Raw genomic sequence first — 115,343 nt, 5'->3', positions numbered from 1 at the left:
ACTGGGCTTTCTTGATGTTGATCACCGCACCGGTCTTGGCCATCGCGACCACCAGGTCGGTCTGGCGCGACAGGAAGGCCGGCAACTGGATGATGTCGCAGACCTCGGCGACCACGGCGGCCTGGGCAGGCTCGTGGACGTCGGTGATGATCGGCACGCCAAAGGCTTGCTTGATGTCCTGGAAGATGCGCATGCCCTCTTCCAGGCCCGGGCCACGGTAAGAGGTCACGGACGAGCGATTGGCCTTGTCGAAGCTGGCCTTGAAGACATAAGGGATGCCCAGTTTCTGGGTGACCTTCACGTACTCCTCGCAGACCTGCATCGCCATGTCGCGGCTTTCCAGTACGTTCATGCCGCCGAACAGCACCATGGGCTTGTCGTTGGCAATCTCGATGTCGCCGACGCGAATGATCTTCTGGGCCATCGTTTTATGCCTTCTTCTGGTGTTGAGCCAAAGCGGCTTTCACGAAACCACTGAACAGCGGGTGGCCGTCCCGGGGCGTCGAGGTGAACTCGGGGTGGAACTGGCAAGCGACGAACCATGGATGATCCGGAGCTTCCACCACTTCCACCAGCGCGCCGTCACCGGAACGGCCGGAGATTTTCAGGCCGGCTTCGATCAGTTGCGGCAGCAGGTTGTTGTTCACTTCGTAGCGGTGACGGTGACGCTCGACGATCACGTCCTTGGCGTAGCAATCGTGCACCTTGGAGCCGGCTTCAAGCAGGCATTCCTGGGCGCCGAGGCGCATGGTGCCGCCCAGGTCGGACGTTTCGGTGCGCACTTCCACAGCGCCGGTGGCATCTTCCCACTCGGTGATCAGGCCCACGACCGGGTGACCGCTGGCGCGATCGAACTCGGTGGAGTTGGCGTCCTTCCAGCCCATCACGTTACGGGCGAACTCGATGACCGCCACTTGCATGCCCAGGCAGATGCCCAGGTACGGCACCTTGTTTTCGCGAGCGTATTGAACAGCGGTGATCTTGCCTTCCACGCCGCGCAGGCCAAAGCCGCCCGGCACGAGGATCGCATCGGCGCCTTCGAGCAGACCGGTGCCCTGGTTCTCGATGTCTTCGGAGTCGATATAGCGCAGATTGACCTTGGTACGGTTGCTGATGCCGGCGTGACTCATCGCCTCGATCAGCGACTTGTAGGCATCCAGCAGCTCCATGTACTTGCCGACCATGGCGATGGTGACTTCGTGTTCCGGGTTGAGCTTGGCATCGACCACCGCTTCCCATTCGGACAGGTCGGCGCTGGCGCACTGCAAGCCGAAACGCTCGACGACGAAATCGTCCAGGCCCTGGGAGTGCAGGATGCCCGGGATCTTGTAGATGGTGTCAGCGTCTTCCAGGCCGATCACCGCACGCTCTTCAACGTTGGTGAACTGGGCGATCTTGCGACGCGAAGAAATATCGATCGGATGATCGGAGCGGCAGATCAGCACATCTGGCTGCAGGCCGATGGAGCGCAGTTCCTTGACCGAGTGCTGGGTGGGCTTGGTCTTGGTTTCGCCAGCGGTGGCGATGTACGGGACCAGGGTCAGGTGCATCAGCATCGCGCGCTTGGCGCCGATTTCGAAACGCAACTGGCGGATGGCTTCGAGGAACGGCTGGGACTCGATGTCACCCACGGTGCCGCCGATTTCGACCATCGCCACGTCGGCGTCGCCGGCACCCTTGATGATGCGGCGCTTGATTTCGTCGGTGATGTGCGGGATGACCTGGATGGTCGCCCCCAGGTAATCACCACGGCGCTCTTTGCGCAGCACGTGCTCGTAGACACGGCCGGTGGTGAAGTTGTTGTTCTGGGTCATGGTCGTGCGGATGAACCGCTCGTAGTGGCCCAGGTCCAGGTCGGTCTCGGCGCCGTCGTGGGTGACGAACACTTCACCGTGCTGGAACGGGCTCATGGTGCCCGGGTCGACGTTGATGTACGGGTCCAGCTTGAGCATGGTGACCTTAAGTCCCCGCGCCTCCAGGATGGCCGCCAATGAAGCCGAGGCAATGCCTTTCCCCAATGAAGAAACAACACCGCCCGTGACGAATATGTAGCGCGTCATGAAAAACCCTAGAAGTCTGCGTTAAAGCGGTCCGAGCCGCCGGGGAAAGCGAAGGAAGGCCGAAGCCCCCGATCACCTGCATTAATCACAGTGCACCTTTCAAAAAAACCGCCGCGTTGGGACAGACCGGAAGTGAAATCACCGGTACGTTGCTCGCTACACATTTTTTGGAATCGCCCAGCAAAGACTGCTTGGTAATCGGCAACTCCTGCAATTCAGGCGAATCCACAGAAGTTGTATCAAGAAGGGAGCGTAGTCTACCGGAAAGCCCCTTTCAGCTCAAACCCAGATCTTGGTTTCATGGCTGCCAGATCAGTTGCCAGTTGCCATCAATGCCGTTGTCGAGTCCTGGTAAGCCAGCCACTGCCAGCAATTGCTCGTCCCGATACAGCAGCGGCAATCGACCGCGCGCAAACGCCGGCACGCCACTTTCGTTGAGCAAACGCTTGAGGTCCCGGTGGCCACGGCCGGGCAACATCATGGTTTCACCTCCCTGACGATAGCGGACGCAGAGCGGTCCGTCGGGCATTTTACCGTCGAGGGTCACCGTGCCGTTGTCTGGCAGGGCCAATGCTTGAGCAGTCAGCGGCCATTCTACGGGGCCTGCGACCGGTCGCAGCCAGCGGTCGGATAACCACCAGATGCGCCCGACGGCGCGGTGCAGCTCACCACCGGCCAGCCGCCAGATCGGCCGAGCATCGTCCGCTGCGTCGCGCAACGAATCCCAGCCAGACCAATGATCGCTGTCAGGCAGCGTTGTCATCGAAACCAGCCAATGACTCAACGCATTACGCTGGCGGGCCGGCGACAAGGCTCGCAACGGGGCCAACTCAAGCGACCGCAACCCAAGCCAGTCGAACGAACTGGGCGTGATGGCTCGGTGCAGATCGATTCGCGCCAGGTCATCCAGCAAGCCTTGGGCCTCACTCAGGTGCGCAGCGCTGCGGGCCAGGCTCGCCGAGGTCTGAGGCCACTGCTCGGTCAATACCGGGAAAACTCGCTGGCGCAGGAAATTGCGCGCGTAGCGATGATCGTCGTTGGAAGGGTCCTCGACCCAGCTCAAGCCCTGTTGCGTTGCGTAGGCTTCCAGCTCCGCCCGGGACACATCGAGCAAGGGTCGCAGCAAATACCCCTGGCCCAAAGGACGCTGCCTCGGCATCGCCGACAAGCCCCTCACCCCTGCCCCGCGCAACAAACGAAACAACAGGGTTTCAGCCTGATCGTCACGGTGCTGGGCGGTGAGCAGCACTTCATTGCTGCGGAGCCGCGCCACGAAGGCACCATAACGCGCCTCCCGGGCCGCACGCTCGACGCTGGCGCCGGGCGGGACTTGCACGTTCACGACTTCAAGCGGCACCCCAAGGGCCTTGCAGACCGAGTGACAATGGTCTGGCCATGCATCGGCCACAGCCTGAAGGCCATGATGAACGTGGATAGCACATAGCGGTGGCAGGGTTTGGGTTTTGGAGAGAGACGCGAGCAGGTGCAGCAGGACGGTGGAATCGAGGCCACCGGAGAAGGCGATGCGCCAGGTGGTAGCGTCGCGCCAGGGGGACAGTTGTGTGAGGAGCCGGGTTGGCAGATCCACGCTGGAGTTCATAGAAGTCAGCCTTGGCACAAACAACTGTGGGAGCGAGCCTGCTCGCGATAGCGGTGTATCAATCAACTCACGTGTTGAATGTTAAACCGACATCGCGAGCAGGCTCGCTCCCACAAGAAGGGTATCGCGCTCGACTTAGAGGCCGTAGCTCATCAGCCGCTCATAGCGACGGGCCAGCAGCGCGTCATTGTCGAACTTCTTGAGCATCGACAGTTGCGAACTCAGCTCGGCACGAATCAACGCCGCTGCCTCGGCCGGATCACGATGAGCGCCGCCTACAGGCTCACTGATCACTTTATCCACGATGCCCAGGCCTTTGAGGCGCTCAGCGGTAATGCCCATGGCTTCGGCCGCATCCGGCGCCTTCTCGGCGGTTTTCCACAGGATCGAGGCGCAGCCTTCCGGCGAAATCACCGCGTAGGTGGAATATTGCAGCATGTTCAGTTGATCGCAGACACCAATGGCCAGCGCACCGCCGGAACCGCCTTCGCCGATCACGGTGGCGATGATCGGGGTTTTCAGCCGTGCCATCACGCGCAGGTTCCAGGCGATCGCTTCGCTCTGGTTGCGCTCTTCGGCGTCGATGCCCGGATATGCGCCCGGTGTGTCGATGAAGGTCAGGATCGGCATTTTGAAGCGCTCGGCCATTTCCATCAGGCGGCACGCCTTGCGATAGCCTTCCGGCCGCGGCATGCCGAAGTTGCGGCGCACCTTTTCGCGGACTTCCCGGCCCTTCTGATGGCCGATGATCATCACCGGCTGGTCGTCCAGACGGGCAACGCCGCCGACGATCGCGGCGTCGTCGGAGAAGTGGCGGTCGCCATGCAACTCATCGAACTCAGTAAAGATGTGCTCGATGTAGTCCAGGGTGTATGGACGACGCGGATGACGCGCCAGGCGGGCGATCTGCCAGCTGGTCAGCTTGCCGAAGATGTCTTCGGTCAGCGTGCGGCTTTTGTCCTGCAGACGAGAGATTTCATCGCCGATATTCAGCGAATTGTCATTACCGACCAAGCGCAACTCTTCGATCTTGGCTTGCAGGTCGGCGATCGGCTGTTCGAAATCTAGAAAATTCGGGTTCATAGGCGTCCGTCTTGGGTCGACGTCCAAGAGAGCTTGGGCCGGCCGGTTGTCTATTCGCGCCCTACCTTAAGGGAGAGGCGCGTTCAGGTCGAGATTAAAAATTCGGGTCGAGATCAGGGCCGCTCCAAGGTTCAAGAGTGGCACCTGGCCGTCAACGGTATTGGAGGAAGACGTTGTCTTTGCCGAACTGGTCACGCAAGGCTTGAATCAACGCATCCGCCGGATCGATCCGCCAGCCTTCGCCGAACTGCAGCACAGCCTTGGCGTCGGGGCGCACGTACTCCATGGTAATCGGGCAAGCACCGCGATGGCGCTTGAACAATTCCCCCAGCCAGCGTAGCTGATCGCCCTTGAGATCCTGGGTCTGCAACTTCAGGCGCAGGCTCTCGGCCAGGTTGGTCCGGGCATCTTCCATGCTCATCACCCGCTTGACCCGCAACCGCAGGCCACCGGAAAAATCGTCGTTGCTGACTTCGCCTTCCACCACCACCATCGCGTCGGTCTGCAACAGCGACTGGGCCGAATGGAACGCATCGGCAAACAACGACGCCTCGATGCGCCCGGAGCGGTCGTCGAGGGTAATGAAGCCCATTTTGTCGCCCTTTTTGTTTTTCATGACCCGCAGGGCAATGATCATACCGGCGACGGTCTGCGTATCACGCGCCGGCTTCAGATCAATGATGCGCTGGCGGGCGAAGCGACGGATCTCGCCTTCGTATTCGTCGATCGGGTGCCCGGTCAGGTACAGGCCCAAGGTGTCCTTCTCACCCTTGAGGCGTTCCTTGAGGGTCAGCTCCTTGGCCTTGCGATGATTGCCGTAGACATCGGCATCTTCCTCGACGAACAGGCCACCGAACAGGTCGGCATGGCCACTGTCGTGGGTCCGGGCGGTTTGCTCAGCGGCCTTGATCGCTTCTTCCATGGCCGCCAGCAGCACCGCGCGGTTGCGGTCAATGTTGGCCTGGTAGGCTTTGGGCTCATCCTGGAAATACGGGCCCAGACGGTCCAGCGCGCCACTGCGAATCAAACCGTCGAGGGTGCGCTTGTTGATGCGTTTGAGATCGACCCGTGCGCAGAAATCGAACAGGTCCTTGAACGGCCCGTCCTGACGGGCTTCGGTGATGGCTTCCACCGGCCCTTCACCCACGCCCTTGATCGCCCCCAGTCCATAAATGATGCGGCCTTCGTCGTTTACCGTGAACTTGAACTCCGAAGCGTTCACGTCCGGCGCGTCGAGGCGCAACTTCATGGTCCGCACTTCTTCGATCAAGGTCACGACCTTGTCGGTGTTGTGCATATCCGCTGACAGTACCGCAGCCATGAACGGCGCCGGGTAGTGCGCCTTCAGCCAGGCGGTCTGGTAAGACACCAGGCCGTAGGCGGCCGAGTGGGATTTGTTGAAGCCGTAACCGGCGAACTTTTCCACCAGGTCGAAGATGTTACCGGCCAGGTCCGCGTCGATGCCGTTGTTAGCACAACCCTCGATGAAACCACCGCGCTGCTTGGCCATTTCCTCGGGTTTTTTCTTGCCCATCGCCCGACGCAGCATGTCCGCGCCGCCGAGGGTGTAGCCGGCCATGACCTGGGCAATCTGCATCACCTGTTCTTGGTACAGGATGATGCCGTAGGTCGGTGCCAGTACCGGCTTGAGGCCGTCGTACTGATAATCCGGGTGTGGGTACGCCAGCTCGGCGCGCCCGTGCTTACGGTTGATGAAGTCATCCACCATGCCCGATTGCAGCGGGCCCGGACGGAACAGGGCCACCAGTGCGATCAGGTCTTCGAGGCAGTCGGGCTTGAGCTTTTTGATCAGCTCCTTCATGCCCCGGGATTCAAGCTGGAACACCGCCGTGGTTTCGGCTTTTTGCAACAGGCTGTAGGTCGGTTTGTCGTCCAGCGGAATAAACGCGATGTCCAGCGGCGCTTCGCCGACCTTGGCCCGATCACGGTTGATGGTTTTCAGCGCCCAGTCGATGATCGTCAGGGTCCGCAGCCCGAGGAAGTCGAACTTCACCAGGCCCGCTGCCTCGACGTCGTCCTTGTCGAACTGGGTCACCAGGCCGTCGCCCTCTTCATCGCAATAGATCGGCGAGAAGTCCGTTAGCTTGGTCGGCGCGATCACCACGCCCCCGGCGTGCTTGCCGACGTTACGCACCACGCCTTCAAGCTTGCGGGCCATTTCCCAGATTTCCGCGGCTTCTTCATCGACCTTGATGAAGTCCCGCAGGATCTCTTCCTGCTCGTAGGCTTTTTCCAGGGTCATGCCGACTTCGAACGGAATCATCTTCGACAGACGATCCGCCAAACCGTAGGACTTGCCCTGCACCCGCGCCACGTCACGCACCACAGCCTTGGCGGCCATGGAACCGAAGGTAATGATCTGGCTCACCGCGTTGCGGCCGTACTTCTCGGCCACGTAATCAATCACCCGGTCGCGACCGTCCATGCAGAAGTCGACGTCGAAGTCGGGCATGGAAACCCGTTCCGGGTTGAGGAAACGTTCGAACAGCAGGTCATATTCCAGCGGATCGAGGTCGGTGATCTTCTGGACGTAAGCCACCAGGGAGCCTGCACCCGACCCCCGGCCTGGCCCCACCGGCACGCCGTTGTTCTTGGCCCACTGGATGAAGTCCATCACGATCAGGAAGTAACCGGGGAAGCCCATCTGGATGATGATATCCAGCTCGAAATTCAACCGGTCGACATAGACCTGACGCTTGGCTTCGTAATCTTCGGTGGTGTCCTTGGGCAAAAGAACGCTGAGGCGCTCGTCCAGGCCATCGAAGGACACTTTGCGGAAATATTCGTCGATGGTCATGCCATCGGGGATCGGGAAGTTGGGCAGGAAGTGCTTGCCCAGTTTCACTTCGATGTTGCAGCGCTTGGCAATCTCGACGGTGTTTTCCAGCGCTTCGGGCAGGTCACTGAACAGCTCGGCCATTTCCTCGGCGCTTTTGAGGTATTGCTGATCGCTGTAGTTCTTCGGACGACGCGGATCATCGAGCGCGCGGCCTTCACCGATGCAGACGCGGGTCTCGTGGGCTTCGAAATCTTCCTGCTTGATGAAACGCACATCGTTGGTCGCCACCAGCGGCGCGCCGATCCGGTCGGCCAGGGCCACGGCGGCATGCAGGTGTTCTTCGTCGTTGGGGCGATTGGTGCGTTGCACTTCAATGTAGAAGCGGTCCGGGAACACCGCCATCCAATCGCGGGCCAGGGTCTCGGCTTCTTCTGGATTGCCACTGAGCAGGGCCAGGCCGATTTCACCCTCCTTGGCCGCTGACAGCATGATCAGACCTTCATTGGCCTCGGCTACCCATTCGCGCTCAATGATGATCGAGCCATTGCGCTGGCCATCAATAAAGCCGCGGGAGATCAACTCGGTGAGGTTGCGATAGCCCACGGCGTTCATCACCAGCAGGCTGATCCGGCTCAGCGGCGCATCCGGGTCCTTGTTCGACAGCCACAGGTCAGCCCCGCAGATCGGCTTGATCCCGGCGCCCATGGCATTTTTGTAGAACTTGACCAGCGAACACATGTTGTTCTGGTCGGTGACCGCCACAGCAGGCATGTTCATGCCCACCAGGGTCTTGACCAGTGGCTTGATCCGCACCAGGCCATCGACCAGGGAGTATTCAGTGTGCAGGCGTAGATGAACGAATGAAGCCGGCATAGTGATCCTGCGTTAAGTCATGAAAACAACAAGGCCCGGATTGTACCGGGCCTTGGGTAAAACATGTAGGAGCTGCCGAAGGCTGCGATCCTTAGATCTTGATCTTGATCTTGAAACCCAAGATCAAAAGATCGCAGCCTGCGGCAGCTCCTACAGGGCCGGGGTTCCCTTGATGGACGAGCGCTCCATCAGCCCTTCACGCGCTTCATAAGCCAGCCGCACCGGCGCGAACGAGCGCCGATGGATGGGCGTTGGCCCAAGGCGCGCCAGGGCTTCCAGATGAACGGGCGTCGGGTAACCCTTGTGGCCGCCGATGCCGTAGCCCGGATAGATCAATTCGAAGGCACTCATTTCCCGGTCACGGCTGACCTTGGCCAGAATCGATGCCGCCGCAATGGCCGGCACCTTACCGTCCCCCTGAATGACCGCTTCGGCGCGCATCGACAGTTTCGGGCAGCGATTGCCATCGATCATCGCCAGTTTCGGGGTGATGTGCAGGCCTTCCACAGCACGCTGCATCGCAAGCATGGTGGCGTGCAGGATATTCAGCTCGTCGATCTCTTCCACTTCAGCCCGGGCAATGCACCAGCTCAGGGCTTTCTCACAGATTTCGTCGTAGAGCTTTTCGCGACGGGCTTCGGTGAGCTTCTTGGAGTCATTGAGGCCCAGAATGGGCCGGTTCGGGTCGAGAATCACCGCTGCCGTCACCACTGCGCCGCACAACGGACCACGACCGACCTCATCAACACCGGCCACCAGTTCTTCAACTTCAGCCACCAGATTGAAGTCCAGGCCCATCTGCAATTTCACGTTACTCATGGTTTGGCGCCGATCAGGGTCAATACTGCGTCGGCGGCCTGATTGGAGGCATCGCGGCGCAAGGTACGGTGGATTTCGTCAAAGCCCCGGGTCTGTTCCTGGCCACCGTCGATCAAGGGCGACAGCGTACGGGCCAGCGCATCGGCGGTTGCCTCGTCCTGCAGCAATTCAGGCACCAGCAAGCGCTGGGCCAAGAGATTGGGCAAGGAGATGTAAGGGCTCTTGACCATGCGTTTGAGGATCCAGAACGTCAACGGCGCCAGGCGATAGGCGACCACCATCGGGCGTTTATACAACAACGCTTCAAGGGTAGCAGTGCCGGACGCAATCAACACGGCGTCACACGCCGCCAGTGCGAGATGAGAGCGGCCATCGAGCAATGTGACAGGCAGATCGCGCCCGACCAGCAGCGCTTCAAGCTGAGCCCGTCGCTGCGGGCTGGCACAGGGCAGAACAAAACGCACGCCGGGACGCATCGCTCGCAGACGCTCGGCGGCGTCGAAGAACAAGCCTCCCAGGCGACTCACCTCGCCGCCACGGCTACCGGGCATCAAGGCCACCAGCGGGCCGTCGGACAGGCCCAACGTCTGACGCGCCGCGTCACGATCCGCTTCCAGGGGAATGGTATCGGCCAGGGTATGGCCGACAAACCGCACCGGCACGCCCTTCTCTTCGTAGAATCGGGCTTCGAACGGCAGCAGCGTGAGCATCAGGTCGCAGCCTTCGCGGATTTTCAACACGCGCTTCTGCCGCCAGGCCCAGACCGAGGGGCTGACGTAGTGCACCGTCTTGATACCGGCCTGACGCAACTTGAGTTCGATATTGAGAGTGAAATCCGGCGCATCGATGCCGATGAACACATCCGGTTTTTCGTCGATCAGGGTCGCGATGAGCTTCTTGCGCCGCGCCAGCAGTTCGCGCAGGCGTCCGAGCACTTCAACCAGCCCCATCACCGACAGGCGTTCCATGGGGAAATATGACGTCAGCCCTTCGGCCTGCATCAAGGGCCCACCGACACCGATGAACTCCACTGCTGGGTGCTGTGCCTTGAGCGCGCGCATCAGACCGGCACCCAGAATGTCACCGGAAGCCTCTCCCGCCACCAGTGCTATACGCAAGTTAGCCATGGTTAGCGAGTGATGCCGCGAGTCGAGGATTGGATGGAGTCACGGAATATCGCAACTTCCGGGAACTGCGCCGAAGCCTCGGCCAGCTCGACAAGGGCCTGTTCGACGGTCAACCCCTGGCGGTACACAACCTTGTAGGCGCGCCGCAATGCCGTGATCGCCTCTTCGCTAAAACCACGACGGCGCATGCCTTCGAAATTCATACTGCGGGCTTCGGCCGGGTTACCGAACACAGTGACATAGGCCGGTACGTCCTTGCCGATGGCGGTGCCCATGCCCGAGAAGCTGTGGGCGCCGATATGGCAATACTGATGGACCAGCGTGAAACCGGACAGGATCGCCCAGTCGTCCACATGCACGTGGCCAGCCAACGCGGTGTTGTTGACCAGGATGCAATGGTTGCCAATGACGCTGTCATGACCGATGTGGGCGTAGGCCATGATCAGGTTATGGTCGCCCAGGGTCGTTTCGGAACGATCCTGAACGGTGCCACGGTGAATCGTCACGCCTTCGCGGATCACGTTGTGATCGCCAATGACCAGACGGGTTTCTTCACCTTTGTACTTGAGATCGGGCGTGTCCTCGCCTACCGAAGAAAACTGGTAGATGCGGTTGTGCCGACCGATCCGGGTCGGACCCTTGAGAATTACATGGGGCCCGATCACCGTACCCTCGCCGATTTCCACACCTGGGCCGATGATCGACCATGGGCCGACCTCGACATCGGCGGCAAGGACTGCCGCCGGATCGATGATTGCGCGAGGGTCAATCAAACTCATAGTTTGCGTTCCGCACAGATGATTTCAGCGGAGCAGACCGGCTTGCCGTCGACCGAAGCCTGGCATTCGAACTTCCAGATCTGGCGCTTGCAACTGATGAACGTGGCTTCGAGGATCAGTTGATCGCCCGGGGTGACCGGCTGGCGAAAACGCAGCTTGTCGGAGCCGACGAAGTAGTAAAGCGTGCCGTCGGCAGGCTTCACGTCAAGCATTTTGAAACCAAGGATCCCGGCAGCCTGAGCCATTGCCTCGATGATCAACACGCCGGGCATGATTGGATGCGCGGGGAAGTGACCATTGAAGAACGGTTCGTTGATGCTGACATTCTTGTAGGCGCGAATCCGCTTGCCTTCAACGTCAAGTTCCACCACCCGGTCCACCAACAGGAACGGGTAACGGTGAGGCAGGTATTCGCGAATCTCGTTGATGTCCATCATTTCGGGGGGAAGCCTATGTAAAGATTGGAAGCGCACGATCGACGCGCGCCTCTCTAGCAAATCAAGGAGGCAGTCTAGCGGCTGTGCACACTTGATATGGAAATGGTATCAGCCATCTGATGAAGCATTACCGTCAGGGGTCACGTCCCCTACACGCTTTTCCAACTGACGCAAACGCCGCGCGATGTCATCGAGCTGGCGGATTCGGGCCGCGCTCTTGCGCCATTCGGCCGCCGGTTGCATCGCCGTGCCGGAAGAATAAGCACCCGGCTCGGTGATCGAATGGGTCACCATGGTCATCCCGGTGAGGAATACGTTGTCACAAATATCAATGTGTCCCACCAGCCCCACGCCACCGGCGAGCATGCAATGCTTGCCGATCCGGGTGCTGCCGGAAATGCCTACGCAGGCGGCCATGGCGGTGTGATCACCAACCTGGACGTTGTGGGCAATCTGGATCTGGTTGTCGAGCTTGACGCCGTTGCCGATGACCGTATCAGCCAGGGCACCCCGATCGATCGCGGTGTTGACGCCGATTTCCACGTCATCGCCGACAGTAACACCGCCGATCTGGGCGATCTTTTGCCAGATCCCCTTCTCCTTGGCAAAACCGAACCCTTCACCGCCCAATACCGCGCCCGACTGGATCACCACGCGCTTGCCGATACGCACGTCGTGATACAACGTGACCCGCGGAGCCAGCCAGCCACCCTCACCGATCTCGCAGCGCGCGCCTATGAAGCAATGGGCACCCAGCGTGACGCCCGGGCCGATCCGCGCTGCGCTTTCGACGACGACAAAAGGACCGACGCTGGCCGTGGGATCAACCACCGCATCCGCCGCAATGACCGCGCTGGGATGGATACCGGAAGCGGACTTAGGCTTGGGGTCGAACAGATGGGAAATCCGTGCATACGCCAGGTAGGGATCCGGCACGATCAGCGCATCGCCTGCAAACCCGTCGGCATCGGCGGGCTTGAGCAACAGCGCGGCGGCCCGGCTTTCAGCCAGGTATTTGCGATATTGAGGATTTGCCAGGAAGCTCAACTGAGCTGGGCCAGCCTCTTGTAAAGTGGCTAGCCCAGTGATGACCTTCTCCGGGTCGCCACGCAGGGTGGCGCCAAGGAACTCGGCCAACTGGCCGAGCTTGATAGTCGCTGTCATGGATTACTTCAGCTGATTCATGCGCTCGATAACCTGGCGCGTGATGTCGTACTGAGGTTTGACATCAATCACTGCGCCACGCTCGAACACCAGGTCAAAACCACCTTTCTTGATGACTTCTTCCACTGCCCTGTCGAGCTTTGGCTTGAGCTGCTTGAGCATCTCGCGGTCGGCAACGGCTTTCGCTTCGTTCAGTTCCTTGGACTGGAACTGGAAGTCACGGGCCTTTTGCTTGAACTCGAGTTCCAGACGCTCACGCTCGCCCTGGGCCATTTTGTCGCCACCGGAGACCAGACGATCCTGGATACCCTTGGCGCTGCTCTCCAGGCCTTTGAGCTTGGTCAGTTGTGGGCCGAACTTCTTCTCGGCATCCACGGCATATTTCTTCGCCGCGTCGGATTCCAGCAGGGCCATCTGATAGTTCAGTACGGCGATCTTCATGTCGGCAAAAGCCGGACCTGCGACCATCAGGGTCGCCAGGAGAACCAATTGAGTCAACTTACGCACGATGTACTCCTACAAAATCCATTGTCGTTATCTTGGGTCAGACGCTTAGAACGTCTGGCCGAGGGAGAATTGGAACACTTGGGTTTCAGCGTCATCCGGTTTCTTGATCGGCATCGCCAGGGCGAAGCTCAAAGGACCGAGCGCGGTGACCCAGGTCACACCCACGCCCACGGAACTTGCCATGTTGCTCAGACTGATGTCGTTGCACTTGGTATTGGACCTGGAGCCGTCAGTATTGGTGGTGTCCTCGCACGATGAGTCGAATACGTTACCCACGTCCCAAAATACTGAGGTACGCAAGGAGCGCTGATCCTTGACGAACGGCATCGGGAACAACAGTTCGACACCGCCCTGGATCAGGACATTACCACCGAACGGCAGCGGATCCTGGTCCGGATCACGTATGGTTCCCGGGTTGGTGCCCCTGCTCGGCGTACTGCGCGGGCCAAGGGTGCTGTCCTTGAAGCCACGGACCGAGTTGAAACCACCGGCATAGTAGTTCTCGTAGAACGGCAAGCCGTCGGTGGAACCATAACCGTCGCCATAACCCAGCTCAGTGTGCAAACGCATGGTGTAATTATCAGACAGCGGCTGGAACAGTTGGCCACGATAGTCGAGCTTGAAGAACGAGAGGTCGCTGCCAGGGGTGGTAGTTTCCAATACCAGGCTCTGGGAACGGCCACGGGTCGCCAGCACACCTTTGTTCAGGGTCGATTCGGACCAGCCGACAGACGCCTTGAAGTTCAGGTACTTGTCGCCTTCCTTTTCAACGAAGTCAAAAATCTCGTCAACGGTATAACGCCCGGTGCTGATCTCGTCCTGCTGGGCGGTGAGACCGAACGTCAGACGCGAAGTCTCGCTGATTGGATAACCCACGTTGACGCCTGCACCCAGGCTGTCTACCGCATAGCTGGAGATGTCGGAGTCGAGCTCATCATAGTCAGTGGTGCGGTAGAAGGCGTTGTAGCCCAGGCTCACACCGTCAGCAGTCCAGTAGGGGTCCACGAAACCGAAGTTGTAGCGGGTCTGGTATTCGCTGCGGGTCAAGCCAACACTGACCCGGTTACCAGTACCCAGGAAGTTGTTCTGGGTGATCGAACCGCCGAGGATCAGGCCGGCGCTCTGGGCGAAACCGACGCTGGCGGTGATCGAGCCGGACGCCTGCTCTTCGACGCTGTAGTTCACATCGACCTGGTCATCGACGCCCGGTACTGCCGGCGTCTCGACGTTGACTTCCTTGAAGAAGCCCAGGCGCTCCAGACGGGTCTTGGACTGGTCGATCAGGTAGGTCGACGCCCAGCCACCTTCCATCTGGCGCATTTCACGGCGCAGCACCTCGTCCTCGGACTTGGTGTTGCCACGGAAGTTGATGCGGTTGACGTAGGCACGCTTGCCCGGATCCACGGCGAAGGTGATGTCGACGGTATGGTCTTCATCGTGCGGTTGCGGCACGCCGTTGACGTTGGCGAAGGTGTAACCCTCATTACCCAGGCGACGGGTGATCAGTTCGGAGGTGGTGGTCATCAGCTTGCGCGAGAACACCTGGCCCTTCTGCACCAGCAGCAACGACGTGACCTGGTCTTCAGGGACCTTCAGGTCGCCGCTGAGCTTGACGTCACGAACGGTGTACTTGTCGCCTTCGTTGACGTTGACGGTGATGTAGACGTGCTTCTTGTCCGGGGTGATGGACACCTGGGTCGAAGCGATGTCCATGTTGATATAGCCGCGGTCCAGGTAGTAGGAACGCAGACGCTCCAGGTCACCGGAGAGCTTTTCACGGGCGTACTTGTCGTCGTTCTTGAAGAACGACAGCCAATTGGTGGTCTTGAGCTCGAACAGGTCGATCAGGTCTTCATCAGGGAAAACGGTGTTGCCCACCACGTTGATGTGCTGGATCGCCGCCACGGTGCCTTCATTGATGTTGACCTTCAGGCCTACGCGGTTGCGTGGCTGCGGCACCACTTCGGTGTCGACGGTGGCCGAGTAACGGCCCTGGGCAACGTACTGGCGTTGCAGCTCGTTACGAACACCTTCAAGGGTGGCGCGCTGGAAGATCTCGCCTTCGGCCAGGCCGGACTGTTTGAGACCCTTCATCAGGTCTTCAGTGGAGATCGCCTTGTTGCCTTCGATCTCGATACTGGCGACCGATGGACGCTCGACTACCGTGATGACCAGTACATTGCCATCACGACCCAGCTGGATATCCTGAAAGAAGCCGGTTTTGAACAGCGCACGAGTGGATTCCACCAGACGCCGATCATCCGCCTGCTCGCCGACGTTTAACGGCAAGGCACCAAAGACACTACCCGCGGAGACCCGCTGGAGGCCATTGACGCGAATATCAGAGATAGTGAAGGACTCGGCGTGAACTTCGGCGATCATCAATACGGTGAGAACCGCAGTTAGCAGCAGACGTTTCATGAAGTCCTTTCTTATTCCAACTGGCAATAAACAAACTGCCGCAAAATGCGGCAGATTCGCAATTCAGCGAAGCGTTACAGACGACCCAGATCGTTGACCAAGGCAAGCAACATCACCCCGACCACCAAGCTGATACCGATCTGTATCCCCCAACCTTGCACCCTATCCGACAAGGGACGACCACGCGCCCACTCGATCAGATAAAACAACAGATGCCCCCCATCCAGTACCGGAATGGGCAGCAAATTCAGAACCCCCAGGCTAATGCTCAGATAAGCAAGGAAATTCAGGAAATCAGCGACGCCCGACTGGGCAGAAGCGCCCGCCACTTTAGCAATGGTTATCGGTCCACTCAAGTTTTTTACCGAGAGCTCGCCGAACAACATTTTCTTGAGCGAATCGAGGGTCAGGATGCTCATGGTCCAGGTACGACGCGCGCCCTCGCCAATCGCCTCCAAAGGACCGAAACTGACCTCGCGGATCATTTCCGGCGGCCAGTCGACAGCCTTGACGCCGGCCCCCAGATAGCCGGTCGGCGCCTTGCTCTCGCCACGGGCGCCCAGGGTTACCGGGACGTCGATTGGCGCACCCTCGCGCTCGACGCGCAGCATTATTTTGCTATCAGGCCGGACGCGAACCGAATCGACCACCTGCTGCCAGTCACTGACCGGCAGGCCATCGAGCGCCAGCAGCCGATCACCGGTCTTCAGGCCGGCTGCCTGGGCCGGGCCTTTCGGATCAAGCTCGGCAAGCACCGGTGGCAACGCCGGTCGCCAGGGCCGGATACCCAGGGAACGGATCGGATCCGGCTCGTCGGCCCCCTTGAGCCAGTTATCCAGCACCAGTTCGCGAGGCGACTGCGTCGTGGCGCCCTGCTCACGCACCATCAGTTGCAGCGAGCCGCTCTCACCCAGACGCCGCACCAATTGCAGATTGACCGCCGCCCAACCCGAGGTGGGCTCGCCATCGATGGCAACGATCTCCTGACCAGCGCCCAACCCGGCCCGCGCGGCTATGCTGCCGGCCTCGACCGCGCCGATGACCGGCCGTACCTGCTCGCTGCCCAGCATGGCCAGGGCCCAGAAAAAAACCATGGCCAGCAAAAAGTTGGCTATCGGCCCGGCCGCCACGATGGCAATGCGCTGACGGACGGTCTTGCGATTGAAGGATTGGTCGAGCTGATCGGCGGGCACTTCACCTTCGCGCTCGTCGAGCATTTTCACGTAGCCGCCCAGCGGAATGGCAGCCACAACGAATTCGGTGCCTTTTTTGTCATGCCAGCGCAGCAGCGGCATGCCGAAACCGACGGAAAAACGCAGAACCTTGACGCCACAGCGACGCGCGACCCAGAAATGACCGAATTCGTGAAAAGTGACCAACACCCCCAATGCAACCAGGGTGCCGACAATCATATAGAGCGCGCTCATCTGTTTTCTCCGCAATCCTGTCCAGGACAACCCTGGCTAACGTACCGCAGCCTCAACGCCCGTGGCGCTTCAACCATTGGCCCGCCAGCTCACGAGCCCTGGCGTCCGCCGTGAATACTGCATCGAGGTCATCGAGCGAAACCACAGCCTCGAGGTTCAAAACCTCCTCGATGATACTCGCGATCTCGAGGTAACGGACACGTCCGTCGAGAAACGCTGCAACCGCCACTTCATTGGCAGCATTGAGCATGGCCGGAGCACTGTTGCCTGCCTCAGCCGCCTGTCGCGCAAGACGCAGGCATGGAAAGCGCTGCTCATCAGGCGCCTGGAAATCCAGGCGGGCGATGGCGAACAGGTCCAGCGGTGCCACGCCCGAATCAATCCGCGCAGGCCAGGCCAGCGCATTGGCGATCGGCGTACGCATGTCCGGGTTGCCCAATTGGGCCAGCACCGAACCGTCTATGTAATCCACCAGGGAGTGAATCACGCTCTGCGGGTGAATCACCACTTCCACCTGGGACGGTCTGGCATCGAACAACCAACAGGCCTCGATCAGCTCCAGGCCCTTGTTCATCATGCTGGCCGAATCCACGGAAATCTTGCGCCCCATGGACCAGTTCGGGTGAGCACAAGCCTGCTCGGGTGAAACATGCACCAACTCTTCCAGCGGCGTCTGCCGGAACGGACCGCCGGAAGCCGTCAGTAAAATCCGCCGGACCCCCACTGCGCCCAGGCCGCGGGAAAAGTCCTGTGGCATGCATTGAAAAATCGCATTGTGCTCGCTGTCGATGGGCAGCAGCACCGAACCGCTTTTGCGCACGGCCTGCATGAACAGCGCGCCGGACATGACCAGTGCTTCTTTATTGGCCAGCAGGATTTTTTTGCCTGCCTCCACCGCCGCCAGCGTCGGGCGCAACCCCGCCGCGCCGACAATCGCCGCCATCACCGCGTCGACTTCAGGATCGGAGGCGACCTGACACAGCCCCTCCTCCCCCACCAGCACATGGGTAGGCAAGCCTGCCGCGCGCAAGTCGTCCTGCAAGGCTCGGGCAAGGCCAGCCTCAGGCACCACGGCGAAACGCGGGGTGTGGCGTATGCACAGCGCCAGCAGCTCACTCAAGCGAGTAAAACCACTGAGGGCAAATACCTGATAGCGCTCCGGGTGACGCCCGATGACATCAAGTGTACTCAGACCGATCGAACCGGTAGCCCCCAGGACGGTAATTTGTTGAGGGCGACTCACGATGCCGCCATCCACAGCAACACGGCAAAGATCGGAATCGCAGCGGTCAGGCTGTCGATGCGATCCAGCACGCCACCATGGCCGGGCAGCAGATTACTGCTGTCCTTGATGCCGGATTGACGCTTGAACATGCTTTCGGTCAGGTCGCCGACCACCGATACAAACACGATGAGGGCGGCACCAAACAGGCCCATCAGCAACTGCCCGGCACTCCACTCCCGCACGACGCCGACCACCGCTGTGATCACCAGGCTCAAGGCCAAGCCTCCATAGACCCCTTCCCAGCTCTTGCCAGGACTGACCTTGGGGGCAAGCTTGCGCTTGCCAAACGCCCGTCCGGAGAAATAGGCACCGACATCCGCCCCCCAGACCAACACCATCACGGCCATGATCTGCCAGTTGCCCAACGGGCCTTGCTTGATCCAGATAAGCCCTTGCCAGGCCGGCAACAGGATAAGCAGGCCAATCACCAGCTTCGCGGCAGCGCCTGCCCAATGATGCGTGGTCTGCGGATAGGTCAACACCAGGAAGGTCGCTGTGCCCCACCACAACACAGATGCTCCCAGCACCCAGGGCGCGAGTCCCGGCACCAGGTACATGATGAACAGCATCGCCGCCACGGCCACGGCGTAGGCCACGCGCGCAGATTGCGCAGGAAAACCCGCCAGGCGCGCCCACTCCCACGCCCCCAAGGTCACGACCAACCCGATGAACAGCGCGAAACTGGCACCTTCAAGCAGGAAAAATCCACCCAGGGCGATGGGTAACAGGATCAGGGCGGTGATGATTCGTTGTTTAAGCATTAAACCCGGGCTCCAGCTTCGATCTGTTCGCTCGTTTTACCGAAACGACGCTGACGGGAAGCGAAATCGGCCAGCGCTGTGCGCATGGCTTCGTGTTTGAAGTCCGGCCAGAACAGGTCGGAGAAGTACAGCTCGGCGTAAGCCAGCTGCCAGAGCAGGAAGTTACTGATGCGATGCTCGCCACCGGTACGAATGCATAGGTCCGGCAACGGCAAGTCACCGGTGGCCAGACAGGTCTGCAGCAGCTCGGGAGTGATGTCTTCCGGCCGCAGATGACCGGCCTGGACCTCCCGCGCCAGCCGCTGGGCGGCCTGGGCGATGTCCCATTGGCCGCCATAGTTGGCGGCAATTTGCAGGACGAACCGATTGGCACCCGCCGTAGCAGCCTCGGCTTCGCGCATCGCAGCCTGCAACTCGGGATGAAAGCGCGAGCGGTCACCAATGATGCGCAGGCTGATGCTGTTGTCGTTGAGGCGCTTGGCCTCACGCCGCAAAGCCTTGAGGAACAGGTCCATCAAGGCGCTGACTTCATCGGCCGGACGCTGCCAGTTCTCACTGGAGAAGGCGAACAGGGTCAGTACCTCGACCCCAGCCTCGGCACACACCTCAATGACCGCACGAACCGCGTCGACCCCCGCCTTGTGCCCGGCCACGCCAGGCATAAAGCGCTTCTTGGCCCAGCGATTATTGCCATCCATGATGATCGCCACGTGACGCGGAATCGCAAACGGCACGGCCTGCTTGGTCTTTTCCATGAAAACGAGACCCTTATACGGCCATCAGGTCTTTTTCTTTCTGCGCCAAATCCGCATCGATCTTAGCCACGTACTTCTTGGTCAGATCATCAATCTCGCCTGCGGCGCGACGCTCTTCGTCCTCACTGATTTCCTTTTCCTTGACCAGATCCTTGAGCTGGCTGTTGGCATCACGACGGATGTTGCGCACGGCGACACGAGCGTCTTCAGCTACATCACGGGCCTGTTTGGTGAAGCCCCTACGGGTTTCCTCGGTCAGGGCCGGCATGGAAATCAGCAGCAACTCACCCAGATTGGTCGGGTTCAGGTTCAGGCCGGCACTGCCGATGGCCTTGTCGACCGCGCCCAGCATGTTGCGCTCAAAGGCAACGACTTGCAGGGTCCGGGCATCCTTGACGGTGATGTTGGCCACTTGCTTGATCGGCGTATCAGCGCCGTAGTACGGCACCATCACACCTTCGAGAATGCTTGGGTGCGCCTGACCGGTACGAATGCGACCGAAGTTGTGTGCCAGCGATTCCACGGATTTCTGCATGCGCTCTTGAGCGTCTTTCTTGATTTCGTTGATCATTGTTGTACTTCCTCGATCAGTGTTCCTTCGGCGCCGCCATGCACGATATTCAGCAGGGCGCCGGGCTTGTTCATGTTAAAGACGCGCAGCGGCATCTTGTGGTCGCGGCACAGACAGATAGCCGTCAGGTCCATGACACCCAGCTTGCGATCCAGTACTTCATCGTAGGTCAGATGATCGAACTTCTCGGCATGCGGATCTTTGAACGGGTCAGCGGTATAGACGCCATCGACCTTGGTTGCCTTGAGCACGACATCGGCATCGATCTCGATCGCTCGCAAGCAGGCGGCCGAATCCGTGGTAAAGAACGGATTACCGGTACCGGCGGCAAAAATCACCACTTCCTTGGCGTTGAGGTGGCGCATGGCTTTGCGGCGGTCGTAGTGATCGGTCACGCCGACCATGGAGATGGCCGACATGACGATGGCCGAGATATTGGCACGCTCCAGCGCGTCGCGCATAGCCAGGGCGTTCATCACAGTGGCCAGCATGCCCATGTGGTCGCCCGTCACCCGATCCATGCCGGCCGCGCTCAGCGCCGCGCCGCGGAACAGGTTGCCGCCGCCGATGACCAGGCCGACCTGAACGCCGATCCCGACCAACTGGCCGACTTCCAGCGCCATGCGATCCAGCACTTTCGGATCGATCCCGAACTCTTCCGAGCCCATCAGGGCCTCGCCGCTAAGCTTGAGTAGAATGCGTTTATAGCGAGCCTGATAACCACTGCCCTGCTGAGCCATTGCGAATCTCTCCTGCGGCGTATTTTCGAAAATTCTTTCAGGCTGTTTGCAGCCTGGGTTCACTCTAGCTTGACGCTGACACAGCGTCATCGAAACACGGCTTTGTAAGCCAGTTCCGACAGGAAACCAATATAAATCGGCATCCCCATCCAAAAAGAGGCTGCGCGCGTTAAGCGGGCAGCCTCTTCTGGGCGACAGTTAGAAAAACCGTCTTATTGCTTGGAAGCAGCCGCTACCTGAGCAGCAACTTCGTCAGCGAAGTTGTCGACTGGCTTCTCGATGCCTTCACCGACCGCAAAGCGAGTGAAGGAAACGATTTCAGCGCCGCCTTTCTTGGCCAGGGCACCCACGGTGATTTCCGGGTCCTTGACGAAAGCTTGCTCGACCAGGCTGGCTTCAGCCAGGAACTTGCTGATGCGGCCGCCGATCATTTTTTCAACGATTTCAGCTGGCTTGCCTTTCATCTTGTCTTCGTTGAGGCTCATGAACACGGCTTTTTCGCGTTCGATGGCTTCAGCGGAAACTTGCGATGGCAGCAGGAACTCAGGGTTGCTGGCCGCTACGTGCATGGCGATGTCCTTGGCCAGTTCAACAGAACCGCCCTTGAGGACAACTGCAACACCGATCTTGTTGCCGTGCAGGTAAGTACCGACCACGTCACCTTCAACGCGAGCCAGACGACGGATGTTGACGTTCTCGCCGGTCTTGCCGACCAGAACCAGACGATCAGCTTCACGCGCTTCGATCAGCGGAGCGACATCAGTCAGCTTGTCAGCAAAGGCTTTTTCGACGCTGGCAGCGACGAATGCCTTGAAGTCATCCTGCAGAGCCAGGAAGTCGGTCTGGGAGTTGACTTCCAGCAGAACGGCGACCTTGCCGTCGTCCTTGATGGCGATGGCGCCTTCAGCGGCGACGTTGCCAGCTTTCTTGGCAGCCTTGATGGCGCCCGAAGCACGCATGTCATCAATGGCTTTCTCGATGTCGCCGCCAGCCTTGGTCAAGGCCTTCTTGCAGTCCATCATGCCTTCGCCGGTACGCTCGCGCAGTTCTTTGACCAACGCTGCAGTAATCTCTGCCATTTCAAAATCCTCTTGGATAGGTTTTCAACCATTCCACCCGATTGAACGGGCGTGCAATTCTTCCCGAACCACCCTTGTTAGCCGCTGCACGTTACAGATGCTGTAGCTGCGCTGCTTACAAATGGTTTTCGAGGTGGCAAAAAGGGGGCCAAGCCCCCTTTTTGCTTACTGAGTCAACGCCAGGGCGTCAATTACTCAGCGGCTGCTGCCGGAGCTTCTTCAGCGAAGACTTCGGTGCCGCCATTAACATTGTTGCGACCACGGATAACAGCGTCAGCCATCGAACCCATGTACAGCTGGATGGCGCGAATGGCGTCATCGTTGCCTGGGATGATGTAGTCAACGCCTTCCGGGCTGCTGTTGGTATCGACAACGCCGATGACCGGGATACCCAGCTTGTTGGCTTCGGTGATCGCGATGCGCTCGTGGTCAACGTCGATCACGAACAGTGCGTCAGGCAGACCGCCCATGTCCTTGATACCGCCCAGGGAGCGGTCCAGCTTCTCAAGATCGCGAGTGCGCATCAGCGCTTCTTTCTTGGTCAGCTTGGCGAAAGTACCGTCTTCGGACTGCACTTCAAGGTCACGCAGACGCTTGATGGAAGCGCGAATGGTCTTGAAGTTGGTCAGCATGCCGCCCAACCAGCGGTGATCGACGTACGGCGAACCGCAACGTGCTGCTTCTTCAGCAACGATCTTGCCAGCGGAACGCTTGGTGCCGACGAACAGAATCTTGTTTTTGCCCTGGGCCAGGCGCTCTACGAAGGTCAGCGCTTCGTTGAACATCGGCAGGGTTTTTTCAAGGTTGATGATGTGGATCTTGTTACGCGCGCCGAAAATGTACTTACCCATTTTCGGGTTCCAGTAACGGGTCTGGTGACCGAAGTGCACACCGGCCTTCAGCATATCGCGCATGTTGACTTGGGACATGATAGTTCCTTGATAAGTCGGGTTTGGCCTCCACGTATCCCAATGACCAACCAGCGGCCTATATAAGCCGAAGGCACCCAGGTCATCGTGTCGACACGTGTGTGGATTTAAGCTTGCGGGGTCATCCCCGGAAAGCGGCGCATTTTATACCACAGCAAGGGCGAAAACGGAACACGGATTCTGAAAACCCTGTGGCGAGGGGTCTATCGAAACGTCGCACCGCCCCGCTGGACTTTGTAGGAGCTGGCGAAGCCTGCGATCTTTTGACCTTTTGATCTTCCGCTTGAGACTCAAGTGCCTGGGGAAAGATCGCAGCCTCGCTTCGCTCGACAGCTCCTACGGGCGCGAACCAGCACAGTTCCCCTCACCACAGAGTTCCAGGCTGAAGAGCTCATTGCACTGATCGTCTGTTAGAATTGCGTTTTTCAGGGCCGCCCGGATCATCATCCGCCGCCTATTTCGTTTTGAACAGCGCCGCCGGGCGCAGAGAGAGCCTGTATGACCGTCACCCTCAAGACCCCCGAGGACATCGCAAAAATGCGTGTCGCCGGCAAACTCGCCGCCGACGTGCTGGAAATGATTGCCGAACACGTCAAGCCGGGCGTTACCACCGAAGAGCTGGACCGGATCTGCCACGACTATATTGTCAACGAGCAGAAAGCCATCCCTGCCCCGCTCAACTATAAAGGCTTCCCCAAGTCGATCTGCACCTCGATCAACCACGTGGTCTGCCACGGCATCCCCAACGAAAAGCCGTTGAAGGATGGCGACACCCTGAACATTGACGTTACCGTCATCAAGGACGGTTACCACGGCGACACCAGCCGCATGTTCCATGTCGGCAACGTGCCGGAATGGGCCCAACGCCTGTCGAAAGTCACCCAGGAATGCATGTACATGGCCATCGAACTGGTGAAACCGGGCTGCCGCCTGGGAGACATCGGTGAAGTGATCCAGAAACACGCGCAGAAGAACGGCTTTTCGGTGGTGCGCGAATTCTGCGGCCACGGTATCGGCAAAGTGTTTCATGAAGAACCGCAGATCCTGCACTACGGCCGTGCCGGCACCGGCATGGAGCTGCAAGCGGGCATGACCTTCACCATCGAGCCAATGATCAACCAGGGTCGCGCCGACACCAAGGTACTGGGCGACGGCTGGACCGCCATCACCAAGGACCGCAAGCTGTCGGCCCAGTGGGAACATACCTTGCTGGTGACCGAGACTGGGTACGAGATCTTCACCCTGCGCAGCGATGACACCATCGCTCGCGTTTCCGCCTGATCCACAACCCAGCTATAGATAGAAAGAAAGGAAAGCCATTCGATGCCGCAGGTGGATCCCGAACTCTTCGACCGCGGCCAGTTCCAGGCTGAACTGGCCCTGAAGGCAAGCCCCATATCGGCCTTCAAGAAGGCAATCCGCCAGGCTCACGAAGTGCTCGACCAGCGCTTTCGCAGTGGCCGGGATATTCGCCGGCTGATCGAAGACCGTGCCTGGTTCGTCGATAACATCCTGCAAAAGGCCTGGGAGCAGTTCGACTGGAGCGAAGACGCCGACATCGCCTTGGTGGCGGTGGGTGGCTATGGGCGCGGCGAACTGCATCCCTACTCCGACATCGATTTGCTGATCCTGCTGGACAGCGCCGACCATGAAGTTTTCCGCGATTCCATCGAGCGTTTCCTGACCCTGCTGTGGGACATCGGCCTGGAAGTCGGTCAAAGCGTGCGCTCGGTGCAGGAATGCGCCGACGAGGCCCGCGCCGACCTGACGGTGATCACCAACCTGATGGAAAGCCGCACCATCGCCGGCCCCGAGCGCCTGCGCCAGCGCATGCTCGAGGTCACCAGCACGGCGCACATGTGGCCCAGCAAGGACTTTTTCCTGGCCAAGCACGCCGAGCAGAAGGCCCGCCACCACAAGTACAACGACACCGAATACAACCTGGAACCCAACGTCAAAGGCTCCCCTGGCGGATTGCGGGACATCCAGACGATCCTGTGGGTTGCCCGCCGGCAGTACGGCACGCTGAACCTGCGAGCCCTGGCGGGCGAAGGCTTTCTGGTGGAAAGTGAAAACGCCCTGCTGGCCTCGTCCCAGGAGTTCCTGTGGAAAGTGCGCTACGCCTTGCACATGCTTGCCGGGCGCTCCGAAGACCGCTTGCTGTTCGATCACCAGCGCTCCATCGCGGGCTTGCTGGGCTTCGAGGGCCAGGATGCCAAGCAGTCCATCGAAAACTTCATGCAGCAGTACTACCGGGTGGTGATGAGCATCGCTCAACTCAGCGAGCTGATCATCCAGCACTTCGAGGAAGTCATCCTCGCCCCCGAGGACGAAGAACCGCCTCAGCCGATCAACTCCCGGTTCCAACTGCATGACGGCTACATCGAAGCACGCAACGCCAATGTGTTTCGCCGCACACCTTTTGCCATGCTCGAGATCTTCGTGCTCATGGCCCAGCAGCCGGAAATCAAAGGCGTACGAGCCGACACGATTCGCCTGCTGCGGGAAAACCGTCACCTGATCGATGACGATTTCCGCCACGATATCCGTAACACCAGCCTGTTCATCGAGCTGTTCAAGTGCAGGATCGGGGTGCATCGCAACCTGCGGCGGATGAACCGTTACGGCATTCTGGGGCGCTACCTGCCGGAGTTCGGCTTCATCGTTGGTCAAATGCAGCACGACCTGTTCCACATCTATACGGTCGATGCCCACACACTGAACCTGATCAAGCACCTGCGTAAGTTGCAATACACCCAGGTATCGGAAAAATTCCCGCTGGCCAGCAAGCTCATGGGCAAGCTGCCCAAACCCGAACTGATCTACATGGCCGGGCTGTACCACGACATCGGCAAGGGTCGCCAAGGCGATCACTCCGAGATCGGCGCGGTGGATGCCGAGGCGTTCTGCCAGCGCCATCAATTGCCGCTGTGGGACAGTCGGCTGATCGTCTGGCTGGTGCAGAATCACCTGGTGATGTCGACCACCGCCCAGCGCAAGGACCTGTCCGACCCGCAGGTGATCCACGACTTCGCCCAGACCGTCGGCGATGAAACACGACTGGACTACCTCTATGTGCTGACCGTGGCCGATATCAACGCCACCAACCCGAGCCTGTGGAATTCCTGGCGCGCCAGCCTGTTGCGCCAGCTCTACACCGAGACCAAGCGTGCCTTGCGCCGCGGCCTGGAAAACCCGGTGGACCGCGAAGAGCAGATCCGTCGCACCCAAACTGCCGCCCTGGACATCCTGGTGCGCGGCGGCACCGATCCGGACGACGTCGAGCAGCTCTGGTCGCAGTTGGGCGATGACTATTTCCTGCGCCACACTGCCGGCGACGTCGCCTGGCACAGCGACGCGATTTTGCAGCAACCGGCCGATGGCGGGCCGTTGGTGCTGATCAAGGAAACCACCCAGCGCGAGTTCGAGGGCGGCACGCAGATTTTCATCTACGCCCCGGACCAGCACGACTTCTTCGCCGTAACCGTGGCGGCGATGGACCAGCTCAACCTCAACATTCACGACGCCCGGGTCATTACGTCCAGCAGCCAGTTCACCCTCGACACCTACATTGTGCTCGACACCGATGGCGATTCGATTGGCGACAACCCGGCGCGGGTCAAACAGATCCGCGACGGTCTCACCGAGGCCCTGCGCAACCCGGCCGATTACCCGACCATCATCCAGCGTCGGGTCCCGCGCCAGCTCAAGCATTTTGCGTTTGCGCCCCAGGTGACGATCCACAACGACGCCCAGCGCCAGGTCACGGTGCTGGAACTCAGCGCCCCGGACCGCCCGGGCCTGCTGGCGCGGGTCGGGCATATCTTCCTGGAGTTCGACCTGTCGCTGCAGAACGCCAAGATCGCCACCTTGGGCGAGCGGGTGGAAGACGTGTTCTTCATCACCGACGCGCATAACCAGCCGCTGTCCGATCCGCAGTTGTGCAGCCGCTTGCAGGACGCGATTGTCCGGCAGCTGAGCGTCAACCAGGAACCTGATATCAACCTGACGCGTATCAATATCTGAATAAACAAACTTCCTGTGGGAGCGAGCCTGCTCGCGATAGCGGCGGAACATCCAGCATTGATGTTGCCTGACCCACCGCTATCGCGAGCAGGCTCGCTCCCACAAGGACCGCGCCAAACATTGACGAGGCCCCGATGAACAACGCTCTGAACCAGCTCCAGCCCTACCCGTTCGAAAAGCTCCGCGCCCTGCTGGGCAGCGTCACGCCAAACCCGGACAAGCGGCCAATTGCCCTGTCCATCGGTGAGCCCAAGCACCGCTCGCCGAGCTTTGTAGCCGACGCCCTGGCCAGCAATCTGGAAAAAATGGCCGTGTACCCGACCACCCTCGGTATCCCGGAGTTGCGTGAAGCGATCGCGGGCTGGTGCGAACGTCGCTTCAACGTGCCGAACGGCTGGCTGGACCCGGCGCGCAACGTGCTGCCGGTCAATGGCACCCGTGAAGCGCTGTTTGCCTTCACCCAAACCGTGGTCAACCGTGGCGACGATGCGCTGGTGGTCAGCCCGAATCCGTTCTATCAGATCTATGAAGGCGCCGCGTTCCTGGCCGGGGCCAAGCCGCATTACCTGCCCTGCCTGGACGAAAACGGCTTCAACCCGGACTTCGATGCCGTCTCGCCGGACATCTGGGAACGCTGCCAGATCCTGTTCCTGTGCTCCCCTGGCAACCCGACCGGCGCGCTGATTCCGGTGGACGTCCTGAAGAAACTCATCGCCTTGGCCGACGAGCACGACTTCGTCATCGCCGCGGACGAGTGCTACAGCGAACTGTACTTCGACGAACAGACCCCACCGCCAGGCCTGCTCAGCGCCTGCGTCGAGCTCGGCCGCCAGGATTTCAAGCGCTGCGTGGTGTTCCACAGCCTGTCCAAACGCTCCAACCTGCCAGGCCTGCGCTCCGGTTTCGTCGCCGGCGATGCGGACATCCTCAAGGGCTTCTTGCTGTATCGCACCTACCACGGCTGCGCGATGCCGGTTCAGACCCAACTGGCAAGCATCGCCGCGTGGAACGACGAAGAGCATGTACGGGCCAACCGTGCGCTGTACCGGGAGAAGTTCGACGCGGTGCTGGAGATCCTCAGCCCGGTGCTGGACGTGCAACGTCCTGATGGCAGCTTCTATCTGTGGCCGAATGTGGCCGGCGATGACGCGGCATTCTGCCGGGACCTGTTCGAACAGGAACACGTCACCGTGGTGCCGGGCTCCTACCTGTCCCGCGATGTGGATGGCGTCAACCCAGGCGCCGGGCGCGTGCGCATGGCCCTGGTCGCGCCGCTGGCCGAGTGCGTGGAAGCGGCGGAGCGGATTCGGGCGTTCATTCAGCGTCGGGGTTGATGGCTGCACCAGAACTTGAGCGAACTGCTGTTGTGGCGAGGGGATTTATCCCCGCTGGGCTGCGAAGCGGCCCCCAAGGCAGTCAACTCAATTTGCCTGACATACCGCATCATCCGGTTTTAGGGCTGCTTCGCAGCCCAGCGGGGATAAATCCCCTCGCCACATAGGGCTCTGTGTTCACTGGGATTATGTGTTGGTCTTTCGATTTATCGCGAGCAGGCTCGCTCCCACAGTGAATTTGTGTTGCTCACAGGACTTGTGATCAACATCAGTCCCTGTGGGAGCAAAGCTTGCTCGCGATGAGGCCGGCACTTATTGCATCAAGTCCGAAGCTCTACCCGATCCAGGCACTTATTCGCCAACAACATCCCCAACTCAATCATCTGGGCCACTCCCAATGCTACATGCCGTCGCGAGCCGTCCTGATCGAAGGCAAGGTCATTGAGCATCGCATTGGCAGACGCCAGGGTTTCGCTGAGATTGGCCAGCAACACTTCGGTGTCGATACCTTCAGCCACAGTGAATAACTGTACTGAGGGCTTGGGTTCTGACTTGCTGTCGTCGGGTTTGAGGTATTGATCCAGCACACGGTCAGCGGCCTCTTGCAGCTTTTCGGGGGCGTAATCGCCATAAGGGAAAGTAGAGGCAGGTTTTGGTGGATTTTGGGGTTCTTTGTTCATCGAATTGCTTGCTCCCTAGAGCTGAAGATGTAAGCCCTGCACTTGGATTGTGCAGAAGCCAGTGCTCCTAGAGGATGTTCGGATTCTCACGTCCGGTCGCTGAATTGGCAGCGACACCCAGAGGCTAGAGCCCTCGCTTCCGACGGACAACCTTAAAAACTTGTCGGAAACTTCGGTGCGTCTGACAGACCGCGGTCTGTCTGATCAGAAAAGAAAAGACATAAAACCTACCGCGAACGCCAAGCCGTTGATTTCGCTTACTTTGTACACCGAAAGATCTCATTCAACCCTGTTACGAAGGTTCAAGCTGGCTTGAATTCGCTATCCCCTGTAGCCATAATCCTCCCCGTCACCAGCGAAAGCTGGCAGGAGTCTGGGTCCCTCTCGAGGTTGACCCAGCGGCGCAGAAAGGGCGAAGCAAGCTCAACTGCGTGTCGATTGAAGCCGCCTTCGGGCGGCTTTGCTTTTTTATGAGGATAAGGGATGCCTCTTTACTACCATCCCAAGCAAGGCGATGTTCTTCTTTGCGACTTCACGCGGGGCTTTGTTGCGCCTGAAATGCTGAAGATCCGCAAGGTGGTGGTGATCTCTCCTACTGCCACACACAGTCGCAAGCTCTGCACTGTGGTGCCGATTTCCTCCACAACTCCACAAACTCAGCAGGACTGGCACCACCTGCTCCGCACTAACCCCCTCCAGTCCGATGGCTACAAAGAGCTGTGGGTGAAGTGCGACATGATTTATACCGTGAGTTTTGAACGTCTGGACAAGCTGCATAGAAAGACTCGATCCAAGGGCCGAGAGTACTTCGTTCCTCGCCTGGGCTCTGAAGACATGCAAGGCGTGATCGCCGGTGTGAAGGCCTACCTCCCGCTCTAACCCCAACCATTATTTACCCAACCCCAAATTCGCCTCCGCCAAATCCAACTCCCCCAGCACCTCACGCAGCACATCATCGCCAATCTGGTGATGACGACTCAGGCGATACAACTCCAGCCGCTGCGCCCGAAAGGCTTTCAAACGCAGCCGGCGCTCCAGCAGGTCCATCTCGAATGCCAACGCCTGGGCTTCGGCGGAGTCGTTGAATACGTCGAGCTGATGACGATACTCAGACATCAACCGCGCCTTGACCTCGGCCGCCAGCGCCGCCTGTGCTGCATCCGGGGTACTGCCCGCCTCGGTCGATTCCTCCACTTCCAGTGCATGGATCGCCGCTTCAGCGGTTTTGCGCCAGGCATCGCGCACTTCGTTGCGGCGCTTGTCGTCGGGGCTCTTCTCGATGCCCCGTAGCAGCAGAGGCAGGGCGATGCAGGCCGCAATCAACGACAGCAGAATGACCCCGGCGGCAATGAAGATCAGCAAGTCTCGTTCGGGAAACACACCCCCCGCGCCCAACAGCAACGGCACCGACATCACGCCCGCCAGCGTCACTGCACCACGTACGCCGCCGAAGGTCAGCAACCAGCAGGAACGCGCAGTCGGCACGAGCGTCAGCTCGCCCTTGCCACGCCAACGGCGCAACCACCCAGACAAACGCCAGATGCTTTGCACCCAGACAAACCGCAGCACCAGCAACACCAGGAAAATCGCCACCACGTCCAGGCAGCGGTAGAACAGCGTCGGCCACAACGTGGCTTCGTGGCTGGTCACCGCCTTGACGATGTCCGGTAATTGCAAGCCCAGCAGCAGGAAGATCAAACCGTTGAAGGCAAACTCCAGCAATGACCAGACACTGCGATTGAGCAGCCGCGTGCCCGTCTGACGCGGCAGCAGATCAAGCCAGCTCTGCATCATCCCGGCCGCCACCGCCGAGAGAATGCCTGATGCACCCAATCGCTCGGCCAGCACATACGCGGCGAAAGGCAACAGCAACATGAACACCACATGGGTCGCCGGGTCGTCCCAGCCCCGGGCGACCATCCAGGCGCGCAAACGCCTCACCAGCCAGCTCAAGGCCACGCCGACCAGCAGACCGCCGATTGCCACCAGCACGAAGGCCAGACTGGCGTTAGCGAGGGAAAACACGCCGGTGATAGCCGCCGCCAAGGCAAATTTGAACGTCACCAGGCCCGAGGCGTCGTTCATCAGCGCTTCGCCTTGGAGCATATGCATCAGGGGCCCGGGCAGCCGATCGCGGGCAATCGCCGACACCGCCACCGCGTCGGTCGGCGACAGCACCGCCGCCAGGGCAAACGCCACCGGCAGCGGGATGCTCGGCAGCAACCAATGAATGAAATAACCGGCGCCCACTACCGTAAACAGCACCAGCCCCACCGCCAACGTCAGGATCGGTCCGCGCAGGCGCCAGAATTCGCGTTTGGGCATGCGCCAGCCGTCGGAGAACAGCAGCGGTGGCAGGAACAAAAACAGAAACAACTCCGGGTTAAGCGTTACATGCAACCCCAGGGATGGCCAGGCCAGCAACGCTCCTGCGCCGATCTGCACCAAGGGCAACGGCAGCGGGACCAACCGTCCGATCAGCCGCGAAACACCCACCAGTGTCAACAGGATCAGCACGGTATAAGCGCTTTGCATAACGAGTTTCCATTTACAGCGACACACATCCGGCAACAGCTTGCCGTTGAAGTGCCATATTAACCGCCTAGCATTAACTTGGCCGTTACACCTATGTCGCAGCAGCTCTTTGGTGAGCAAGCTGTGGGAGCAAAGCTTGCTCGCGATGAAAACACCTCGGTCTGCCAGAAGACCGCGTTATCGTTCATCGCGGGCAAGCCTCGCTCCCACAACTGTCCGGTCATGGCATAATCCTTCACCTTTTATTTCCAGCACCTGCAAAGGGGGCAATTCCTTGACCGATTCAAGCAAAACGTTGCACCTTTTCGGCATCAAAGCCTGTGACACGATGAAAAAGGCGCGCACCTGGCTCGATGAACACGCTGTCAACTATGACTTTCACGATTACAAAACCGTCGGCATTGACCGTGAGCACCTGACCCAATGGTGCAACGAGCATGGCTGGCAAGTGGTGTTGAACCGTGCCGGTACGACCTTTCGCAAACTCGACGACGAACGCAAAGCCGATCTCGACCAGACGAAAGCCATCGAACTGATGCTCGCCCAACCCTCGATGATCAAGCGCCCGGTGCTTGATCTCGGTGACCGAACCCTGATTGGCTTCAAGCCAGATATTTATGCGGCAGAGATCAAGTAAGCCTGCCCAGTCCATTTTGTAGAGGTAATTTCATGTCCAGTACTCTGTTCAGCCTGGCCTTCGGTGTCGGCACGCAAAACCGTCAAGGCACCTGGCTGGAAGTGTTCTACGCCCAACCGTTGCTCAACCCTTCGGCCGAGATCGTCAAGGCCATCGCGCCGATTCTGGGCTATAGCGAAGGCAACCAGGCCATCACCTTCACCACCGCCCAGGCCTCGCAACTGGCTGACGCGCTCAAAGGCGTCGATGCCGCGCAAGCCGCATTGCTGACCCGCCTGGCCGAGAGCCACAAGCCGCTGGTCGCCACCCTGCTGGCTGAAGACGCACAACTGAGCTCCACGCCCGAGGCCTACCTCAAGCTGCATCTGTTGTCCCACCGCCTGGTCAAGCCTCACGGCCTGAACCTGACCGGCATTTTCCCGCTGCTGCCGAACGTGGCCTGGACCAGCCAGGGCGCAATCGACCTGAGCGAACTGGCCGAGCACCAGCTCGAAGCCCGTCTGCGCGGCGAGCTGCTGGAAGTGTTCTCGGTGGACAAGTTCCCGAAAATGACTGACTACGTGGTCCCGGCCGGCGTGCGTATCGCCGATGCCGCGCGGATCCGCCTGGGCGCCTACGTGGGCGAAGGCACCACGGTGATGCACGAAGGTTTCGTCAACTTCAACGCCGGCACCGAAGGCCCGGGCATGATCGAAGGCCGTGTCTCGGCAGGCGTGTTCGTCGGCAAAGGCTCGGACCTGGGCGGCGGTTGCTCGACCATGGGCACCCTGTCGGGCGGCGGCAACATCGTGATCAAGGTGGGCGAAGGCTGCCTGATCGGCGCCAACGCCGGCATCGGTATCCCGCTGGGCGATCGCAACACCGTGGAGTCGGGCCTGTACGTGACCGCCGGCACCAAGGTGGCGCTGCTGGACGAGAACAACCAGTTGGTCAAGGTGGTCAAGGCCCGCGAACTGGCCGGCCAGCCCGATCTGCTGTTCCGCCGCAACTCCGAGACCGGCGCGGTGGAATGCAAAACCCATAAATCGGCCATCGAGCTGAACGAAGCACTGCACGCCCACAACTAAGCTTCACACCACCACTTGTGGGGGCGAGCCCTTGTGGGAGCCGAGCTTGCTCGCGATGAACGATGACGCGGTGTTGCAGTTAAACCGTGTCGCTGCCATCGCGAGCAAGCTCGGCTCCCACAAAAAAGCCCGCTCCCACAAGGTCCGGCGTCACTCCAGCAGGGCCCGAAAGCATGTTGATTCCCTCTCCCTGGCGCGCCGACTTCCCGGCCATCGCCGCCTTGCAACGGCAAGGCCAGACCTACCTGGACAACGCCGCCACCACACAAAAACCCCAGGCCCTGCTGGACGCTCTGGCGCATTACTATGCCAATGGCGCGGCCAACGTGCACCGCGCGCAGCATCTGCCGGGCGCCCATGCGACCCAGGCCTTCGAAGACAGCCGACTCAAAGTGTCGCAATGGCTCAATGCAGGGGATTGCGGGCAAATCGTCTTCACCCATGGCGCCACTTCGGCGCTGAATCTTCTGGCCTATGGGCTGGAACATCTGTTCAATCCGGGCGATGAAATCGTCATCAGCGCCCTGGAACACCACGCCAACCTGCTGCCGTGGCAACAACTGGCCGAGCGTCGTGCGCTGACGCTGGTGGTGTTGCCGCTGGATGCCGACGGGGTGATCGATAGCAACGCCGCCGCCGAACTGATCGGCCCACGTACGCGCCTGCTGGCGGTGAGCCAGTTGTCCAACGTACTGGGCACCTGGCAGCCCTTACCAGCGCTATTGGCCCTGGCCAAGGCCCAGGGCGCGCTGACGGTGATCGATGGCGCCCAGGGCATCGTCCATGGCCGTCACGATGTGCAGGCACTAGGCTGCGACTTTTATGTATTTTCCAGCCACAAGCTCTATGGCCCCGAAGGACTGGGGGTGTTGTTCGGCCGCACCGACGCGCTTCATCAACTGCGTCATTGGCAGTTCGGCGGCGAGATGGTGCAGCAGGCCGACTACCACAGCGCCACGTTCCGTCCTGCGCCACTGGGCTTCGAAGCCGGCACGCCGCCGATCGCCAGTGTGATCGGCCTGGGCGCGACGCTCGACTACCTGTCCGGCCTCGACCCGCAAACCGTCAGCGACCATGAGGCTGCACTGCATGACTACCTGCTCCACGGGCTGCTGGCGCGCAATGGCGTCCGCCTGGTGGGCAAGCCGAGCCTGGCCCTGGTCAGCTTCGTGGTCGATGGCGTGCACAACGCTGACCTGGCCCACTTGCTGACCGAACAAGGCATCGCTGTACGCGCCGGGCATCACTGCGCCATGCCGCTGTTCAAGCATCTGAAACTGTCGGGGGCGATTCGCGTGTCGCTGGCGCTGTACAACGACTCGGCCGATATCGAACGCTTCTTCGAAGCGCTGGACCAGGCCCTGGAGATGCTCCGATGAACCTGCCGGTCGACGCGACCGCAGCGCTGCAAGTTTTTCAGGACGCATCGGGTTGGGAACAGCGCGCCCGGCTGCTGATGCAATGGGGCGAGCGTTTGCCGCCCTTGGGCGACGAGGACAAGTGCGAGACCAACCTCGTCCACGGCTGTGAGAGCCAGGTATGGTTGGTGGGTCGCTTGCACCACGGGCACTGGCAGTTTTGCGCCAGTAGCGATGCCCGGTTGATCCGTGGGTTGGTGGCGTTGCTGCTGGCGCGGGTCAATGGGTTGTCTGCCGTGGAGTTGCGGCAGGTGGATTTACCGGATTGGTTCAACCAGTTGGGATTGTCGCGGCAGCTGTCGCCGTCGCGTAGTAATGGCTTGAATGCGGTGTTGAAACGGATGCTTGAGTTGACTGAATGATCGCCATCGCGAGCAGGCTCGCTCCCACAGGGGATCCGTGTCGTACACAAAACTTGTGTTCCATGAGATCCAATGTGGGAGCGAGCCTGCTCGCGAAGGGGCCGTCAGCCCCACCCTTAAACCTGCGGCTTAACCCGGTCCGCCGGACGCCGAACACCCGCCACAATCTTATCCACAGCCTTGGTCGCCGCGACCATGCCGAACGTCGCCGTGACCATCATCACCGCGCCAAATCCACCAGCGCAGTCGAGTTTGACGCCATCGCCGACGAAACTCTTCTGCAGGCAAATGCTGCCGTCGGGTTTGGGGTAGCGCAGTTGTTCGGTCGAAAACACGCACGGCACGCTGTAATGACGGGTCACCGTGCGGGAAAAACCGTAGTCGCGGCGCAAGGTAGAACGCACTTTCGAGGCCAGCGGATCGTTGAACGTGCGGTTCAGGTCGCAGACCTGGATCAGCGTCGGGTCGATCTGCCCGCCCGCGCCACCGGTGGTGATGATCTGAATCTTGCGGCGCTTGCACCAGGCGATCAGCGCCGCCTTGGCGTTGACGCTGTCGATGCAGTCGATCACGCAGTCAATGTTCGGCGTGATGTATTCGGCCATGGTGTCGCGGGTGACGAAATCCGCCACGGCATGCACCGTGCAGTCGGGGTTGATGCCGCGCAGGCGCTCGGCCATCACCTCGACCTTCGGTTTGCCGACGGTGCTGTCCAGGGCGTGCAGTTGACGGTTGGCATTGCTGACGCAGACATCGTCCAGGTCGAACAGGGAGATCTCACCCACGCCGCACCGGGCGATGGCTTCCGCCGCCCAGGAACCAACGCCGCCCACCCCGACAATCGCCACATGGGCCGCCCGCAGGCGCTCCAGGCCTTCGATGCCATACAAACGGGCGATACCGGCAAACCGTGGATCTTCTGTACTCATGACCATTACCCCAAAAACCGGCGCGCATTATAGGGCTTTGTCGTAACAATTTAAGCAAAACCTCTGTGGGAGCGAGCCTGCTCGCGATGGCTTCAGTTCAGTCAATATCAATGTCGACCAATCCACCGCATCGCGAGCAGGCTCGCTCCCACAGGTTTTGTGTTCCAACCGACCAGCACCAGGGGCCATTGGCGGTCCTTTTGCTATAAGATAACCGCCATTTTGTAAGCCTTGGCCAAATACAACCCAATGGCTGACCTCAGGACCTGTGGGAGCGGGCTTGCTCGCGAAAGCGAGGTGTCAGGCAATACCTTCGCTACTGACACACCGCCTTCGCGAGCAAGCCCGCTCCCACAGGTCCGCGCCTTTATTCCATGCTTTCGGAGTTCTCCATGACGGCCCACGCCGACCTCTCGCCGACCCTGCAACTCGCCTGCGACCTGATCCGCCGTCCGTCCGTGACGCCGGTGGATGCCGATTGCCAGAAACTGATGATGCAGCGCCTGGGCAGCGCGGGCTTTACGCTCGAACCGATGCGCATCGAGGATGTGGATAACTTCTGGGCCAGCCATGGCAAGCATGACGGCCCGGTGCTGTGTTTCGCCGGGCACACCGACGTGGTGCCGACCGGTCCGGTACAAGCCTGGCAGCTCGACCCGTTCGATGCGGTCATCGATGAACACGGCATGCTCTGTGGCCGGGGCGCGGCAGACATGAAAGGCAGCCTGGCGGCGATGGTGGTGGCAGCGGAGCGGTTTGTCGCCGACTACCCGGACCACAAAGGCTCGATCGCCTTTCTGATCACCAGCGACGAAGAAGGCCCGGCCCACCATGGCACCAAGGCCGTGGTCGAGCGCCTCAAGGCCCGCCAGGAGCGCCTGGACTGGTGCATCGTCGGCGAGCCGTCGAGCACCACCCTGGTGGGTGACGTGGTCAAGAACGGCCGCCGTGGCTCCCTCGGCGCCAAACTGACGGTGCGTGGCAAGCAAGGCCACGTGGCCTATCCGCACCTGGCGAAAAACCCCATCCACCTGGCCGCTCCAGCGCTGGCAGAGTTGGCCGCCGAGCATTGGGACCATGGCAACGACTTCTTCCCGCCCACCAGTTTCCAGATTTCCAACCTCAACTCCGGCACTGGCGCAACCAACGTGATCCCCGGCGACCTGGTGGCGGTGTTCAACTTCCGCTTCTCTACCGAGTCCACCGTCGAAGGCTTGCAAAAACGCGTCGCCGATATCCTCGACAAGCATCAACTCGACTGGCACATCGATTGGGCGTTGTCGGGTCTGCCGTTCCTCACCGAACCGGGCGCGCTGCTGGACGCCGTATCGTCGAGCATCAAGGACGTCACCGGCCGCGAAACAAAAGCCTCCACCAGCGGTGGCACCTCCGATGGTCGTTTCATCGCCACCATGGGCACCCAAGTGGTGGAACTGGGGCCGGTCAACGCGACCATTCACCAGGTCAACGAACGCGTGCTGGCGGCTGACCTCGACGTGCTGACCGAGATCTACTACAAGACGCTGATCAAGTTGCTCGCCTGATGCTCGCCTGTCCGATCTGCAGTGAACCGCTGAACGCCGTGGACAACGGCGTGGTGTGCCCGGCCGGCCATCGCTTCGACCGCGCGCGGCAGGGTTACCTGAACCTGCTGCCGGTGCAGCACAAGAACAGCCGTGATCCCGGCGATAATCAGGCGATGGTCGAAGCCCGCCGCGACTTCCTCAACGCTGGGCATTACGCCCCTGTCGCCCGGCGTCTGGCCGAACTGGCGGCCGAGCGCGCGCCCAGTCGCTGGCTGGACATCGGCTGTGGCGAGGGCTACTACACCGCACAGATTGCCGACGCCTTGCCGGATGCCGATGGCTACGCCCTGGACATCTCCCGGGAAGCGGTCAAACGCGCCTGCAAACGCGATCCCCGGCTGACTTGGTTGATCGCCAGCATGGCCCGCATACCGCTGGCGGACGGCTGCTGCCAGTTCCTGGCCAGTGTGTTCAGCCCGCTGGACTGGCAAGAAGCCAAACGCCTGCTCAGCCCCGGTGGCGGCTTGATGAAGGTGGGCCCGACCAGCGGCCACCTGATGGAGTTGCGCGAACGGCTGTACGACGAAGTGCGCCAGTACACGGACGACAAACACCTGGCCCTGGTGCCGACGGGCATGGTGCTCGATCACAGCGAAACCCTCGAATTCAAGCTCATGCTCACAAGTGCCCAGGACCGCGCCAACCTGTTGGCGATGACGCCCCACGGCTGGCGCGCCAGTGCCGAACGCCGCGCCAGCGTGATCGAGCAGGACGAGCCGTTCGAGGTCACGGTGTCGATGCGCTACGATTATTTCGTTCTTCAGTAACCTTTTGATTCCCGGCCTCGGGCAACCGCCAGAGGCCAGTTAAATCCGCGAATGGATTTTTCAAGACCGCAGTGAGGACATCCATGCGCCAACCCGATATCGAGATTTACCTCAAAGACGCCGACGTCGATCACAAGGCCATTGCCGCCTGGCTCGGCCAGGCCCTGGGCCCGTGCAGCGATTGGGTCCAGAAAGGCCAGACCTACAAGTGCAAGGCCGGCAACATCCCGGTGACCTGGCTGCCCAAGGCCGTGGGCAAATGGAACAGCCTGTACCTGGAAAGCGATCAGACGCCGTGGGAAGACGACATCGCCTGCGCCCGTGCAGCCTTTGCCGCGCTGAACGTCGAAGTGCGCTGCGCGCCCGGCTCGTGGGTGGAAGAAGAAGGTGAAGAGTCGGCGGACCGCTGGATTCGCATCAGCGTTGATGGGGAAGAAGAGATTACCTGGAAGACGGCGTGACTATCTGAGGGCCTGCCACCATTGCGATGCCCGCCGCAGATAAAAATGTAAAAGCAGACCCCATGTGGGAGCGAGCCTGCTCGCGATAGCGGTGTGGCAGTCAATGATGTATTTGCCTGATACACCGCTATCGCGAGCAGGCTCGCTCCCACAATGGGTTTTGTATAGCCCCTGAACGCGGGTTACAACCCCACCACATCCTCAGCCTGCAAGCCCTTCTGCCCTTCCACCACCGCGTACTCGACCTGCTGGCCTTCCGTCAGGGAACGGTGCCCCTCACCGCGGATCGCGCGGTAATGCACGAATACATCCGCCCCGCCTTCACGCTGGATGAAGCCATAGCCTTTGGCGTCGTTGAACCACTTCACATTGCCGGTTTCGCGTGCTGCCATGATTGCTCACTCCCATTTCTTATTTTTAAGTCGGCCTTTCCCATTAACGGCAAAGGGCAAAGCCGTACGATCTTTCGCCGTCCAGCCGTCCACGAGGAAGGCAGAGGCAGTCAGCCGCCCGAGTATATGACAGACGCAAAAACTCTCAACTGACTTTACTTCGGCGCTTTTTTGCCGATTTTCGGCGAATCCGGCACACTAGCCGCCGCTTTATCTTATCCACTCATGCAGAAGCCGTATGACCCGTTCCCCGTTCCGCCGTCTTGTGTTTGGCACCCTGCGCCGACTGTTGTACCTCTGGGTTCGCTCCGAGACGATCAACCAGTCGTCCTTCACCCTCAACCTCGACCGCAGTCGTCCGGTGTTCTACGTCCTGCAAAACCCTTCGCTCACTGACCTGGCAGTGCTCGACACCGAGTGCACCAAGGCTGGCCTGCCCCGTCCGGTACTGCCGGTGTCCGTGGGCAACCTGTTGGAACCGGCGGCGTTTTTCTACCTGACCCCGGCGCCGGACTGGCTCGGCCGGCAGGACAAACGTGGCGCGCCGCCGACCCTGACGCGACTGGTCAATGCCCTGACCCACAACGCCGCCGAAGATGCGCAGATCATCCCGGTCAGCGTGTTCTGGGGGCAGTCGCCCGACAGCGAGTCCAGCCCATGGAAGCTGTTGTTCGCCGACAGCTGGGCCGTCACTGGCCGCCTGCGGCGCTTGCTGAGCATCATGATCCTGGGACGCAAGACCCGCGTGCAGTTTTCTGCGCCGATCCATTTGCGCGAACTGATCGAGCACGACAAGGGCCACGAACGCACCGTGCGCATGACCCAGCGGATCCTGCGGGTACATTTTCGCAACTTGAAAGCGGCGGTCATTGGCCCCGACATTTCCCACCGACGCAACCTGGTCAAGGGGCTGCTGAACCAGCCGCTGGTCAAACAGGCGATTGCCGACGAGGCCGAGCGGGAAAAAATCACCCCGGAAAAAGCCAAGGCCCAGGCCCTGCGCTACGGCAACGAAATCGCCTCGGACTACACCTACACCGCGATCCGTTTCCTGGAAGTGGTGCTGAGCTGGTTCTGGAACAAGATCTACGACGGCATCAAGGTCAACCACATCGAAGGCGTGCAGAAGGTCGCCCAGGGCCACGAAGTCATCTACGTGCCGTGCCACCGCAGTCATATCGACTACCTGCTGCTGTCGTACCTGCTGTTTCGCAACGGCCTGACCCCTCCGCACATCGCCGCCGGCATCAACCTCAACATGCCGGTGATCGGCGGCCTGCTGCGTCGGGGCGGGGCGTTTTTCATGCGCCGCACCTTCAAGGGCAACCCGCTCTACACCGCGGTATTCAACGAGTACCTGCACACGCTGTTCACCAAAGGCTTCCCGGTGGAGTATTTCGTCGAGGGCGGTCGCTCGCGCACCGGGCGCATGCTGCAACCCAAGACCGGCATGCTCGCCATCACCTTGCGCAGCTTCCTGCGCTCATCGCGCATGCCCATCGTGTTCGTGCCGGTCTACATCGGCTATGAGCGTGTCCTGGAAGGCCGCACCTACCTGGGCGAGCTGCGCGGGGCCAGCAAGAAGAAAGAATCGATCTTCGACATCTTCAAGGTCATCGGCGCCCTCAAGCAACGCTTCGGCCAAGTAGCGGTGAACTTCGGTGAGCCGATCAAACTGGCGGAGTTTCTCGACGGCGAACAGCCGGGTTGGCGCCAACAAGAGATGGGCCCGCAGTTCAAGCCGGCCTGGCTCAACGCAACCACCCACCGCCTCGGCGAGCGGGTGGCCCGACACCTGAACGAAGCGGCGGCCATCAACCCGGTCAACCTGGTGGCCCTGGCGCTGCTGTCCACCAGCCGCCTGGCCCTGGACGACCGTGCCATGGCCCGGGTGCTGGACCTGTACCTGGCGTTGCTGCGCAAAGTGCCGTACTCGCCCCACACCACCTTGCCCGAGGGCGATGGGCGTGCGCTGATCGAGCACGTCAAAGGCATGCACTTGCTGTCAGAACAGAGCGATGCCCTGGGCAAGATTCTGTATCTGGACGAGCAGAATGCCGTCCTGATGACCTACTACCGCAACAACGTGCTGCACATCTTCGCCCTGCCGGCGTTGCTGGCGAGTTTCTTCCAGAGCACCTCGCGCATGAGCCGCGAACAGCTCCTGCGCTACACCCGCGCCTTGTACCCCTACCTGCAATCGGAGCTGTTCATTCGCTGGTCACTGGAAGAACTGGACGCCGTGGTCGACCAATGGCTCGACGCGTTCGTCGAACAGGGCCTGCTGCGTTTCGAAAAAGACCTGTACTTGCGTCCGGCCCCAAGTTCGCGGCATTTCGTGCTGCTGACCCTGTTGTCCAAGAGCATCGCGCAGACCTTGCAGCGCTTCTACATGACCGTCTCCCTGCTGCTCAACAGCGGCCAGAACAGCATCAGCGCCGAAGAACTGGAAGACCTCTGCACGGTCATGGCCCAGCGTCTGTCGATCCTGCACGGTCTGAACGCACCGGAATTCTTCGACAAGAGTCTGTTCCGGCATTTCATCCAGACCATGCTGGACCTGGACGTACTGCGCCGGGACGAAGCGGGCAAGCTAAGCTATCACGAGCTGCTGGGTGAACTGGCCGAAGGTGCGGCCAAGCGCGTCCTGCCGGCGGAGATCCGTTTGTCGATCCGTCAGGTGGCGTTGCATCGCAGTGAAGATGCGGCAGATCAGGTCACCCCGGTGACTGCGGACTGACCCCACAGGCGCCAGGTTTTCTCTGGCGCCCTCAATATGGAAATGCCCCAATGAAAAAGCTTCTTCTCGTCGCCGTTGCCACGTTACTCAGTGCCTGCTCCAGCGCACCGCTGGCGAGCAAAAACAGTCTCGACGGTGAAGTGTTCTACCTGCAGCGCATCGCCCTGCCGCCCACCGCTGTCTTGAGCGTGAGCCTGCAGGATGTGTCCCTGGCCGACGCCCCTGCGGTGGTGCTCGATGAACAGAGCGGTCCGGTCAAGGGCCAGGTCCCGCTGCCGTTTCACCTCAGCTATGATCCGGCCCAGGTCAAACCCGGCCATCGCTATGCCGTGAGCGCGCGCATTGAAGTGGACGGCCAGTTGATGTTCATCACCACCGAACAACACGCCGTGCAGCTCGATGGCAAAGATCCACAGCCGCTGAAGATCCGCGTCAACGCCGCACGCTGATTTCTCTTTCTAATTTTCTTCAAGGAAGCTGCCATGCTCCGCTCTACGCTCCGTTTCACCAGCCTGTGCGCCGGCCTGTTGTTCTGCGCCAACACCATGGCCCTGTCCCTGGCCGACCTCTCGCAGAAGGACGCCACTGGCGGCCTCAAGGACGCACTGACCCAGGGCGCCCAAGTAGCGGTCAAGCAGCTGGGCACACCCGGTGGCTTCAGCAACAACCCCGAAGTGAAGATCGAACTGCCGGGCAAGCTCGGTAAAGTCGCCAGCAAGATGAAAGCCTTTGGCATGGGCGATCAAGTCGAACAACTGGAAACCAGCATGAACCAAGCCGCTGAAGCCGCTGTGGTCCAGGCCCAGCCGATCCTGGTCAATGCTGTGAAGAACATGAGTGTGAGCGATGCCAAGGGGATCTTGAGCGGCGGCAACGACTCCGCTACGCAGTACCTGAACAAGAGCAGCCGCGAGCAGATTCGCGCCAAGTTCCTGCCCATCGTCAAGCAAGCCACCGACAAGGTTGGCCTGGCGCAGAAATACAACACGTTCGCAGGCCAGGCGGCCACCTTCGGTGTGCTGGACGCCAAAAGCGCCAACATCGAAAACTACGTGACCGAACAAGCGCTGGACGGTTTGTTCGAGATGATCGGTAAACAGGAAGCCACCATCCGCCAGAACCCTGCGGCGGCGGCGACCAGCTTGGCGAAGAAGGTGTTTGGCACCCTTTAAGACTCAGCACAAAACACTGTGGGAGCGAGCCTGCTCGCGATAGCGGTATCAGCCATAACATCTGTATTGACTGATACTCCGCTATCGCGAGCAGGCTCGCTCCCACATTCGATCTTCAGCGTTATCAGAATCGTGTCAGGTCTTCTTGACCCTGAACCACGCCGCATACAGCGCCGGCAAAAACAACAGCGTCAACGCCGTCGCCACGATCAGCCCGCCCATGATCGCCACCGCCATCGGGCCAAAGAACAGGCTGCGTGACAGCGGGATCATCGCCAGCACCGCCGCCAGCGCGGTGAGCACAATCGGGCGGAAGCGTCGCACAGTGGCTTCGATGATCGCCTGCCACGGCGCCAGGCCACTCTTGATGTCCTGTTCGATCTGGTCCACCAGGATCACCGAGTTGCGCATGATCATCCCCGACAAGGCAATGGTGCCCAGCATGGCGACAAACCCGAACGGCTGACGGAACACCAGTAGGAACAGCGTGACGCCGATCAGCCCCAGGGGCGCGGTGAGAAACACCATGGCCGTGCGCGAAAAACTGCGCAGTTGCAGCATCAACAACGTCAGCACCACGACGATGAACAGCGGCACCCCAGCGTTCACTGACGCCTGACCACGGGCGGCATCCTCTACCGTACCGCCTACTTCCAGCAGATAGCCGTCCGGCAGCTCGGCGCGAATCGGGTCCAGGGTCGGGAAGATCTGCTGTACCAGGCTCGCCGGTTGTTCCTTGCCATAGATATCAGCCCGCACGGTCACACTGGGCAGGCGATTGCGGTGCCAGATCACGCCTTCTTCGAAGCCGTATTCCAGCGTCGCGATCTGCGACAGCGCAACGCTTGTACCATTGTCGGTCGGCACCGCCAGGCTCGGCAGCAGCGACAATTCGCTGCGCTCGTGCAGCGTACCGCGCAGCAGAATCTCGATCAGTTCGTTGTCTTCCCGGTACTGGCTGACGCTGGAGCCGGTCAGGGAGCTGCGCAAAAAGCTCGCCAGGTTAGCCGTACTCACGCCCAACGCTCGGGCGCGGTCCTGATCGACATTCAGGTACACCACCTTGCTCGGCTCTTCCCAATCCAGATGCACGTTGGCCACGTAGGGATTTTCACGAACCTTGGCCGCCACTTTCCGCGCCAGGGCCCGGACTTGTTCGATGTGCTCACCGGTCACGCGAAACTGCACCGGATAGCCAACCGGCGGGCCGTTCTCCAGGCGCGTGACCCGCGAGCGCAGGGCCGGGAACTGTTCGTTCAACGTAGTGATCAACCAGCTGCGCAGGGGCTCGCGGTCTTCGATGGTCTTGGCCAGCACCACGAACTGGGCAAAGCTGGGGGCTGGCAGTTGTTGGTCCAGCGGCAGGTAGAACCGCGGTGAACCGGTGCCGACATAAGCCACGTAGTTGTCGATGCCCGCGTGGTCCTTGAGCAACGCTTCAAGGCGCTTGACCTGCTCGGCGGTGCTGCTCAGGGACGCGCCTTCGGCCAGCTTCAGGTCGACCATCAGCTCAAGTCGCCCCGAGGCCGGGAAGAATTGTTGCGGCACGAAACGGAACAGCGCCACCGAGCCCACAAATAACAGCACGGTCAGCACGATGACGGTTTTGCGCCGCCGCACGCACCACTCCACCAAGCGCCGGACACGCTGGTAGAACGGCGTGCCGTAGGGGTCGAACTGGCCATCAGCGGTGCCGTGTTTGGCGGCATGGATTTTCGCCAGGTCCGGCAGCAGTTTCTCCCCCAGATACGGCACGAACACCACCGCGGCCACCCAGGAGGCCAGCAGCGCCAGGGTGACGACCTGGAAAATCGAACGGGTGTACTCGCCGGTGCCTGATTGCGCCGTGGCGATCGGCAGGAAACCCGCAGCGGTGATCAGCGTACCGGTGAGCATCGGGAATGCGGTGCTGGTCCAGGCATAGCTGGCGGCCTTGATCCGGTCGAAGCCCTGCTCCATTTTGATCGCCATCATCTCGACCGCGATGATCGCGTCGTCCACCAGCAGGCCCAACGCCAACACCAGCGCGCCAAGGGAAATCTTGTGCAGGCCGATGCCCAGGTAATACATCGCGGCGAAGGTCATCGCCAGCACCAGCGGAATCGCCAGGGCGACCACCATCCCGGTCCGCAGGCCGAGGGAGAAGAAGCTCACCAGCAACACGATCGTCAGGGCCTCCACCAGCACCTGAACGAACTCGCCAACACCGGTTTTCACCGCCGCCGGCTGGTCCGAGACCTTACGCAATTGCATGCCGGCCGGCAGGTTGTTCTGGATACGGGCAAACTCGGTCTCCAGGGCCTTGCCCAGAATCAGAATGTCGCCGCCGTCCTTCATCGCCACGGCCAGACCGATGGCATCTTCGGCCATGAAGCGCATGCGCGGGGCTGGCGGATCGTTGAAACCGCGATGCACATCCGCGACATCGCCGATACGGAACGTGCGATCAGCAACACGAATGGGGAAGTCGCGGATCTCTTCTACGGTCTGAAAGTTTCCCGATACCCGTAACTGGATTCGCTCGCTGCCGGTTTCGAAAAAGCCTGCGGTCGATATCGCGTTCTGCTCTTCCAACGCCTGCTGGACTGCCGCCAGCGGCACGCCGAGAGTCGCCAGCTTCACGTTCGACAGTTCGATCCAGATTTTTTCGTCCTGCAAGCCCAGCAACTCGACCTTGCCCACATCCTTGACCCGTTGCAGTTGGATCTGGATGCGATCGGCGTAATCCTTGAGCACGCCGTAATCAAAACCGTCCCCCGTCAGCGCATAGATATTGCCGAAGGTGGTGCCAAACTCATCGTTGAAAAACGGCCCCTGGATCCCCGGCGGTAAGGTGTGACGGATGTCACTGACCTTCTTGCGGATCTGGTACCACAACTCGGGAATCTGCGCCGAATGCAGGGAATCGCGAGCCATGAAAGTCACCTGGGATTCGCCCGGGCGGGAGAACGAGACGATTCTTTCGTAATCGCCGGTTTCCATCAGTTTCTTTTCGATGCGTTCGGTGACCTGGCGAGACACCTCCTCGGCCGTAGCCCCCGGCCAGTTGGTGCGAATGACCATGGCCTTGAAGGTAAACGGCGGGTCTTCGCTCTGGCCGAGCTTGGTGTAGGAAAGCGCGCCGACGATGGCCAGCAGCAACATCAAAAACAGGACGATCTGGCGGTTACGCAGCGCCCATTCGGAAAGATTGAAGCCCATCGGGAATTACTCCTTGACCGCCAGATTGACCACGCGGTTGGAGCGATCCACCGGCCGCACCTGCTGACCGTCGAGGAGCACGTGCACACCGGCTGCGACGACCCAGTCATTGGGACTCAGCCCTTCAAGCACCGGAACGGTTTTTTCGCCAAACGGGCCGACGCGCACCGGGGCTTTTTTCAAGGTGTTATTGCCGTTGACTACCCACACGTAAGTGGCGCCGTTCTCGGCGGTGAGTGCAGACAGTGGCACCGACAGCGACACTTGGTCGCCGGTCTGGATAAACACTCGGGCACTCTGGCCCAACTCAGCCGGAACACTGCCGGCAGTGAAGGCAACGCGAGCGGCGAAGGTGCGGGATCTGGGATCGGCGGCTGGCGACAGTTCGCGAATACGTCCGCTGAAACGCTGATCGGGCTGGCTCCATAACTCCACAGAGACCGGCTGACCAATCTTGAACCGGCCAAAGCCCTGCTCCGGCAGGCTGATCAGCACTTCACGCTCGCCGTCGGTGGCGAGGGTGAAGACCGTTTGACCGGCCGACACCACCTGCCCGACCTCCACGGAACGCCGGGCCACCACGCCATCCTGAGGCGCGCGCAACACCGCGTAACTGGCCTGGTTGCTGGCGACATCGAATTCAGCCTTGATCTGCTTGAGCCGCGCGGCACCGGAGCGGTAGAGGTTTTCTGCGTTGTCATACTGGGAGCGGCTGACCATCTGCCGCTCCATCAAGGTTTTGTAGCGATCACGTTCAGCGCGTACCAGGTTCAGGTTGGCTTCGGCGGCGGCGACCTGGGCACGGGTGGCTTCCAGTTGCAGGCGCACATCCTGGGGATCGAGCTCGGCCAGGGGCTGGTTGGCCTTGACTCGCTGGCCCTCTTCGACCAGTCGTCGGCTGACTTTGCCGCCGATGCGAAAGGCCAGGTCTGGCTCGAATCGCGCTCTGACTTCACCCGGGTAACTTTCCATCGCTTGGCCCGAAGGCTCTGGCTGCACCACCATGGCGGGGCGCACGGCCAGGGACACGGGTTCGTCCTGACCACACGCAGACAATAAAAAAACCAGGCTCACTGGCAGGGCGAGGGGCAAGGCATAGCGGAACATGGCGAGTGACCTTTCGCTAATGGTGCTTGGAATAATTATACTGGCGAGTATGTTATTAATAGCAAACTCACCAGTCCAGTATTAAAAGCGAATAATGTCGAACAATCTTTCACCTCCCAACGGCCCAGGCCGTCCGAAGGATCTGGCCAAGCGCCAGGCCATCCTCGACGCGGCAAAAAAACTCTTCGTGAGCCTGGGGTATGCCAACACCAGCATGGACGCGGTCGCCACCGAGGCCGGTGTGTCGAAGCTGACGGTGTACAGTCACTTCAACGACAAGGAAACGCTGTTTTCCGCTGCCGTGGTGGCCAAGTGCGAAGAGCAAGTGCCGCCGCTTTTCTTCGAATGGCCTGACGGGGTGCCGATCGAACATGTGTTGTTGAACATTGCCCGTGGTTTTCACCAACTGATCAACAGTGATGAATCGGTGAACCTGCATCGGTTGATCATGGCCTTGGGCAGCCAGGACCCGCAGTTGTCGACGATCTTCTTTGAAGCCGGCCCGCAACGGATGCTCTCAGGCATGGAAAGGCTGCTGACCAAGGTCAACCAGAGCGGCGCCCTGAGCATCGACAAACCGCGCAATGCGGCGGAACACTTCTTCTGCCTGATCAAGGGCGCGGCGAATTTCCGCTTGCTGTATGGCTGCGGCGCACCGTTGGAAGCCGCAGCAGCCGAGGCGCATGTCGAGGAAGTGGTGGGGTTGTTTATGCGGGCTTATCGACCGCAGATCAGCTGATAGATTTTCGTCGACTGGGCGGGCCTCATCGCGAGCAGGCTCGCTCCCACAGGGTAAGGTGTTGATCACCCGTTCTGTGACCGACACACATCCGCTGTGGGAGCGAGCCTGCTCGCGATGCAGGCGACGCGGTCTCAGGCCTTGAGCGCCTTCTTGGGATAGATGTCGTAGCGACTGGACTTACCCTCCAGCCCATGACTGGGTTTTGGCCCCTCGATGCACGGTGCCTTGCGCGGGCGCTTGACCACGACCCGGTGGGTGGCCAGGGCCAGGGCCGCGGCCAACAGCGCTGGAGCGTCCAGGTCGTCGCCCACCAGCGGCCGGAACAGGCGCATTTCCTTCTTCACCAGGGCCGTTTTCTCACGATGAGGAAACATCGGGTCCAGGTAGATCACTTGGGGCGGCTCGCCCTGCCAGTTGCGCATCACCTCGATGGAATTGCCCTTGAGCAAACGCATGCGGGCGACGATCGGCGCCACATCGAAATCCTCCGCTGCTCGGGCCAGGCCATCCTCAAGCAATGCGCCGATCAGCGGCTGGCGCTCGATCAGGCTCATTTCACAGCCCAGGCTGGCCAGCACAAACGCATCCTTGCCCAACCCAGCCGTGGCATCCAGCACACGCGGACGTACGCCCTGGGCGACACCGACAGCCTTGGCGATCATCTGGCCACTGCCGCCGCCGTACAAGCGGCGATGGGCCGCGCCGCCTTCAACGAAGTCCACCCGCACCGGTCCCGGCGCGTCCGGCCCCAGTTGCTGCAATTGCAGCCCCTGCTCGCCGACCTGCAAGGCAAACTCGCCATCGTCCGCCTGCAACGGCAGGCCAAGGCGCTGTGCCCAGTGCTCGGCCTGCAGTTGGAAGGCCGGGGCCAGGGCCTCGACATGGATGCGGCAGACCGCAGGTTGCTCATTCATGGAAACATGCTCAAAAAATTAAGGATCGGCAAAAACGGCCGATAACAACGGTGAACGGCATTTTGCCAGAGCTGAGCGTCGACCGAGAAAAATGTCAGACATTCAATCCACATCGATAGGCGTCATCTCCCCTTACGGCGATTACAGCCTGCGCAACACCCAAGCCCTGAGCGGCGTCAGTCACCTGTGGCAGGATTTTTTTGCCCGGGCCCTGGCCGATCAACTGGGTGAAAACGCACCGGCGCCTGGCAGCTACCAGCCAGTCGCCCTCGATGAGGCTGTTGAACCGACCCTCGGCGCCGAATTGCTCGAGCACATTGTCAGCCAGCGCAACTGCCAAGTGACAGAAACCCCAGTCAAACCGCCTGAGCCGCTGTTCCTGCCAATCGCTGAATTTGAACTCGACCTGCTGGATAAACCCTTCCCGCCGTTCCCTCCGGAAGAAATCGCCACCCAGCAAAAACAGCAGACCTTCGAAAGCAACTGGGTTCGCCCTCTGGTTCTTGCCGCCGGCCAACCGCTGCCAGAACCTGGCCCAGCGCCTCAGCCACGTCCATTGCACCTGCCGATTGCCGAATTCGAACTGGACCTCCTAGACAAGCCGTTCCCACCGTTCCCGGAAGAGGAGTTGGTGGCACAGCAGAAGCAACTGGACTTCGATACCCGCTGGGCACGCCCGATCGTGTTGCAGAACCTGCGCATCGCCGCCTGAATCAACGGCAAATCCACCAGGGCCCGACATCCAGATGAAAATGGTTGCGGTGCGCTGCGTTGTAATCCGGGCTCAAGACCACATTGAACACGTCACAGGCCCCGTCGCGCACCTGGCGCAGAAATTGGGCGTGGGTGTTGTCCTTCGGCCAGTCCTTGAGCACGCTCACGCTGCGACCGTCCGCCAGGCGAAAGCCGGCGATATCCAGCGCACTGGCCGTGGCATGCTGGCTGCGCGCCCCGCTCTCACGACCGTACAGGTTGCGACAGGCGAAACTGCCCAGATGATCGACCCGCGCCACTTTCTGCCCATAGGTCGCCAGCGCCGCCGGCTGCAGCGCATGCCGTTCAAATAAGGCAAACGCAACCGCCAGCGGACAACTGGCCAGGAAACTGCTGCTCAACGCCACCTCGCCGCCCTGCACCCTCAGCACATTGCTCAGCGGGCAGCTGGCCTGGGGACTGCTGTCGGCCTGGCGAGTGGCCCGTAGCCCCGAGGTCGCGAGCGCTTGGTCGCACAGTTGCGGATCGTTGCGCAGGGCCATGAGTTTGTATCGGGTCAGCAAGTTCGGCGGCACGTTGACGTCCAGGGGCGCCCAGGGATTCCACTGCGGTGGCACCGCCAGCCAGCCGCGCCATACGCCCAGCACTGCGACGCCAACGACCAGCAGCAAGAACGTAAGACCTTTCAGAACCCGCACGACAATGCCTCGGTCTCAACCCTTGAAGAGCTGGTTAGCCTGGTTGAAAGGCATCGAACGACGGGTGAAGGTGAACGAGCCTTGCTCGCGGATTTCCTCGGCGGCACGGAAGAACTCGCCATACGCCGCCAGGGCCAGGGCGGAGCCGACACTGATGCGCTTGACGCCCATCTCGCTCAACTGTGCGACCGTGAGGTCCAGCGCCCCGGACATCAACACATTCACCGGTTTCGGCGCCACCGCCTGGACCACCGCGAGCACCTGTTCGGCCGAGTTCAAGCCTGGGGCATACAGCACGTCGGCACCGGCATCGGCGAACGCCTTCAGGCGGCGGATCGTGTCATCCAGATCGGGATTGCCGTGGAGGAAGTTTTCCGCCCGGGCGGTCAGCACAAAGGGATACGGCAAACTGCGCACCGCCTCGGCCGCGGCTTTAACCCGCGCCACGGCATACTCGAAGCCATAGATCGGACTGTCTTCGCGGCCCGTGGCATCTTCGATCGAACCCCCCACCGCGCCGGCCTGCGCGGCGCGGATCAGGCTGCGGGCGCACGCCTCGGGCTCGTCGGCAAAGCCGTTCTCCAGATCGACCGCCACGGGCAGGTCAGTGGCCGCCACAATCGCCCGGACATTGGCCAGGGTGTCATCCAGCCCCGCCGCACCATCGGGCCGTCCCAGGGAAAAAGCGTAACCGGCACTGGTGGTGGCCAGGGCCTCGAAGCCGAGGCTGGCAAGCATTTTTGCCGAACCGGCGTCCCACGGGTTGGGAATGACGAACGCACCTTCGCGTTCATGCAAGGCTTTGAACGCCTGGGCTCGACGGGTTTGCGCATCCATGGAAATCACTCCTTGGCAGAGGAAATTTTCGCCTCAGAGCAAACCCAGTTGCTCGGCGGCGGGTTCTCTGTATAGCTCAGGCAGGGCCGGCAAGCCAGGCAAACGGCTCATCAATCGGCTATGAAAGTGTTGCGCGAGTTTGGCCGCCAGTACGTTGTCGGCGGTGTGCAGAAAGATATAAGGCGTGCGCCCCTCTTCGATCCACCCGGCGATTTTTTCCACCCAGGGCGTGAGGAACGGTTCGTTGGCTTCCAGTATCGGATGGCCGATGAAACGGACCTGCGGGCAGTGGGTGAACGCGGTCGGCCGGGGCGGTACGCGCGGTTTCTTCGATTGAGCATGGAGCACGGCTGGATCGGTCGAGGTGCAACTGAACAATGCCCGGGGATCCAGACAGATGCGTTCTACTCCGCGATCAAGGAGCAGGCGGTTGAGCTGCCGTTCGGCATCGCCCTTGGCAAAGAAGTCACCGTGACGGACCTCCACGGCCAGGGGTCGCTCGAAGGCATCGATGAAGCCCGCCAGCTCCGGCAATCGGTTCGGGGTAAAGGCCTTGGATAACTGCAACCAGAACGGTGAAACCCGTTCGCCCAGGGGGCTGAGCAACTTCACGAAAGTTTCGATGGCCGTCAGGTGCTCACGCAAATCGCCGTTGTGGCTGATGTCACCGGGCAACTTGGCGGTGAAGCGGAACTGCTCGGGCATGCTCTCGGCCCAGCGCTGAACGATGGCCGCAGAGGGGCTGGCGTAGAAGGTCGTATTGCCTTCCACGGCGTTGAACACTTGAGAATAGAGTTTCAGGAATTCGGAGCTTTTGGCGTCTTGCGGATAAAGATAATCGCGCCAGGCGTTTTCGCTCCAGGACGGACAGCCCAGGTAGTAAGGCAACCCCATCAGATGTAGAGGTCGAGTCCCAGCACTTCCATATCCCAATCAACGAAACCGGCTGTGCTCAGGTAGCTGGCCAGGGCCGCGGATACACTGCGGCTCATGGCGCGGTGATACAGCATGTCTTGCTGACGGGCCGGCAGATTGCTCAGGCGTTGCGCAGAGGCTTTGGCAGCGCGGGCAGCCAGCTGCTCTTCGGACGGAAATTCCAGTTCGCCATCGATGTCATCGAAAGACTCATCCGCAGCAACTTTGCCGGCACGAGGCCTGCGTTTGATGGGGTAGGACTGGGATGAAACGCCGTCTATACGCATAACAGAATGCTCGGTATCAATGATGGCAATTTAGCGGCACTTTCGCAGCCGCGCAAATGCGCAAGTGATAACTAGAGCACATAAAGTCAAAAAGGTTTAAAAACGGGGAGAAAAAATGACGACTGGTAATATTGGGTGTGACTTTGGGGTGGGGAAATAACTTTTTTGACAAAAGAATTCAACACGACTGAGTGTAGGAGCTGGCGAAGCCTGCGATCTTTTGATCTTTGATTTTGCACTTAGGATTCAAGTGTCAATGGAAAGATCGCAGCCTTCGGCAGCTCCTACAACGCTGCCCACTGGGGAGTTCGGTTCAGCCTGGGTTTACCGTTCGGATTTGGGTGTTGCAACCTTGTCCCGCAGATACACCGGTTGGGCATCGTCGGCCGGGATGGCTTCGCCGCGCTCCCAGGCGAAGCGGGCCAGGGTCAGCAGGTCTTCGGCATGGGGCAGCATCGAGGCGTCCTGGCCGCTCAGGGGGACGGCAATCCGCTCGCCGTAGCCCCAACCGGTACCGGCGCCGAACCAGTCGCCGCTGGCGTCGGCAGGCAAAGCCGCCGCTTCGGGGGGGAGTACCGCTTCGACGCCCACCAGGCGCATCTCACCATCGGTTTCGCGGTAGCAGCCCCAATACACCTCGTCCATGCGCGCATCAATGGCCGCCGCGACCTGGCTGACGCCCTGTTCACGCAAGGCGCGCTGGGCGAGTACCGCCAGGTTGGACACCGGCAACACCGGTCGCTCCAGGGCAAACGCCAGGCCCTGCACCACGCCGACGGCGATGCGCACGCCGGTAAACGCTCCCGGCCCACGACCAAAGGCAATCGCATCCACAGCCTGCAAAGTGGTGCCGGCATCGCTGAGCAATTGCTGGATCATCGGCAGCAGCTTCTGGGCGTGCAAGCGCGGGATCACCTCGTAATGGCTCGTGACCTTGCCGTCGTGCAGCAAGGCAACGGAACAAGCTTCAGTCGCGGTATCCAGGGCCAGCAAGGTGCTCATCGGTGTGTCCGTAAATCAGATGGGAAAAAGTGCGCCAGTATAAACAACTACGGCCCGCAAGCGGGCCGTAGTTGGTTGCTGCACAGCAGACTTTTCAGCTCAGTGCTTCAAGCACCTTGCCGGTGATCGCTTCAACCGAACCAACCCCCGCGATGTAGCTGTACTTGGGCTTGCCCTGGGTCTTGGCGGACAGCTTCTGGTAGAACTCCACCAGCGGCTTGGTCTGGGAGTGGTAGACCGACAGGCGATGGCGCACGGTTTCTTCGGTATCGTCCTTGCGCTGCACCAGTGCTTCACCGGTGATGTCGTCCTTGCCAGCGAGTTTCGGCGGGTTATAAACGGTGTGATAGACACGGCCGGACGGCTCGTGGACACGACGACCGGCAATGCGTTGAACGATCTCCTCGTCGTCGACGGCGATTTCGACAACGTGGTCCAGCTCCACGCCAGCCGTAACCAAGGCTTCGGCCTGCGGAATGGTGCGCGGGAAACCGTCGAACAGGAAGCCGTTGGCGCAATCGGCTTGAGCGATACGATCCTGGACCAGCGCGATGATCAGGTCATCCGACACCAGGCCGCCGGCATCCATGATGCTCTTGGCCTTGACACCCAGCTCGGTGCCGGCCTTGACCGCGGCACGCAGCATGTCGCCAGTGGAGATTTGCGGGATACCGAATTTTTCGGTGATGAACTTTGCCTGAGTACCTTTACCGGCCCCGGGAGCTCCCAGCAGAATGACGCGCATCGATGTGCTCCTCAATTTTTTTATGTAAACGCTCGGATTCGCCTCGTGGGGCCAATCTCGGAAAACAGGATCGTGACCGCCCAAACGGCCAAAGGCTGATCAAGATACACAGCAGGCCCGACCCACACAAGCCGCCGAAAGTCGAAGGAACCCGCGCCCGACGCGACCTTTGGAGGAGGTGGCGATCGTCGCAACCGGACAACAAACTGTCGCCCACCCGACCTTCTCCCTGCCCACCCGGCCCCCGCTTGGGGGATACCGGACGGGCCGTTTCGGTACGCTGCTTAACCTTAGCCGGTGTTGCGCAAACCGGCGGCAATCCCCGCCACAGACACCAGAAGCGCCTGTTCCACGGGGCTGCCCTGGGCAACGTCCTGCTGCCGCGAGCGGGCGAGCAGTTCAGCCTGCAACAGGTGCAAGGGGTCCAGGTAGGTGTTGCGCAGGCGAATGAATTCCAGGGTGTCAGGGCTATGTGCCAGTAGCTGCGACTGGCCAGTCAACCCCAGGACCACCGAGCACGCCTGCGACAATAGGTCGCGTAAATGCTCGCCCAACGGTAGCAGCCCAGGTTCGACCAAACGTTCATCGTAGGAGCGCGCGATGTCCGCGTCGGCCTTGGCCAGCACCATCTCCAGCATGTCGATGCGGGTGCGGAAAAACGGCCATTGCTCGCGCATCTGCCCCAGCAACTCGCCCTCGCCGCGCGCCAGCGCCTTGCTCAGGGCGGTCTCCCAACCGAGCCAGGCCGGCAACATCAGGCGCGTCTGGGTCCAGCCGAAGATCCACGGGATCGCCCGCAGGCTTTCGATGCCTCCGGCCCGGCGCTTGGCCGGGCGGCTGCCAAGCGGCAGACGGCCGAGTTCCTGCTCGGGTGTGGACTGGCGGAAATACTCGACGAATTGCGGATTTTCCCGCACCACGGCGCGATAAGCCTTGACCCCGTCAGCCGCCAGTTCATCCATCAGATGACGCCACTGAGGTGTGGGCGGCGGCGGTGGCAGCAGTGTCGCTTCCAACACTGCGGCGAGGTACAGATTGAGATTCTGTTCGGCGATGTCCGGCAGGCCAAATTTGAAACGAATCATTTCACCCTGCTCAGTGGTACGGAATCGCCCGGCCACCGAACCCGGCGGTTGCGACAGAATCGCCGCGTGAGCCGGACCGCCGCCACGCCCCACAGTGCCTCCGCGGCCATGGAACAACAACAGTTCGACTTGCTGTTCGCGACAAATGTCCACCAGCCGTTCCTGGGCCCGATACTGTGCCCAGGCCGCCGCTGTCGTGCCGGCATCCTTGGCCGAATCGGAATAGCCGATCATCACCTCCTGAGGCCCTTGCAGCCGTGAGCGATAGCCCGGCAACAGCAACAGTTGCTCGATCACCGGCCCAGCGTTGTCCAGGTCGGCCAGGGTCTCGAACAGCGGCACCACCCGCATGGGCCGCAATACGCCGGCCTCTTTCAACAAGAGCTGCACCGCGAGCACATCGGAAGCAGCCCCCGCCATCGAGATCACGTACGAGCCCAGGGACGCCGCCGGCGCCTCCGCCACTTCCCGGCACGTGGCCAGGACTTCCGCCGTATCGGCCGACGGTTTGAAATGAGCGGGCAGCAGCGGACGCCGGTTGTTCAGCTCCTCCAGCAAAAAGCCGATGCGCTGCTCCTCGCTCCAGTCCTCATAGCGGCCCAGGCCCAGGTAGTCAGTGATTTCGGTCATGGCTGCGCTGTGGCGCGTGGAGTCCTGGCGCACATCGAGCCGCACCAGGAACAATCCGAACGTCACCGCCCGGCGCAAGCAGTCGAGCAGCGGCCCGTCGGCGATAACGCCCATGCCGCACTCGTGCAGGGACTGGTAGCAAAGCTCCAGCGGGTCCAGCAGTTCGCGATTGTTCTGCAATACATCGGCAGAGGCTGGGGTGGTGACTTTCAGGGACTCGTGCGCCCAATTGCGCGTGGCGCGCAAGCGTTCACGCAATTGTTTGAGCACGGCACGGTAGGGTTCGGCGCTATCACCGGCCTGGGCGCGCAAAGCCTCGCTGGCTTTTTGCATGGACAGCTCAGCCGCCAGATGATCAACGTCGCGCAGGTACAGATCCGCCGCCATCCACCGTGCCAGCAACAGCACTTCGCGGGTCACCGCAGCGGTGACATTGGGGTTGCCATCCCGGTCGCCGCCCATCCACGAGGCAAAGCGGATCGGTGCAGCCTCCAGCGGCAGGCGCAAGCCGGTGGCGGCATGCAGGGCCTGATCGGCCTTGCGCAGGTAATTGGGAATGGCCTGCCACAGCGAATGCTCGATCACCGCAAAGCCCCACTTGGCCTCGTCCACCGGGGTCGGTCGGGTGCGGCGTATTTCTTCGGTGTGCCAGGCTTCGGCGATCAGCCGTTGCAGCCGCTCGTGGATCTGCGCGCGCTCGGCGCTGGTGAGATCGCGGTGGTCCTGGGCCGCCAGTTGCGCGGCGATGGCGTCGTATTTCTGGATCAGCGTGCGCCGGGCCACTTCCGTGGGGTGGGCGGTGAGCACCAGCTCGATTTCCAACCGCCCCAATTGCCGCGCCAGGGACTCAGCGCCATGGCCCTCGGCCCGCAACCGGGCGAGCAGTTCGGGCAACACCCGCGCTTCGAACGGTGCCGGCTTGGACTCTTCGCGCCGGTGGATAAGTTGGTATTGCTCGGCGATGTTGGCCAGGTTGAGGAACTGATTGAACGCCCGCGCCACCGGCAGCAGTTCGTCCTCGCCCAACTGATTGAGGCTGGCACTGAGTTCAGCGTCCATGGAGCCGCGTCGATCGGCCTTGGCGCCCTTGCGGATCTGCTCGATCTTGTCGAGAAACCTGTCCCCGTACTGTTCGCGGATGGTGTTGCCCAGCAGCTCGCCGAGCAGGTGAACATCCTCGCGCAAGCGTGCATCGATATCGGTCATCAGCAGTTCTCCAGCAAAAGGTCCGGACAGCTCTTGGGTTACACGATCAAGAGAGAGTGCCGACGCAAGTCGTTTATGACAAGCGACGAAGAGACTTTAAACCTTGTCGGACAAAGCTAGTCTCATGGATAAGCCACACAAAGGCTTGTCACTCTGCGCGCCTGCCATCCGCGGGCTATTGAGGCCATCATGAAAATCCGTGAGCTCGCCCAGCATTGGGAAGAAAATGCCAAGGGTTGCCTGACCCAGACCGGCTACACCATTCATCTTGACGTGGAGGCCGCCGCACGACTGGCGGCGATCTGCGAGATGTACCCCAAGCGCCAACCCGAGGAATTGCTCGGCGAATTGATCGGGGCGGCGCTGGAAGAACTGGAAGCCAGCTTCCCTTACATCAAGGGCTCGCAAGTGGTGGCCACCGATGAAGAAGGTGACCCGCTGTACGAAGACGTCGGCCCGACCCCGCGATTTCTCGCCCTGTCCCGCCGTCATCTGCACGAACTCTCCTCGCGCAACGACAAAGCCAAACACTGATACACCTCTTGCGTAGGAGCTGCCGAAGGCTGCGATCTTTTTCAGTTCTCCAGCCGAAGATCAAAAGATCGCAGCCTGCGGCAGCTCCTACAGGTATACGCCAAAAATAAACATGCTCGGGAAAGGCTGGGGATACCGCTGCGCGCCTTGAAAGTTCAGCTTTTTTGGCGCTGACCGATCAGTCAGTAAAACTTTTGGCGATTGGCCATCCTCGCTGAACTTTTGAAAAACGCCTCAGGTCACACCGAGTAACCATACTGGAACGGTCGTTTAAATAAACGCGTCCTGGCGCCAGCGCCGAAACAGACGTCACGGCTTCGGTCCCAGCATGGATCTGTAGTTTTTTCAGGAGTTTTCCAATGGAGTTGAAGCCTATGAATACCTGCACTGCCAAACCCTCATCCACTGGCCTGCGCGGCCTGAAGTTGGCTGCCCTGGCTATCGGTAGCAGCTTCATTCTCGCCGGTTGCGCCGGCAACCCGCCTTCGGAGCAGTACGCGGTGACCCAATCGGCGGTCAACAGCGCCGTCAGCGCCGGCGGTACCGAATTCGCCGCCGTGGAAATGAAGTCGGCCCAGGACAAGCTCAAGCAGGCCGAGATCGCGATGCACGACAAGAACTACGAAGAAGCCAAGCGTCTGGCCGAGCAGGCCGAGTGGGACGCCCGTGTCGCTGAGCGCAAGGCCCAGGCCGCCAAGGCCGAACAGGCTCTCAAGGACTCCCAGAAAGGGGTTCAGGAACTGCGTCAGGAAGGCATGAACAAGCTTCAGTAAGCCGTTCACGCCGCGACGTACTTCTCATTGATAAAAGGACGACAGACTATGATGCACAAACACTTGATGATCCCCGCCCTGCTGGCCGCCTGCGTCTCGCTGGCCGCGTGTTCCACAGATCCGAACGTGAACCTGGAACAGGCCCGTACCAACTACAACGGTCTGCAGGCCGACCCGGCCGCGACCAAGGTTGCCGCTCTGGAAACCAAGGACGCCGCCGACTTCCTGGCCAAAGCCGACAAGGCTTACATGGACAAGGAAGACGAAGCCAAGGTGGACCAACTGGCCTATCTGACCAACCAGCGCGTGGAAGTGGCCAAGCAGACCATCGCACTGCGCAATGCCGAGGCCGAACTGAAAAACGCCGGCGACGAACGCGCCCGTGCTCTGCTCGAGGCCCGTAACGCTCAGATCAAGCAACTGCAAGATAGCCTCAACGCCAAGCAGACCGAACGCGGCACGCTGGTGACTTTCGGTGACGTGCTGTTCGCCACCAACAAGTCCGAGCTGCGTTCCAGCGGCCTGGTCAACGTGAATAAACTGGCCCAGTTCCTCCAGGAAAACCCCGACCGTAAAGTGATCATCGAAGGCTACACCGACAGCACCGGTTCGGACGCCTACAACCAGTCGCTGTCCGAGCGCCGCGCCGCTTCCGTACAACGCGAGCTGGTAAAAATGGGCGTAGACCAATCCCGCATCGTGACCCAGGGTTACGGCAAGGAATTCCCGGTGGCGGACAACACCAGCGTCTCGGGCCGTGCCATGAACCGTCGGGTGGAGGTGACCATCTCCAACGACAACCAACCCGTCGCCCCGCGCTCGACCATGAGCGCCAACTGATCGGCTGACCGCAACTGAAAAGCCCCGCCTGACTTGATCAGGCGGGGCTTTTTTATGGCCGCACACATTTTGTTGAGCTGGTCATATTCCCTGTGGGAGCGAGCCTGCTCGCGATAGCGGTGGGTCAGTCAACACCTAAGTCGGCTGACCTGCCGTCATCGCGAGCAGGCTCGCTCCCACAGGAGATTTGTGGCGTCCTTGAGGTTACGGCTCAAGTTTCTGCGGCGTCTCCTGCCCCATGCACCGCACCGCCCGCTTCTTCTCGTTGATCAGCACGCCGGTCAGGCCTTTCTGTTCGGTGTCGAACAGCACCAGCACACCATCGATGCACTGGGCGACCTGTGGGGCCGGTTCCAGAGCGACTTTGTAGTCTTCACCCGGCACAGTCTTGAGCATGGTGAACTCGTTGAGCAGCAACGCATCCTCGGGCTTGGCGAAGTGCAGGTAGCCGTAGTACCAGAGCACCGCGACGGTGCCGAGGATGCTGCAGATACCGGTGATGATCAGGGGGATGGCGTTACGTTCTTCGCTCATTGCGGGCTCTCTGAAGATTCAACGGATGATTTCGGATAATTCGGGATCTCGCCCAGGCGGCGCAAGCCGTCGAAGTGCCAGGGGTCGTCGAGATAGCGCAGCATCACCGTTCGCCAGACCGGGTCGGCGAATGTCTGCACATGCCCACCGCGAGTCAGCTGCAGGACCCTGGGCGGCGGCGCAGCTTGATACAGACGGATGCCGTTGGAAAGAGGCACGATGGGATCATCGAGGCTGTGGTAGATCAATTTCGGCACGCCCTTCAATTGCGCCACCGAACCGATTGCACTGTCACCGTCGGGCACCAGCCAGGACAGCGGCACTTGCAAGGCCCAGGTCAGCCAGGACGTGCTCAGGGCGAAACGCCCTACGTCGCGATAACTGGCGGGCACGCCATCGAGCACCAGGGCCTTGAGTCGCGGCTGACGCTCGGGATGATCGGCCAGGTAATGCACCGCCAGCGCGCCGCCCAGGCTCTGGCCGAGCAGCACCAGCGGCTTGCCTTGAACCTCAGGCGCCTGGTCGAGCCATTTGAACGCCGCATCGATGTCCTGATAGATCGCCGGCAGGCTCGGCTCGCCTTCGGACCGGCCGTAACCGCGGTAATCCACCATCAATACCTGGTAACCCTGCTCGGGCAACCACCAACTCCCCCCCAGATGCCAGGCCAGGTTGCCGCCGTTACCGTGCAAGTGCAGTACGGTGCCCTTAACCTCCACCCCTTGTTTGACCGGCAACCACCAGCCATGGAGCCTGAGACCGTCGGCGGTGGTCAAGGCGACGTCGCGATACTCGAGTTTGGCCCGCTCGGGGGTAAAAGGCAGGCCGCGTTCGGGGTAGAACAGCAGCGAGCTGCACCCGCTCAGAAACAGTAAAAGGCAAATGATGCCGAGGGTTCGCATCCGGTGAAACCTCGCAAAAAATAAATGAAACACCGTCCCCTGTGGGAGCGAGCCTGCTCGCGATTACGGTAGAACGGTCAACATCAATGTTGACTGGAACATCGCAATCGCGAGCAGGCTCGCTCCCACATTTTTAACCACATTGTATTCAGAGGATATTGGAATAATCCGCTTCGATCCGGTCCAGGCTCAGGTGGTTCAGGAAGTTGGAGAAACACATCCAGGCCGACAGCGCGTTCATGTCGCGGAACTGTTCCGGCAGGTATTTGGGTGGCACGACCAGGCCTTCGTCCACGAGTTGGCGCATCGTGCGCATGTCTTCCAGGGTGGTTTTGCCGCAGAACAACAGCGGCACCTGTTCCAGCTTGCCTTTGCGTACGGCCAGCTGAATGTAGTTGTAAACCATGATGAAGCCCTTGAGGTAGGACAAGTCTTTGGTGAATGGCAGACCGGTCGGCACCGAACCCCGGAAAACCCGGCTGGCGTTGCCGTAGCTTTCGCCCATCTCAAAGCCCTGCTCACGGAAGAACTCGTATATCTGCAGAAAGTCCGCCCCCTCCTCCACCATGTGAATGGCCCGGGTGCGATTGGTCAGCTTGCGCAGGCGACTTGGGTAAGAGGCGAAGGTGATGATCTCCATCAGGATCGCCAGGCCTTCCTGGGTTACGGTGGACGAGGGCGGGCCCTTGGACAGGAAGGTGCAGATCGGCTGATTCAGGCCGTTGAGGGTGGTGCCGACGTGCACCAGGCCTTCATGGACTTCCAGGGCCCGGACGTCGCGGTCGTTGAACATCGCATCGGTGCGGATCTTGATGTAATCGGCACCAGCCGCCGCATCGGCCACGATCCCGTCCGACTCGAACACCCGGATGGTTTCCTCGGCCTCGCCAAAGACCCGGTTGAGGCGATGCTGCAGCAGGCTGACAGCGTCCTGGGCGGTCAGAATCTTCGGCTCATCCTTCAGGTCGCCACGGCCGTCAATGTTGTTCAGGTAATCGGAGAGCATCAGCCCCAGGTCAGCCAGGGTCGGGTCACCGGCATGGAACGCATCGGAGGCGGCGCCGTACAGCTCCTGGGAGATCAGCCCGAAATCCTCGGTGCCGCGTGCTTCGAGCATGCGCACCACCATGCGGTATTCCTTGCACATGCGACGCATGATCTGGCCGACCGGGTTGAACTGCCCGAGCTGACGGGTGATGTCGCGTTCGATGTTCTGGAATTCCAGCTTCACTTTGCTGGAATCGAAGGACAGGGGCCGGTTGAGGTAATAGTCGCGGTCCACGGCGGGCATTTCCTTGCCCTTGGCCTTGAGGAAACCCTTGCGGATGCTTTCATCCCACTTTACTGCGTCGAGAATGCGAATCGGCGTTTGCGCCAGCACAATGCGATCGGACAAGGTGCGTATCGTCTGCTGGTAATCGTCCACCCGGAACTCCTGTGAAAAAACGTCCGCTTATTGCAATTATTGGGATTTGACCAGCCGCTGGTAGCGCACGGCCTCCGAGAACACATCGGAGTTGGCCGGGTCGTCGAGGTAACGGAAAACCGTGTTCATGTCGCTGTCCACCAGCACGCCGTCACCTTCTTCGCTCTGGTTCGGCTGGCCGCTGAGGATCTTCTGGCCGATGGCTTGGTTGATCTGATCCATATCCAGGTTGTAGATCACCAGTTCCTGCTTGTCGGTCAGTTCAAAACCGGCGATCACGAAATGCCCCCCAAAGCGGGCCGGCACCTTGGCCGACAGATACCAGCGGCTGCCGTGACGGGAGACGGTCACCGGGATGGCTTCGCGCTCCAGAGGCCTGGCCCTGAAGTAGGTGACGGCTTGATAACGGCGCGGGCCCACTTCGGCCAACTCCAGGTTGAGCGGCTCGCCCCAGGCGTTGGTACTGGTCCAGTGGCCGACCAAGCCTTGGGGCGCGGCTTCGCTGTCGGGCAACGGCGCCTTGAAGGACACCAGGCAGCCACTGAGCAGCAGCAACGACACGGCCATTACAACGGCACGCCAGGCTTTCATTTGAACTCCCTATGCAAATGTGGCGAGGGGATTTATCCCCGCTGGGCTGCGCAGCAGACCCAAAGGCTGTCAACTCAATTTGCCTGGCACGCTGAGTTGTCTGGTTGTAGGGCCGCTGCGCGCCCCAACGGGGATAAATCCCCTCGCCACAAATGCGTGTTCCACCAAGGTTACACCGACGCCAATACCAGATGCATGTAGCGGGTCAGGATGCCGAGCATTTCTTCTGCCGCTACCGGCTCGGCGCCATTGAGCAAGCCTTGATATTCCATCCGTCCGATAATCGCCGTCAACACTTTGGCATCCTGCTGGGGTTCACGCGAGCCCAAAACCTGGAAAAACTGACAAGTGCCGTGCAACAGGATCTGCTGGTGGGAGCGCACCAGCTCCGCCAGGCGCGGGTTGAGCAGCGCTTCCTGGCGAAAAGCCTGTTCCGCCATCAGGTATTCGCGCCGGCTGTGCAATTGATGCTGCACGTAGTCGGCGGTCATCCGGGCGATGTCATCCGCCAGTTGCGAGCGGGATTCGGCGCTGCCGTCTCCGTAGGCAACCATCTCCCGCAGCAGGCCTTCATTGTTGGTCCACAGCTTGGCCATGAACGCCGCGCTGCGCTCCACGTACTGGGCGAAGGTATCGGTCAGCAGGTCATCAATGTCCTTGAAGTAATAAGTCGTGGCCGACAGCGGCACACCCGCTTCGGCGGCCACGGCGCGGTGGCGTACCGCCCGCACACCATCGCGCACCACAATCCGCATGGCCGCGTCGAGAATCTCCTGGCGACGCTGTTCACTGCCCTGCCGGCTGGCCTTGCGACCCTGGTACTGAACACTTTCAGCGACAGCAGTGGCGACGCCCGCCGCACCTTCTGGAGCCATTGCACGATTCACGACAGGTCTTTCCTCGCTATTTCAAAAGTAACCAATTGATACGTTTGTACCAGACAGGCAATAAAAAGCCGCCTGTTCGAGGCGGCTTTTTAATTGAAACACTTACGCTTGGGGCCGCATGTGCGGGAAAAGAATGACATCCCGGATCGACGGAGAGTTGGTCAGCAACATCACCAGGCGATCGATGCCGATGCCTTCGCCGGCCGTCGGCGGCATGCCGTACTCAAGGGCGCGAACGAAGTCGGCATCGTAGTGCATGGCCTCGTCGTCGCCGGCGTCCTTGTCGGCCACCTGGGCCATGAAACGCTCTGCCTGATCTTCGGCGTCATTGAGCTCGGAGTAGGCGTTGGCGATTTCACGGCCACCGATGAACAGCTCGAAACGGTCGGTCACGCTTGGGTTCTCGTCGTTGCGACGGGCCAGCGGCGACACTTCGAACGGGTACTGGGTGATGAAGTGCGGCTGCTCCAGCTTGTGCTCGACCAACTCTTCGAAAATCATCACTTGCAGCTTGCCCAGACCCTCGAAGCCGAGCACCTTGGCGCCGGCTTTCTTGGCGATGGCACGGGCCTTTTCGATGTCCTGCAGGTCGGCCGCGGTGATGTCCGGGTTGTACTTGAGGATCGAGTCGAACACCGACAGGCGCACGAACGGTTCGCCGAAATGGAACACCTTGTCGCCGTACGGCACGTCGGTGGTGCCGAGCACCAACTGCGCCAACTCGCGGAACAGCTCCTCGGTCAGGTCCATGTTGTCTTCGTAGTCGGCGTAGGCCTGGTAGAACTCGAGCATGGTGAACTCGGGGTTGTGCCGGGTCGAAACGCCTTCGTTACGGAAGTTGCGGTTGATCTCGAAGACCTTCTCGAAGCCACCCACAACCAGGCGCTTGAGGTACAGCTCCGGCGCGATACGCAGGAACATTTCCATGTCCAGGGCGTTGTGGTGGGTTTCGAACGGCTTGGCCGCCGCGCCGCCGGGGATGGTCTGCAGCATCGGCGTTTCGACTTCGAGGAAGTCACGCTTCATCAGGAAGCTGCGGATATGGGCGATAACCTGCGAGCGCACGCGGAAGGTCTGGCGTACCTCTTCGTTGACGATCAGGTCGACGTAGCGCTGGCGATAGCGTTGCTCGGTGTCGGTCAGGCCGTGGTGCTTGTCCGGCAGTGGGCGCAGGGACTTGGTCAGCAGGCGCACACTGGTCATTTCGACGTACAGGTCGCCCTTGCCGGAACGGGCCAGGGTGCCTTCGGCGGCAATGATGTCGCCCAGGTCCCAGGTCTTGACGGCGGCCAGGGTTTCTTCCGGCAGGGTCTTGCGGTTGACGTAGACCTGGATGCGCCCGGTCATGTCCTGGATCACCATGAAAGAACCACGGTTGAGCATGATACGACCGGCAACCTTGACGGGAATCGCGGCCTCGGCCAGCTCTTCCTTGGTCTTGTCCGCGTACTTCTTCTGCAGAACGTCGCAGTACGCGTCGCGGCGGAAGTCGTTGGGGAAGGCCTGGCCCTTGGCGCGCTCGGCAGCAAGCTTTTCCTTGCGCAGGGCGATCAGGGAGTTTTCTTCCTGTTGCAGGGCTTGCGGGTCGAGTTCTAGGTCGCTCATGTCTTTAAGGTTTCCATCACAGGTTCGTTGCCCCCGGCCCCGGGCCGGAGTTTGCGGCCAGGCCTCGCTCCCCTTGGAAGCGTGCCTGCCCGCCGCATGGGTGTCGCGTTACAGCCCTTGTTTGAGGCTGGCGATCAGGTATTCGTCGATATCGCCGTCGAGCACCTTGTCGCAGTCGCTGCGTTCGATGCTGGTGCGCAGGTCCTTGATCCGCGAGGCGTCAAGTACATACGAACGGATCTGGTGACCCCAGCCGATGTCCGACTTGGTGTCTTCCAAGGCCTGGGACGCCGCGTTGCGCTTCTGCACTTCCTGCTCGTACAAACGGGCCCGCAGCATTTTCATCGCGGTGTCCTTGTTCGCGTGCTGGGAGCGTTCGTTCTGGCAACTGACCACGGTGTTGGTCGGTACGTGGGTAATCCGTACGGCCGAATCCGTGGTGTTAACGTGCTGACCACCGGCCCCGGAGGAACGGTAGGTGTCGATGCGCAGGTCGGACGGGTTGATGTCGATTTCGATGTTGTCATCGATTTCCGGCGAGACAAACACTGCCGAGAACGACGTGTGGCGACGGTTACCGGAGTCGAACGGACTCTTGCGCACCAGGCGATGCACGCCGATCTCGGTGCGCAGCCAGCCAAAAGCGTATTCGCCCTTGATGTGCACGGTGGCACCCTTGATCCCGGCGACTTCACCGGCCGACAGTTCCATGATGGTCGCGTCGAAGCCGCGTTTGTCGGCCCAGCGCAGGTACATGCGCAGCAGGATGTTGGCCCAGTCCTGGGCTTCGGTGCCGCCGGAACCGGCCTGGATGTCCAGGTAGGCGTTATTGGCGTCCATCTCGCCACTGAACATGCGCCGGAATTCCAGCTTGGCCAACGCCTCCTCGAGGCGTGTCAGCTCGGCGACAACATCGCCGACGGCGCCTTCATCGTTTTCTTCGACAGCCATGTCCAGCAGGTCGCGGCAGTCGGCCAGGCCGCTGGACATTTCATCCAGGGTCTCGACGATCTGCGCCAGCGCGGCACGCTCGCGGCCCAGTTCCTGGGCGTACGACGGGTTGTTCCAGACATTCGGATCTTCAAGCTCGCGATTGACTTCGGTCAGACGCTCATGCTTTTGATCGTAGTCAAAGATACCCCCGAATAGTTTCGGAGCGCTCGGACAGGTCCTTGATGGTGTTCAGGATCGGGTTGATTTCCATGGCGGGCAGCACTCGTTGGCGAACTTTTGAAAGCCGGCGAGTATAACGTAATCAAGCGCCAGCGGCAGCCCGCCTGGCGGCTTTAGGGACACCAATTCCTTGTGGCGAGGGAGCTTGCTCCCGCTGGGCCCTGTAGGGGCTGGCGAAGCCTGCGATCTTTTGATCTTTCGCTTTCGACTCAATGGGTCGTGGAAAGATCGCAGCCTCGTTGCACTCGACAGCTCCTACCGGCGCAGTTCGGCGGGAGTACGCGCCGTTGCCACAGAGGGCTAGCTTTGCGAGGCCTATTCGATCCCCACCCGATTACGCCCATTGTGCTTGGCCATGTACAACCCCTTGTCCGCCGCCGAAATCAGCTGGCGGCAATCGCCACCTTGCTGGGGCGTGAAGGTCGAGACGCCAACGCTGACGGTCAGGTTCGCCCCCTCATGAGGCGTGATGTGGGGGATGTTCAGGGCAACGACGCTCTGGCGCAGCTTTTCGGCCATCAATCGGGCACCGCCAGGCGAGGTGCCGGGCAGTACCAGGGCGAACTCTTCGCCGCCGTAACGGGCCGGCAGGTCGGACGGACGGCTGCACGCATCACGGATCGCCGTGGCGACCTTGCGCAGGGCTTCGTCCCCCTCCAGATGGCCGAAATTGTCGTTGAAGGACTTGAAGTAATCCACGTCGATCATCAACAGCGATAGCTGGGACTGGTCCCGCAGCGCCCTTCTCCACTCCAGCTCCAGGTATTCATCGAAGTGCCGGCGGTTGGACAGCCCGGTCAGGCCGTCGGAATTCATCAGTCGCTGCAGCACCAGATTGGTGTCGAGCAATTGCTGCTGGCTGACCCGCAGGGCGCGATAGGCCGCATCGCGCTGCAGCAGCATCATGTAGGACCGCGAGTGATAGCGAATGCGCGCCACCAGTTCGATGTTGTCCGGCAACTTGACCAGGTAATCGTTGGCCCCGGCGGCGAACGCCGCGCTTTTGACCAGCGGGTCCTCCTTGGTGGACAGGACAATGATCGGAATATCCCGGGTCGCCGGATGGTTACGGTATTCGCGCACCAGGCTCAGGCCGTCAAGACCGGGCATCACCAAGTCCTGGAGAATCACCGTTGGTTTGATGCGCACCGCCTGGGCGATGGCCTGGTGTGGGTCGGCGCAGAAATGGAAGTCGATGTTATCTTCCTTTGACAGCCCGCGCCGCACCGCCTCGCCGATCATCGCCTGGTCGTCGACGAGCAAGACCATGGCGGCATTCTCATCGCGCTTGAAATCGTCGAGTTGTAAATCATTCATGGGAGCTCACCTGAATACGGCTGTGGACAAGGTTGCCGGGGTTCTTCATGGGGTAAAAATTTCCGCCAACCGTGGCGCTATCTGGTCCAGCGCAAGGATCTGCGCAGCCGCGTCGATGGCCGCTGCCGCTTTGGGCATGCCGTACACCGCGCTGCTCTGCTGGTCCTGGGCGATGGTCGGATAGCCCTGCTGGCGCATGAGTTTAAGCCCTTGGGCCCCGTCGCGGCCCATGCCCGTGAGCAAAACGCCCACCGCGTCACCGCTCCAGAAGTGGGCGACGCTCTCGAAAAACACGTCGATGGAAGGCCGATAGATCTCGTTGACCGGCTCGGCGGTGTAGGCCAGGGTGCCGTTTTTCAACAGGCGCAAATGGTGGTTGGTGCCGGCCAGCAGCACCGTACCGCTTTGCGGCGGCTCGCCGTGCCGGGCCAGGCGGACCTCTAGGCCTGACGCACTGCTGAGCCATTGCGCCATGCCTGCGGCAAACACCTCATCCACATGCTGGACCAGCACAATGGCCGGGGCGAAATGCCGGGGCAGGCCCTTGAGCAGGATCTCCAGCGCCGCCGGCCCACCTGCCGACGATCCGATGGCAACCAGGCTATTGCGTGACAACGAAACACGCTGCGCCGCCGGTGCCGCGCGTTCACGGTGATTGCGCTCACCGATCAGCCAGCCGATGTTGGTGATCTTGCGCAGCAGCGGTGCCGCCGCGTGCGCGGGGTTGCCGACCCCCAAGGTGGGGGTATCAACCACATCCAGCGCGCCATACCCCATGGCTTCGAACACGCGGTGAACGTTCTGCTGGCTGTCACCGGTGACAATCACAATGGCGCACGGGGTTTCGGCCATGATCCGCCGGGTCGCCTCCACACCATCCATGATGGGCATGAGCAGGTCCATCAGAATCAGGTCCGGGGTGTATTCGGCGCAACGCTGGACCGCCTCGGCACCGTCGGCGGCCACCCAGACCAACTGGTGCGCCGGCTCGAAGGCCAGGGCACGGCGCAGGGCTTCGACCGCCAGGGGCATGTCATTGACGATGGCGATCTTCAAGCGCGTGCTCCTCCGATCAATTCGACGACGGCATCGAGCAGGGCGTCGTCATGGAAACTGGCCTTGGCTAGATAATAGTCAGCGCCGGCGTCCAGGCCACGGCGACGATCTTCTTCACGATCCTTGTAGGACACCACCATCACCGGCAGCGACTGCAGACGGTTATCGCGCCGCAACAGCGACACCAACTCGATGCCATCCATGCGCGGCATGTCGATGTCGGTGATCAGCAGGTCGAAATCCTCCGCTCGCAGCGCGTTCCAGCCGTCCATGCCGTCCACGGCCACCGCCACGTCATAGCCGCGATTGAGCAACAGCTTGCGTTGCAGCTCGCGCACGGTCAGGGAGTCGTCCACCACCAGGATCCGCTTGCGCGGTGTCTGCGTCTGGTTCTGGCGGGCGATGCGCTCCAGGCGCCCGGTGTCGAGCAACTTGTCCACCGAGCGCAGCAGGTCTTCGACATCGACGATCAGCACCACCGAACCATCGTCCAGCAAGGCACCTGCGGAGATGTCCTGGATCTTGCCCAGGCGTTCGTCCAGGGGCAGGACCACCAGCGTGCGCTCGCCAATGAACCGTTCGACCGCCACGCCGTAGATTGCCTCGCGCTCACGGATCACCACGACCTTGAGCGCCTGGTTGTTGTTCTGTGATGCCGGGCGATTGAGCAACTGACTGGCCGCGACCAGTCCGACATGCCGCCCTTCGTGCCAGAAGTGCTGGCGCCCTTCGACCTGCACAATGTCCTCAGGAGCGAGGTCGCACATGCGCTCGATGTGAGCCAGGGGAAAGGCGTAGGCTTCACCGCCGACTTCCACCACCAGACTGCGCACCACCGAGAGTGTCAGCGGCACCTCGAGATGGAAGCGGCTGCCCTCACCCGCTGTCTGCTCCAACACCACCGCGCCACGCAGTTGCCGGACCATATGCTGGACGGCGTCCAGGCCGACGCCGCGCCCGGACACTTCAGTGACGGTGTCGCGCAGGCTGAAGCCGGGCAGGAACAGGAACGTCAGCAGTTCCTCTTCGCTCAAGTTGGCGGCGGTCTGCTCAGGGGAAAGCCCTCGTTCGACGACGCTGCGCCGCACCCGCTCCAGGTCCACACCGGCGCCGTCGTCCGCCAGTTCCAGCACCAGCAGGCCCGCCTGATGGGAGGCGCGCAAGCGGATCAAACCTTCGGCGGGTTTGCCGGCGAGCACCCGTTGCTCCGGGGATTCGATGCCATGGTCCACGGCGTTGCGCAGCAGATGGGTCAGCGGTGCTTCGAGCCTTTCCAGCACGTCGCGGTCGACCTGGGTTTTATCGCCCTCAATCTCCAGGCGCACCTGCTTGCCCAGGCTGCGGCCCAGGTCACGGACCATGCGGGCCTGGCCGGATAACACATCGGCAAACGGTCGCATGCGACAGGCCAGCGCCGTGTCGTACAACACCTGTGCTCGCTGACCGGCCTGCCAGGCGAACTCATCCATCTCTGCGGTTTTCTGCGCCAACAGTTGCTGGGTTTCGGCCAGCAAACGGCGGGCGTCGTTGAGCGCTTCCTCGGCCTGCAAGCTCAACGCGTGTTCCTTGAGGTGCACATTCAGCTCTTCCAAGGCCCGCAAGCCGTTGCTCTGCTGGCGCTTGAGCCGTTGCATCGTCGCCAGCCAGGGCTTGAGGCGCTGGGTTTCCACCAAGGATTTACTGGACAGGTCCAACAGGCTATTGAGGCGCTCGGCGGTGACCCGCAACACCCGCTCGCCCCCTTCGGTGACCCGTTTCCCCTTGGGGACCGCTTCCGTTGACGCCAGCGGTTCTGCCTCGGCCGGCTCAACGCGTAAGGCCTCGGCTTGCATCTCGATTCGCGGTGGCACGACAGGCGTCTGCGCAGCGGCAGGATCGAGCAGTTGCCCCATCAACGCCACATACGCATCGACGTCCTGAGCTGCGATGCTGTTGCCAGGCGTGGCAATTCGCGTCAACAGGTCGGTGCCTTGCAGCAAGGCATCGATATGCTCGGCGCGCAGGACCAGGCGGCGCTCCTGGGCGCTGACCAGGCAATCCTCCATGACATGCGCCACGCTGACCCCGGCGTTCACCCCAACGATCCGCGCCGCGCCCTTGAGGGAATGAGCCGCGCGCATGCACGACTCAAGATAATCGGCCTGGGTCGGGTCGCGTTCCAGGGCCAGCAGGCCGGCGCTGAGCACCTGAGTCTGGGCTTCGGCTTCCAGGCTGAACAACTCCAGCAACGAGGCGTCACGCATTTGATCAGGGGTCATGACAGGCTCCGGGTCATGGCGGACAACAACTGTTCTTCGTCCAGCCAGCGCAGGCTGCGGCCCTTGAACTTCAATACGCCACGGGTGTACTTGGCCGCCGATTGCGAGGCAGCACTCAGGACGCGTTCATCGATGGCGTGAATGCCGTCCACCTCGTCCACCGGCACCACCACCGGACCGCCCTGGGCCGCGACGATCAACATGCGCGGCATGACCCGTGCACCGGCAACCACCGCCCCGCCGGGCTCCAGGTCCAAAAGGTCCACCAGCGAGAGGCAGGCCACCAGGGCCCCGCGCACATTCGCCACGCCCAACAAGGCCCGCGAACGCTGGTGGGGCAGCGAATGAATCGGCTGCAACGGCGCCACTTCCACCAGACTGCGGGTGGTCAGGCCCAGCCACTCTTCGCCCAGTCGGAACATCAACAGCGATCGGGTGACGATATCGCTGTCCAGCGGCGCGAGGGTCAGATCCCGGTCGTCGCGCTGCAAAGTGTAGCGGTCGAGCAAGCGGGTGGCCGCCGCCGAATACACCGAGCAGTTGCGGCAGTGAATATGCTCGGCCAGCAATGGACAGGATTTATCGCCATGCACCCCGATGCGGTTCCAGCAGTCGTCGATGGCCTGGGCATCGTCATGGGTCAGTTTGTCATTAGCCGAACCACTCATTGTTTACGCTCACTGTCAGCCATGCGCCCGCTACGAGCGGCGCGGTCCTGCAATCGACGGGCACCGGCCGCGTCTCCCTGGGAAGCCAGCAGCGCCGCCAGATGCACCAGGGCCTCGGCGTGTTGCGGTTCAAGATAGAGCGCCTTGCGATAAAAACCCTGGGCCTCCAGTGCGCTACCGGCCATGTCACTGAGCAGTCCCAGCCAGTAGAACACTTGGGCCGCCGGCGCATGACTGCTCAAGTATTGCTGGCAGGCAGCACGGGCTTCGGCGCTTTTGCCAGCATTGGCCAGCGCGGCGATATTGGCCAGCAAGGTAGCGGCGTCGCTGTTTTTCGACTCGGTGATCGGGGTCACCCTTGCTGCAAACGGCCGGGGCCGGACCACTGGAGGGATGACGCGAGACGCGACCTGACCAAGCGGCAGCGGGGCCGGCAGCGGAGTCGACATCAACGCGGGGAGCGGTTTTGGCTCCGGGGCGCCTTGGCGACTGAAAGCGAAAGACTGGGCAATCCCGATCGAACGCATGCCCAACCGCCCCAGCAAACTGCCCTCGGCGGGACCGATAAACAGCACGCCGTCCTGGTGGGTCAGGCGCTTGAGCACCTCGAACACCTGCTGCTGGGTTGGCTGGTCGAAATAGATCAGCAGGTTGCGGCAGAACACAAAGTCGTAAGGGGCCTCATTCACCAGCAAGGTCGGATCCAGCAGGTTGCCCACTTGCAGACGTACCTGTTCACTCACCCGCTCGCTGAGGCGATAACCCTCTGCCTCGGCGTTGAAATGTCGCTCGCGAAAACCAAGGTCGGCGCCACGGAAAGAGTTTCTGCCATAACGCGCTTGCCTGGCACGCTCTATCGACAGCGGACTGACGTCCAGCGCGTCCACCTTGAACTGATGCGGCCCCAGGCCCGCGTCGAGCAAGGCCATGGCGATGGAGTAAGGCTCTTCGCCGGTGGAGCACGGCAAGCTGAGAATGCGCAGCGCGCGCAGGTGCTTGATCTCGGCCAAGCGCTTGATGGCCAGCCTGGCGAGGGTGGCGAAGGACTCGGGATAACGGAAGAACCAAGTCTCCGGGACAATCACCGCTTCGATCAGCGCCTGTTGCTCCTGGGCCGAATGTTGCAGGCACTGCCAGTACTCATCTGCGGCTCGCCCAGGCACGGCAATGATGCGCTGGCGCACGGCCCGCTCAATGATGGCGGTGCCGACGGAGGTGACATCCAGGCCGATGCGCTCCTTGAGAAAATCGAAAAACCGCTGGTCGTTGCTCATGGCCGACCCTCGATGTCATCGAAGCTCAAGGGCGGCGTGGGAAACAGCACGGCACGGACCGACTCGTCGAGCAGGTCATTGACCCGCACCCATTGCAACAGGCCTTGCGCGTCTTCGCGCACCGGACCCAGGTACGGCGCCTGTGGATTATCCAAGCCATAGGGTCGGAAATCCGCCGGATCGCAACGCAGGGTGTCGGTGGCTTGTTCCAGAATCAGCCCCAGAACCTGCCCCGCCTGCTGCGCGTCGGGGCGGTAATACACCAGCACCAGGCGCGTACTGGTACGCGCCTGGGCGCTCTGACCGAAGGTCAGCCTGCACAGATCGATCACGGGCACCACCGCGCCGCGCCAGGCAAACACGCCCGCCACCCAGGACGGTGCCCGGGCAATCGGCTTGAGGGGCAGGCGCGGCAGCACTTCCACCACATCGATGGCTTGCAGGGCGTAGCGTTCGTTGCCGATGCAAAACACCAGGAACAACGACTGACGGGCCGCCGGCACGGCGCCACGTCTGGCCTCGAACTCGCTCATCAGACTTTGAAACGCGAGACGCCGCTGCGCAGCCCCACGGCCACCTGGCTCAGTTCATCGATGGCGGAACTGGCCTGGCGCAGCGACTCCACCGTCTGACTGCTGGCATCGCCCAGTTGCACCAGGGCGTGGTTGATCTGCTCAGCGCCGGTGGCCTGGGCTTGCATGCCTTCGTTGACCATCAACACCCGCGGCGCCAGCGCCTGCACCTGATGGATGATCTGCGACAGTTGCTCGCCGATCTGCTGCACCTCGGCCATGCCACGGCGCACTTCTTCGGAGAACTTGTCCATGCCCATCACGCCAGCGGATACGGCGGACTGGATTTCGCGCACCATCTGCTCGATGTCGTAGGTTGCCACGGCCGTCTGATCCGCCAGGCGCCGCACCTCAGTGGCGACCACGGCAAAACCGCGACCGTACTCACCCGCCTTCTCGGCCTCGATGGCGGCATTGAGGGACAACAGGTTGGTCTGGTCGGCCACCTTGACGATGGTCACCACCACCTGGTTGATGTTGCCGGCCTTCTCGTTGAGGATCGCCAACTTGGCATTCACCAGATCCGCGACGCCCATCACCGAGTGCATGGTTTCTTCCATGCGCGCCAGGCCTTGCTGGCCGGAACCGGCGGCCACCGAGGCCTGATCGGCAGCACTGGAAACTTCGGTCATGGTGCGCACCAGATCCCGGGACGTGGCGGCGATTTCTCGAGAGGTCGCGCCGATCTCCGTCGTGGTAGCGGCGGTTTCCGTGGCGGTGGCCTGTTGCTCGCGGGAAGTGGCAGCGATCTCGGTCACCGAGGTGGTGACCTGCACCGAAGAACGCTGGGCCTGGGAGACCAGCGAGGTCAGCTCGGCCATCATGTCGTTGAAGCCGGTTTCCACGGCCCCGAACTCGTCTTTGCGCGCCAGGTTCAGGCGTCCGCTCAGGTCGCCGCTGCGCATGACGCCGAGGATTTCCACAATGCGATTCATCGGCGCCATGATCGCACGCATCAACAACAGGCCGCAGAGCATGGCAATGAGCACCGCCACGAGAAACGACAGCCCCATGGCAACTTCAGCGGCGGTTACCGACTGACTGATGGTCAGGGCAGCTTTTTCCGCCAGCTCCCGGTTGCGTTCGATGATCTGGTTCAAATGCCCGCGACCGTCGAGCCATGCCGGGGTCAGCTCCTTCTCCAGCGCCAGCTGTGCCCCGTCATAATCCTTGCGTTCATACAGGTCCAGAACCTTCGCCAGGGCCTTGTTGAAGTCCTGATGATTGACCTCGAATTCGTCGAAGGAGACTTGGTCGGCAGGGTCCTGAATCAGCTTTTGATAGTGCTGGATTTCCTCGCGCAGATGCTGCTCGTAACCCTGGTAGAGCGCCTTGTCCTCGGCAGTGATTTCCCGCTGTCCCGAGAGGCCGACGATCTGCTGGGTCTTGACGTAGCTGTCGACCCAGCCACCGCGAATCATGGAACTGTAATACACCCCCGGTACCGCGTAGACGCGCACTTTTTCTTCACTGGCCTCGATCTTCAACAACCGCGAATACGTGACGACCACCATCAGCAGCATGATGGCGATGATCACCGCAAAACTCGCCAGGATGCGTTGGCGCAACGTCCAGTTCTTCACAGAGAAACCTCAGGCATTTGAAATGCTGGGGAGTATAGCCGAGGGCGGTGTGGCGTCTGTATGGCGGTGTGGGAAGAGTTTGGCGATTCGCCCAATTGTTCAAACAGCTCAATCGATAGGGCAGTCGATGCAAAAGCTATGTGGGAGCGAGCCTGCTCGCGATTGCGGTGCATCAGTCAATAATAGTGTCGACTGACATACCGCTATCGCGAGCAGGCTCGCTCCCACAAGGGAGGATGGTTCCCCTGGGGTCAGGCCTGACTCAAAGAGACGCCTGGCGAACCTGCTTCTCCAGCTCGGTCTTCAAGCCCGGCTCCAGTTTGAGCTGGCGCGCCAGTTCATCGAGGTAGGATTTCTCCATGAAGTTTTCCTCATCCACCAGCATCACGCTGGCGATGTACATCTCAGCGGCCATTTCCGGCGTGCTGGCGGCCCGGGCGACGTCGGTGGGGTCCAGGGGTTTGTTGAGCTCGGCGTGCAGCCAGTGTTGCAGCTCCTGATCGTTGTCAAGCTTGGTGAATTCGCCTTCGATCAACTGCTTTTCACGCTCGTCGACGTGGCCATCGGCCTTGGCCGCCGCCACCAGGGCCGTGAGGATTGCCTGGCTGTGCTGCTCGACCTGGGCCGGGGGGAGACGATCCAGCGTTTGCGGTTCAGTTTTCGGCGCACTGCCCTGCTGGGCTTGCCAATTGCCATAGGCCTTGTAGGCAATCACGCCCAATGCCGCCAGACCACCGTAGGTCAGGGCCTTGCCGCCAAACTGGCGAGCCTTCTTGTTGCCCAGCAACAGGCCCATGGCGCCGGCGGCCAGCGCCCCGCCACCCGCGCCGGAGAGCATCCCGCCCAAATTACCAGCACCACCGCCGAGCAAACCGCCCAGGCCGCCGGATGACTTGCCTTGGGCACCGCCAGCCTTGTTCTGCAACATTTCCTGACCGGACTTGAGAAGCTGATCGAGCAATCCACGGGTGTTCATCTGCTGCCTCCACGCATTCGGGTAACCGGATCATTAAGGCAATCAGCCTAGTTCGAAAGTGCCCGCGCCTGTCGGTGAGAGTGCTTCGAGATGTTGCTTGCCGATTTTCATGTGGCTGCGGCGAACCCGATAAAACGATATAGACTCGAATCAACTGAAAAACCGCCGCAAAAACAGCTTTGACGAGGGATTGGACATGCAAACCAAACTGCTGATCAATGGCCAACTGGTGAACGGCGACGGGCCCGGCCAGGCCGTGTTCAACCCCGCGCTGGGGCGGGTGCTGGTGGAAATCAACGAAGCCAGCGAAGCCCAGGTCGATGCCGCCGTGCGCGCGGCCGACAATGCCTTCGAAAACTGGTCTCAGGTTCCGCCCAAGGATAGGTCTGTGCTGCTGCTCAGGCTGGCCGATGCCATCGAAGCCCACGGTGAAGAACTGGCGAAGCTGGAATCGGACAACTGCGGCAAGCCCTTGAACGCCGTGCTCAACGACGAGATCCCGGCCATTGCCGACGTGTTCCGTTTCTTTGCCGGCGCCAGCCGGTGCATGAGCGGCTCGGCGGGTGGCGAATACCTGCCGGGGCACACGTCGATGACCCGCCGCGACCCGGTGGGCGTGATCGCCTCCATCGCGCCGTGGAATTACCCGCTGATGATGGTCGCCTGGAAAATCGCCCCGGCCCTGGCCGCCGGTAATACCGTGGTGCTCAAACCCTCGGAGCAGACCCCGCTGACAGCGTTGCGCCTGGCGGAACTGGCGTCGGATATTTTCCCCGCTGGCGTACTGAACGTGGTGTTCGGGCGTGGGCAGACCGTCGGCCAACCGTTGGTCACCCACGCAAAAGTGCGCATGGTGTCACTGACCGGCTCCATCGCCACGGGCGCGAACATCATTTCCAGCACGGCCGACAGCGTCAAACGCACTCACATGGAACTGGGCGGCAAGGCCCCGGTGATCATTTTCGACGATGCCGACATTGACGCGGCCGTGGAAGGCATCCGCACCTTCGGCTTCTACAATGCCGGCCAGGATTGCACCGCTGCCTGCCGCATTTATGCCCAACAAGGCATCTATGACCGGTTCGTCGAGAAACTCGGCGCGGCGGTGGCCAGCATCAAGTACGGCCTGCAAACCGCCCCGGACACCGAGATGGGTCCGCTGATCACTGCCCAGCACCGCGACCGCGTGGCCGGCTTTGTCGAACGGGCCATCGCCCAATCGCATATTCGCCTGATTACCGGTGGCAAGGCCGTGGACGGCAACGGATTCTTCTTTGAACCAACGGTGTTGGCCGACGCCCAGCAGGACGACGAAATCGTGCGCCGCGAGGTTTTCGGGCCGGTGGTGTCCGTCACGCCGTTCATCGACGAAGCGCAGGTGCTGGCCTGGGCCAACGACTCGGACTACGGCCTGGCGTCTTCAGTCTGGACCGCCGACATCGGCCGCGCCCATCGCCTCGCCGCACGTCTGCAATATGGCTGCACCTGGGTCAATACCCACTTCATGCTTGTCAGCGAAATGCCCCATGGCGGTCAGAAACGTTCTGGTTATGGCAAGGACATGTCGATGTATGGGCTGGAGGACTACACGGTGGTGCGGCATGTGATGTTCAAGCATTAAATGCAAGACACCGTGTCAAGCATTTAGCAATACATACCCACGGCTGCCCGGCGTTCGTACTGCTAAGGTTTTCGTCGGATCGGTGCACGCTCGCCGGTTGACGGAAATCCTGGCAGGACCTAGGGTGTCTACAGTGTATACATCCAGGAGATATGGTCATGGCCTCGCCCGTTTTGTCTTTTCGTGTGGAAGAAGGTCTGGCGCAACAGCTGGACTTGTTGGCTGCTGCCACCGACCGCGACCGCCAATACCACCTCAAGCGTGCACTGGTTCGATATGTAGAAGCCGAATCCTGGCATCTGCAGGCCATCAGCGAAGGCATAGCAGATGCCGATGCGGGAAATCTGACCGATCTGGATGCCGTGAAGGCAAAGTGGGCAAAGCGTGCCGAGCATCGTACTGACTGATAAAGCACAGAGTGACCTCGAATCGATTCATGAACATTACCAGGGCGTTATCGGCACGCCAGGCGCGACGCAAGTCATCGCCACCATCCTTGAAACGCTGCAACAGCTGCAGCGTTTTCCTGGTTCAGGGCGGCCTTCAGTTGCTCCCGATATTCGAGAGCTGGTGCTGACACGCTATCCATTCGTTGCACCTTACCGGTTCATGCACGGACAGATTCAAATCCTGCGGATACTGCACCAGCGCACCGAACGCTCCCAGGACTGGTAGAGGGAGTGACTATCGACGGTCGCTTCCTGCTGCGACCGTTCACTACAACGATTGTTCAAAACCTCGAAACACTGCGCATTGCATCCATCAGGCAACGCATGGCGATCCGGTCGTTTTCCGACAGCTCCCGATAGCGTTCCACCAGCCTTAATTCGTCCATGCTGAGCGGCCGTGTCCTGCGCGCGTTCGTCAAGCATGGAAGGATCCCCAGCAATTGGGTGATGCCCTGTATTTTTGTCATTGAGCCTTGTCCTTCTGGTACGTCGAATTGACCTGATAACGCCTGCTGAATCCGCGGTTCAACGTCTATCACGCTAAAGGATAGGGATGATTCACGCCGTGGAAAGAGAGTTTTAGAGTAATTAGTCAAAAAAAGCAGAGTTAGCCGATAAAAAAGGAAATATCTGTAAGGAAATTTAACCAAACCACGCTTTCTTCTCTCGCCCGACCTGCGTATCCCCTATGATTTTGCGCCTCGGTGAACCGATCCAGCTCTCAGGCATCTGTTCTAACGTCTGTCGCGTTTGGCCAAAGGCATGTCCGAACTTCTTTACCAGTCTCTGTTGCCAGGAAAGGCTCGGGATTGTCTCCAGAAAGGTTGTATTTATGCACCGCAGGAATCTGCTCAAGGCCTCCATGGCTTTCGCTGCCTACACCGGGCTTTCGGCCTCAGGACTCATGGCCGCACGCGCCTGGGCTGCTGACCGGACCGCCGACGGCGAGGCACGTCCTTTCGATTTCAATGGTTTGAAAGAACAGGCCCGGGAACTAGCCAAGAGCCGTTACGTCGACACCAAGCAAGTCTTGCCGCCGACACTGGCGATGATGTCCCCGTTGCAATTCAACGCCATCCGCTACGACGCCAACCACTCGCTATGGAATGAGCTGGACGGTCAGCTGGACGTGCAGTTTTTCCACGTCGGCATGGGCTTCAAGCAACCGGTGCGCATGTACAGTGTCGACGCCAAGACCCGCATGGCCCGTGAAGTGCACTTCCACCCGGAGTTGTTCAACTATGAGAAAACCACGGTCAACACTTCGCAGTTGACCGGTGACCTGGGCTTCTCGGGGTTCAGGGTGTTCAAGGCGCCGGAACTGGACCGGCACGACATCGTTTCGTTTCTGGGGGCCAGTTATTTCCGCGCCGTGGACAACACCGGCCAGTACGGGTTGTCGGCCCGGGGCCTGGCCATCGACACGTACGCCAAGAAGCGTGAGGAATTCCCGGACTTCACCAAGTTCTGGTTCGAAATCCCGGACAAGAACAGCACCCGTTTCGTGGTCTACGCCCTGCTCGACTCCCCCAGCGCCACCGGTGCCTATCGCTTTGACATCGATTGCCAGCCCACCCGTGTCGTGATGGAGATCGATGCGTACATCAATGCGCGTACCGCCATCGAGCAACTGGGCATCGCACCGATGACCAGCATGTTCAGCTGCGGCACCGTTGAGCGGCGCATGTGCGACACCATCCACCCGCAAATCCACGATTCCGACCGCCTGGCGATGTGGCGCGGCAATGGCGAGTGGGTCTGTCGCCCGCTGAACAACCCCGCCACCCTGCAGTTCAACGCCTTCGCCGACAACAACCCCAAAGGCTTCGGCCTGGTGCAGACCGACCACGACTTCGCCAGCTACCAGGACACCGTGGACTGGTACAGCAAGCGCCCAAGCCTGTGGGTCGAACCGACAACGGCCTGGGGCGAAGGCTCGGTGGATCTGCTGGAGATTCCTACCACCGGTGAGACCCAGGACAACATCGTCGCATTCTGGACGCCGAAAAAGCCGGTCGCTGCCGGTGAGTCGCTGAACTACGGCTACAAGCTCTACTGGAGCGCCTTGCCACCGGTGAGCACCGAGCTGGCCCAGGTCAACGCGACCCGTTCAGGCATGGGCGGTTTCATCGAAGGCTGGGCACCGGGCGAGCACTACCCCACCGTCTGGGCGCGACGCTTTGCCGTGGACTTCAACGGCGGCGGTCTCGACCAGCTTCCCCCCGGCACCGGTATCGAACCGGTCGTGACCTGCTCCCACGGCGAGGTGAAGGACTTCAACGTGCTGGTGCTGGATGCGATCAAGGGTTACCGCATCACCTTCGACTGGTACCCGACCGACGACCGCGTGGACCCGGTGGAGATGCGCCTGTTCCTGCGCACCAAGGACCGGACCTTGAGCGAGACCTGGCTGTACCAGTACTTCCCGCCGGCGCCGGATAAGCGTAAATACCCTTGAGCCTTCAGCGTCAGGGATGACGCCATCGCGAGCAGGCTCGCTCCCACAGGGTAGGGTGTGGATCACAAGTTCTGTGAACAACACCAATCCACTGTGGGAGCGAGCCTGCTCGCGATGAGGCAAGTACAGACGCCGGACCATCCAGCCCAATAAACAAAAGCCCCGGCCTAAAAACCGGGGCTTTTTGTTTCAAGCCACCCCTTAATCGCGCAAATCCGACTCATGAATCGGCTGTTCCCGATGCGTGGCCCGTTGGTACTGCGCCGGCCAGGTGGCCTTGCGTCCCCCCAGGTCATCATCGGCATGCAGCGCCCAGTACGGGTCGCGCAACAATTCGCGGGCCAGGAAAATGATGTCGGCCTGGCAGGTCCGCAAGATGTGCTCGGCCTGGGCTGGTTCGGTAATCATGCCTACGGTGCCGGTGGCGATTTCCGACTCCTTGCGCACCCGTTCGGCAAAACGCGTCTGATACCCGGGACCGGTGGGGATTTCTGCATTCGCGGCGGTGCCGCCCGAGGACACATCAATCAGGTCCACCCCCAGTGCCCGGAATCGTCGCGCCAGCTCCACGGTTTCATCCGGGTTCCAGCCATCTTCGACCCAGTCGGTGGCCGATACGCGCACGAACACCGGCAACTCCTCAGGCCATACCGCCCGGACCGCTTCGGTCACTTGCAGCACCAGCCGGATGCGATTCTCGAACGAGCCGCCGTATTGATCGCGCCGCTGATTGCTCAAGGGTGACAGGAATTGATGCAGCAGATAGCCGTGGGCGGCGTGGACTTCCACGACTTTGAAGCCGGCCGTCAGGCTACGTTTGGCCGCCTCCACGAACGCCTGGATGACACCGGCAATCTGCCCCTCGTCCAGTTGGACCGGCTGGGTGTGCTGCGGATCGAAGGCAATCGGCGACGGGCCGACCGGAACCCAACCACCCTCCTCCGGTTTTACGCTGCCATGCTTGCCGAGCCAGGGTCGCCAGGTGCTGGCCTTGCGTCCGGCGTGGGCCAGCTGTATGCCCGGCACGGCCCCTTGGGCGGTGATGAAGCGGGTGATGCGTTGCAGGGGGGCGATCTGTTCATCGTTCCACAACCCCAGGTCCTGATCGGTGATGCGGCCGTCGGCAGTGACGGCAGTGGCTTCGGTGAACACCAGGCCGGCGCCACCCACGGCGCGGCTGCCGAGGTGTACCAGGTGCCAGTCATTGGCCAGGCCATCGGCGCTCGAATACTGGCACATCGGCGACACGGCGATGCGATTGGGCAGGGTCAATTGGCGAAGGGTATAGGGTTCCAGCAGCAGACTCATGGGGCACCTCTCGAATCAGTGGGCAGGCTCCAGGGTTCTGTTTGAAAAGTCGACGAGTGACAAAAGGTGCAACACCCGCCCCCGCGGGCAAAGAAATCCGACAAGACGTCACAAGGGCTATCAAGCAGTGCTTAGAGCCTAGTCGACAACCCGGGATCAGGGTGGGTTCAGAATTAAAAACCGCCCCTGATTCTCGTGTGGGAGCAAAGCTTGCTCGCGAGACAGGCACCTCGTTCTTTGAAAAACCGCATCGCCTTCATCGCGGGCAAGCCTTGCTCCCACACAAGGAGTCGCCACCCAGCAGATGAGTATTGGAGCCTACCGCGGTTCGATATGGGCAATCATCAACTGCACCGTTTCCTGGCCGCGAAACTCGTTGAGATCGAGTTTGTAGGCCAACTCCACCCAGCGCACCGTGGGGTTTGGCCAGATATCGCGATCGATGCCGAAGGCTATACCGTCGAGCTTCACCGAACCGCATTCGCTCTTGAGAACGACCTTGAGGTGCCGTTCGCCCACCACGCGCTGTTCGACCAACTGGAACACTCCGTGAAACATCGGCTCCGGGAAATGCTGACCCCAGGGCCCGGCGTGACGCAACGCCCGAGCCAGCTCCAGGTGAAACTCTTCCACCGCCAGGGTGCCGTCCGACAACAGGCGCCCGGTCAGGTCTTCTTCACGTAATTGTCGGCGTACTTCAGCGTCGAATGCCTCGGCGAACAATGGAAAATTCTCTTGCGCCAACGTCAGTCCCGCCGCCATGGCGTGGCCGCCATACTTGCTGATCAGCGTTGGATGTTGCGCGGCCACCACACTCAGGGCATCGCGAATATGGAAACCCGGCACCGAACGCCCCGAGCCCTTGAGCAGGCCGTCTCCGGCATCGGCAAAAGCAATGGTCGGACGGAAATAACGCTCCTTCATCCGCGAGGCGAGGATCCCGATAACGCCCTGGTGCCACTGAGGATCGAACAGGCATAAACCGAACGGCATCGATTCCACCGGCAAGTCCTTGAGCTGGGCCAGGGCTTCACGTTGCATGCCCTGCTCGATGGATTTGCGGTCCTGGTTCATGCCGTCCAGTTGCGCCGCCATCTCTCGCGCCAAGGCCGGATCGTCAGTGAGCAGGCATTCGATGCCCAGGCTCATGTCGTCCAGACGCCCGGCTGCGTTCAGGCGCGGGCCGAGGATAAAGCCGAGATCGGTGGAGGTGATACGAGAATGATCGCGCCTGGCCACTTCCAGGATGGCCTTGATACCGGGGCGGGCACGCCCGGCACGAATGCGTTCCAGGCCCTGATGCACCAGGATGCGGTTGTTGGCGTCAAGGGGCACCACATCCGCCACGCTGCCCAGTGCCACCAGATCCAGCAGTTCGCCGATGTTTGGCTGGGGGCTGCTGGCGTATCGGCCCAGGCTGCGCAGACGCGCCCGCAAAGCCATCAGCACATAAAAGATCACCCCGACACCGGCCAATGCCTTGCTCGGGAACTCACAGCCCGGCTGGTTCGGGTTGACGATGGCGTCGGCCGCCGGCAGTTCCAGGCCCGGCAAATGGTGGTCGGTAACCAGCACCTTGAGCCCCGCCGCTTTCGCCGCTGCCACACCTTCGACGCTGGAAATGCCGTTGTCCACGGTGATCAGCAACTGCGGCTCACGGGTCAGGGCAACCTCGACAATTTCCGGGGTCAGTCCGTAGCCGTACTCGAAGCGATTGGGCACCAGATAATCGACATGGGCCGCGCCGAGCAAACGCAGGCCCAACATGCCCACCGTGCTGGCCGTCGCGCCGTCTGCATCAAAGTCGCCGACGATCAGGATGCGCTGGCGTTGCTCCAGCGCCACCACCAGCAGATCCACGGCCGCGTCGATGCCCTTGAGTTGCTGATAAGGAATCAAGCGCGCCAGGCTCTTGTCCAGTTCAGCCTCGGACTGCACGCCACGGGCCGCATACAGGCGCGTCAACAGGGGCGGCAGGTCACCGAGGAATGGCAGGGTATCGGGTAACTGGCGGGGTTCTATGCGCATGGGGTGACGGATATTTCTCTATAAAACTGTGGAATTTTGATTACTTGTGGTGAGGGCGCTTGCTTGCGTTGAGCCCTGTAGGAACTGCCGAAGGCTGTGATCTCTTGATCTTTGGCTTGAGACTCAAGCGCCAGGGGAAAGATCGCAGCCTCGCTTCGCTCGGCAGCTCCTACAAGGCCCGGCGGGATCAGCCGCGCTCACCCAGCAACCACTGCAACTGGACTTCATGCTGGCCGCGATCATCAGTCACGAAAATCGTCCCTTCGCTGATCATCACATCCCACTTGATTACGCGGGGCATGTCCTTAGCGAGAGTCTCCAGCACTTCCTGGGGCACGGCGGCAATGTTGACGTTCTTGAGGTTCTTTACCGCCGGGATCACCTTGCCTTCCCAGACCCGCAGGCTGCCATAGGCCAGCAGGCTGGTGCGTTCGGTGCGGCGCGAGCACCAGGTCAGACGGTCGGCATCGGGCTGGCCGACTTCAATCCAGTGCAATACACGATCATCCAGGCTTTTTTCCCACAGCGCAGGTTCATCGACGTCCGACAGACCCCGGCCAAACGCCAGCAGTTCGTTGTACCAGAAAGCGTAGGCCAACAGACGCACGGTCATGCGTTCCTCGGTTTCCGAAGGATGACGGGCGATGGTCTGCTTCACGCTCTCGTACACACTGCGGTCGAGATCGGTGAGGTTCAGTTCAAACTTATAGGTCGTGGACGGCTGGGCCATGAACGGGCTTCTTGATACAAGGAAAGGCGGCAAGTCTAACCGATGAGGCGGGCATTCCACGAATTGCCGACCATCAACCTGCGGCGACTGGCGCCGGCCTATGATAAAACGCTCTATTCGTTCTGCCTTTTGTTCTACAGGATCCGTCATGTCGCTTACTGCCAAACCCCTTGCGGGCGTCAAAGTCATCGAACTCGGCACCTTGATCGCCGGACCTTTTGCCTCGCGGATCTGCGGTGAATTCGGTGCCGAGGTGATCAAGGTCGAATCGCCCGATGGCGGCGACCCGTTACGTAAATGGCGCAAGCTGTATGAAGGCACGTCCTTGTGGTGGTTCGTTCAGGCGCGGAACAAGAAATCCCTGACCCTGAACCTCAAGCACCCCGAAGGTCTGGCGATTCTGAAAAAGCTGATCAGCGAAGCCGACATCCTGATCGAGAATTTTCGCCCCGGCGTGTTGGAAAAGCTCGGCCTGGGCTGGGATGTATTGCATGCGCTGAACCCGAAGCTGGTCATGGTGCGGCTTTCGGGCTTCGGTCAGACCGGGCCGATGAAAGATCAGCCCGGGTTTGGCGCAGTGGGCGAGTCCATGGGCGGCCTGCGTTACATCACCGGGTTCGAAGACCGGCCACCGGTGCGCACCGGCATATCCATCGGCGATTCGATTGCCGCCCTCTGGGGCGTGATTGGCGCACTGATGGCGCTGCGTCATCGCGAGGTCAACGGCGGAACCGGGCAAGTGGTGGACGTGGCGTTGTACGAAGCGATTTTCGCCATGATGGAAAGCATGGTGCCGGAGTTCGACGTGTTCGGTTTCATCCGTGAGCGCACTGGCAACATCATGCCCGGCATCACCCCGTCGTCCATTCACACCAGTGCCGATGGCAAGCACGTGCAGATTGGCGCCAACGGCGACGCGATCTTCAAGCGCTTCATGCAGGTCATCGGCCGTGACGATCTGGCCAATGACTCGCAACTGGCCAGCAATGATGGGCGCGACAGCCGCCGCGATGAGCTGTACGGGGTCATCGATCGCTGGGTCAATTCGCTCCCGCTCGATACCGTTATCGAGCACTTGAACCAGGCGGGAGTGCCGGCCAGTCGGATTTTCAGCGCCGAAGATATGTTCAGCGATCCGCAGTTCCTCGCCCGGGAAATGTTTCTCAAGGCCAAGCTGCCGGACGGCAAGGCGTTCAAGATGCCGGGCATCGTACCGAAACTCTCCGACACACCGGGCACCTCTGAATGGGTGGGTCCAGCGCTGGGTGAGCACAATGCTCAGGTGCTCGGCGAGCTTGGCTTCGATGCACAGAAGATCGCCCAACTGCGCACCGACGGCGCCATTTGATGCGCCCTGCAGTAAACGAAAGTCTGTGATCACTGAAGATTAACTGTGGGAGCGAGCCTGCTCGCGATAATGGTGTGCCAGTCATTACCCGGTCTACTGACCCGACGCTGTCGCGAGCAGGCTCGCTCCCACAGAGTTTCTGCGCCACCCAGCGGCAGAGCACGCCAAAACCTTAAACGACGGGCAAAAAGAAACCCCGAGAAGTGGGGAGACAACTCGGGGTTAAACGCGACCATTGAGGTCGGTACAACAAGCGACAAGCACCGGAGCACAATGCTTGATCTTGTTGGTAAAGGGTCTGACTCATCAGGACGTAGGAAGGTTCCCACGAAATTGTGTTCAATTCGGGAGAGCCATGACCTTGTCACGCGCCAGATTACGCAGCGCCGCGATCACACAGGGCTCAAGCCGGCCCTCGGCAATCAGCACATCGCGATGCAGGCCATCGACCACGTCCGTCAGTTGGCGTCTGTCGGTCAATTGGGCCTGGTTGAACAGGCGTTCGACCATGATGGCCCCGGAGGCATTCTTCAGCGTTACCAGGCACTCGCCTCTGGCGCCAGAGGGAGTCAGCGTCACCTGATACGGGCTCAAAGCCTCACCCAGCAATAGGCTGATACTTTCCATTCGCTCACCCTTCAATAGTCCGAAAACAACTGCTTGTGCACAGTAAATGACCGTGGGCCGCAGCAGAAAGTTCGTTCGCATACCGAGCCGGTACACCTCGAAGCCGTTCAACCGAGCATGCGCGTCCAATATGACAGGCAAACAACAGCTGCCGCTGGAAGAAATTTTCTCGCGAGCAGCCTGCCTCAAGCCAGCAATGGCTCAGAGCGATTCCACCGGCGCCCGACATCGATCCAGCCTCCCAGCAAACCGCGCAACTGCCCGTCGGCCCCATAAAAAGGCACCGACCAATGATAGATTTTGCGTAATCCACTCCGGAACATCAGTTGACGATCGACGAACCGGGACTGGCCGGTTCGCAGTTGTTCCATGACCTCTCCGTGCAACTGCTCGGCAGTAGCCGGCGGGAACACCGCAGAGTCCGTCAGCCGGGTGCCCCGCAACTTTTCAAAGCGCGTCGCGAACTGCTCTTCGTAACTCTTGTTGCACATGATCAGGCGCCCTTCCAGGTCTCGAATGAAGATCGGATCGGGGATGGCATCCATCAAGGCCTTCTGGAGCATCAACTGATCATTGAGGACAGCCTCGGCCTTGAGGCGCTGGTCGATTTGTATCTGCAGGCGGCGGTTCCAAAGCAGGGACAGCAGAGCGAACAATACGACCACCGTCACACACCAATAACCCCACTGGGAAATCCGCAACCAGACCGATGGCGGCTGGCCAGGAGCAATACCTGCCATCCATTTGATACGCAGCGCCCGCATTTCCTCGGCCGGAAAAGCTTCCAGCGCCTTGTTCAGAATACTCAGCAATGGGAGCAGATCCTGACGTACGGCCAGATAGTCCGGTTCCCACTTGCCCTCCAGACTTCTTCCTACGCGCAACTGTCCCGCCGGATAAAGGTGCACCCCGGTTTCGTTTTCAATGGTGGCGTGGGCCTCCCGGCTCTCCACCAGGGCCCTCGCTTCCCCGTAAGTCTTGACCGTGCGCAACTCGATGGCCGGGTAGTCGCGCCGGATTTGCGCCTCCAAGGCATGCCGTGCCGGCAATGCCAGGATCTTGCCATTGAGCTGCTCCAGCGAATCGGGGACGGCCTCCCCGTCGCGTCCGACGAATACCCAGCCGGAGCCGCCAAAAGCGTGGCTGAAGTTCAGAAAATCCCTACGTTCGTCGTTCATCGCCAGCGTGGTCGTCATGTCGGCCTCTGCGTTCTCCAGCATCGCCAGCAATTGTTCAGGGGAGAACGACTCCCGATGCACAAACTCAAGGCCTGTCATGCGCGCAATACGCTGGAGAATGTCGTTGTTCAGGCCGTTCCACTGCCCATGCTCATTCTTGAACAGGTACAACGGAAACTGCATCGAGGCCACGATGACCTGCGGGTTTTGCTCGATCCACTTCAACTCCTGCGGATCCAGCACCAACCGCTCGCCGGGGCCGAACGGTGGCGTTTCGTAGGCCGCCAACTGTGCGGCGTCTACCCCCAGTGCCCAGTACACCAGGACCAGGCCCATCATCCAGCCCAGGGCTGGTTTGCATCTGATAAAAAACAACATCTGCATATCCTTCGAGATTACTCGCCCGTCCCTCCAAGGGCGAAAACCCGATCAGTTTGGCATGCAGAAACAAGAAAGCCCGTCAGGAGACGGGCTTCAAAATGTGACAGGTTTCAGCGCTCAGAGAGGCTTGCCGCGGTTGCCATGCTGACTGACAAAGGCCTGCACGGCTTTCAAGTCATTGGGCAACACGGTGCAACGCTCATCTCGCTCAAACAAATCAGAAAGGTGTGCGGGTAGTTCGAGCGCTTTTCCTACACCGGCCTTCTCCACCGCTTCCGGAAACTTGACCGGATGAGCAGTGCCCAGGATCACCATCGGGATGTCCAGACTGCGACGGCACTCACGAGCGGCTTTCACACCGATGGCCGTATGTGGATCGAGCAATTCACCGCTCTGCTCGAACACCTCGGCAATGGTCTCGCAGGTTTGCGCATCATCCACCGCCAGGGAGTCAAACAGCTTGCGCGCTTCGGTCCAGCGCTCGGGCTCGACGCTGAAACCACCGCCCTGCCGGAAGCTGTCCATCAGGCCGGCAATTGCCGCGCCATTGCGACCGTGCAGGTCGAACAGCAAGCGCTCGAAGTTCGACGACACCATGATGTCCATGGACGGCGACAGCGTAGCGTGCAGGGTTTCCTTGACGTACTGGTTGCCGCTCATGAAGCGGTGCAGGATGTCGTTGCGGTTGGTGGCGACGATCAACTGGTTGATCGGCAGCCCCATGTTGCGCGCCAGATAACCGGCAAAGATATCGCCGAAGTTACCCGTAGGCACCGAGAACGATACCGAGCGGGCCGGGCCGCCCAATTGCAGGGCCGCGTGGAAGTAATAAACGATCTGGGCCATGATCCGCGCCCAGTTGATCGAATTCACCGCGACCAGCCGCGTACCCTTGAGGAAGCTCTGGTCGGCAAAACTGGCCTTGACCATTTCCTGGCAGTCATCGAAGTTGCCTTCGATGGCGATGTTATGGATGTTATCGCCGAAAATCGTCGTCATCTGCCGACGCTGCACTTCCGAGACACGGTTGTGCGGGTGCAGGATGAAAATGTCGACGTTCTCGCAATGCTTGCAGCCTTCGATGGCGGCCGAACCGGTATCGCCGGAAGTGGCACCGACAATCACGACACGCTCGCCACGCTTTTGCAGGACGTAGTCCAGCAGACGACCGAGCAATTGCAGGGCGAAGTCCTTGAAAGCCAGGGTCGGGCCGTGGAACAGCTCCATCACCCATTCGTTACCGTTGAGCTGACGCAGCGGTGCGATGGCGTTGTGGGAAAAGACGCCATAGGTCTCTTCCAGGATTTTCTTGAAGTCGGCATCCGGAATGCTGCCGGTGACAAACGGGCGCATGACCCGGAAGGCCAGCTCGTGATACGGCAAACCGGCCCAGGAGGCGATCTCTTCCTGGGTGAAGCGCGGCAGGTTTTCCGGCACATAGAGGCCGCCGTCCGTGGCCAGACCGGCCAGCAGGACATCTTCGAAATTCAGGGCCGGTGCCTGGCCGCGGGTGCTGATATAGCGCATGGGGGCAAACCTTTGGTTTGAGCTTCGAGCTACGAGCTACAAGCTACAAGTTAAAAGCAGCCGGGCTTCTACTTGTAGCTTGCAGCTCATGGCTTGCAGCTGTATTGACTTAACTTGCAGCTTTCAGCTTGGCGCTTGCAGCTGCTTCAATTCAAATGCTCGACGCGGATACGGACCACCGGCCCGACAACGCCCTGCAGGGCCTCCAACGCGGTGATCGCGTCGTTGATGCGCTGCTCGACCACACGATGGGTCAGCAGGATCATCGGCACCAGGCCATCGTGTTCCTCGACTTCCTTCTGCATGATCGACTCGATGTTGATGCCGCGCTCCGAAAGGATGCTCGCCACCTGAGCCAGTACCCCTGGGTGGTCCTTGGCCTGGATACGCAGGTAGTAGGCACTTTCGCATGCTTCGATCGGAAGAATCGGATGATCCGACAGCGAGTCCGGCTGGAAAGCCAGGTGTGGCACACGGTTCTCCGGGTCGGAGGTCATCGCACGCACCACATCCACCAGATCGGCCACCACCGAGGAAGCGGTCGGTTCCATGCCGGCGCCAGCGCCGTAGAACAGCGTGGAGCCGGCGGCGTCACCATTGACCATCACGGCGTTCATCACGCCGTTGACGTTGGCGATCAAGCGATCGGCCGGGATCAAGGTCGGGTGCACGCGCAGTTCGATGCCACTGGCCGTGCTACGGGCTACGCCCAGGTGCTTGATGCGGTAGCCCAAGGCTTCAGCGTAGTTCACGTCAGCGGTGGTCAGCTTGGTGATGCCTTCGGTGTAGGCCTTGTCGAATTGCAGCGGAATACCAAAGGCGATGGACGCCAGGATCGTCAGCTTGTGCGCCGCGTCGATGCCTTCCACGTCAAAGGTCGGATCGGCTTCTGCGTATCCCAGGGCCTGGGCCTCGGCGAGCACGTCTTCGAAGGTGCGACCCTTTTCGCGCATCTCGGTGAGAATGAAGTTCCCGGTGCCGTTGATGATCCCGGCGACCCAATTGATGCGATTGGCCGAAAGGCCTTCGCGGATCGCCTTGATCACCGGAATGCCACCGGCCACGGCGGCTTCGAACGCAACGATCACGCCTTTTTCCCGCGCCTTGGCGAAAATCTCATTACCGTGAACAGCGATAAGCGCTTTGTTCGCGGTGACCACATGCTTGCCATTCTCGATGGCCTTGAGTACCAGCTCGCGGGCAACGGTATAGCCGCCCATCAGCTCTATGACGATGTCGATCTCAGGGTTCGTGGCCACTTCGAAGACATCGTTGGTAATCGCAATACCGGTCGTCTGGAACTGAGGCTTTGGCGTGCGCATGGCAATTTGTGCCACTTCGATTCCACGCCCGGCACGACGAGCAATTTCCTCGGCGTTGCGCTGAAGTACGTTGAAGGTGCCGCCACCGACGGTACCTAACCCACAGATGCCTACTTTGACCGGATTCACTCTTGACTCCCCATGAAACGGCCGACGCAAGGTCGGCCGTGAAATACAGCCGCGCAGCAACGCGACTTTGTGTTTAACGGCCCGACGAAGGTTTTCGCCGAGCCGTGATCTTCATAAACGCACTGCCCATGATCATTTGGCGCCAAGGGCCAGTTTGGCGACTTGTGGCGCCGGCTGGTAGCCCGGAATCACCTGACCGTCCGCCAAAACGATGGCCGGCGTACCGTTCACACCGATGGACTGACCGAGGGCGAACTGCTTGGAAACCGGGTTTTCGCACTTGGCGGCCTTGATTTCCTTGCCATCGACCATTTTGTCCATGGCCGCTTTTTTGTCCTTGGAGCACCAGACCGCCTGCAACTGCTCATCACCCGGCGAACCCAGGCCCTGGCGCGGAAACGCCACATAGCGCACTTCGATGCCGCGCTTGTTCAGCTCCGGCACTTCGGCGTGCAGCTTGTGGCAATACGGGCAGGTGGTGTCGGTGAACACGGTAATGTGGGACTTGGTTTCGCCGACCGCCGGGTAAACCACGGTTTCGGCAACAGGAATGCCATTGATCAGCTTGGAAATGCCCTGGCGCTCGGTCTTCTCGGTGAGGTTGACCGGCTTGCCCCCCTTGAGCTCGAACAGGTTGCCCTGGACGATGTACTGGCCGTCGGCGCTGGCGTAGAGCACACGACTGCCCTGGAGCTTGACTTCATACAGGCCGGACATGGGGCTGGCAGTGATGGTTTCGATCGGCACCTCCATCTGAAGGTTTTCCAGGCTCTTGCGGATAGCCTTGTCGGCCGCGTCGTCGGCGATGGCAACAGTACTGGCCAACGCGATGGCGGCGGCGGTGAACATCTGGATCAAACGCATGGGAGCTCCTGAGACGGACAAATGGGACGGGGAACGCCGACCGGCAGATTCGGGTTCCAACCGCCCACTGTGCAAACCGGCAAAGCCTACCACATAAGGCCCGCGTGGCCGAATGCCGGTGATGCAAGACAATTGGCTGATGCCTTTTTTGTGGGGCCTTGGCTCACAGATCCGACATCCGCCACAGATCTCCTGTGGGAGCGAGCCTGCTCGCGATAGCGGTGGGTCAACTACATTGATGTTGAATGTGCCACCGTCATCGCGAGCAGGCTCGCTCCCACAGGGGGCTCATTCAACCGCGGGGGTGGTGTTTGGCGTGCAGATCCTGCAACCGCGCCCGGGCGACGTGGGTGTAGATCTGGGTGGTGGACAAGTCGCTATGGCCCAGCAGCATCTGCACCACCCGCAGGTCGGCGCCGTGATTGAGCAGGTGCGTGGCGAAGGCATGACGCAAGGTATGGGGGGACAGTGACTTGCCGATCCCGGCCACCTTGGCCTGGTGCTTGATGCGGTGCCAGAAAGTCTGGCGGGTCATCTGTTCGCCGCGCAGGCTGGGGAACAGCACGTCGCTGGGGCGCCCGCCCAGTAGTTCATGGCGGGCGTCGCGCATGTATCGCTCGACCCACACGATTGCCTCTTCGCCCATCGGCACCAGACGCTCCTTGCTGCCTTTGCCCATCACCCGCAGCACGCCCTGGCGCAGGTTGACCTGCTCCAGCGTCAGACTGATCAGCTCGGTGACCCGCAGGCCGCAGGCGTACAAAACCTCCAGCATGGCCCGATCGCGCTGACCGATGGCTTCGCTGAGGTCCGGCGCCGCCAGCAGCGCCTCTACATCAGCTTCGGACAAAGACTTGGGTAACGGTCGCCCCAGCTGCGGCATCTCCACGCGCAAGGTCGGATCCACCGCAATCAGCTTTTCCCGCAGTAAATAACGATAGAACCCACGCAAGCCCGAGAGAAACCGTGCGGTCGAGCGCGGCTTGTAGTTCTGCTCCAGACGCCACGCCAGGTGATCGAGGATCAACTCTCGCCCGGCATTGGCCAACTCCAGGCCTTGTTCCTGCAACCAGCCATTGAACAGCGCCAAGTCGCTGCGATAGGCATCGCGGGTGTTGTCGGACAGCCCCTTCTCCAGCCACAGGGCGTCGAGAAACTGGTCTATTAGCGGGTGATCAATGGCTGGCATAAAAACTCATGAGGGATGCGTGCGTACGCGGCATCGAAATGGAAATGATGAGATGCAGGGTGCTCAAAGACCAAATCGCAGGCAACAAAAAAGCAGCCCGCAGGCTGCTTTTTTTGCATCGGAAGCTGGACTTAAGCCAGTTTTTCCTTGATGCGAGCTGCTTTACCCGACAGGTCACGCAGGTAGTACAGCTTGGCTTTACGCACATCACCGCGACGCTTGACAGCCATGCTGTCGATTTGCGGGCTGTAGGTCTGGAAAGTACGCTCTACGCCAACACCGTTGGAGATTTTACGAACGGTGAATGCACTGTTTACGCCGCGGTTACGCTTGGCGATAACAACGCCTTCGAACGCTTGCAGACGCGAACGGTCGCCTTCCTTCACTTTCACCTGAACGACAATGGTGTCGCCCGGGGCAAAGGTAGGGATTTCTTTGGTCATCTGCTCTGCTTCGAGTGCAAGAATGATTTTGTTAGTCATGCTGTGCTCCTAAGGCAAGTCGTCGGACTTACCATCGATACGTTGTGAACTATCGTCCCGCTCGCGGATATATTCCTCGAGCAGCTTCTTCTCTTCTCCAGAAAGCGAGCGGCTTTCCAGAAGATCGGCGCGTCGTTCATAGGTCCGACCAAGGGACTGCTGTAAACGCCAACGCCGGATGTGCGCGTGGTTGCCACTTAGCAACACGTCGGGAACACGCTGATCCGCATACACCTCCGGTCGGGTGTAGTGCGGGCAATCCAGCAGACCATCCGTAAAGGAATCTTCCTCGGCGGAATCTGCATGCCCTAAAGCTCCAGGCAGCAGTCGTGTAACCGCATCGATCAGGACCATCGCCGGCAGCTCGCCGCCAGACAGTACATAGTCGCCAATCGACCACTCTTCATCGACATGAGCTTCAATAAAACGCTCGTCGATGCCTTCATAACGGCCGGCAATCAGGATCAATGCATCCGATTTTGCCAGCTCGCGTACCGCCGACTGAGTCAGCTGGCGGCCTTGGGGCGACAGGTAAATCACCTTCGCGCCCTCCCCGGCTGCGGTTCTGGCCTGAACCAGAGCGTCTTCCAGGGGCTTGATCTTCATCACCATGCCCGGACCACCGCCAAACGGGCGATCGTCCACAGTGTGATGCCGATCCGTGGTGTAGTCCCGCGGATTCCAACAGGTAAGCTGCAGCAGCTCCTGTTTCACCGCGCGGCTGGTTATGCCGTACTCGCTGATGGCGGAAAACATCTCGGGAAACAACGTGATGACTTCAACGCGCAAATTAGCCACGTTTAGAAATCCGCATCCCATTCCACCTTCATCTCGCCTGCTGCAAGGTCAACGGCCAACACGCATTGCTCGGTATAGGGCAACAGGCGTTCGCGATCATCCAGGCTGCCGACGCAAGGCTTGACCACCATGACATCGTTCGAACCGGTCTCGAGCAGGTGATCGATTTTCCCGAGCAGTTGCCCGAGGTGGTCGATGACCTTCAGACCCACCAGCTGGTACCAGTAGTACTCGCCGTCGGTCAGTTCAGGGAACAGGTTGCGTGGCACGCAGATCTCAAAACCGGCCAGAAGACGTGCTTCTTCACGATCATCGAGACCCTTGAGCTTTGCGACCAGGAACTTGTCGTTCCCACGTCCGCTGACCAGCTCAACCTGTTTCACGCTACCTTCGCGCTTGAGCGTCCAGGTTTTGTAGTCCAACAGGTTTTTGATCGGATCAGTAAAGGAATAAACCTTCACTTCGCCGCGAACGCCATGAACAGAATAGATTTTGCCGACAACGATCAAATCATCAGCATCTTTTGGCGTCGCGTTCATATTGCTCAGGCCGCAGCCTTAGCCGATTCCTTCAACAACTGAGCAACACGCTCAGAAGGTTGTGCACCAACGCTCAGCCAGTAGGCTACGCGCTCTTGGTTCACGGACAGACGAACTTCCTGACCACGGGCAACAGGGTTGAAGAAACCAACCTGCTCCTTGTGGGAACCGTCACGCGGGTTGCGGCTGTCGGTTACGGTCAGGTGGTAAAACGGGCGCTTTTTGGAGCCGCCAAGGGCAAGACGGATTGTTAGCATGTGAACATCGTTCCTGTAGTCGGTGCTGCAAATCTAAATGCACAGCGGGCATAGGTGCCCGAAAGGCCGCATATTCTAAGGAATATCCGGACTTTTGCAAATGTCTTTTTCCGGCGCCTGGCGCCGTGCGATCAAGATTTGCCATAGAGCCGTCATGAAAACGGCAGGTCAGCTCCCGCATAGCACGGGTTTGCTGGAGATCCCCGCATCCGTGCGGGGCAACGCCGGCATGACAGCCGGCGCAGATTCTTTACATTTTCGGCATGCCGCCGCCGGGCAACATACCGCCCATGCCGCGCATCATCTTGGCCATCCCGCCCTTGGCGGAGAATTTCTTCATCATCTTCTGCATCTGCTTGTGCTGCTTGATCAAGCGACCGATGTCCTGCACCTGGGTGCCGGACCCCATGGCGATGCGGCGTTTGCGCGAACCGCTGATCAGCTCAGGGTCGCGGCGCTCGGCCGGGGTCATGGAGTTGATGATGGCTTCCATCTGTTTGAACTGCTTTTCAGCCGCGCCCTGGGCATTGCCCATTTGCGCCAGGTTCACGCCACCGATGCTCGGCAGTTTGTCCATGAGGCCGCCGAGGCCGCCCATGCTCTTCATTTGTTGCAACTGATCGCGGAAGTCTTCGAGGTCGAAGCCCTTGCCCTTCTTCAGCTTCTTGGCCAGTTTGTCGGCCTTGTCCTTGTCGAGGGTCTGCTCGGCCTGCTCGATCAGGCTGAGCACGTCGCCCATGCCGAGGATCCGCGAGGCGATACGCTCGGGGTGGAACGGCTCGAGCGCTTCGCTCTTCTCGCCCATACCGATGAACTTGATCGGCTTGCCGGTGATGGCACGGACCGACAGCGCGGCACCGCCACGGGCATCACCGTCGACCTTGGTCAGGATCACGCCGGTCAGCGGCAGCGCATCACCGAACGCCTTGGCGGTGTTGGCCGCGTCCTGGCCGGTCATGGCATCGACCACGAACAGGGTTTCCACCGGGTTGATCGCGGCATGCAGCGCCTTGATCTCGCCCATCATCTCTTCGTCGATGTGCAGGCGACCGGCGGTATCCACGATGACCACGTCGATGAATTTCAGTTTTGCTTCTTTAATAGCCGCCTGAGCGATGTCCACCGGTTTCTGGCTCAGGTCGGACGGGAAGAATGTCACGCCGATGTCGTTGGCCAGGGTTTCGAGCTGTTTGATCGCCGCCGGGCGATAGATGTCCGCGGACACCACCATCACCGACTTCTTCTTGCGCTCTTTAAGGAAGCGCGCCAGCTTGCCGGCCGTGGTGGTCTTGCCCGCGCCCTGCAGGCCGGCCATCAGCACCACCGCTGGCGGCACGGCGCTCAGGTTCAGGTCTTCGTTGGCGGCGCCCATCAGGCTTTCGAGTTCGGCCTGGACGATCTTCACGAACGCCTGGCCCGGCGTCAGGCTGCGCGACACCTCGGCGCCGACGGCGCGCTCCTTGACCGAATTGACGAAGTCCTTGACCACCGGCAGGGCGACGTCGGCTTCGAGCAACGCCATGCGCACTTCGCGCAGGGTGTCTTTGATGTTGTCCTCGGTCAGCTTCGCCTTGCCGGTAACATGGCGCAGCGTCTGCGAGAGACGGTCGGTTAGGTTTTCAAACATGCGCGATCCTTTCAGGCCCAGATAAGACCGGGATAATGGCGGCCCAGACCGTAAAAAGTGTGCTCGGCGAGCCTGCGGCGTGGGCAGGTCGCGGATTATAGCGAAGACTGCGCCCGGCGCACACCTCGCCGTCAGTTGCGCTGGTCTTTCGTGCGGTGGGGATTGTATGCCAAACTCAGCGCCTTTCGGGCCTGCCTAACAGGATTTATGCTCCCCTTGTCACCCAGTTTGCTTGCCTCCCTCGCCGCCGCTTGTCTTTATGCCGCTGCGACCTTCTATCAAGGCTCCCGCCTGGCCTCCGGCGCCAAGGCGAACAAACGCCTGCTGGTCACGCTTGGCGTGCTGGCGGTGCTCGGCCACGCGGCCAGCCTTTATACCCACCTGATGACGCCAATTGGCCTGGGCCTGGACTTCTTCAACGCCGCCAGCCTCATTGCCGTGGCCGTGATCGCCCTGACGCTGCTGGCCTGTTCACGCATCCCGGTGGAAAACCTGCTGGTGCTGCTTTTCCCGCTGGGACTGACCACGGTGCTGCTGGCGCAATTCGCGCCGTCGGGCACGGTGCAGATCATCGATGAAGAACCGGGCATCCTGGCCCACATACTGCTGTCGATCCTCGCCTACGGCCTGTTCACCATCGCGGTGTTCCAGGCCCTGCTGCTGCTGGTGCAGGATCACCAGCTCAAGCACAAGCACCCCTCCGGGCTGATCCGCAACTTCCCGCCGCTGCAAACCATGGAAAGCCTGCTGTTCGGCTTCCTCTGGGCCGGCTGGACGCTGCTGTCGCTGTCGCTGCTCTCTGGCTGGTTGTTCGTCGAGAACCTGTTCGCCCAGCATCTGGTGCACAAAACCCTGCTGGCGTGCCTGGCGTGGGTGGTGTTCAGCGTACTGCTGTGGGGCCGCAACCGTCTGGGCTGGCGCGGCCATAAAGCCATTCGCTGGACCCTGGCCGGTTTCTGCCTGCTGATGCTGGCGTACTTCGGCAGCAAGTTGGTTCGTGAATACATTCTGCATGTCTGACGGACGGCTCTGATGGATAGGTTGCCCATGGGCCCGCTGTTCGCTGTACTGGTCGTGCTGATCCTCTGGTCCGCCCTGTTCACGGCCATCGAAGCCGCCCAGCAGCATTTGCTGGCCCAGCGCAAGGCTTCGCGCGCCGGTGACAAACCGCTGGCGAAGCTGAGCTTCCCCCGGGACAGTCTGATTCTGTGCAATACCCTCTGCCGCGCCCTCGCGGTGGTGATAGGAACACTGCTGGCGATCTTTACCTGGTTGCAACACGGCCCCTGGGTGGCTTGGCTCGGTACCAGTGCGGCCTTGCTGGTCTTTGCCGATTACCTGCCGCGCACCCTGGCCACCCGCCATCCCGATGCGGTACTGGCGTTGGGCAACGCCTTGCTTGGCGTGCCCTTGAAGATTCTTTATCCATTTGCCTGGCTGTTGAATGGCATCAGTCAGTTGCTGCTGCGTCCGTTTGCCCGCCAGGCAAGTGCGGTACAGCAGAACGACGATGAAATGCCTGCCCCCGCGCGCAACGATCACGACCCCGAATACAACAGCGGCCGGCCGCATCCGGCTTCCGGCATCCATGCCCTGGACAACATTACCGTCAACGATATTCTCGTCCCCCGCAGTGAGGTCGATGGCATCAACCTCGACGACCCCATCGGCGACATCATTGAACAGTTGCGCCTGAACCGCCGCACTCGCCTGCCGGTGTTTCACAGCGACATCAACCAGGTCGAAGCGGTGCTCAACACCCGCCAGATCCGCCACCTGCTCAAGGACGCGAGCCTGACCCAGGAAGCGTTGCTGGCTGCCTGCCACGAACCCTACTTCGTTCCCGAAAGCACGCCACTGCAGCTGCAATTGCTGAATTTCCACAAGCAGCAACGGCGTCTGGGCATGGTGGTAGATGAATATGGCGAAGTGCTGGGCATTGTCACCCTGGAAGACATCCTTGAAGAAATCGTCGGGGAGTTCGAAAGCGAGCACAGCCTCGACAACCCCCACGTCCATCCCCAGCCTGATGGACGCCTCATGATCGATGGCGCCGCGTCGATCCGCGAGCTGAACAGGACGCTGGGCTGGCACCTGCCTTGCGAAGGCCCCAAGACCCTCAACGGCCTGGTGACCGAAGCACTGGAGACCATTCCCGAAAGCCCGGTCTGCCTGAAGATTGGTCGCTACCGCCTGGAAATCATCGAAACCGTGGACAACCGCGTCAGCCAGGTGCTGGTGTGGCACAACAGTTCGGTGCCTGCAGCACTCTAACCCCATCTGCGGCGAGGGAACTTGCTCCCTCTGGGCTGCGTGTAGGAGCTGCCGAAGGCTGCGATCTTTTGATCTTTTGATCTTTCGCTTGAGACTCAAGTGTTTGGGGAGAGATCGCAGCCTCGTTGCACTCGACAGCTCCTACACAGCTCCTGCGTGTCCTGCGCGCGCCAGCGGGAGCACGCTCCCTCGCCACAGGGGTTGTGCGCAAGCGCCACTATTGCGTTGGGGCTCTCTTGTTGAATCGTTAGCACCCTTCCTATACTCAACCCGCTTATCCAGCGCCGCCCGAACCTTGTGCTTACCCCGCACCCAACCGGTTTCGGCCAGTCCATCGGCAAAATCTGCATCAACCCTGGGACTGTTCCTACCGGAAACAGCGCCAGCGGCCCGAGGGAGTTCGACCATAATAATTCGCTCCAATGGAGCACATGACTGTCAGGGATAACCGCATGACAACGACCACTTGCAACGAAGCTGTGTCTGCGCCGCCGACGAACTCCGCCACCCGCGTGGCGACCGCCAGTTTCATCGGCACGGCCATCGAGTTCTATGACTTCTACGTCTACGCCACGGCCGCGGCCCTGGTGATCGGGCCGGTGTTCTTCCCGCAGACTTCAGGCACGGCACAAATGCTCTCGTCCTTCCTGACGTTCGGCATCGCCTTCCTCGCTCGCCCGTTGGGCTCGGCGCTGTTCGGCCACTTCGGCGACCGGATCGGGCGCAAGTCCACGCTGGTGGCGTCCCTGCTGCTGATGGGTGTGTGTACCACGCTGATCGGCGTGCTGCCCGGTTACGCCAGCATTGGCGCCTGGGCGCCGATCCTGCTGTGCGTGCTGCGTTTTGGCCAGGGGCTAGGCCTGGGCGGTGAATGGGGTGGCGCGGCGTTGCTCGCCACCGAGAACGCGCCCAAGGGCAAACGCGCCTGGTTCGGCATGTTTCCCCAACTGGGGCCCTCGATCGGCTTTCTGGCGGCCAACGGATTGTTCCTGACCCTGGCTATGACTCTGGACGACGAGCAGTTCCGTTCCTGGGGCTGGCGGATCCCGTTCCTGCTCAGTGCGGTGCTGGTGATCGTCGGCCTCTATGTACGACTCAAGCTTCATGAAACCCCCGTATTCGCCGATGCCATGGCCCGCCAGGAACGGGTGAAAGTCCCGCTGATCGAGCTGTTCAGCCAATACTGGGCGCCGACGTTGCTGGGGGCGGCGGCGATGGTGGTGTGTTATGCGCTGTTCTACATCTCGACCGTGTTTTCCCTGAGCTACGGCGTATCCACCCTCGGCTACAGCCGCGAAACCTTCCTCGGCCTGCTGTGCTTTGCAGTGCTGTTCATGGCCGCCGCGACGCCGCTGTCGGCCTGGGCCAGCGACCGCTACGGGCGCAAACCGATTCTGATCATCGGGGGTGTGCTGGCAATTGCCTCGGGGTTCCTCATGGAACCCTTGCTGACCCAGGGCACGACCTGGGGCGTGGCGCTGTTCCTGTGCATCGAGCTGTTTCTGATGGGCGTGACTTTCGCCCCCATGGGCGCCTTGCTACCGGAACTGTTCCCCACCCATGTGCGCTACACCGGCGCCTCGGCCGCCTATAACCTGGGCGGCATCGTCGGCGCTTCGGCCGCCCCGTTCTTTGCCCAGAAACTGGTGGCCATGGGCGGCTTGAGTTACGTTGGCGGTTATGTCTCGGGGGCCGCGGTGCTCAGCGTGATCGCCGTGCTGTGCCTGAAGGAGACGCGCCATAACGATTTGAACAGGGTCGCCTGACCTGAAGACTGACGCGAACCCCAAACTGCGTAGGAGCTGACGAGCGAAGCGAGGCTGCGATCTTTCCACAAACGCTCGAGGTCCAAGTGAAAGATCAAAAGATCGCAGCCTCGCTTCGCTCGACAGCTCCTACGGATGTCAAACCCGCCAATGAAATAACAGCTAACAATCGTCCACCATTGAAACCACCCCTCACCTGCCCCATCTAAGACCCATACTCCATTGCGCAGGTGCCCCATGAGCGACCAGCACTCTACCGAAGCCACGAACGATTACGCCGACCCCGAACACATCGAACACACCTCCTCCGGCACCGGCCTGGCCCTGCCCGGCCAGAACCTGCCGGACAAGGTCTACATCATTCCAATCCACAATCGCCCGTTCTTCCCGGCCCAGGTGCTGCCGGTCATTGTCAATGAGGAACCCTGGGCTGAAACCCTGGAATTGGTCGCCAAATCCGAACATCATTCCCTGGCGCTGTTTTTCATGGACACGCCCCAGGAAGATCCGCGCCACTTCGACACGTCGGCGTTGCCGCTGTACGGCACGCTGGTCAAGGTGCACCACGCCAGTCGCGAAGGCGGCAAACTGCAGTTCGTCGCCCAGGGCCTGACCCGCGTGCGCATCCGTACCTGGCTCAAGCACCATCGCCCACCGTACCTGGTGGAAGTCGAATACCCGCACCAGCCAAGCGAGCCGACCGACGAGGTCAAGGCATATGGCATGGCGCTGATCAATGCGATCAAGGAACTGCTTCCACTCAATCCGCTGTACAGCGAAGAGCTGAAGAACTATCTCAACCGCTTCAGCCCCAACGACCCGTCGCCCCTGACTGACTTTGCCGCTGCGCTCACCTCGGCCACCGGCAGTGAGTTGCAGGAAGTGCTCGATTGCGTCCCCATGCTCAAGCGCATGGAAAAAGTGCTGCCGATGCTGCGCAAGGAAGTTGAAGTCGCGCGGCTGCAGAAGGAGATTTCTGCTGAGGTCAATAACAAGATTGGCGAACATCAGCGCGAATTCTTCCTCAAGGAGCAGTTGAAGGTTATCCAGCAAGAGCTGGGGCTGACCAAGGACGACCGCAGCGCCGATCTCGAACAATTCGAGCAACGGCTGGAGGGCAAGGACCTGCCGGCCCAGGCGCAAAAGCGCATCGAAGAGGAAATGAACAAGCTCTCGATCCTGGAAACCGGCTCGCCGGAATACGCCGTCACCCGCAATTACCTCGATTGGGCGACGTCGGTGCCGTGGGGCGTGTATGGCCAGGACAAGCTCGACCTCAAGCACGCGCGCAAGGTGCTCGACCAGCACCACGCAGGACTGGGGGACATAAAGGACCGCATCCTCGAGTTTCTCGCCGTGGGTGCCTATAAAGGTGAAATCAGCGGTTCCATCGTGCTGCTGGTGGGACCGCCGGGGGTGGGCAAGACCAGCGTCGGCAAGTCCATCGCCGAAACCCTGGGCCGGCCGTTTTACCGCTTCAGCGTCGGCGGCATGCGCGATGAAGCCGAAATCAAGGGCCATCGACGCACCTACATCGGTGCCCAGCCGGGCAAACTGGTGCAGGCGCTCAAGGACGTCGAAGTGATGAACCCGGTGATCATGCTCGACGAGATCGACAAGATGGGCCAGAGCTACCAGGGCGATCCGGCCTCGGCCCTGCTGGAAACCCTCGACCCAGAGCAGAACGTCGAATTCCTCGATCACTACCTGGACCTGCGCCTGGACCTGTCGAAAGTGCTCTTCGTGTGCACCGCCAACACCCTGGACTCGATCCCCGGGCCACTGCTGGACCGGATGGAAGTGATTCGCCTGTCGGGTTATATCACCGAAGAAAAGATCGCCATCGCCAAACGCCATTTGTGGCCCAAACAACTGGCCAAGGCTGGTGTGGCCAAAGGCAGCCTGAGTATCACCGACAGCGCTCTCAAGGCCCTGATCGACGGCTATGCCCGTGAAGCTGGGGTGCGCCAGCTGGAGAAACAGCTGGGCAAGCTGGTGCGCAAGGCGGTGATGAAACTGATCGACGACCCGAAGGCCGTGATCAAGCTCGGGCCCAAGGACCTCGAGGCATCCCTGGGCAAGCCGGTGTTCCGCAACGAGCAAGTGCTGTCCGGCATCGGTGTGATTACCGGCCTGGCCTGGACCAGCATGGGCGGCGCGACTCTGCCGATCGAAGCGACGCGCATCCACACGCTCAATCGCGGCTTCAAGCTCACCGGGCAACTGGGGGAGGTGATGAAGGAGTCAGCGGAAATCGCCCACAGCTACGTCAGCTCGCATTTGAAGCAATTTGGCGGCGATCCGAAGTTCTTCGACGAAGCCTTCGTTCACTTGCACGTACCGGAAGGCGCCACCCCCAAGGACGGTCCGAGTGCTGGGGTAACCATGGCCAGCGCCTTGCTGTCCCTGGCTCGCAACCAGGCGCCGAAAAAAGGCGTGGCCATGACCGGCGAACTGACCCTCACCGGGCACGTGCTGCCGATTGGTGGAGTGCGCGAGAAAGTGATCGCCGCGCGACGGCAGAAAATCAATGAGCTGATCCTGCCGGAAGCCAACCGGGGCAACTTCGAAGAACTGCCGGACTACCTCAAGGAAGGCGTCACCGTGCACTTTGCCAAGCGGTTTGCCGATGTGGCGAAGGTGTTGTTCTGACAGTTCTGTAGCGTCCGTGCAGGCCCCATCGCGAGCAGGCTCGCTCCCACAGTGGATTTTGTGTTGTTCGCAGAACTTGTGATCCACACGGCCCCATGTGGGAGCGAGCCTGCTCGCGATGGGGCCATGAGCAACAACACATCCCCATCTGACACACCCAGTAGCATCTTCGGTTATGCTCGCCGTTCGTCGTGAATGCCGGAGCCCTTATGTCCCTCACCCGCCTGCTCGTCCCTTTAAGCCTTGCCCTGCTGAGCGCCTGTGCCACGCAACCGAAACACAACGTGACCGTGGAAAAACTGAGCCAGTGCCCGGTGCAGCTCACTAACGGCCAGAACCTGATCCTGAATTTGCCCAGCAACCCCAGCACCGGTTATCGCTGGGCGATCCAGGACTCGGCCGGCGGCGTGCTGAAGGCCTTGGGACCTGAGGTTTACCGCAATCCGGAAGACGCCGGCATCGTCGGCGCGGCCGGGGTATCAACCTGGCGTTTCCAGGCATTTACGGCAGGAACCGGTCGCTTGCGCCTGACTTATCAACAGCCCTGGGCACCTGAAGTACCGCCGGTGGAAACCTTCGACTGCGCCATTTCGGTGAATTGACCATGGGTTGGCTGATCCTTGCATTGATGGGCGCGGCCACCTATGTGTATGGGCTCACAGTGCATGCCACCCTGCTGTGCCTGCTGGTCAAGCCGATGCCAGTACTGGCCCTGCTCGGCTGGCTGCACGATGCGCCACCCAGCGAATATCGACGCTGGATCAGCCTGGGATTGATTTTCTCGCTGGTGGGCGATGTGCTGCTGGCTTGGCCCGGGGATCTGTTCGTGTTCGGCCTTGGCGCGTTTCTGCTGGCGCACCTGGCCTATCTGAAAGCCTACCTCAGCGACTGTCGCCGTCCGGCGTTGCTCTCGCTGGCCCTGGCCTTGGGGCTTGGCGCAACGCTGCTGGGGATTCTGATATCGAGCGGTCTCGGGCCTTTGCTGGTCCCGGTGATTGTCTATGGCCTGGCCATCAGCGCCATGCTCTGGCGTGCGCTGGCGCGATTGGGCACCGAAGTCCCCGAGCGTTCGGCCTGGCTGGCCGCTGCCGGGGCCCTGGCGTTCGTATTTTCCGACAGTGTCATTGGCATCAACCGCTTCGTGGCGCCCTTTCATGCCGCGCCTTACCTGATCATCATCAGCTACTGGCTGGGCCAGTGGGGGATTGCGGCATCAGCGTTCAGCCAAAAACCGCATTGAGCCAGCGAGCAAGCTTGCCTCCCACAAAGGCTCGCTCCCAGAGGTTTTTTGGTTAAAATGCCGGCCTTTTCACCACCCATGCCGCTGGAACTGCCGTGAGCAAAGAACCCGATCGTCTATTCGCCCAGCCCCTGGCCCAGGTGCCTGACTTCGCCTTTAACGAGGACGTGGTGCGGGTGTTTCCGGACATGATCAAGCGTTCGGTGCCGGGTTACCCGACCATCGTCGAAAACCTTGGCGTGCTCGCCGCGCAGTTTGCCCAGCCGGGCAGCGTCCTCTACGACTTGGGTTCGTCCCTGGGCGCGGTGACCCAGGCGCTGCGCCGCCATGTGCGCACCGACGGTTGCCGGGTGATTGCGGTGGATAACTCGGCGGCGATGGTCGAACGTTGCCGCGAGTACCTTAACGGCCAGGACTCGATGTTCCAGGAGTTGCTACCGGTTGAAGTGATCGAAGGCGACATCCTCGCCCTGACGTTCCAGCCGGCCTCGGTGGTTGCGCTGAACTTCACCCTGCAATTCATCGCGCCGGATCAACGTACCGCCTTGTTGAGCCGCATCCGCCAGTCCCTGCTGCCCGGCGGTGCATTGATCCTCTCGGAAAAGCTGCGCTTTAACGATGAACAAGAACACGCGCTGCTCAGCGACCTGCATGTGGCGTTCAAGCGCGCCAACGGTTACAGCGAGCTGGAAATCGCCCAGAAACGCAGCGCCATCGAAAACGTCATGAAGCCCGACAGCCTCGAAGAACACCGCGAACGCCTGCTGGCGGCCGGTTTCTCGAAAGTCGTGCCGTGGTTCCAGTGTCTTAATTTTGCCTCGTTGATTGCCCTGCCATGATTGATCTGTCTCCCCTGGCCCGCCATCTGGCCGGCACCCCCCTGGCCGATTGGGCCGCGACGTTGCAAACGCAACTGGACAGCAAAATGGAAAAGGGTCATGGCGACCTGGAGCGCTGGCAGAGCGCCCTCGATGCCTTGCCAGTGCTGCAACCGAGCCGGGTCGACCTGCTGAACGGCCTGACCCTCGACACCGATTGCAGCGACGAAACCCGTGCGCAGATGCGCACCGCGCTGATGGGCCTGTCACCGTGGCGCAAGGGGCCTTTCGACCTGTTTGGCGTGCACGTTGACACCGAATGGCGTTCGGACTGGAAGTGGTCGCGGGTGGCCCCGCACCTGGACCTGACGGGCAAGCGTATTCTCGATGTGGGCTGTGGCAACGGTTATTACATGTGGCGGATGCTCGGCGCCGGGGCCGATACGGTGATCGGCGTCGACCCCAACTGGCTGTTCTTCTGCCAGTTCCAGGCGGTGCAGCGCTACCTCTCGCAGCCCAACGCCTGGCACCTGCCTTTCCCATTCGAGGCCCTGCCGCCGGAGCTGGAAGGCTTCGATACGGTGTTTTCCATGGGCGTGTTCTACCATCGCCGCTCGCCAATCGAGCATTTGCTGGCGCTCAAGGATTGCCTGGTCAAGGGCGGAGAACTGGTATTGGAAACATTGGTGATCGAGGGCGACGAACATCAGGTGCTAGTGCCCGAGGATCGCTACGCGCAGATGCGTAACGTCTGGTTCCTGCCTTCGGTCCCGGCCCTGGAACGCTGGCTGCGCCGCGCCGGGTTCAGCGATGTGCGTTGCGTCGACGTGAGCGTCACGACGGTGGAAGAACAGCGCGGCACTGAGTGGATGAAATATCAGTCGCTGAGCGACTTTCTCGACCCGGCCGACCACAGCAAGACCATCGAAGGCCTGCCTGCGCCGATGCGGGCGGTGATTGTGGCGCGTAAATAACCTCACTTAAGGGGTGTGCCAGTCATTGTGGCGAGGGAGCTTGCTCCCGCTCGGCTGCGCAGCAGTCGTAAAACCTGCCAGCCGGTTTTTTCTGATGCCCGGTGGTGGATGGTTTGAGGCTGCTGCGCAGCCCAGCGGGAGCAAGCTCCCTCGCCACAGGGTCAGTTGTTCAATGTTGGGATTTGGCCCGGCGAGCCTTGAAAAACTCACTCAACATCGCACTGCACTCTTCAGCCAGCACCCCGCCCTCGAACATCACTCGATGATTCAGAAAGCCCTGGCTGAAAAACTGCCCCTGGCTCTGCACGATGCCGGCCTTGGGCTCCAGGGCGCCGTAGACGACCCGGGCGATGCGCGAGTGGACGATGAGGCCGGCGCACATGCTGCAGGGCTCCAGCGTCACATAGAGGGTGCTGCCGGGCAGGCGATAGTTGCTCACGGCCTGGGCGGCGGCGCGGATGGCGACCATTTCCGCGTGGGCGCTGGGGTCATGTCCGCTGATCGGGCAGTTGAAGCCGCGCCCGATGATCTCACCGTCCTGCACCAGCACCGCGCCCACCGGCACTTCCCCCAGGGCCGCGCCTTGTGCGGCGAGGGCCAGGGCTTCACGCATGAAATCCTGGTCACGGCTGCGATCAATGATCCGGGCAGGACGAATCTGGCGCATCACGCCACCTCGATGGCGGCCATCAGGCCGGTTTCCATGTGGTCGATCACATGGCAATGGAACATCCACACCCCCGGGTTATCCGCCACCAGCGCGACTTGCGCCCGCTCGTTCTTGCCCAGCAGATAGGTGTCGGTGAAATACGGGATGACCTTGTGCCGGTTGGAAGCAATCACTTTGAAGCTCATGCCGTGCAAATGGATCGGATGCTGGTACTGAGTCATGTTCTTCAATTCAAAAATGTAACTCTGGCCTTTCTTCAGCGTGGCGATTGGCCGGTCGGCGCAGGTCTTGTCGGTGATGTCCCAGGCCTTGCCGTTGATCTGCCAAAGGCTGGGCGGTTTGCCGTTGTCGACGTTGACCGACACCGAACCGACCCACTCGAAATTGAAGTTGAGTTTCTCGGCATTGGCCAGGTCGGGCTCAGCCACCGGGTTAGGTGGCAGCGCGGGCGGCCACTGGGCCGGCGCTTCGTTGTTGGGCACGGAGCGCAACGTGCCCAGGCGCACCGGGCCATTGCGTAATGACAACTCTTCCCCGGCCGGCGGCGTCTTGATCGCCAGACAAATACGCATGCCCGGCCCCAGCCAGTATTCCTTGCCCAACGGGCGCGGCTCGACCGGGTTGCCGTCCAGGGCGTAGATCTGCGCCTCGACGCCAGGAATGTTGATGCGATAAGTCAGGGTATTGTCCAGGTTCAGCAAGCGTACCCGGGTGATCTGTCCGGCCGGCAGATCAATGACCGGCAGCGACACGCCGTTGATGGTCGACAGACGCCCGGCCGTCCCGCCACGGGCTGCTTCACGGGGAATGCTGAAAGCGACGAACTCGCCTTGCTCATCCACATGCCAGTTCTTCAGGCTCAGGGTCTGCTCGTATTTGAAGCCGGTGGGCTCGCGCTCTTCGACAATCAAGGGCCCGACAAGCCCGCGACCCAGTTCTTCGCTGCTGTTGACGTGGGGGTGATACCAGTAGCTGCCGGCGTCCGGCACGCGGAACTTGTAATCGAAATACTCACCCGGCAGCACCGGCAATTGCGAGACATACGGCACGCCGTCCATCTCCAGCGGCAGCCGGATACCGTGCCAGTGAATGGTGGTCGCCACCGGCAGGTGATTGATGAAGCGCACCCGCAACCATTCGCCCTGGCGCACCCGCAATTCGGTGCCCGGTGCCGACGGACCAAACGCCCAGGCCTGGGTCTTGTGCCCGGCCACCAGCTCGACGTCCAGCGGAGCCGCGATCAACTCATAGTCGTGACCGGCCTCGGCATCGGCCATCTTGCCCAACCAATACCGCGATGCCCCACCTGCACCCACGCCAACGACAACAAGACCGGCCAGGCCACCGAGTATTTGGCGACGGGTAAAGGACATGAACGCAACCACCTTTGAATCTGCGGCGAACCGGCAGGTCCGCAAAAGGCGAATACGATACACCCGCAGATGAGAAACAGTAAGAGCGGTTATGACCAAGGGATGCCATCCTGCTGATGGACAATCTGTGGCGAGGGTATTGATTTCCTTGCCACAGATCGATTACCGCAGGCTCCGGCTCAGGCTTGCAAGCCGGTAATCAGATGCACCACGCCGTTTCCCAGCGTCATCACCCCGGCCACCCCGGCCGCACTCAGCGCTGGCCGGTCGATTCGTTCCACATCTCGCAATTCCACCCGCAGCCGCGTCAATGCCACCGGCTGATGGGATTTGAGGTTATCCACGCCGCCCAGCGCAGCGATGATGGCCGGTGACAGCTCATCAACCGCTGTCGCTGGCCTGGGCTCTTCCGGTACCAGGTCCGGGGTCAGGGCTTTCCAGAATGCCTGTTGCAGTTTGTCGAACATGTTCAATGCTCCATGGCCAGGGTGGCCGGACTGGCCGTGGGTGAATGAATACGCAAGAGGTCGCGCACTTGCTCGGCGCTTTCCTGGCCCAAGGCCTGTTGGGCCAGCGTACGGCATTCGCTAAGATCCCATTCACGCACGCAGGCCTTGATGGCCGGAATCAACGGCACACTGACCGATAGCTCATCCACGCCAAGGCCCAGTAACACCGGCACCGCCAAGGTTTCCGACGCCAGCGCGCCACACACCCCGACCCATTTGCCATGGGCGTGAGCGGCCTCGACCGTCCGGGCAATCAGGCGCAGCACCGACGGATGCAGGCCATCGGCCTGGCTGGCCAAGCGCGGGTGGTCGCGATCCATGGCCAGGGTGTATTGGGTCAGGTCGTTGGTCCCGATGGAGAAGAAATCCACTTCAGGAGCAAACAGGTCGGCCATCAGGGCCGCCGCCGGAACTTCGATCATGATGCCCAGCTTCGGCGTTTGCGGCAGGCCCAGGTTGCGCACTTCTTCGTCCAGCATCTGCCGCGCCACGCGCAACTCCGACAGTTGGGTGACCATTGGCAGCATGATGTGCAGCCGCGTTAGGCCCGAACAGGCGAGAATTGCCCGGAACTGTTCGCGCAACAACTGGGGGCGCTCCAGGCACAGGCGAATACCGCGCATGCCCAAGAACGGATTGGCCTCGCGGGCCATTGGCACATAGGCCAGCGGCTTGTCCCCACCCACATCCAGGGTACGCACCACCAGGTTGCGCTCGGCCCCCAGGGCCCGAGCGACGGCGCTGTACAAGGCCGCTTGCTCGTGATGACCAGGTGGGTGCGCGCGATCGAGGTAAAGCAGTTCGGAGCGCAACAACCCGACACCTTCGCCTCCCAGGGTCATGGCCTGCTCCACGTCCTGTAACGACCCCACATTGGCACTCACCTCGACTCGATGACCATCAAGGGTACGGGCCGCCAAGGCCGATTGTTCAAGGTCACGCCGCTGCCGTCGCAACTGTCGGTCACGGGAGGCCTGGAGTTGTTCAATCCGCATCGGATCTGGATTCAAGTGCAGTTCGCCGCTGTCGGCGTCCAGCAACACCGGGGTGCCGTTGGCGAGGGTCAATACCTGCTCAGGCACACCACACAACGACGGCAGGCCCAGCGCACGGGCCAGGATCGCCACATGGCTGGTAGCACCGCCACCCACCGTGACGAAACCGGCGATTCGCGAGGTGTCCAGGTTGGCGGTCTGGGATGGCGTCAGCTGCGCGGCCACCAGAATCGCCTGCTCGGGCAGATCCCAGACGTGGTCCCGTACGCCGAGAATCAGCTTGAGGACCCGATGCCCGACATCGGACAGGTCCATCGCGCGCTCGGCCAGCAGGGCACTGCCCGATTGCTGGAACTGCCTGGCGGTGGTTTCGGTCGTGGTTTTCCAGGCAAAGGCCGCACTCTTGCCTTCGACGATCAAATTCCGAGCCTGCTCCAGCAAGGTGGGGTCTTCCAGCAACTCCTGATGAGCGCTAAAAATCTGGGCCTGGACGCTGCCCGCACTCTCGCTCTGCAACGCCTTCAATGCCTGGTTCGCCTGGTTCAACGCCTGGTCCAGAAGGGCCTGCTCGGCCTCGATTCCCGCACCTGGCTCTTGCACTTCCAACGTCTGGGTGGCGATCTGCACCACCACGCCCGACACCGAGCCTGGCGAGGCACACACGCCTTGCCAGCGATCAGGCGTGGGCGATTCGACGCACATGGGCACTTCTGGCGTTGGCTGCGCCCGGACGGATTCGCCGCAGCCCGCCAACAATAGTTGCGTCAGTGCCTCAAGCGCCTGTTCGGCCTGTGGACCGGCGGCACTGATCTGCAAACTGTCGCCCTGGCCCGTTTGCAACGCCATGATCGCCACCACGGATTTGGCATTGGCGCTGGCTTGCTGCTTGTGCAAGCAGATGTCCGCATCAAAGCCTTTGGCTGCCTGGGCGAACACCGCAGCGGGACGCGCATGCAGACCGCTGTTATTCGGCAGGATCAGCGCCTTGGAAAACAGCACCGAGCCCTGTTGCGCCTGTGCGTCCTGCCCTTGTGTCCCTTGACTCACCTGCAACAGCGGCTGACCGCTTTCCACACAGGACGACTGGGCCAGTATCAGGATGAAGTCTTCGCCAGTGACCACCAGCATCAACGTCAACAGACTGCGCGCGTGCAAGGCGATGTAGTCGGCATCGAAATCGATCAGTGGTTGCCCGACCTCGACTCGTTGACCTATTTCTACCCGGGAAGTAAAGCCCTTGCCCGCCAGGTTCACCGTGTCCAAGCCGATGTGCATCAACACCTGAACGCCGTTGTCACCGGTGACACTCACCGCATGGGCGCTGTCCTGGAGCGTGCCGACGACACCGGAGAGCGGCGCGCAAAGGGTCTGCGAAGTTGGATCGATGCAGATTCCATCCCCCACTACACGGTTGGAGAAGACCGGATCAGGCACGTTGTCCAAGGGCATCAAGACCCCGGACAACGGTGCGAGCAATTGCAAAGGTTGCGTTGTGTTCATGACTTCACCTGCTGCTGTCTGTTCTTTTCGCATCGCGGGCATGGAAAGTCCACCGACCCGCGCCACACGGGTCATTTCCACCAGTACTCGACCTGCACGCCCACGTTGGAACCATGCCGCGTGCCGCCAAATGCACCGGTGTCGGACAGCGCCGAACCGGCCGCCAATTCATTAGCTGCGCGCTGGGCCGCCGCGTTCCAACTGGCGTAGGTGTAATACAGTCGTACTTCCGGGCGAGCCCAGAATTCCGGGCCCTTGGGCGACCAAGTAGGGGCAAAGGTGAATTTGCTCAGCTTGCGCGTTCCATCACTGGCCTGCACTTGATCATGACCCAGTTCGGCCACCAGCTTGAACTGATCAGTGATGGCGTAGGCCGGGCGAACCCCCAACGACAGCCAGTCCTGGTCGGCACCCTCGGGGCGAATGTCCTTCTGGTACACCGCCTGCACTTGCCCGCCGAAACGCGGCGTGATCTGCCAATCGAAAAACTCCACCAGACGATAGCTTTTGTTGCTGTCGTCCAGCCCGGTGTCGCCGGTATAACCCAGCCCGGTGCCGGGCCCTTCGCCATATTGCAAGGCCAGTTTATTCTTGCCGCCAAGGAAGCCCTGCTGCACATGCTGGGCGGTCAAGGCCCAACCGCGATGAGCGTCGCGACGATTCGCTTGGTCGATGAAGCTCACGCCGAACTCCAGCTCGCCACCGGGGTTGGTATCGAAGCCCCCGACGTTGAAATCATGCCGGTTGACCGGATCTTTCTGGTACAGGTTGTCCTTGCGCGAAAAGGCGTAGCTGTATTTCAGCCCGCCGATCAACACGTCCTCGATTCCGGCCCCGGTGGCGCTCTGGTTCCAGTAGTAGAAATCGGAAATATGGATGTCGTTACGTTTGTAGTAACGCCGACCGGCCCAGAGCGAGCCTCCGTTCAGGCTGGGCATGTTCGACCACTGGGCATACATCTGCGGCATCCGTGCCGCACCGTTTTCGCCCTGGAAAGTCGGCGTGCGGTCGTAACGGTTATACAGCGACGCCATGCCATCCACGCTCAGCACCGAGCCATCGTCGAGGGTGAAAAGATCCTGGCGCAGCTCCAGTTCGCCATATTGTTCGCACTCGTTGCCCAATCGGTATTTGCTTTGCGCCCCGGGCAACTGGAAACAGGATTGGGAGCGGCCATTGGTGGCGCTGCCGACGCCACTGCGCAGGTAGCCGGAGAACTCCAGAGCCTGGGCCGGGAATGGCAATGTCAGGCAGATACAAGACACCGCAAGTCCACGATTTATTGTTGTTTTCATATGCCGCCCTTTCTTTTTTATTGTTTTTTGATGCACTTCAATCTGCCTTCGCCTGCCAACAAATGGACGACAAAGGGCACACGGTGCGTCGAGCGCAACGTGGTCGCTATCAAGCAATGCGTCGTCAGAAATGACGTTTATTCAGTCGCTCAGGTGCAACACAAACGACTCGTAGGGGCGTAGGAACAATCGTCGCTCACGGTGTTGGCGGTCGTAGTTGCCGATCACCCATCGTTGCTTCGTGCCTCCGGAGAGAATCCCTTCGGGCAACTGGACTTCGCAGTCGCCACCATAAAAGTGGCTGACGACCAGCAGGCGCTCGCCTTGCCCTTCGCGCAGGTACGCCCACACATGGGGATGCTCGGGCAGTAGCAGGCGATAGACCCCGTCCTGGATCAGCGCTTCGCTGCGGCGCAGGGCAATCAAGCGACGGTAGTAATGCAGCACCGAGGTCGAGTCTTGCAGTTGCTGCTCGACGTTGATGAAGGCCGCATTGTCGGGTACGTCGATCCAGGGTTGGGCATGGCTGAAGCCGGCGTTCGGCCCGGCAGTCCATTGCATCGGCGTGCGCCCGTTGTCGCGGGACTTTTGCATGATCGGCGCCATGGCCTCGGCTTCAGGCACACCGGCGTTGCGCTTGAGGCGGTAGATGTTCAGGGTTTCCACATCGCGGTATTGATCGATGTGATCGAAGCCCGGATTGGTCATCCCCAGTTCCTCGCCCTGGTACACGAAGGGCGTGCCCTGGAGAAAGTGCAGCGCGGTGGCGAGCATCTTCGCCGAGACCACCCGATACTCTCCGTCATGGCCGAAACGCGATACCACCCGCGGCTGATCGTGGTTACACCAGAACAGTGCGTTCCAGCCGCCACCGGCCTGCATGCCGATCTGCCAGTCGGAAAGGATGCGCTTGAGTTCAAGAAAGTCGAAGTCGGCCCGCACCCACTTTTGCAGGTTCGGGTAATCCACTTTCAAATGATGGAAGTTGAAGGTCATCGACAACTCCCGTGAGTCCGGGCACGAGTAACGAATGCAGTGTTCAAGGTTGGTGGACGACATCTCGCCGACGTTGATCAGGTCGAAACCATCGAAGACTTCCCGGTGCATGTCCTGCAGATAGCGGTGTACGTTCGGGCCATCGGTATAGAAACGTCGGCCATCGGTGTGATCGTCAGGAAAGTCGGCCGGCTTGGAGATCAGATTGATCACATCGAGACGGAAACCACCCACGCCCTTGTCCCGCCAGAAGCGCATCATCTTGAACACTTCGGCGCGCACCTGAGGGTTGTCCCAATTCAGATCGGCCTGGGTGTGGTCGAACAGGTGCAAGTAATACTGCCCGGTCTGCGCTTCGTACTCCCAGGCAGAACCACCGAATTTTGACTCCCAACTGTTGGGCTGGTCGCGCCAGATATAGAAATCACGGTATGGGTTGTCGAGGCTGCTGCGGGCGGCCTGGAACCAGGGATGCTCGATGGAAGTGTGGTTGACCACGATATCGAGCATCAGCTTGATGCCGCGCCTGTGGGCTTCGGCAATCAACAACTCGCAATCGGCCATGGTGCCGTAGCTGGGGTCAATGGCGTAGTAATCGCTGATGTCGTAGCCATTGTCCCGTTGTGGGGAACGCAGGAAAGGGGTGAGCCACAGGTAATCCACACCCAGCCAGTGCAGGTAGTCGAGCTTGTCCACGACGCCCAGCAAATCACCGGTTGCCTGGCCGCCATGGCTGTAGAAACTCTTCGGATAAATCTGGTAGATCACTGAGCGTTGCCAGTCTTGCATGGCGAGATTCCTTCAGTCTGTTTGCTACTGATCCGGGGGCCTCATCGCGGGCCAGCCCGGATCTCACAAGTGTCAGGCGACCCGATATCCCGGCCGGACGATCTTCATGCTCAATGCACAGGTCAGGGCAAAGGGCACGCTCATGGCGATGACCATGCCGATCACGAACATCGGTATGGCGTCGGGAACGATTGAAATGAAACCCGGCAAGCCTCCTACGCCAATGGCCGAAGCCTTGATCTTGTTCAACGAGAG

103 protein-coding genes (2 of these 103 cut by a window edge) are annotated in these 115,343 nt (G+C 60.8%); 32 read left to right on the top strand and 71 right to left on the bottom strand.

Going from position 1 to position 115,343, the window contains the following annotated elements; genetic code table 11:
- The 20 genes from kdsA to rpsB all read right to left on the bottom strand — a co-directional run.
- On the bottom strand, positions 1–424 hold the 5' portion of the coding sequence (kdsA, locus tag BM132_RS06785) for a 3-deoxy-8-phosphooctulonate synthase (RefSeq protein WP_047227577.1). It extends 422 nt beyond the left edge of the window; 424 of the gene's 846 nt are visible here — the first part of the coding sequence; its start codon is at positions 422–424; its stop codon lies beyond the left edge, outside the window.
- A 4-nt stretch (positions 425–428) separates the two neighbouring features.
- Positions 429–2,060: a CTP synthase gene (locus BM132_RS06780; RefSeq protein WP_092401179.1), complete on the bottom strand. Its 1,632-nt coding sequence runs from the start codon at positions 2,058–2,060 to the stop codon at positions 429–431.
- 298 nt (positions 2,061–2,358) lie between these two features.
- Positions 2,359–3,660 (bottom strand): tRNA lysidine(34) synthetase TilS, encoded by a 1,302-nt coding sequence (gene tilS, locus BM132_RS06775; protein WP_092454162.1) that lies wholly within the window; start codon positions 3,658–3,660, stop codon positions 2,359–2,361.
- A 135-nt stretch (positions 3,661–3,795) separates the two neighbouring features.
- Positions 3,796–4,743, bottom strand: coding sequence for an acetyl-CoA carboxylase carboxyltransferase subunit alpha (locus BM132_RS06770; protein WP_092401185.1), 948 nt, complete (start codon positions 4,741–4,743; stop codon positions 3,796–3,798).
- Between the two features lie 151 nt (positions 4,744–4,894).
- Positions 4,895–8,416 (bottom strand): DNA polymerase III subunit alpha, encoded by a 3,522-nt coding sequence (gene dnaE / locus BM132_RS06765; protein WP_092401189.1) that lies wholly within the window; start codon positions 8,414–8,416, stop codon positions 4,895–4,897.
- Between the two features lie 150 nt (positions 8,417–8,566).
- Positions 8,567–9,220 carry a ribonuclease HII gene (rnhB, locus tag BM132_RS06760; protein WP_177218150.1) on the bottom strand — a complete coding sequence of 218 codons (654 nt, stop codon included), beginning with the start codon at positions 9,218–9,220 and terminating at the stop codon, positions 8,567–8,569.
- Positions 9,221–9,231: 11 nt separating this feature from the next.
- Entirely contained in the window at positions 9,232–10,362 is a 1,131-nt protein-coding gene (gene lpxB, locus BM132_RS06755; protein ID WP_092454158.1) for a lipid-A-disaccharide synthase, read from the bottom strand.
- Positions 10,363–10,364: 2 nt separating this feature from the next.
- The gene (gene lpxA / locus BM132_RS06750) at positions 10,365–11,141 is read right to left on the bottom strand and encodes an acyl-ACP--UDP-N-acetylglucosamine O-acyltransferase (RefSeq protein ID WP_092401198.1); all 777 of its coding nucleotides are present in this window, start codon (positions 11,139–11,141) and stop codon (positions 10,365–10,367) included.
- Complete coding sequence (gene fabZ, locus BM132_RS06745; RefSeq protein ID WP_047227569.1) at positions 11,138–11,578, bottom strand: 3-hydroxyacyl-ACP dehydratase FabZ; 441 nt, start codon at positions 11,576–11,578, stop codon at positions 11,138–11,140. The genes lpxA and fabZ overlap by 4 nt, the downstream gene beginning before the upstream one ends.
- Positions 11,579–11,686: 108 nt before the next feature.
- Positions 11,687–12,742, bottom strand: coding sequence for a UDP-3-O-(3-hydroxymyristoyl)glucosamine N-acyltransferase (gene lpxD / locus BM132_RS06740; protein WP_092401201.1), 1,056 nt, complete (start codon positions 12,740–12,742; stop codon positions 11,687–11,689).
- A gap of 3 nt (positions 12,743–12,745) precedes the next feature.
- Complete coding sequence (locus tag BM132_RS06735; protein WP_092401204.1) at positions 12,746–13,249, bottom strand: OmpH/Skp family outer membrane protein; 504 nt, start codon at positions 13,247–13,249, stop codon at positions 12,746–12,748.
- A gap of 45 nt (positions 13,250–13,294) precedes the next feature.
- A complete protein-coding gene (gene bamA, locus BM132_RS06730; RefSeq protein WP_092454156.1) occupies positions 13,295–15,670 on the bottom strand; it encodes an outer membrane protein assembly factor BamA in 2,376 nt (791 codons plus the stop codon).
- A 74-nt stretch (positions 15,671–15,744) separates the two neighbouring features.
- Positions 15,745–17,097, bottom strand: coding sequence for an RIP metalloprotease RseP (gene rseP, locus BM132_RS06725; protein ID WP_092454154.1), 1,353 nt, complete (start codon positions 17,095–17,097; stop codon positions 15,745–15,747).
- A 52-nt stretch (positions 17,098–17,149) separates the two neighbouring features.
- Entirely contained in the window at positions 17,150–18,340 is a 1,191-nt protein-coding gene (gene ispC / locus BM132_RS06720) for a 1-deoxy-D-xylulose-5-phosphate reductoisomerase (protein WP_092401213.1), read from the bottom strand.
- Positions 18,337–19,143 carry a phosphatidate cytidylyltransferase gene (locus tag BM132_RS06715; protein WP_092454152.1) on the bottom strand — a complete coding sequence of 269 codons (807 nt, stop codon included), beginning with the start codon at positions 19,141–19,143 and terminating at the stop codon, positions 18,337–18,339. The genes ispC and BM132_RS06715 overlap by 4 nt, the downstream gene beginning before the upstream one ends.
- Positions 19,143–19,898 (bottom strand): polyprenyl diphosphate synthase, encoded by a 756-nt coding sequence (gene uppS, locus BM132_RS06710; protein ID WP_047227563.1) that lies wholly within the window; start codon positions 19,896–19,898, stop codon positions 19,143–19,145. The genes BM132_RS06715 and uppS overlap by 1 nt, the downstream gene beginning before the upstream one ends.
- Positions 19,899–19,911: 13 nt before the next feature.
- The gene (frr, locus tag BM132_RS06705; protein WP_092454150.1) at positions 19,912–20,469 is read right to left on the bottom strand and encodes a ribosome recycling factor; all 558 of its coding nucleotides are present in this window, start codon (positions 20,467–20,469) and stop codon (positions 19,912–19,914) included.
- On the bottom strand, positions 20,466–21,209 hold the full coding sequence (gene pyrH, locus BM132_RS06700) for a UMP kinase (protein WP_024779012.1): 744 nt from the start codon (positions 21,207–21,209) through the stop codon (positions 20,466–20,468). Before pyrH ends, frr begins: the two co-directional genes overlap by 4 nt.
- A gap of 212 nt (positions 21,210–21,421) precedes the next feature.
- Positions 21,422–22,288, bottom strand: coding sequence for a translation elongation factor Ts (tsf, locus tag BM132_RS06695; protein WP_047227561.1), 867 nt, complete (start codon positions 22,286–22,288; stop codon positions 21,422–21,424).
- A gap of 191 nt (positions 22,289–22,479) precedes the next feature.
- Positions 22,480–23,217 carry a 30S ribosomal protein S2 gene (gene rpsB / locus BM132_RS06690; RefSeq protein ID WP_003198231.1) on the bottom strand — a complete coding sequence of 246 codons (738 nt, stop codon included), beginning with the start codon at positions 23,215–23,217 and terminating at the stop codon, positions 22,480–22,482.
- A 498-nt stretch (positions 23,218–23,715) separates the two neighbouring features.
- On the opposite strand from rpsB, the gene map reads away from it, so the two are divergent.
- The 3 genes from map (at position 23,716) to dapC (ending at position 28,577) form a co-directional block, all read left to right on the top strand.
- Positions 23,716–24,498 carry a type I methionyl aminopeptidase gene (gene map / locus BM132_RS06685; RefSeq protein WP_047227560.1) on the top strand — a complete coding sequence of 261 codons (783 nt, stop codon included), beginning with the start codon at positions 23,716–23,718 and terminating at the stop codon, positions 24,496–24,498.
- Positions 24,499–24,540: 42 nt separating this feature from the next.
- Entirely contained in the window at positions 24,541–27,243 is a 2,703-nt protein-coding gene (locus BM132_RS06680; RefSeq protein WP_092454148.1) for a [protein-PII] uridylyltransferase, read from the top strand.
- A 134-nt stretch (positions 27,244–27,377) separates the two neighbouring features.
- Positions 27,378–28,577, top strand: a complete 1,200-nt coding sequence (dapC, locus tag BM132_RS06675; protein WP_092454146.1) for a succinyldiaminopimelate transaminase — start codon at positions 27,378–27,380, stop codon at positions 28,575–28,577.
- A 320-nt stretch (positions 28,578–28,897) separates the two neighbouring features.
- Here the strand turns inward: dapC and BM132_RS06670 are convergent, their stop codons facing one another.
- Positions 28,898–29,257 (bottom strand): DUF6124 family protein, encoded by a 360-nt coding sequence (locus tag BM132_RS06670; protein ID WP_092454143.1) that lies wholly within the window; start codon positions 29,255–29,257, stop codon positions 28,898–28,900.
- Between the two features lie 483 nt (positions 29,258–29,740).
- Between BM132_RS06670 and BM132_RS06665 the strand changes: the two genes are divergently transcribed.
- Positions 29,741–30,136, top strand: a complete 396-nt coding sequence (locus BM132_RS06665; protein ID WP_058543422.1) for a type II toxin-antitoxin system PemK/MazF family toxin — start codon at positions 29,741–29,743, stop codon at positions 30,134–30,136.
- Between the two features lie 9 nt (positions 30,137–30,145).
- On the opposite strand, the gene BM132_RS06660 is transcribed toward BM132_RS06665, so the two are convergent.
- The gene (locus BM132_RS06660) at positions 30,146–31,792 is read right to left on the bottom strand and encodes a Na+/H+ antiporter (protein ID WP_092454141.1); all 1,647 of its coding nucleotides are present in this window, start codon (positions 31,790–31,792) and stop codon (positions 30,146–30,148) included.
- A 274-nt stretch (positions 31,793–32,066) separates the two neighbouring features.
- On the opposite strand from BM132_RS06660, the gene BM132_RS06655 reads away from it, so the two are divergent.
- The 4 genes from BM132_RS06655 (at position 32,067) to BM132_RS06640 (ending at position 35,276) form a co-directional block, all read left to right on the top strand.
- Entirely contained in the window at positions 32,067–32,429 is a 363-nt protein-coding gene (locus BM132_RS06655) for an ArsC family reductase (protein ID WP_256244164.1), read from the top strand.
- Positions 32,430–32,461: 32 nt separating this feature from the next.
- Positions 32,462–33,496, top strand: coding sequence for a 2,3,4,5-tetrahydropyridine-2,6-dicarboxylate N-succinyltransferase (dapD, locus tag BM132_RS06650; protein WP_092401234.1), 1,035 nt, complete (start codon positions 32,462–32,464; stop codon positions 33,494–33,496).
- A gap of 173 nt (positions 33,497–33,669) precedes the next feature.
- Entirely contained in the window at positions 33,670–34,875 is a 1,206-nt protein-coding gene (locus BM132_RS06645) for an aminotransferase class V-fold PLP-dependent enzyme (RefSeq protein ID WP_092454139.1), read from the top strand.
- Positions 34,872–35,276 carry a SufE family protein gene (locus BM132_RS06640; RefSeq protein ID WP_092454137.1) on the top strand — a complete coding sequence of 135 codons (405 nt, stop codon included), beginning with the start codon at positions 34,872–34,874 and terminating at the stop codon, positions 35,274–35,276. Before BM132_RS06645 ends, BM132_RS06640 begins: the two co-directional genes overlap by 4 nt.
- Positions 35,277–35,392: 116 nt before the next feature.
- On the opposite strand, the gene tcdA is transcribed toward BM132_RS06640, so the two are convergent.
- A complete protein-coding gene (tcdA, locus tag BM132_RS06635; protein WP_003198205.1) occupies positions 35,393–36,205 on the bottom strand; it encodes a tRNA cyclic N6-threonylcarbamoyladenosine(37) synthase TcdA in 813 nt (270 codons plus the stop codon).
- A 392-nt stretch (positions 36,206–36,597) separates the two neighbouring features.
- Between tcdA and dapE the strand changes: the two genes are divergently transcribed.
- The 3 genes from dapE (at position 36,598) to BM132_RS06620 (ending at position 39,019) form a co-directional block, all read left to right on the top strand.
- The gene (gene dapE / locus BM132_RS06630) at positions 36,598–37,749 is read left to right on the top strand and encodes a succinyl-diaminopimelate desuccinylase (protein WP_092454135.1); all 1,152 of its coding nucleotides are present in this window, start codon (positions 36,598–36,600) and stop codon (positions 37,747–37,749) included.
- Positions 37,749–38,558 carry a putative RNA methyltransferase gene (locus BM132_RS06625; protein ID WP_092454133.1) on the top strand — a complete coding sequence of 270 codons (810 nt, stop codon included), beginning with the start codon at positions 37,749–37,751 and terminating at the stop codon, positions 38,556–38,558. Before dapE ends, BM132_RS06625 begins: the two co-directional genes overlap by 1 nt.
- An 83-nt stretch (positions 38,559–38,641) precedes the next feature.
- The gene (locus BM132_RS06620) at positions 38,642–39,019 is read left to right on the top strand and encodes a hypothetical protein (RefSeq protein ID WP_063322778.1); all 378 of its coding nucleotides are present in this window, start codon (positions 38,642–38,644) and stop codon (positions 39,017–39,019) included.
- Positions 39,020–39,201: 182 nt separating this feature from the next.
- Here the strand turns inward: BM132_RS06620 and BM132_RS06615 are convergent, their stop codons facing one another.
- Entirely contained in the window at positions 39,202–39,411 is a 210-nt protein-coding gene (locus BM132_RS06615; RefSeq protein ID WP_003184959.1) for a cold-shock protein, read from the bottom strand.
- Positions 39,412–39,649: 238 nt separating this feature from the next.
- Here BM132_RS06615 and plsB point away from each other — a divergent pair, with 238 nt between their 5' ends.
- Genes plsB through BM132_RS06600 form a run of 3 tightly spaced genes read left to right on the top strand, consistent with a single transcriptional unit; the run spans position 39,650 to position 43,323 of the window.
- The gene (gene plsB, locus BM132_RS06610) at positions 39,650–42,151 is read left to right on the top strand and encodes a glycerol-3-phosphate 1-O-acyltransferase PlsB (protein ID WP_092454131.1); all 2,502 of its coding nucleotides are present in this window, start codon (positions 39,650–39,652) and stop codon (positions 42,149–42,151) included.
- Positions 42,152–42,201: 50 nt separating this feature from the next.
- A complete protein-coding gene (locus BM132_RS06605; protein ID WP_092454129.1) occupies positions 42,202–42,600 on the top strand; it encodes a YbaY family lipoprotein in 399 nt (132 codons plus the stop codon).
- 33 nt (positions 42,601–42,633) lie between these two features.
- Positions 42,634–43,323: a DUF4197 domain-containing protein gene (locus BM132_RS06600; protein WP_092401255.1), complete on the top strand. Its 690-nt coding sequence runs from the start codon at positions 42,634–42,636 to the stop codon at positions 43,321–43,323.
- A 135-nt stretch (positions 43,324–43,458) separates the two neighbouring features.
- Here BM132_RS06600 and BM132_RS06595 read toward each other — a convergent pair whose 3' ends face one another.
- Positions 43,459–46,524 (bottom strand): efflux RND transporter permease subunit, encoded by a 3,066-nt coding sequence (locus BM132_RS06595; protein ID WP_092454127.1) that lies wholly within the window; start codon positions 46,522–46,524, stop codon positions 43,459–43,461.
- Between the two features lie 6 nt (positions 46,525–46,530).
- Positions 46,531–47,631 (bottom strand): efflux RND transporter periplasmic adaptor subunit, encoded by a 1,101-nt coding sequence (locus tag BM132_RS06590; protein WP_092401260.1) that lies wholly within the window; start codon positions 47,629–47,631, stop codon positions 46,531–46,533.
- A 94-nt stretch (positions 47,632–47,725) separates the two neighbouring features.
- Between BM132_RS06590 and BM132_RS06585 the strand changes: the two genes are divergently transcribed.
- Positions 47,726–48,370, top strand: coding sequence for a TetR/AcrR family transcriptional regulator (locus BM132_RS06585; RefSeq protein ID WP_092401263.1), 645 nt, complete (start codon positions 47,726–47,728; stop codon positions 48,368–48,370).
- A 134-nt stretch (positions 48,371–48,504) separates the two neighbouring features.
- On the opposite strand, the gene BM132_RS06580 is transcribed toward BM132_RS06585, so the two are convergent.
- Positions 48,505–49,287, bottom strand: a complete 783-nt coding sequence (locus BM132_RS06580) for a class I SAM-dependent methyltransferase (RefSeq protein ID WP_092454125.1) — start codon at positions 49,285–49,287, stop codon at positions 48,505–48,507.
- A gap of 91 nt (positions 49,288–49,378) precedes the next feature.
- Between BM132_RS06580 and BM132_RS06575 the strand changes: the two genes are divergently transcribed.
- Positions 49,379–49,999 carry an energy transducer TonB gene (locus BM132_RS06575; RefSeq protein WP_092401269.1) on the top strand — a complete coding sequence of 207 codons (621 nt, stop codon included), beginning with the start codon at positions 49,379–49,381 and terminating at the stop codon, positions 49,997–49,999.
- A gap of 1 nt (position 50,000) precedes the next feature.
- On the opposite strand, the gene BM132_RS06570 is transcribed toward BM132_RS06575, so the two are convergent.
- From BM132_RS06570 to ppc, 7 genes are all read right to left on the bottom strand, one after another.
- Positions 50,001–50,699, bottom strand: coding sequence for an extensin-like domain-containing protein (locus BM132_RS06570; protein WP_092454123.1), 699 nt, complete (start codon positions 50,697–50,699; stop codon positions 50,001–50,003).
- Between the two features lie 15 nt (positions 50,700–50,714).
- A complete protein-coding gene (locus BM132_RS06565; protein WP_092454121.1) occupies positions 50,715–51,536 on the bottom strand; it encodes an isocitrate lyase/PEP mutase family protein in 822 nt (273 codons plus the stop codon).
- Positions 51,537–51,569: 33 nt separating this feature from the next.
- Positions 51,570–52,430 carry a DUF72 domain-containing protein gene (locus BM132_RS06560; RefSeq protein WP_092401278.1) on the bottom strand — a complete coding sequence of 287 codons (861 nt, stop codon included), beginning with the start codon at positions 52,428–52,430 and terminating at the stop codon, positions 51,570–51,572.
- Complete coding sequence (locus BM132_RS06555; RefSeq protein ID WP_047227537.1) at positions 52,430–52,738, bottom strand: hypothetical protein; 309 nt, start codon at positions 52,736–52,738, stop codon at positions 52,430–52,432. The genes BM132_RS06560 and BM132_RS06555 overlap by 1 nt, the downstream gene beginning before the upstream one ends.
- A gap of 324 nt (positions 52,739–53,062) precedes the next feature.
- A complete protein-coding gene (gene tsaB, locus BM132_RS06550) occupies positions 53,063–53,740 on the bottom strand; it encodes a tRNA (adenosine(37)-N6)-threonylcarbamoyltransferase complex dimerization subunit type 1 TsaB (RefSeq protein WP_092401281.1) in 678 nt (225 codons plus the stop codon).
- 94 nt (positions 53,741–53,834) lie between these two features.
- A complete protein-coding gene (gene adk / locus BM132_RS06545; protein WP_047227535.1) occupies positions 53,835–54,485 on the bottom strand; it encodes an adenylate kinase in 651 nt (216 codons plus the stop codon).
- A gap of 290 nt (positions 54,486–54,775) precedes the next feature.
- Positions 54,776–57,406, bottom strand: coding sequence for a phosphoenolpyruvate carboxylase (gene ppc, locus BM132_RS06540; protein ID WP_092454119.1), 2,631 nt, complete (start codon positions 57,404–57,406; stop codon positions 54,776–54,778).
- A 189-nt stretch (positions 57,407–57,595) separates the two neighbouring features.
- On the opposite strand from ppc, the gene BM132_RS06535 reads away from it, so the two are divergent.
- From BM132_RS06535 to BM132_RS06525, 3 genes are all read left to right on the top strand, one after another.
- Positions 57,596–57,940 (top strand): pilin assembly protein, encoded by a 345-nt coding sequence (locus tag BM132_RS06535; RefSeq protein WP_092454117.1) that lies wholly within the window; start codon positions 57,596–57,598, stop codon positions 57,938–57,940.
- Between the two features lie 359 nt (positions 57,941–58,299).
- Entirely contained in the window at positions 58,300–58,713 is a 414-nt protein-coding gene (locus BM132_RS06530) for a DUF4398 domain-containing protein (protein ID WP_047227532.1), read from the top strand.
- A gap of 51 nt (positions 58,714–58,764) precedes the next feature.
- Positions 58,765–59,553, top strand: coding sequence for a lipotoxin F family OmpA-related lipoprotein LptF (locus tag BM132_RS06525; RefSeq protein WP_092401349.1), 789 nt, complete (start codon positions 58,765–58,767; stop codon positions 59,551–59,553).
- Between the two features lie 204 nt (positions 59,554–59,757).
- On the opposite strand, the gene BM132_RS06520 is transcribed toward BM132_RS06525, so the two are convergent.
- From BM132_RS06520 to BM132_RS06450, 15 genes are all read right to left on the bottom strand, one after another.
- The gene (locus BM132_RS06520) at positions 59,758–60,087 is read right to left on the bottom strand and encodes a PA3694 family proteiin (protein ID WP_047227531.1); all 330 of its coding nucleotides are present in this window, start codon (positions 60,085–60,087) and stop codon (positions 59,758–59,760) included.
- Entirely contained in the window at positions 60,084–60,989 is a 906-nt protein-coding gene (locus BM132_RS06515) for an alpha/beta hydrolase (RefSeq protein ID WP_092454115.1), read from the bottom strand. Before BM132_RS06515 ends, BM132_RS06520 begins: the two co-directional genes overlap by 4 nt.
- A gap of 148 nt (positions 60,990–61,137) precedes the next feature.
- Positions 61,138–62,415 (bottom strand): flavohemoglobin expression-modulating QEGLA motif protein, encoded by a 1,278-nt coding sequence (locus BM132_RS06510; RefSeq protein WP_047227529.1) that lies wholly within the window; start codon positions 62,413–62,415, stop codon positions 61,138–61,140.
- Between the two features lie 36 nt (positions 62,416–62,451).
- Entirely contained in the window at positions 62,452–63,006 is a 555-nt protein-coding gene (locus tag BM132_RS06505; protein WP_092454113.1) for a hypothetical protein, read from the bottom strand.
- Positions 63,007–63,176: 170 nt separating this feature from the next.
- Positions 63,177–63,893 (bottom strand): TetR/AcrR family transcriptional regulator, encoded by a 717-nt coding sequence (locus BM132_RS06500; protein WP_092401296.1) that lies wholly within the window; start codon positions 63,891–63,893, stop codon positions 63,177–63,179.
- A 102-nt stretch (positions 63,894–63,995) separates the two neighbouring features.
- The gene (gene lysS / locus BM132_RS06495; protein WP_092454111.1) at positions 63,996–65,498 is read right to left on the bottom strand and encodes a lysine--tRNA ligase; all 1,503 of its coding nucleotides are present in this window, start codon (positions 65,496–65,498) and stop codon (positions 63,996–63,998) included.
- A 108-nt stretch (positions 65,499–65,606) separates the two neighbouring features.
- Positions 65,607–66,702 (bottom strand): peptide chain release factor 2 gene (gene prfB, locus BM132_RS06490; protein ID WP_107321555.1). Its coding sequence is split into 2 segments (ribosomal slippage): positions 65,607–66,629 and positions 66,631–66,702, totalling 1,095 coding nucleotides; the frame shifts between segments, so codons are not numbered across the junction.
- A gap of 284 nt (positions 66,703–66,986) precedes the next feature.
- Positions 66,987–67,988 (bottom strand): diguanylate cyclase domain-containing protein, encoded by a 1,002-nt coding sequence (locus BM132_RS06485; protein ID WP_092401301.1) that lies wholly within the window; start codon positions 67,986–67,988, stop codon positions 66,987–66,989.
- A gap of 45 nt (positions 67,989–68,033) precedes the next feature.
- On the bottom strand, positions 68,034–69,044 hold the full coding sequence (locus BM132_RS06480) for a chemotaxis response regulator protein-glutamate methylesterase (RefSeq protein ID WP_092454109.1): 1,011 nt from the start codon (positions 69,042–69,044) through the stop codon (positions 68,034–68,036).
- The gene (locus BM132_RS06475; RefSeq protein WP_092454107.1) at positions 69,041–71,302 is read right to left on the bottom strand and encodes a hybrid sensor histidine kinase/response regulator; all 2,262 of its coding nucleotides are present in this window, start codon (positions 71,300–71,302) and stop codon (positions 69,041–69,043) included. The genes BM132_RS06480 and BM132_RS06475 overlap by 4 nt, the downstream gene beginning before the upstream one ends.
- On the bottom strand, positions 71,299–71,970 hold the full coding sequence (locus BM132_RS06470; RefSeq protein ID WP_092454105.1) for a chemotaxis protein CheW: 672 nt from the start codon (positions 71,968–71,970) through the stop codon (positions 71,299–71,301). Before BM132_RS06470 ends, BM132_RS06475 begins: the two co-directional genes overlap by 4 nt.
- A complete protein-coding gene (locus BM132_RS06465; protein WP_092454103.1) occupies positions 71,967–73,244 on the bottom strand; it encodes a CheR family methyltransferase in 1,278 nt (425 codons plus the stop codon). The genes BM132_RS06470 and BM132_RS06465 overlap by 4 nt, the downstream gene beginning before the upstream one ends.
- Positions 73,241–73,777, bottom strand: coding sequence for a chemotaxis protein CheW (locus tag BM132_RS06460; protein WP_092454101.1), 537 nt, complete (start codon positions 73,775–73,777; stop codon positions 73,241–73,243). The genes BM132_RS06465 and BM132_RS06460 overlap by 4 nt, the downstream gene beginning before the upstream one ends.
- Positions 73,777–75,399 (bottom strand): methyl-accepting chemotaxis protein, encoded by a 1,623-nt coding sequence (locus tag BM132_RS06455; RefSeq protein WP_092454099.1) that lies wholly within the window; start codon positions 75,397–75,399, stop codon positions 73,777–73,779. The genes BM132_RS06460 and BM132_RS06455 overlap by 1 nt, the downstream gene beginning before the upstream one ends.
- A gap of 262 nt (positions 75,400–75,661) precedes the next feature.
- A complete protein-coding gene (locus BM132_RS06450; RefSeq protein ID WP_092401321.1) occupies positions 75,662–76,375 on the bottom strand; it encodes a tellurite resistance TerB family protein in 714 nt (237 codons plus the stop codon).
- Positions 76,376–76,571: 196 nt separating this feature from the next.
- Here BM132_RS06450 and BM132_RS06445 point away from each other — a divergent pair, with 196 nt between their 5' ends.
- The 3 genes from BM132_RS06445 to BM132_RS06435 all read left to right on the top strand — a co-directional run bounded on the left by BM132_RS06445 (position 76,572) and on the right by BM132_RS06435 (position 78,671).
- Positions 76,572–77,996 carry a gamma-aminobutyraldehyde dehydrogenase gene (locus tag BM132_RS06445; RefSeq protein ID WP_092401324.1) on the top strand — a complete coding sequence of 475 codons (1,425 nt, stop codon included), beginning with the start codon at positions 76,572–76,574 and terminating at the stop codon, positions 77,994–77,996.
- Between the two features lie 158 nt (positions 77,997–78,154).
- Entirely contained in the window at positions 78,155–78,403 is a 249-nt protein-coding gene (locus BM132_RS06440; protein ID WP_092454097.1) for a CopG family ribbon-helix-helix protein, read from the top strand.
- On the top strand, positions 78,381–78,671 hold the full coding sequence (locus BM132_RS06435; protein ID WP_092454095.1) for a type II toxin-antitoxin system RelE/ParE family toxin: 291 nt from the start codon (positions 78,381–78,383) through the stop codon (positions 78,669–78,671). Before BM132_RS06440 ends, BM132_RS06435 begins: the two co-directional genes overlap by 23 nt.
- 55 nt (positions 78,672–78,726) lie before the next feature.
- Here BM132_RS06435 and BM132_RS06430 read toward each other — a convergent pair whose 3' ends face one another.
- Positions 78,727–78,912 (bottom strand): hypothetical protein, encoded by a 186-nt coding sequence (locus BM132_RS06430; protein ID WP_092401333.1) that lies wholly within the window; start codon positions 78,910–78,912, stop codon positions 78,727–78,729.
- A 365-nt stretch (positions 78,913–79,277) separates the two neighbouring features.
- On the opposite strand from BM132_RS06430, the gene BM132_RS06425 reads away from it, so the two are divergent.
- Entirely contained in the window at positions 79,278–80,903 is a 1,626-nt protein-coding gene (locus BM132_RS06425) for a glucan biosynthesis protein D (RefSeq protein WP_092454093.1), read from the top strand.
- Between the two features lie 201 nt (positions 80,904–81,104).
- Here the strand turns inward: BM132_RS06425 and BM132_RS06420 are convergent, their stop codons facing one another.
- The 3 genes from BM132_RS06420 to BM132_RS06410 form a co-directional block, all read right to left on the bottom strand.
- Complete coding sequence (locus BM132_RS06420; RefSeq protein ID WP_092402684.1) at positions 81,105–82,211, bottom strand: NADH:flavin oxidoreductase/NADH oxidase; 1,107 nt, start codon at positions 82,209–82,211, stop codon at positions 81,105–81,107.
- A 318-nt stretch (positions 82,212–82,529) separates the two neighbouring features.
- Complete coding sequence (gene recJ / locus BM132_RS06415; protein ID WP_047227512.1) at positions 82,530–84,239, bottom strand: single-stranded-DNA-specific exonuclease RecJ; 1,710 nt, start codon at positions 84,237–84,239, stop codon at positions 82,530–82,532.
- A 187-nt stretch (positions 84,240–84,426) separates the two neighbouring features.
- Positions 84,427–84,969, bottom strand: coding sequence for a YaeQ family protein (locus BM132_RS06410; protein WP_092402682.1), 543 nt, complete (start codon positions 84,967–84,969; stop codon positions 84,427–84,429).
- A gap of 148 nt (positions 84,970–85,117) precedes the next feature.
- Here BM132_RS06410 and BM132_RS06405 point away from each other — a divergent pair, with 148 nt between their 5' ends.
- Positions 85,118–86,317 (top strand): CaiB/BaiF CoA transferase family protein, encoded by a 1,200-nt coding sequence (locus BM132_RS06405; RefSeq protein WP_092454091.1) that lies wholly within the window; start codon positions 85,118–85,120, stop codon positions 86,315–86,317.
- A 339-nt stretch (positions 86,318–86,656) separates the two neighbouring features.
- On the opposite strand, the gene BM132_RS06400 is transcribed toward BM132_RS06405, so the two are convergent.
- The 11 genes from BM132_RS06400 to ffh all read right to left on the bottom strand — a co-directional run bounded on the left by BM132_RS06400 (position 86,657) and on the right by ffh (position 97,237).
- Positions 86,657–86,944, bottom strand: a complete 288-nt coding sequence (locus BM132_RS06400; RefSeq protein ID WP_092402678.1) for a DUF3509 domain-containing protein — start codon at positions 86,942–86,944, stop codon at positions 86,657–86,659.
- A 185-nt stretch (positions 86,945–87,129) separates the two neighbouring features.
- Positions 87,130–88,500: a transporter substrate-binding domain-containing protein gene (locus BM132_RS06395; protein ID WP_092454089.1), complete on the bottom strand. Its 1,371-nt coding sequence runs from the start codon at positions 88,498–88,500 to the stop codon at positions 87,130–87,132.
- Between the two features lie 120 nt (positions 88,501–88,620).
- The gene (thrC, locus tag BM132_RS06390; protein WP_092454087.1) at positions 88,621–90,030 is read right to left on the bottom strand and encodes a threonine synthase; all 1,410 of its coding nucleotides are present in this window, start codon (positions 90,028–90,030) and stop codon (positions 88,621–88,623) included.
- A 146-nt stretch (positions 90,031–90,176) separates the two neighbouring features.
- Complete coding sequence (locus BM132_RS06385; RefSeq protein ID WP_047227506.1) at positions 90,177–91,481, bottom strand: homoserine dehydrogenase; 1,305 nt, start codon at positions 91,479–91,481, stop codon at positions 90,177–90,179.
- A gap of 132 nt (positions 91,482–91,613) precedes the next feature.
- Positions 91,614–92,345, bottom strand: a complete 732-nt coding sequence (gene dsbC, locus BM132_RS06380; RefSeq protein WP_092402674.1) for a bifunctional protein-disulfide isomerase/oxidoreductase DsbC — start codon at positions 92,343–92,345, stop codon at positions 91,614–91,616.
- Between the two features lie 292 nt (positions 92,346–92,637).
- Positions 92,638–93,534, bottom strand: coding sequence for a site-specific tyrosine recombinase XerD (gene xerD, locus BM132_RS06375; protein ID WP_047227504.1), 897 nt, complete (start codon positions 93,532–93,534; stop codon positions 92,638–92,640).
- Positions 93,535–93,665: 131 nt separating this feature from the next.
- Entirely contained in the window at positions 93,666–94,016 is a 351-nt protein-coding gene (gene rplS / locus BM132_RS06370; RefSeq protein WP_003175895.1) for a 50S ribosomal protein L19, read from the bottom strand.
- Between the two features lie 9 nt (positions 94,017–94,025).
- A complete protein-coding gene (trmD, locus tag BM132_RS06365; RefSeq protein ID WP_177193387.1) occupies positions 94,026–94,835 on the bottom strand; it encodes a tRNA (guanosine(37)-N1)-methyltransferase TrmD in 810 nt (269 codons plus the stop codon).
- A complete protein-coding gene (gene rimM / locus BM132_RS06360) occupies positions 94,817–95,353 on the bottom strand; it encodes a ribosome maturation factor RimM (RefSeq protein ID WP_092454085.1) in 537 nt (178 codons plus the stop codon). The genes trmD and rimM overlap by 19 nt, the downstream gene beginning before the upstream one ends.
- 5 nt (positions 95,354–95,358) lie before the next feature.
- A complete protein-coding gene (gene rpsP, locus BM132_RS06355) occupies positions 95,359–95,610 on the bottom strand; it encodes a 30S ribosomal protein S16 (protein WP_003198088.1) in 252 nt (83 codons plus the stop codon).
- 250 nt (positions 95,611–95,860) lie between these two features.
- Positions 95,861–97,237 carry a signal recognition particle protein gene (gene ffh, locus BM132_RS06350; protein WP_092402670.1) on the bottom strand — a complete coding sequence of 459 codons (1,377 nt, stop codon included), beginning with the start codon at positions 97,235–97,237 and terminating at the stop codon, positions 95,861–95,863.
- Between the two features lie 207 nt (positions 97,238–97,444).
- Here ffh and BM132_RS06345 point away from each other — a divergent pair, with 207 nt between their 5' ends.
- The 8 genes from BM132_RS06345 to cmoB all read left to right on the top strand — a co-directional run bounded on the left by BM132_RS06345 (position 97,445) and on the right by cmoB (position 106,961).
- A complete protein-coding gene (locus BM132_RS06345; RefSeq protein WP_092454084.1) occupies positions 97,445–98,257 on the top strand; it encodes a cytochrome C assembly family protein in 813 nt (270 codons plus the stop codon).
- Between the two features lie 12 nt (positions 98,258–98,269).
- Entirely contained in the window at positions 98,270–99,511 is a 1,242-nt protein-coding gene (locus tag BM132_RS06340; protein ID WP_092454082.1) for an HlyC/CorC family transporter, read from the top strand.
- A 452-nt stretch (positions 99,512–99,963) separates the two neighbouring features.
- Positions 99,964–101,277: an MFS transporter gene (locus tag BM132_RS06335; protein WP_092454080.1), complete on the top strand. Its 1,314-nt coding sequence runs from the start codon at positions 99,964–99,966 to the stop codon at positions 101,275–101,277.
- 237 nt (positions 101,278–101,514) lie between these two features.
- The gene (gene lon, locus BM132_RS06330) at positions 101,515–103,929 is read left to right on the top strand and encodes an endopeptidase La (RefSeq protein WP_092454078.1); all 2,415 of its coding nucleotides are present in this window, start codon (positions 101,515–101,517) and stop codon (positions 103,927–103,929) included.
- A 209-nt stretch (positions 103,930–104,138) separates the two neighbouring features.
- A complete protein-coding gene (locus tag BM132_RS06325) occupies positions 104,139–104,531 on the top strand; it encodes a protease inhibitor I42 family protein (protein ID WP_092402658.1) in 393 nt (130 codons plus the stop codon).
- A 2-nt stretch (positions 104,532–104,533) separates the two neighbouring features.
- On the top strand, positions 104,534–105,169 hold the full coding sequence (locus BM132_RS06320) for a lysoplasmalogenase (protein WP_092402655.1): 636 nt from the start codon (positions 104,534–104,536) through the stop codon (positions 105,167–105,169).
- Between the two features lie 95 nt (positions 105,170–105,264).
- Positions 105,265–106,008 carry a carboxy-S-adenosyl-L-methionine synthase CmoA gene (gene cmoA / locus BM132_RS06315; RefSeq protein ID WP_092454076.1) on the top strand — a complete coding sequence of 248 codons (744 nt, stop codon included), beginning with the start codon at positions 105,265–105,267 and terminating at the stop codon, positions 106,006–106,008.
- Positions 106,005–106,961 carry a tRNA 5-methoxyuridine(34)/uridine 5-oxyacetic acid(34) synthase CmoB gene (gene cmoB, locus BM132_RS06310; RefSeq protein ID WP_092402651.1) on the top strand — a complete coding sequence of 319 codons (957 nt, stop codon included), beginning with the start codon at positions 106,005–106,007 and terminating at the stop codon, positions 106,959–106,961. Before cmoA ends, cmoB begins: the two co-directional genes overlap by 4 nt.
- Positions 106,962–107,130: 169 nt before the next feature.
- On the opposite strand, the gene tadA is transcribed toward cmoB, so the two are convergent.
- The 7 genes from tadA to treP form a co-directional block, all read right to left on the bottom strand.
- Positions 107,131–107,628 (bottom strand): tRNA adenosine(34) deaminase TadA, encoded by a 498-nt coding sequence (gene tadA, locus BM132_RS06305; protein WP_092454074.1) that lies wholly within the window; start codon positions 107,626–107,628, stop codon positions 107,131–107,133.
- The gene (locus tag BM132_RS06300; RefSeq protein WP_092454072.1) at positions 107,628–109,004 is read right to left on the bottom strand and encodes a multicopper oxidase family protein; all 1,377 of its coding nucleotides are present in this window, start codon (positions 109,002–109,004) and stop codon (positions 107,628–107,630) included. Before BM132_RS06300 ends, tadA begins: the two co-directional genes overlap by 1 nt.
- Before the next feature lie 179 nt (positions 109,005–109,183).
- On the bottom strand, positions 109,184–109,471 hold the full coding sequence (locus tag BM132_RS06295; RefSeq protein ID WP_092454070.1) for a PTS sugar transporter subunit IIB: 288 nt from the start codon (positions 109,469–109,471) through the stop codon (positions 109,184–109,186).
- Between the two features lie 2 nt (positions 109,472–109,473).
- Positions 109,474–112,008, bottom strand: a complete 2,535-nt coding sequence (gene ptsP / locus BM132_RS06290) for a phosphoenolpyruvate--protein phosphotransferase (protein ID WP_092454068.1) — start codon at positions 112,006–112,008, stop codon at positions 109,474–109,476.
- Between the two features lie 71 nt (positions 112,009–112,079).
- A complete protein-coding gene (locus BM132_RS06285; RefSeq protein WP_092454066.1) occupies positions 112,080–113,303 on the bottom strand; it encodes a maltoporin in 1,224 nt (407 codons plus the stop codon).
- Between the two features lie 141 nt (positions 113,304–113,444).
- Entirely contained in the window at positions 113,445–115,088 is a 1,644-nt protein-coding gene (gene treC / locus BM132_RS06280) for an alpha,alpha-phosphotrehalase (protein ID WP_092454064.1), read from the bottom strand.
- A 72-nt stretch (positions 115,089–115,160) separates the two neighbouring features.
- Positions 115,161–115,343: the 3' end of a PTS system trehalose-specific EIIBC component gene (gene treP, locus BM132_RS06275; protein WP_092454062.1), read on the bottom strand. 1,260 nt of this gene lie beyond the right edge of the window; only the last 183 of its 1,443 coding nucleotides appear in the window; its start codon lies off the right edge, out of view — the gene reads right to left on this strand; its stop codon occupies positions 115,161–115,163.

The sequence above is a fragment of the Pseudomonas sp. NFACC45 genome (assembly GCF_900113505.1).
Taxonomy (GTDB): domain Bacteria; phylum Pseudomonadota; class Gammaproteobacteria; order Pseudomonadales; family Pseudomonadaceae; genus Aquipseudomonas; species Aquipseudomonas tehranensis.
The sequence above is the reverse complement of the archived record's forward strand: the minus strand, read 5'-3'. Positions and strand labels throughout refer to the sequence as shown.

What these genes read in the sequence shown, in the direction of transcription:
- BM132_RS06780 (WP_092401179.1), bottom strand. Translation starts at nt 2,060, where the DNA reads ATGACGCGCTACATATTCGTCACGGGCGGTGTTGTTTCTTCATTGGGG.
- tilS (WP_092454162.1), bottom strand. Translation starts at nt 3,660, where the DNA reads ATGAACTCCAGCGTGGATCTGCCAACCCGGCTCCTCACACAACTGTCC.
- BM132_RS06770 (WP_092401185.1), bottom strand. Translation starts at nt 4,743, where the DNA reads ATGAACCCGAATTTTCTAGATTTCGAACAGCCGATCGCCGACCTGCAA.
- dnaE (WP_092401189.1), bottom strand. Translation starts at nt 8,416, where the DNA reads ATGCCGGCTTCATTCGTTCATCTACGCCTGCACACTGAATACTCCCTG.
- lpxB (WP_092454158.1), bottom strand. Translation starts at nt 10,362, where the DNA reads ATGGCTAACTTGCGTATAGCACTGGTGGCGGGAGAGGCTTCCGGTGAC.
- lpxA (WP_092401198.1), bottom strand. Translation starts at nt 11,141, where the DNA reads ATGAGTTTGATTGACCCTCGCGCAATCATCGATCCGGCGGCAGTCCTT.
- fabZ (WP_047227569.1), bottom strand. Translation starts at nt 11,578, where the DNA reads ATGATGGACATCAACGAGATTCGCGAATACCTGCCTCACCGTTACCCG.
- lpxD (WP_092401201.1), bottom strand. Translation starts at nt 12,742, where the DNA reads ATGACAGCGACTATCAAGCTCGGCCAGTTGGCCGAGTTCCTTGGCGCC.
- bamA (WP_092454156.1), bottom strand. Translation starts at nt 15,670, where the DNA reads ATGAAACGTCTGCTGCTAACTGCGGTTCTCACCGTATTGATGATCGCC.
- rseP (WP_092454154.1), bottom strand. Translation starts at nt 17,097, where the DNA reads ATGAGCGCGCTCTATATGATTGTCGGCACCCTGGTTGCATTGGGGGTG.
- BM132_RS06715 (WP_092454152.1), bottom strand. Translation starts at nt 19,143, where the DNA reads ATGCTTAAACAACGAATCATCACCGCCCTGATCCTGTTACCCATCGCC.
- uppS (WP_047227563.1), bottom strand. Translation starts at nt 19,898, where the DNA reads ATGGAAAAGACCAAGCAGGCCGTGCCGTTTGCGATTCCGCGTCACGTG.
- frr (WP_092454150.1), bottom strand. Translation starts at nt 20,469, where the DNA reads ATGATCAACGAAATCAAGAAAGACGCTCAAGAGCGCATGCAGAAATCC.
- pyrH (WP_024779012.1), bottom strand. Translation starts at nt 21,209, where the DNA reads ATGGCTCAGCAGGGCAGTGGTTATCAGGCTCGCTATAAACGCATTCTA.
- tsf (WP_047227561.1), bottom strand. Translation starts at nt 22,288, where the DNA reads ATGGCAGAGATTACTGCAGCGTTGGTCAAAGAACTGCGCGAGCGTACC.
- rpsB (WP_003198231.1), bottom strand. Translation starts at nt 23,217, where the DNA reads ATGTCCCAAGTCAACATGCGCGATATGCTGAAGGCCGGTGTGCACTTC.
- map (WP_047227560.1), top strand. Translation starts at nt 23,716, where the DNA reads ATGACCGTCACCCTCAAGACCCCCGAGGACATCGCAAAAATGCGTGTC.
- BM132_RS06680 (WP_092454148.1), top strand. Translation starts at nt 24,541, where the DNA reads ATGCCGCAGGTGGATCCCGAACTCTTCGACCGCGGCCAGTTCCAGGCT.
- dapC (WP_092454146.1), top strand. Translation starts at nt 27,378, where the DNA reads ATGAACAACGCTCTGAACCAGCTCCAGCCCTACCCGTTCGAAAAGCTC.
- BM132_RS06670 (WP_092454143.1), bottom strand. Translation starts at nt 29,257, where the DNA reads ATGAACAAAGAACCCCAAAATCCACCAAAACCTGCCTCTACTTTCCCT.
- BM132_RS06665 (WP_058543422.1), top strand. Translation starts at nt 29,741, where the DNA reads ATGCCTCTTTACTACCATCCCAAGCAAGGCGATGTTCTTCTTTGCGAC.
- BM132_RS06660 (WP_092454141.1), bottom strand. Translation starts at nt 31,792, where the DNA reads ATGCAAAGCGCTTATACCGTGCTGATCCTGTTGACACTGGTGGGTGTT.
- dapD (WP_092401234.1), top strand. Translation starts at nt 32,462, where the DNA reads ATGTCCAGTACTCTGTTCAGCCTGGCCTTCGGTGTCGGCACGCAAAAC.
- BM132_RS06645 (WP_092454139.1), top strand. Translation starts at nt 33,670, where the DNA reads ATGTTGATTCCCTCTCCCTGGCGCGCCGACTTCCCGGCCATCGCCGCC.
- BM132_RS06640 (WP_092454137.1), top strand. Translation starts at nt 34,872, where the DNA reads ATGAACCTGCCGGTCGACGCGACCGCAGCGCTGCAAGTTTTTCAGGAC.
- tcdA (WP_003198205.1), bottom strand. Translation starts at nt 36,205, where the DNA reads ATGAGTACAGAAGATCCACGGTTTGCCGGTATCGCCCGTTTGTATGGC.
- dapE (WP_092454135.1), top strand. Translation starts at nt 36,598, where the DNA reads ATGACGGCCCACGCCGACCTCTCGCCGACCCTGCAACTCGCCTGCGAC.
- BM132_RS06625 (WP_092454133.1), top strand. Translation starts at nt 37,749, where the DNA reads ATGCTCGCCTGTCCGATCTGCAGTGAACCGCTGAACGCCGTGGACAAC.
- BM132_RS06620 (WP_063322778.1), top strand. Translation starts at nt 38,642, where the DNA reads ATGCGCCAACCCGATATCGAGATTTACCTCAAAGACGCCGACGTCGAT.
- BM132_RS06615 (WP_003184959.1), bottom strand. Translation starts at nt 39,411, where the DNA reads ATGGCAGCACGCGAAACCGGCAATGTGAAGTGGTTCAACGACGCCAAA.
- plsB (WP_092454131.1), top strand. Translation starts at nt 39,650, where the DNA reads ATGACCCGTTCCCCGTTCCGCCGTCTTGTGTTTGGCACCCTGCGCCGA.
- BM132_RS06605 (WP_092454129.1), top strand. Translation starts at nt 42,202, where the DNA reads ATGAAAAAGCTTCTTCTCGTCGCCGTTGCCACGTTACTCAGTGCCTGC.
- BM132_RS06600 (WP_092401255.1), top strand. Translation starts at nt 42,634, where the DNA reads ATGCTCCGCTCTACGCTCCGTTTCACCAGCCTGTGCGCCGGCCTGTTG.
- BM132_RS06595 (WP_092454127.1), bottom strand. Translation starts at nt 46,524, where the DNA reads ATGGGCTTCAATCTTTCCGAATGGGCGCTGCGTAACCGCCAGATCGTC.
- BM132_RS06590 (WP_092401260.1), bottom strand. Translation starts at nt 47,631, where the DNA reads ATGTTCCGCTATGCCTTGCCCCTCGCCCTGCCAGTGAGCCTGGTTTTT.
- BM132_RS06585 (WP_092401263.1), top strand. Translation starts at nt 47,726, where the DNA reads ATGTCGAACAATCTTTCACCTCCCAACGGCCCAGGCCGTCCGAAGGAT.
- BM132_RS06580 (WP_092454125.1), bottom strand. Translation starts at nt 49,287, where the DNA reads ATGAATGAGCAACCTGCGGTCTGCCGCATCCATGTCGAGGCCCTGGCC.
- BM132_RS06575 (WP_092401269.1), top strand. Translation starts at nt 49,379, where the DNA reads ATGTCAGACATTCAATCCACATCGATAGGCGTCATCTCCCCTTACGGC.
- BM132_RS06565 (WP_092454121.1), bottom strand. Translation starts at nt 51,536, where the DNA reads ATGGATGCGCAAACCCGTCGAGCCCAGGCGTTCAAAGCCTTGCATGAA.
- BM132_RS06560 (WP_092401278.1), bottom strand. Translation starts at nt 52,430, where the DNA reads ATGGGGTTGCCTTACTACCTGGGCTGTCCGTCCTGGAGCGAAAACGCC.
- BM132_RS06555 (WP_047227537.1), bottom strand. Translation starts at nt 52,738, where the DNA reads ATGCGTATAGACGGCGTTTCATCCCAGTCCTACCCCATCAAACGCAGG.
- tsaB (WP_092401281.1), bottom strand. Translation starts at nt 53,740, where the DNA reads ATGAGCACCTTGCTGGCCCTGGATACCGCGACTGAAGCTTGTTCCGTT.
- adk (WP_047227535.1), bottom strand. Translation starts at nt 54,485, where the DNA reads ATGCGCGTCATTCTGCTGGGAGCTCCCGGGGCCGGTAAAGGTACTCAG.
- ppc (WP_092454119.1), bottom strand. Translation starts at nt 57,406, where the DNA reads ATGACCGATATCGATGCACGCTTGCGCGAGGATGTTCACCTGCTCGGC.
- BM132_RS06535 (WP_092454117.1), top strand. Translation starts at nt 57,596, where the DNA reads ATGAAAATCCGTGAGCTCGCCCAGCATTGGGAAGAAAATGCCAAGGGT.
- BM132_RS06530 (WP_047227532.1), top strand. Translation starts at nt 58,300, where the DNA reads ATGGAGTTGAAGCCTATGAATACCTGCACTGCCAAACCCTCATCCACT.
- BM132_RS06525 (WP_092401349.1), top strand. Translation starts at nt 58,765, where the DNA reads ATGCACAAACACTTGATGATCCCCGCCCTGCTGGCCGCCTGCGTCTCG.
- BM132_RS06520 (WP_047227531.1), bottom strand. Translation starts at nt 60,087, where the DNA reads ATGAGCGAAGAACGTAACGCCATCCCCCTGATCATCACCGGTATCTGC.
- BM132_RS06515 (WP_092454115.1), bottom strand. Translation starts at nt 60,989, where the DNA reads ATGCGAACCCTCGGCATCATTTGCCTTTTACTGTTTCTGAGCGGGTGC.
- BM132_RS06505 (WP_092454113.1), bottom strand. Translation starts at nt 63,006, where the DNA reads ATGAAAGCCTGGCGTGCCGTTGTAATGGCCGTGTCGTTGCTGCTGCTC.
- lysS (WP_092454111.1), bottom strand. Translation starts at nt 65,498, where the DNA reads ATGAGCGACCTAGAACTCGACCCGCAAGCCCTGCAACAGGAAGAAAAC.
- BM132_RS06485 (WP_092401301.1), bottom strand. Translation starts at nt 67,988, where the DNA reads ATGAATGATTTACAACTCGACGATTTCAAGCGCGATGAGAATGCCGCC.
- BM132_RS06475 (WP_092454107.1), bottom strand. Translation starts at nt 71,302, where the DNA reads ATGACCCCTGATCAAATGCGTGACGCCTCGTTGCTGGAGTTGTTCAGC.
- BM132_RS06470 (WP_092454105.1), bottom strand. Translation starts at nt 71,970, where the DNA reads ATGAGTGGTTCGGCTAATGACAAACTGACCCATGACGATGCCCAGGCC.
- BM132_RS06465 (WP_092454103.1), bottom strand. Translation starts at nt 73,244, where the DNA reads ATGAGCAACGACCAGCGGTTTTTCGATTTTCTCAAGGAGCGCATCGGC.
- BM132_RS06460 (WP_092454101.1), bottom strand. Translation starts at nt 73,777, where the DNA reads ATGAGCGAGTTCGAGGCCAGACGTGGCGCCGTGCCGGCGGCCCGTCAG.
- BM132_RS06450 (WP_092401321.1), bottom strand. Translation starts at nt 76,375, where the DNA reads ATGAACACCCGTGGATTGCTCGATCAGCTTCTCAAGTCCGGTCAGGAA.
- BM132_RS06445 (WP_092401324.1), top strand. Translation starts at nt 76,572, where the DNA reads ATGCAAACCAAACTGCTGATCAATGGCCAACTGGTGAACGGCGACGGG.
- BM132_RS06440 (WP_092454097.1), top strand. Translation starts at nt 78,155, where the DNA reads ATGGCCTCGCCCGTTTTGTCTTTTCGTGTGGAAGAAGGTCTGGCGCAA.
- BM132_RS06430 (WP_092401333.1), bottom strand. Translation starts at nt 78,912, where the DNA reads ATGACAAAAATACAGGGCATCACCCAATTGCTGGGGATCCTTCCATGC.
- BM132_RS06425 (WP_092454093.1), top strand. Translation starts at nt 79,278, where the DNA reads ATGCACCGCAGGAATCTGCTCAAGGCCTCCATGGCTTTCGCTGCCTAC.
- BM132_RS06420 (WP_092402684.1), bottom strand. Translation starts at nt 82,211, where the DNA reads ATGAGTCTGCTGCTGGAACCCTATACCCTTCGCCAATTGACCCTGCCC.
- recJ (WP_047227512.1), bottom strand. Translation starts at nt 84,239, where the DNA reads ATGCGCATAGAACCCCGCCAGTTACCCGATACCCTGCCATTCCTCGGT.
- BM132_RS06410 (WP_092402682.1), bottom strand. Translation starts at nt 84,969, where the DNA reads ATGGCCCAGCCGTCCACGACCTATAAGTTTGAACTGAACCTCACCGAT.
- BM132_RS06405 (WP_092454091.1), top strand. Translation starts at nt 85,118, where the DNA reads ATGTCGCTTACTGCCAAACCCCTTGCGGGCGTCAAAGTCATCGAACTC.
- BM132_RS06400 (WP_092402678.1), bottom strand. Translation starts at nt 86,944, where the DNA reads ATGGAAAGTATCAGCCTATTGCTGGGTGAGGCTTTGAGCCCGTATCAG.
- BM132_RS06395 (WP_092454089.1), bottom strand. Translation starts at nt 88,500, where the DNA reads ATGTTGTTTTTTATCAGATGCAAACCAGCCCTGGGCTGGATGATGGGC.
- thrC (WP_092454087.1), bottom strand. Translation starts at nt 90,030, where the DNA reads ATGCGCTATATCAGCACCCGCGGCCAGGCACCGGCCCTGAATTTCGAA.
- dsbC (WP_092402674.1), bottom strand. Translation starts at nt 92,345, where the DNA reads ATGCGTTTGATCCAGATGTTCACCGCCGCCGCCATCGCGTTGGCCAGT.
- xerD (WP_047227504.1), bottom strand. Translation starts at nt 93,534, where the DNA reads ATGCCAGCCATTGATCACCCGCTAATAGACCAGTTTCTCGACGCCCTG.
- rplS (WP_003175895.1), bottom strand. Translation starts at nt 94,016, where the DNA reads ATGACTAACAAAATCATTCTTGCACTCGAAGCAGAGCAGATGACCAAA.
- trmD (WP_177193387.1), bottom strand. Translation starts at nt 94,835, where the DNA reads ATGGGATGCGGATTTCTAAACGTGGCTAATTTGCGCGTTGAAGTCATC.
- rimM (WP_092454085.1), bottom strand. Translation starts at nt 95,353, where the DNA reads ATGAACGCGACGCCAAAAGATGCTGATGATTTGATCGTTGTCGGCAAA.
- rpsP (WP_003198088.1), bottom strand. Translation starts at nt 95,610, where the DNA reads ATGCTAACAATCCGTCTTGCCCTTGGCGGCTCCAAAAAGCGCCCGTTT.
- ffh (WP_092402670.1), bottom strand. Translation starts at nt 97,237, where the DNA reads ATGTTTGAAAACCTAACCGACCGTCTCTCGCAGACGCTGCGCCATGTT.
- BM132_RS06345 (WP_092454084.1), top strand. Translation starts at nt 97,445, where the DNA reads ATGCTCCCCTTGTCACCCAGTTTGCTTGCCTCCCTCGCCGCCGCTTGT.
- BM132_RS06340 (WP_092454082.1), top strand. Translation starts at nt 98,270, where the DNA reads ATGGATAGGTTGCCCATGGGCCCGCTGTTCGCTGTACTGGTCGTGCTG.
- BM132_RS06335 (WP_092454080.1), top strand. Translation starts at nt 99,964, where the DNA reads ATGACAACGACCACTTGCAACGAAGCTGTGTCTGCGCCGCCGACGAAC.
- lon (WP_092454078.1), top strand. Translation starts at nt 101,515, where the DNA reads ATGAGCGACCAGCACTCTACCGAAGCCACGAACGATTACGCCGACCCC.
- BM132_RS06325 (WP_092402658.1), top strand. Translation starts at nt 104,139, where the DNA reads ATGTCCCTCACCCGCCTGCTCGTCCCTTTAAGCCTTGCCCTGCTGAGC.
- BM132_RS06320 (WP_092402655.1), top strand. Translation starts at nt 104,534, where the DNA reads ATGGGTTGGCTGATCCTTGCATTGATGGGCGCGGCCACCTATGTGTAT.
- cmoB (WP_092402651.1), top strand. Translation starts at nt 106,005, where the DNA reads ATGATTGATCTGTCTCCCCTGGCCCGCCATCTGGCCGGCACCCCCCTG.
- tadA (WP_092454074.1), bottom strand. Translation starts at nt 107,628, where the DNA reads ATGCGCCAGATTCGTCCTGCCCGGATCATTGATCGCAGCCGTGACCAG.
- BM132_RS06300 (WP_092454072.1), bottom strand. Translation starts at nt 109,004, where the DNA reads ATGTCCTTTACCCGTCGCCAAATACTCGGTGGCCTGGCCGGTCTTGTT.
- BM132_RS06295 (WP_092454070.1), bottom strand. Translation starts at nt 109,471, where the DNA reads ATGTTCGACAAACTGCAACAGGCATTCTGGAAAGCCCTGACCCCGGAC.
- ptsP (WP_092454068.1), bottom strand. Translation starts at nt 112,008, where the DNA reads ATGAACACAACGCAACCTTTGCAATTGCTCGCACCGTTGTCCGGGGTC.
- BM132_RS06285 (WP_092454066.1), bottom strand. Translation starts at nt 113,303, where the DNA reads ATGAAAACAACAATAAATCGTGGACTTGCGGTGTCTTGTATCTGCCTG.
- treC (WP_092454064.1), bottom strand. Translation starts at nt 115,088, where the DNA reads ATGCAAGACTGGCAACGCTCAGTGATCTACCAGATTTATCCGAAGAGT.